A 115343-nucleotide genomic window follows, 5' to 3' on the forward strand; every position below is an offset into this window, starting at 1 on the left:
AGCTACCGGCTACCAATCCAGTGGCCGTAGCCGCTGTACCGCCGCTCGGCGCCCATGAATAGGTATAGCCCGGTGTACCGCCCGTTGGGGATACCGAAGCGGTGCCGTTGCTGCCGCCAAAGCAGCTGATATTGGTCTGTGAACCCGCGGTTAGGCTAATCGCACTCGCCGGCTCGGTAATTGTGAAATTCTGTGTAGCTTGTAAATTATTCGCATCAGTTACCGTTACGGTATAGGTGCCGGCTACCAATCCAGTGGCCGTAGCTGCTGTACCACCACTTGGTGCCCATGAATAGGTATAAGGTCCAGTACCTCCTGAAGCTAGTACTGTAGCTGAGCCATTACTGCCGCCAAAGCATAAAACATTAGTTTGTGCATTAGCACTTGCTGTTGGGCCTGTAATACTTACATTACTAACTGTAATTCCATTTGCGATTAGATCGGCAATATTACCTCCTGTAATTACCGAATTCCAATCGTCTGCAGCCGAGAGATTATAAGTAGTATTTGATATCGAGGATATTCCATTTTTATTTAACAAGGCACTTACTGCGGCAATATCGGCCCCACTTAAAGTAACCGAGAATGATGTTGCGCTGGTAACTTCTACATTACCTGTTGTTGTCAAGGTTCTGGTTATCCCGTTATTTCCTGTAATGGTTAATTTACTTACCGTAATGTCATTAGTGGCGCCAACTGTTTTTACTAACCCCGTTCCAGTAACTGAAAGTACATTTGTAGAAGCATCATAAGTTGCTGAGGTGATGGTTGGTGCAGAAACATTACTTACCGTGATTGCATTTCCCGTTAAATCTGCAGCAGATGTGGTAGTTGCATTCCAATTAGCAGCAGCGGCGAGATTATAGGCTGTAACATCTACAGCAGACGTACCATTATTATTTAAAATTCCATTTATATTCAAGCGGTCTGCGGCATTTAAGGTAATGCTAACTGCCGTCGCACTGCTTGCCGTAACGTTGCCAGAGGTTAGCGTGTAACTGCCGCCCTGTCCTGCAATAGAAAGTTTGGTTGGGTCTATGGTATCGCCTGTAATCATATTTGCGCCCGTTACAGCAAGCACCCCAGTAGAAGCATTATATGTTGCGCTTGTAATGGTTGGCACCGCTGTGGCTATCGGAGTACCAACCTGTATATTATTCACAGCCACGTAAATGTTTACTGAATTCGAAAAAATACGAACCTCGTCGATATCGTTAAAATAAGCTGGCGTTAATTCTCCTGATTGATTTTTAGTTACTCCATCTCCGTTGGATGGCAGCGTTGTGGATACAAAACCTACAAGGGTTCCATTATTATATCCAGCAATTCGAACTGGTCCAACTGCTCCCCAATCTTGCAATTGAATCGATTTTAAGGAGAAGTTTGCTGCTTGACTTGAACTTTTTATCACAAGTGCCGAAAAACCATTCAACGTAGTGGCAGGGTCAGGCCCGGGTGTAATTCCATTAAATCCATTAGGAGAAGAGAGATATTGATCATTTTCCCATCTCATCGTTGCTCCTGTCGAATAAACACCGGTGCTTTTATCTCCTGCAAAAATTTGTAGATCAAGATCGCTGATAGTTGCAGAGTTTCCATTTCCATCCACCGCCATCGTAGACATACCATCACCACTGGTAAAGGTTAGTGTTGGTGATGTTGATAACGATACCGCAACTGGTGCAGCAGTTGTAGTTAAGGTAGTTGGATTATTTGTAGCAGTTGTTGTTTGGTATTGTTCACTTCCTACAGCTCCATTATATTCAATGGTCATTACCTGATAGCTGGTACCTGCAGTGAGGCCAGTAATATTTACTGAAGTACCAGTCCCTTTATAGACACAGAACCAACCGGTTGCACCAATCTGTGTTCCTGATCCGAAAATAGCATTTGCGGTATAAGTTGTGTTATTTACAGGTGTAGCTGTACCAGAAGATGCCGCTCGCATAAACACAGCTCTCGAAGTACCAGTTCCGTTTACCCAGCTTGCAGTACTCGTAGTGGTGGTGGTTGAAGCGAAGCTTACATTAGTAGATTGTGTTAAGGGAGCAAATGTATAAGTAATATCATCTATTGCGGCATAGCGTAAGGTTCCACCTACGGCTACCATAATTTCATCAACCTCTATGTTCGTGACATTCGAATTTCCATTTGCTGTTGAGCTAAAATCGACTAAGGTAAAACCCTGGTTATTACTTTGTAAAGTATTAATGGAGGCCGAAGGCAAAGTAACTGTATATACATCTACACCTGATTTTCTACCCGTGAAGGTAACGGCTCCACCATTTGTAACGGTATTACAATTTGACGAAGGGAAAACCCATAAACTCTTAATTTTCATATATCCAGCCGTAGCGGATTTAATGCTGCCAACTGTACCGGCGGCCGACAAGCAATTTCCATCATTGGAAACAATAAAATCGTCGGCATTATGGCCCAAATTGGCATATATTGTACCATGTAAACTTCCAGTAAAAGTATATTTCATACCACTAACTCCATTGGTAAAAGCGCTAGCATTATTTCCGATACTGGGGAAGGTTTCTAAAGTCCCAGCACTGGCAACTGTTAATGTAGCTGCATTCGAGGTAGCTGCTGGCGTACAGGTACCAGAGGCGATAACACGATATTGATAGCTATTCAATCCTACTGTAGCATTACTTATGGTAAGGGTAGCGGTGGTTGCGCCAGAATAAGGTGCTCCATTGGTTATATTTGAAAACCCTGAACCCGTATTTATTTGCCATTGATAACTAGTTACCCCACTTGCAGTTGTGGTAAAGGTAGTCGAAGAACCTGCCGTAATGCTCGAGTTTGATGGATGTGAAGATATATTGGGAGCCGCGTTAACGATTAAAGTGGCAGCGCTAGAGGCTGCTACAGGAGAACAAGTTCCGGTAGCTATCACTCTATAGCTATAGCCACTCAATGAAGCTGAAGCTGCGGTTATCGTTAAGGTTGATGTAGTTGCTCCAGAATAGGTAGCGTTGTTAGTAATATTACTAAACCCAGCACCCTGATCTACCTGCCACTGGTAACTTAACGCATTGCTGGCTGTTACACCAAAGGTTGTATTCGATCCGGCGCAAAGGGTACTATTAACTGGATGAGAACTAATACTGGGTGCGGAATTAACGGTAAGTGTAGCTGCATTAGAAGTAGCAGAACCACTACCGGTAGCTACGCATTTGTACTGATAAGCGTTCAATCCTGCCGTTGCACCTGTTATGGTTAATGTAGTTGTGGTAACACCAGAATATGGAGAATTGTTACTCAATGCATTAAATGTGGAACCCCCATTAGTAGAAACTTGCCATTGATAGCTTGTCGCGTTACTTGCGGTCACCGAAAAAGTAGAATTTGAACCGGCACAAACCGAACTGTTAGAGGGCTGAGCAGTAAAAGAAGGAGCAGGAGCTGCCGACTCAAAAAGCCTGAAATTATCAATTGCGAACTCTTGGGTTGCGCTTGCATCAGCGCTTACGGTAAAACGGAGCGACATTGTAGTACCAGTGCCAGTAATTGGCCACGAAAATTCTTGAAACGTTTTGTTAAGTTCAGTGCCATCTCCAATTTTGTTATCATCGGTATCTTCTTTTAGATAACCTGCATTAGTTGATGATGCATCTCCAACAAAAGAACCAATCCTAGTCCAAGCGCCCCCATCGATGCTATACTCTACCCTCAAAAAATCATAAGTCGCACCGAAAACAATATTTTGCCAACCCATGCTTCGGTGTGATGCGAATAACCCTTTAAAACTCATTCCAGATTTCCCACTAATATTGATCCCTGTCCACTCAATCTTCTGGACTTTATCATTTACATCAGTAACTCCACTTCTTACCCTGTCGGTATCCTCACCTGCCCAAAATTTACTTCCTTGAACATTCTGATAAGTTGTAAAATTATCACCAGGAAAGGGAGCTTGTAAATTAAGATTAGTACCATCCGTTCTTAAAAAATAATAAGCATAGGGAACCGAAGGGCCACCTGTATTTAAGGAGGCAGTGCGTGTACCCGCACTCGGTGCGTTAGTATCTTCAAAAGTATCGCTCCAAAATTGAGTTTGGCCATTCGCCCGCCCAGTTGTAAAAAGCAAAATAATAGTTGCACATAATGCGAGTGCATAGCGCTTAGTGAAATTAAACTTCAATAAAAATCTAGAAAAACTAGGTATAAAGATACCTAAAGCCACAGAATGGCTTGAATTTGGGAGAGAGTTCATAGCGTTAATTTAGAGCAGTATTATGATTTATAAGGTTGATATTACCTTATACCTAATGTGAGTAAAAATAGAAACTTCTTTTTTTAATTGCAAAACTTATCAATTATTAACTATAGGTTAATAAAATTAACATGTTGAAATGAAAATAAAATTTTAGTTTGTTGTTACGATGCTACGACACTAGATAGCACATACAATGCGAATTAATCAGAAAATTGTATCTTAGGCTAACCAAATGTTTTCTCAATGAAATTTTCTACTTGCTTAATTGCACTCAGCTTTTTAATCTCCTTTACCGCTACCGCCCAAACATGGAAACCCGTTTCTGGTAAAATTGCATCACCATGGGCCGAAAAAGTAGATCCTACAAAGCCTTTACCTGAATACCCCCGTCCGCAATTGGTGCGCGATAATAATTGGAAAAATTTAAATGGTTTGTGGGATTACGCCATCATCAAAAAAGAAGATACGGCTATGCCAAAACTATGGGATGGTAAAATTCTAGTACCCTTTGCCATCGAATCATCACTGTCTGGTGTAGGCAAAACCGTAGGTGAAGAAAATTTATTATGGTATCATACCACCATTGACATTGGCAAAATGAAAAATTCCATTCAACTTCATTTTGGAGCTGTAGATTGGCGTACAGACGTTTATGTAAACGGAGCTTTGGCAGGAAGCCATGAAGGTGGATTTGATCCTTTCTCATTCAATATTACTCCTTTTCTAAAAAAAGGCAGTAAGCAAGAAATTGCCCTTCGTGTTTGGGATCCGTCAGACAAGGGACCTCAGCCTCGTGGCAAACAAGTGGTAAAACCGAGTGGCATTTGGTATACCCCGGTAACCGGTATCTGGCAAACGGTTTGGATAGAGAGTGTGGCCTCAACACACATTGTATCAACTAGGCAAACGCCTGATATTGACGCCAAAAGCTTGAACCTATTTACAAAAGTTACCAACGTACTGGCGGATGATAAAGTAAGGATAAGTGCTTATGATGGCGCAAATAAAGTAGCTTTCGTAGAAGCCGCACCTAATCAGGAAGCTACGCTTAGTCTTCAAGAACAAAAGCTATGGTCGCCCACCCACCCTTTTTTATACGATTTAACGATAGAGGTGGTTCGAGGTGGAAAAGTAATCGACCAAGCGAAAAGCTATTTCGCCATGCGTAAATCATCATTAGGAAAAGATAAAGATGGCACAATGCGAATGTTGCTAAATAATGAATTTACTTTTCAATATGGTCCACTCGATCAGGGTTGGTGGCCAGATGGTTTATATACCGCACCAACGGATGAAGCCTTAAAGTTCGACATCACCAAAACCAAAGAAATGGGTTTCAACATGATCCGCAAGCACATTAAAGTAGAACCTGCACGCTGGTATTACGAGTGCGATAAGCAAGGTGTTTTAGTATGGCAAGATATGCCAAGCGGTGATTTAGGCAATAAATGGGAAATGCGGGTAGGCGATTATGGCGGTACAGATAAAGATAGAACACCAGCTTCGGAAGCGAGTTATAGAAAAGACTGGAATAATATTATGGATGCCTTACATAACTTCCCTTCTATTGTAGTTTGGGTACCCTTTAATGAAGCATGGGGACAATTTAAAACTAAAGAAATTACGGAATGGACCAAGAAAAAAGATCCTTCAAGATTGGTAAATAGTGCAAGTGGAGGTAATTTCGAGGTAACTGGCGATATTGTTGACTTACATAATTATCCTGAACCTAAAATGCCAAGACCAGATATATTTGGTAAAACGCAAGCAATTGTTCTTGGAGAATTCGGCGGCTTAGGTTTACCTGTGCTTAATCATACTTGGCAAGACAACAACAATTGGGGTTATCAAACCTTTAAAAATGCAGATGAATTATTTGCCAAATATTCGACATTTATGGATCGATTAGCAGTGCTTATCCAAAAAGGATTATCGGCGGCAGTATACACGCAGACTACAGATGTAGAAATAGAAACCAATGGCTTAATGACTTATGATCGAAAAGTAATTAAAGTCCCAGTTGAGAAATTAAAAGGGGTAACCGATAAATTATATGATAAAACTTTAGTCAAATTAAACAGATAACCATTAGCCGATTGCGGTAAGTATAATAAGCATAACATACAACAAGCTACCAATTAGGGTAATGATGCCCCAAAATTTAAATAACGATTTAATTTTGCCAAAGGCTTCGTTTAAGCTGGCTTGTTCGCCATATAAAACACCGAGTTTTGCTTTACTGGTGTATTTAAAGAGTAATAGGCTTGGATAAAATACGGCAAAGGCAAAGATCAAACAGGAAATAGTGAGGACAACTGGACTTAATTTTGATGCAGCCATGGCCTCAGCTAACTTAGGGTCGGTGGTCATAGCCGGTCCGATAGTAAAGGCTGTTAAAACTAAAAATCCTGATACTACAAAGCCAAAAATCGCTAGAAAGTTAGTCCATTTTGTGGTATCGTAAATATAACTACGCATATCTTCGGTTACGATAAGGGTTGGTGTGGTTTCTTGATTGTCCGTTTCTTCTATTTTGTCGTGCATTGGGGATATTGTTTTTTCAAAGATAAGAATTTCTGCAAATCCTACCCATGCTTCTTCTTCTTATTCATAATCGCCTTTTGCCCAATCCCATAATTGGAAGTTTTTGCATTACTTTCTTTTCTTTTATGAAAAGCGGCATCTTGATAAGCTTCTTCTTCGGCTTGTTCTTTCGTTTGTTTCTTTTTTTGCGAACTTGCTTTGGTTACCTCTTCTATTAATAAGTCTGAAGGCAAATCGGCTATTTCTATTTTCTGGCCTATAGCTTGTTCGATCTTCCTAACGGTTGGCAATTCTAAATCGGTAGTAAACGTTATCGCTACCACATCTTCATCATTCTGTTTTAGTACTCGATTTAAATAGGTTTCCTTTTGCTCTGGCAACTCGAAATGGAAAATGAAGGGAATGCCTGAAATGTCTAAGCTAGTAAGATTCTCATTTGCCACAATTAACACTCTAGCTTCTGCATCTTCTTTGAAGTCTTCAATGGCATCAAAGCCTGGTTCATCAAAAAACAAAGGCTTATAAACGAAAATATCAAGTGCCTTACCATCAAATAAATCTTTAGCTAAAGTTTGTGCAGTTAGGCGAGTATTTACAAATACAACCACTTTATTAAAAATTTCTTTATCCTTTAATAACAAATTTAAAAGATTAAGTTTTGTTCTGAAATTCGGTACGTGATACAGCAATTGTGTATGGGTTTCGACTTTCTTTTCGTTTAATTCTTCAACTTCGATCAAAGTAGGTTGTTTCATGAAAGAATCGATCATTTTATACAGTCGATCGTGAATTACTTCAGTAAAGATGAGATGTTGGCATTTTTGTATGCTATTGGCCAATTCATTAATCGCTAACTGCATGCCAGAGCGTACCATTTCGGCAGCATCGTCGACTACCAAAGTTTGGATTTTGTTAGTGTTTAAACCTAATTTCAGATAAATAGCACGCGCACGAGCTGGAACAGCCACAACAATATCTACCCCGTCGGTAAGTTCATTAATTTGCGTTTCCATGGCTCCATCAGCATGAATCCCAACAATACGAATACTTGTATTACGGTTTAATAAATTAAATTGATCAACCACCTCGAGCACACGTTCTTTAGTAGGCACTAAAATTAGTGCACGTGGCGCTTCTTCAAATCCATATTTTATGCGCATCAAAACGCCAAGAACATAGGTAGTTGTTTTACCGCAGCCCTCTGGCCCAACCCCAATAATATCTTGCCCACCTAAAATACGCGACATACTTCTGGCCTGAATTTCTTTTGGACTTAGATACCCCGCCGCTGTCATGGCTGAGATTAATGGCTTACTTAATTTTAACTGTTCTAAAGACACGCTTCTGCTTTTTTTGATGAAAGGCAAATTTACTTATTAATTTGAGGATGTGCTAATTTGCTAATTCACTAATTTACGATTTTGTTAAATTGCCTGTAACGTTTTCAACCTCAAACTCGTATTAATACCAACACACAAATGAAACCTTGAATTTTTGAACCAAACCTATACAAATGAAGAAACTGCTCTACGTGTCGACGCTTGCATTCGCTTTAACTGCCTGCGAAAAGGAAGAAATACCTTTGGTTCTTGATGGAACCTATTCGGGAACCTTTAGAACCTTAGAAAATAAAAAAGAAAAAATTAGCGATTTTGAGGTTATATTAGATAACAGACGTTTCATTACCAATAAAGGCGGCGCTGGTTTGGGACCTTTTGAGGTTGGCAGGAGCGGTATGGTTAAATTTTATGACGAACTATTTTATACTGCTAATTTCGACTGGAATACTATTTTAACTGGAGATTACAGCTATGAAGTTAAAGGAGATAGTTTAATCCTCATCAAAACTTTCCTTGAAACTGCGTATAAACCCAATCCTAGCAATTATTATCAATATCGATTAAAGAAAATTAAGTAAAAGACCCTATATCTACTATCTTATGTCTATCAAAAAAACCAAAACAGCATTATTAAGTATTATTACATTACTTACAATTTTAGTATTTGTACAAGCATGCGAAAAATCGGATGCACGAAGCTTAACAGGTACAATTCTCCTTACAGATAAGGAAACGAAAACCGTTGTGCATCAAGGTAAAACTATAGCTATTACCGCATCAGATTTTAAAGATAGTCGTTGCCCAATAAATGCAGACTGCATATGGCAGGGCAATGCATCTGTAAAAATTAAGTTTAAAGACGATGTAAAAGAACAAGAAATTACCATGTGTTTAGGTGCCTGTGATGTATTATCAGTGCCTCTACCAAAAACGATACAATTAAACGGAACTACCTACAAAATTAAGTTGGAAGAAATCACACCCTATCCAACTTTGGATAAAAATAAGCCGGAAGTTTCGAAGGCTAAGCTTACATTTTCGGAGTAGGATATAAACATTTCGCTATGTACACCCTACTATACTGCATCATTGGATGAGTTTCATATCAAATTTTCGATACAATTTTAAATCTTCCTTCAAAAATACGTAAGTTTAAAGCTTAACGTATTGACATGAAAAAACTCATACTCAACCTCTTTTTAATTTCATTGAGCATTGGATTATTTGCCCAAGATGCAATAAATTATCAACTCCCACCAAAAGCAATTTCAGATTTACTATTGGCTAAACCAACACCAGGCGTAAGCATTGATAGCAAGGCCGAATGGATGTTATTCAGCGAGCGCAACTCCTACCCTTCGGTAGAAGAATTAGCCATGCCCGAATACCGTATTGCTGGTATGCGTATTAATCCCAATAATTATTCGCCTAGCAGGCAAACCTATATCAACAATTTCAGTTTAAAGAATATTAAAACAGGAAAAACAATGGCCGTAACTGGCTTGCCTAGTCCGCTTTATGCTGGTGGAGGGAACTGGAACCCTAGCGAGACCAAAATTGCCGTTACCCATACTTCGCAAACTAGAATAGACCTTTATATTATTGATGTAGCCACAGGAAAGGCGCTTAAAGTTAACAAACAACCAATAAATGCAATTATGGGCGGTGGTATAACTTGGGTCGACGACAATACCTTATTGTATCGTGTAACCACAAAAGCCGCCAATTTGGCACCAGTTAGGCCCTTAGCACCTAAAGGTCCAACCATTCAGCAAAGTTTAGGTAAAGCAGCCCCAAGTGCTACTTTACAAGATTTAATTAAATCCCCATATGACGAGCAATTGTTCGAGTTTTTTGCAACTTCACAATTGGTGCAAAATAGAGCGGGCATAGAAACTCCAATTGGCAAACCAGCAATTTACAGTAGTATAAGTTTATCCCCTGATAAAACCTACATGATGGTTCGTAAGATTAAAAAACCTTTTTCATATTTGGTATCGGCAGGAGGTTTCCCTTCTACAGTATCAATTACCGATAGAGCTGGTAAAGTGGTTAAGGTACTGGCTGATTTGCCATCGACCGAAGTTAGACCAACAGGGAATGACAATGTACAAAATGTACCTCGTGGTTTCGACTGGAGAGACGATGAAGCAGCGACAATTACGTGGACAGTGGCTTTAGATAGTGGATTGATCAAAAAGAATGTTCCTTTTCATGATGCAGTAGTATTTTTATCGGCACCTTTTACAGGTTCGCCTAAAGAATTATTAAAAACCAAAATGCGTTTTGGCGGCATTAGCTGGGGAAATGCAAATTTTGCCTTAGTAAGAGAAAGCTCAAGAACCAATCAAATGTCGAGAACGAGCCGTTTTAATCCAACTACAGGAGCCATCGAAACCTTGTACGAATTAAGTACAAACGATGCATACAACAATCCAGGAAGTCCGGTAACTGAAAAAAATAAATTCGGCCGACAAGTAATTTTAACAATAGAAAACGGCACTAAGCTTTTATTAAATAACACTACGGGTGCATCAGCGAAAGGCGATTTACCTTTTCTTGCTAAATTCGATTTAGCTACTAAAAAATCAGAAATCTTATGGCGTGCACAACCTGGTGCTTTCGAGATGGTTACCGATGTGCTAGACCCTCAAAAATTGGTACTTATAACCCGTAAAGAGAGCCAGAAAGATGTGCCTAACTATTATATCAAAAACTTGATGCTGCGTATAGCCGACAAGCCTATCACCTCATTTGCTAATCCCTATTCGCAAATGGAAGGAGTTAAAAAGGAAAAAATCTCGTATAAGCGTGCAGATGGGATTGATTTAACGGGCGATTTATATTTACCTAAAGGTTACGATAAAGCAAAAGACGGCCCTTTACCGGTTTTAATATGGGCTTATCCACGCGAATTTAATTCAGCTGCTGATGCGGCTCAAATTAGAGGTTCGCAAGATCGATTTACTACGATTAGTTCTGGCGGACCGCTATTCTTCGTCACACAAGGCTATGCAGTATTGGATAATGCAGAAATGCCAATTGTTGCAAAAGACGGCAAAAGACCGAATGATACCTTTGTAGACCAACTAAAATTAAATGCTGAAGCAGCAATCAACAAACTTTCTGAAATGGGTATTGGTGATAGAAACCGTATGGCGGTTGGCGGACACAGTTATGGGGCATTTATGACCGCTAATCTATTGGCACATACGAACTTGTTTAAAGCGGGTATTGCTCGAAGCGGTGCATATAACAGAACCTTAACACCATTTGGTTTCCAAAACGAAGACCGTACCTACTGGCAAGCCCCGCAGCTTTACTACGAAATGAGTCCATTTAGCTATGCCGATAAAATTAAAACACCCATATTGTTAATACATGGCGAAATGGACGATAATCAAGGCACCTTTCCAATTAACAGCGAACGCTTGTTTAATGCCATTAAAGGACATGGCGGTACAACTCGTTTTGTTTACTTGCCTTACGAAGCACACGGATATAGAGCAAAAGAAAATCTTTTACACATGCTTTGGGAGATGAATACTTGGCTAGACACTTATGTTAAAGGCGCAAAGCCTACAGGAACGAAATAACGGATGAAAAAACTCCTCTTTTTAATGATCTCCCTAGTTTCTGTTGCTACATATGCCCAGAAACCAAAATTTAACGTAATTGCGTTTTATACTGGAAAAAATGACCAAGCGCATATTAGTTTTGTTCACGAGGCAAATAAATGGTTTCCAGAAATGGCTAAAAAATATGGGTTTAGCTATGATTCGACTTCTAATTGGAGCAATTTAAATACAGCGTATTTAAAAAAATACCAAGTGGTATTATTTTTAGATACTCGTCCAGAAGCCCCTGAACAAAGAGCGGCATTTAAGCAGTATATGGGAAATGGAGGGGGGTGGATGGGTTTTCACTTTTCTGCCTTTGCCTTAACACCATCGGCTTATAGTCAGAATTGGGATTGGTACCATGACGAATTTTTAGGCTCTGGGCAGTATGGCAGCAATACCTGGCGTCCAACATCAGCTGTGCTGAAGGTAGAAAACGCAAAACATCGCGTGACAAAAAATCTACCTTTGAAATTTACCGCACAACCGAACGAATGGTATCGCTGGGAAAAAGATTTACGCAAAAATCCGAACATTAACATTTTATTAGCTATTGATTCGAGCAGTTTTCCATTGGGAACCGGCCCAAAAGCGTACGAAATATGGCAAAATGGCTATTATCCCGTAGTGTGGAGTAATAAAAATTATAAAATGGTATACGTAAACATGGGTCATAACGATATGGATTATGAACACAAATACGGAAAAACTACAACTTCCCTATCATCGAGTTTTGGCAGTGAAAGCCAGAATAAAATGCTAATTAATAGTTTAATGTGGCTAGGAAAGAAATAGTTGGGAGTTCCTCAAACGCAAAACATTCTCTATATTTGAGTTTCAATACGCAATACTCATAGTTAAACACCATTATGCAAAAAATCATAGAAGTAATTAAAGCCTGTCGAACAAAATGGTTAACGATGCTAGATACCCTAACAATCGAGCAATTAAACACGATCCCAACAGGATTCAACAATAATTTAGCTTGGCAAATTGGTCACGTCATCGTTAGTCAGCAAATATTATGTTACCGCTTGGCTGGACAAAAATTTGTCATTAATGAAGATTTGATCGACCGCTATAAAAATGGCTCAAGGCCTGAAGGTAGCATTAATGAAGAAGAAATCAATCTTTTAAAAGGCTATATGTTAAGTACAATCGATCAACTAGAAATTGATTTAGAGAACGGGGTTTTCGATAACTATACCCCCTATACCGTTTCTACGTATGCTGGCTTTACCTTAAACAGTGTAAAAGATGCATTAACTTTTATTGTTTCGCACGATGGATTACATTATGGTTGTAGCTTGATGATGAAGAAGCTGGTATGAAGGTAATTTAATGAGATACTTCTTCCATATCGCCTACAACGGGCACAACTACAGCGGATGGCAAAAACAGCCCAAAGTAAACAGTGTACAAGAAGTTATCGAAACAAAATTAAGTCAGGCTTTTAAAACCCCCTTAACCATTAATGGTTGTGGCCGCACCGATGCGCAGGTACATGCCAGCCAATTCTTTTTTCATGTAGATATTGAGCAAGAATGGGACTTCGATTTAATTTTTAGGTTAAATAAGTTGCTCCCTCATACTATTTCTGTGTTCGATATTATCCCTTTGGGTGGAAAACCACATGCCCGGTTTGATGCTGTACAGCGAGAATACGATTATTATCTACATACTTACAAAGATCCATTTTTAAGTCAGCTAAGCTCTTACTATCCGCTCGAGTTAAATTTAACAGAAATGGCCAAAGCAGCTTCACTTTTACCAAATTATCAAGATTATAGAGCACTTTGTACTACACCCGACAAAAATGATCATACCATTTGTTTTGTAAAAGAAGCCTCTCTATATACTTCTGCAGATGGCAAACAAGTAAGGTTTCATATTGCTTCTAACCGCTTTTTAGGTAAAATGATTCGAATAATCATGGGCAAGCTGATTAAAATAGGCATAGGTAACATGAGTGTTGATGAGTTTGAACAGCTACTCCTTACGAAAGAAACGCCCAAATTATTAGAGCCCGCCCACCCTACTGGCCTCTATCTTTCAAAAGTTACTTATCCGTACTTGAATTTACCTACACGAACTGAATTTTCGGGCTTGCAACAGAAAGACTGGATTAGGGTTTAATTTGTGAATGTGCAGCTTAACTAACTCAAGAATTAACTAATCCTCAATTTACTTAAACCTAATTGCCTTTACGGGGCTAATCCTACTCACCAACATTGAAGGAATTAACAATACCAACGAGCAAATTAACAATGTAGCGATATTAAGCAATAGCACATCAGTGAAATGAACTTCTATAGGCACATGGGATAAATAATAGTTTGTTTGATCTAATTTAAACAGATGCAGGTATTTTTGCAAAAAGGCTAAACCTAATCCTACTATATTCCCTAAAAGTAACCCAAAACCCACTAAATATATCGCATTATATAAGAAAATTTTCATCACGCTAAAGTTAGAAATCCCCAAAGCCTTTAGGAGGCCGATCATAGTAGTTCGCTCTAATATCATAATTAACAGTGCCGTAACCATATTTATCACACCTACAATTAACATTAAAATAAGCAATACCCTTGTATTTACATCAAGTAACGATAACCATTGGAAAATTTCTGGTGTACTTTCTTCCACTGAGCGTGAGCGTAGTTTAAGCTCTAAATTGCTATAGACCTGATCAGACACAGGCCTTAAGTCGGCAAAGTTCTTAATCCTAACTTCAATACCTCCTATCAAATTTGGATCCCAATTACCTACGTCCCTCACGATTTTGATGTTGCCTACTACAAAAATCTTATCGATGCTTTCTATCCCAATATTATAAATACCTACAATAGTAAATTTACGAGCCTTTGGGGGGTTCTTAATAAAATGCATGATAAAACTGTCGCCCAGTTTAAGCTTTAAACGTTTTGCTGTATATTGCGAAATTAAAATCTCATTTTTAGCAGGATCTTTAAAATTTATAATCGTTCCACTTACCAAATGGTTCTTTATAAAACTCCAGTCATAAGTCTCGTCTATTCCTTTAAAATTTATGCCTTCCACTTCATCATTTGCAGCAATAATTGCCGAGGTAGTAGCAAATGGGTAAAAAGAAACAATGTTAGCGTTATTTTTCAGGTTAGCCAGTGTGGTATCATTAGGAACAAAAGGAGCTTTTTCGAAAGAGCCATTTAAATCAAAACGATAAATCTGGATATCGCCAACAAATCCCCTTACCTTATTTTGAATTTCATTTTTAAAACCAGTAATAATGGCTACTGATAGAATCATCACCGCAAGGCTAAGCATTACCCCAGCAATGGCAATCCGCACAATCAATTTAGAAAATGTACGTTCTGATTTAATGGCAATACGCCTCGAAATAAAATATTCTATGTTCAAATTTTGTAATAAATTGTAACTTAGCAAAAGTGCTGATTCGATTTCGATTTCGCACATAATTATTTTAAAAAACCAAAGATGAAGAACACAACACTTTTATACACCCTTTTTTTAGCTATTTTCACTTTCAGCGCCTGTGCACAAAAACCAAAAGATGCAATTAAAACCTCCACGGCGATTAAAACGGGTGCCGAACAAACTAAACTCTACTTACCGTTATTAAAAGGAAAACGTATAGCCATATTAGCCAACCAAACTTCGGTAATAGGCAATGAAACCACCGTGGATGTTTTATTAAAACATAAGATTAATATCGTTAAAATTTTTGGTCCAGAGCATGGTTTTAGGGGCAATGCAAGTGCAGGCGTTCATGTAGATGATGCAATTGATGCAAAAACAGGAATTAAAGAGATCTCATTATACGGCAAACACAATACCCCAACAAAGGAAGAATTAGCCGATGTAGATATTGTAATTTTTGATATTCAAGACGTGGGCGTTCGTTTTTATACCTACATTAATTCATTACAGCATTTAATGGAAGCTTGTGCGGTAAATAATAAGGAAGTGATGATTTTAGACCGGCCAAATCCGAACGGCTTTTACGTTGACGGGCCAATTTTAGACCCAAAACATAAATCGGGCATTGGTGTACAACCCATTCCAATTGTACATGGTTTAACTGTTGGAGAGTATGCGCAAATGTTAAATGGGGAGGGATGGTTAAAAGATAAAGTGAAATGTAAGATTACGGTTATTAAAAATGCAAATTATACACACGATATGCCGTATGTTTTACCCATTAAGCCATCGCCAAATTTAAATACTGCACAGTCTATTTTATTGTATCCAAGTACCTGTTTATTCGAGGGCATCTATTTAAATCATGGTCGTGGCACACAATTTCCTTTTACGGTTTTAGGTGCTCCATATCTGAAAGGAATTTATGATTTTTCATATACCCCAACGGGTATAAAAGGGATGGCCGAAACGCCATTGTTTATGGATGAGGTGTGCTATGGATTAGATTTAAGAAATTACGATACGTCTATTTTTAGGAAAACCAAACAAATTAATATTGCCTGGGTTATAGAGTTGTATAAAGCATCCCCACAAAAAGAGAACTTTTTTAAATCCAGTTTAAGTAAGCAAATGGGAAGTATTGAAAAGTTAATTGGGGTGGGAGATTTTAGACAACAAATTATCGACGGAAAATCTGAAAAAGAAATCCGCGCAAGTTGGGAACCCGGATTGAGGCAATACAAACAAATGCGTAAAAAGTATTTGCTTTATCCATAAAATGGAAGCGATGAACACTGAAGAAAATAAAAAGAGCAATAAGCCTAGCAATTATTTAGAACCGCAGCCAAAGGGAAAAGTAGATAAAGGCGATAAAGCGGTTAAAAAGCCCGAAGATAAAGTGTATAAAAAGGATTCTGCTATGGCAAAGACTAAAAATCCTGCGAAGCAAAAAGAAATTAGCGAGCAACCAGTGCATTCAATAGGCGAATCGTCATTGCGAGGTACGAAGCAATCTTAAAGTGACATAACAGTAAAGAGATTGCTTCGTACCTCAGAATGACGAATATTTTAAGAATCACGGTCTTTGCATCCTATCTAAATACTATCTACTCAGTATCAGTACTCAATATTCATTTAAACCATCTCATGCTAGGACGACTTTTTCGAAGTTTCCTTTAAAAACTGCAGTAGTACTTTCTCATCATTCTCTTGTGATGTTGTGCTATTTATTTTTTTCAAATATTTGGTTAATCCCTCTTTTTCGAATGTTTCTAACAACAATGGATACACATAAGAGCTTTTACAAACCGCTCTGGTATTCCCTAATTTTGCAGCTACCACATCTAAAACCTCAACAATAATCTTTTTTTTCGACATTTCTGGATATTGATCGGTAAAACAAGCCAATTGCCTTAAAGCTTCTAAGGTTCCTCCCCAAGTTCTAAAATCTTTTGCGGTAAAATCGCAATTGGTAATTTCTCTGATATAGTTATTTACCATACCCGAGTCGATTGCTTTATGTGCTTTACCATTGGTGTAAAATTGAAATAATTCTTGTCCTGGTATATCTTTACATTGCTTAACTAATTTGATTAAATTCTTATCATTAAGTTCAATTTCCTGTTTTACTCCTTTTTTACCTACGAAACTGAGGGTTGCTTTTACGCCATTTTGTTTAAAATGCTGATCTTTTAGCGTGCTTAAACCATAACTTCCATATGCCTTTTTATACGTTTTGTTTCCTATTCGAATCAAGGTTTTCTGCATCACTTCACTACAAATCGCTAACACTTTCCGCTCATCGAAATTTTTTCTTCGCAAATCTTTCGCAATTTGGCGACGCGCCATTGGCAAGGCTTTTCCAAATTCTAATAGTCTGAAATATTTATGGTCAGATTTTCTCGTGGTCCAATCAGTATGGTAACGATACTGTTTACGGCCTGCTGCATCAATACCAGTCGCTTGTAAGTAGCCATTTTTTTTTGGCGAAATCCACACTTCTTTCCATGCTGGTGGGAGCACTAATTTTTTAATCCTTTCTAAATCCTTTTCATTTGTGATACGATCTCCATATTTATCTACATAATAAAATTTACCTGGCATACCTTTCCTATAAATGCCAGACATACTGTGATGCACAAAAACTAAGTTACTCGAATCGATAATCTCTGAGGTTGGAACCATATTAATTTAGAAAAATGAGTTAAATTGCAAAGAAATAACAGAAAAAGATGAAACCATTAGGAGTAAACCCCTTACTTTTAAAATCAACTTACTCATAATAGCTTCATCACCATTGAAAAACAATAACAGAAAAAGATGAAACCATTAGGAGTAAACCCCCTACTTTTAAAATCAACTTACTCATAATAGCTTCATCACCATTGAAAAACAAATAACAGAAAAAGATGAAAATAGTTTTTATGGGTACGCCCGAGTTTGCAGTCACTTCCTTAAGTTACTTACAACAAGAAGGTTTAGAAATTGTGGGGGTAGTTACCGCTGCTGATAAACCTGCCGGAAGGGGTCAGAAATTGAATGAGAGTGCAGTGAAAAAATATGCCCAAGAAAATGGACTTCCCGTTTTGCAACCCATAAAATTAAAAGATCCCTTATTTCTCGAAGAACTAAAAGCACTAAACGCCGATTTATTTGTGGTAGTTGCCTTTAGAATGTTGCCCGAAGTGGTTTGGCAAATGCCAGCAAAAGGAACTATAAATTTACATGGATCACTATTACCTCAATATAGGGGTGCGGCACCAATAAATCATGTACTTATTAATGGGGAACACGAAACAGGAGTAACTACCTTTTTTCTTAAGCAAGAGATAGATACTGGAGATATTATTTTTTCGGATGCAATTACAATTGCTGATGATGAAACTGCTGGAAGCTTGCACGATAAACTGATGGTCTTAGGGGCTAATTTATTAGTTAAAACAGTTAAAGCTATAGCGGCTGATAACTATAACGAAGTACCCCAGCCGCAAAGTGAAGAATTAAAACAAGCCCCTAAGATTTTTAAAGAGTTTTGCAAGATAAATTGGAATCAGCCTAACCAAACCGTTTATAACCACATTAGAGGTTTAAGTCCTTACCCTACAGCTTTTACCAGCTTAAACGATAAAACCTTAAAAATTTTTAATGGGGAGCCAGATAATCAAGAACCTGGCATATCTCCTGGCGCTTTTTTAACGGATGGCAAAACCTACCTTAAATTTGCTACTAAAGATGGATTTATTAAAGTTACGGATGTACAGTTCGAAGGAAAAAAAAGAATGCTTATTGATGAGTTTTTACGAGGAATGAGGTTATAGTTTTCGCCATCTCATTAAAATAACGTTTTCTCCCATAACCCATTACCCATCGAACACCAGCGCTTGCATTTGTTACGAAGACTTCGTCTGCCTCTTTTAAGATTTCTGGACTAATCTGTGCTTCAACAACTGGAATATCGTTCATTTTAGCGAGTTTTAAGATTACAGCTCGCATCACTCCAGCAACACAACCTTCAGCTAATGCAGGTGTATACATCTGATTCTGATACACCACAAATACATTAGAGCTCGTACTTTCACATAAAAAACCATTTTGATTTAAAATAATAGCTTCGTCTAACCGATGTTGCTGCTGATATAAACCGGCCATTATATACAATAGCGCATTAGTTGTTTTGTAATTAGCTAATTTATTAATCGGCTTTGTGATTTCGTCGTATACATCGATGATTAAGCCCTTTTGGTTAAGCTCATAATTTGCGTTGCTTAACGGTGTCGATTCGAGTATATACCCTGGTTTATTGCTCAATGGTGTATAAAGGCCTTCACCATCTCGATAAACGGATAACCGAAACCTAACATTACCATTAAATTTATTCTTTCTTGCCAACTCAACAGTCTTTTGCTTTAAAAAATACTCATCGAATAAAGCATATCCATCTAATTTAATGGCTTTCATTGCTGCCCTTAGCCGGTCTGCATGTAATTCGGCAAATTGTAGTTTTCCATTACACATTCGCATCGATTCGAAAACGCCATCGCCAAATCTAAAGCCCCTATTAGACGCCTTCAACACGGGTTGATCAGCATTTACAAACTCATCGTTCACTAAAATAAAATTCGACATACTTATTGATGTGGCTGTAGGCTATAATTTCTCCATTTGGTGAGTACGGCATCAAAGTCGGCCGGCATAGGCGCCTCAAATTCCATATATTCCTTGGTTGTAGGGTGTACAAATCCCAATATTTTGGCATGCAAAGCCTGACGTGGCATTATCTCAAAACAATTATTCACAAATTGTTTATATTTTGCGAAGGTAGTTCCTTTTAAAATTCTATCGCCGCCATAATTAGCATCACTAAACAAAGGATGCCCGATATGCTGCATATGTGCTCTGATTTGGTGTGTGCGACCCGTTTCTAGTTCACAGCTTATTAAGGTAACATAACCTAAACGTTCTAGTACACTATAATTTGTAGCCGACCATTTCCCTTTCTCTTCATCATCGTACATGTCCATCACAATTCTGTTTTTTAAGCTCCGACCAATATACCCCTCAATCCTTCCATCTATTTCAATATCACCCCAAGCTAAAGCAATGTATTTTCTGGTTATCGTATGATCGAAAAACTGTTTAGCCAGCTTGGTCATGGTAATTTCATTCTTGCTGATGAGCAAAAGCCCAGAAGTGTCTTTATCTATACGATGTACCAATCCTGGTCTACCATCATTACCTGGCAAAGTGGGCAATTGTTCGAAATGATAAGCTAGGGCATTTACCAGTGTTCCCGTATAATTGTTAAATCCGGGGTGTACCACCATACCTGCAGGTTTATTCACTACTAACAAATCTTCATCTTCATACACAATATCGAGGGGTATATTTTCAGGATATACCTCAGTGTCGCGCGGCGGATGGGCGAACACAATAGAAATTTCATCAGCAGGCTTAACCTTATAACTTGATTTTATCTCCTTTTTATTTACAAGTACATTACCGGCATCAATTGCATTTTGGATACGATTACGTGAAGCATTTACTAGACGGTGCATCAAAAACTTATCAATTCGTAACAGCGACTGTCCTTTATCTACAACAATGTTAAAATGTTCAAATAAATCTTGTTCTTCTTCTCCCTGCTCTATATTATCGTTTTTCATTAAGTTTATTCTTTATTAGAGTGATGTATTTTTGAAATACTCATTTATTTAATAAAAATAAGCATTTAAGTCGCGCTATCTCTTCCGCAAAAATAAGATTAACAATTAGATAATCTATAAAAATAATTTTTGGCTTATTTTTTGATGATAAACAGACCTAAAGCAATCACTCCTATGAAAACTTTTACTGAAAACTTAAAAATTGTTGTTAATTTTTTTCCTTATCTGATTAGAAAGATTTACTTTCGGCCTTGATAGCCAATTAGATAAATGAGAAAAAAAATACGCTTCGGGCTTAAAGTCTTAATAATTCTTTTATGTCCACTACCAGCATTTTGCCAAGAAGATATAGGCGAGTTGTTTAAATCAGGCCCTGGTGACGCTACTCAGCTTATTAATGCGTACATCAGCCCTTTATTTAAAGGTTTAGGTATCGGTTTAAATTCGGGGTGGACAAACACTGCAAAAGCTAAAAAACCACTCCGTTTCGATTTGCGAATTACGGGAACGGCTGCTTTTGTTCCAAATGCTGATAAAGCATATGATGTTAACACCTTAAATTTAACTGGCCTTCGACCTGTAGATCCGAATAAAACAGTTGCACCCACTGCATTTGGAGCAGAAACAGAAGGGGCAGAAATGGAGTTTTATAGCAATGGTTTTGCAACAGGTCAATTCAAGCTTCCTAAAGGAACAGGCGTTGGCGTTGTACCATCACCACAAGTACAGTTAACTATAGGTTTATTAAAAAACATGGACGTATCGGTACGATTAGTTCCAAAGGTGAAAATAAGTGAAGATGCTGGCGATATTAGTCTTTTTGGCATTGGAACAAAACTAGAATTATTACCTATGTTAATGGGTAAAAAAGCAAAAATTACGCCTATAGATATCGCAATTGCAGGAGGCTATTCAAAACTTAAATATAACTTACCACTAAATGTGAATGATGAGCCCGTTTCCGATCAAAATGTTAGTGTTGAAGTTACAGGTTATAGTGTTGAAGCCATTGTTTCTAAAAAATTAGCTTTTTTTACCCCTTTCGGTAGCATCGGATACACGACCTCAACGTCTGATTTGAAAGCTTTAGGTAGTTATAAATTTGATGCTCCTACTCCACTCGACCCAAATTATCAACAAACTTATGTAGACCCTATAAACTATTCGAAAAAAGATATTGATGGCCTTAAAGCGACGATCGGGTTTCAAATGAATTTAGGATTTTTTAGAATTTATACTTCATACACCCAGGCTCAATATAGTTATGCAAACGCCGGTATTGGTTTCGGAATAGGAAAATAATTGGAAATCTATAGCCCAATTCATACATTTAGTTACGACGCTTTAACTCAAATTTCGGTTAAACGTGATGATTTAATAGACCCCTACATTTCAGGTAATAAATGGCGAAAACTTAAGTATATCTTAGCAAATGCCATTGCAAAGAAAAAGAAACACCTAGTCACCTTTGGCGGTGCCTTTTCCAATCACCTCGTGGCAACGGCCGCCGCTGGGGCTAGATATGGATTTAAAACTACCGCCTTTGTACGGGGAGAACAGGTAACGAACGAAATGCTGATGATATGTAAGCTTTTTGGGATGCACCTAATTTTTGTAGATCGAGCAGAGTATCGTGAGAAAGAGGTTCTATTCGAACACTACTATAAGGATGATAATGAGGCTTATTTTATTAATGAAGGTGGTGCGAGTGAAGAAGCAGTTAGGGGTTGTGCCGAAATTATTAAAGAACTTCCGGTAAACTATGATTATATTTTTTGCGCAGCTGGAACAGGTACTACCGCAGCGGGGTTACTGAGAGGTTTAAATAGCGTCGACTTAACTACGGAATTACATGTTATACCTGTATTAAAAGGTGGTGAATTTATAGCTGAAGAAATTAAGCATTACGAAAAAGAGCTCAGCAAACTTCATTTACATACAGACTATCACTTTGGGGGTTATGCAAAAATAACTCCTGAATTGGTTGTTTTTATAAAAGCGTTTACATCAACAACTGGTTTGTTAATCGACCCCGTTTATACAGCAAAAATGTTTTATGCTATTAACGATTTGGTAAAAAAGGGTGCCGTTAAAACAGATGCTAAAATTTTAGCTATTCACACTGGAGGCTTACTTGGGATGTTAGGAATGAAAGATAAGTTTATTTAATTAACTCTTTTCACCATTTTAGGCTATGTGGCTAGTTTCTATCACTGAGGAACCTCCGAAAACCAAAGACTTAGGTGGTTGAAATCATTTATCGGCATCACTGCCTTTAAAAACATTTAAACTCGCCGTTTTCCAAAAAATATAGTTTAACCTTGCACAAACATCTGCAACAATCAATTCTATCTCCTTTGGCACATCATTCGCAATTCGCCAACGAACGGTATATTTAGGATTATAAGACAAATAAATTACTACATCAGCTAAAAAAGGCTCTACAAACTCCAAATCCTTTAGATGGATAGCCTGCAACTCTTCTGAAAGCCTTTTTAACCGTGCCGTCATCACCTTTTTTAAAGGCTGGGCAGGGTGAACTTCAAAATCATAAATTGGGACTACAGTTACAATCATTTGCTAAAAATATTAGCAAATATAGGTTTTTATTTCTACCAAAAGCGATATAATTGTCAAATTTTTTAGAAATTTATCAAAGCTTTCATTTTCAATTAGATGAATGATTAAGTATATTTATCGTATGATTTCAAAAAAATTACTTTCTACACTTTGTCTATTACTGTTCTCTGGGATCACCTTTGCTCAGTTTACACAAGCAGAAGCAGAACTACAAGAACTTGTTAAAAAAACCAATGCCGTAGGCTTAGCCGTTGCTGTGGTAAAAAAAGGAAAACTCATTTACACCCACTCCTTTGGTTATAAAGATTTAGAAAAAAATATCCCGCTAAGTGATAGTGATATTTTTAGAATTGCTTCTATCTCAAAATCGTTTTCTGCGACTACAATTATGCAGCTTGCCGAAGCCAAAAAATTAGCCTTAACAGACGATTTTAGTAAATTAGTTGGCTTTAAAGTTAGAAATCCAAAATTCCCAGAAACCGTAATCACGCTAAAAATGGTACTGTCCCATACCTCGAGCATTAACGATAGCGAAGGTTATTTTAATCTAGATGTAATTAATCCCGAAAAGGGGAAAAATTGGGAGAAATGCTACAACAATTACGAACCAGGCAAGGGATATATGTACTGCAATCTCAATTTTAACATGATTGGTACGGTAATAGAAAAAATAACAGGCCAACGGTTCGATGGTTATGTAAAAAAACAAATATTAAGTCCGCTGGGACTATACGGCGGCTACTGGGTCGAATCGCTCCAGCAAGATCGCTTTGTAACGCTTTATGAATACAATTCAAACTTAAAAAAATTCATGCCGTCTCCTCTTGCCTATGCTCCACGAACCGAAGAAATTAGTAATTATGTGTTAGGCTACAGCACTCCTATTTTTTCGCCAACTGGAGGAATGAAAATTTCGGCGACAGATCTTGCAAAATACATGACCATGCACATGAATTATGGCAAATACAACAACAAAAGGATTATTTCTAAAAAGAGCTCAAAATTAATGCAAACTAAAGTGTCAGACGAAGAAAGTTATGGGTTGGCAATTCGAGAAGACAGCACTTTTATACAGGGAAAATTATTGAAAGGCCATACGGGTTCTGCTTATGGACTATTTAGTTCCATGTTTTTTGATCCGAAAGAAAAATTTGGCATCGTAGTTATTACAAATGGATGCGACCCCAAATATACAAGTGGAAAAAATGATATCCGCAAATTGAGTTCAACCCTCTTATATAACGCGTTGATTAAGTAGACCCTATTTAGACATTTCTTTACCTACATTTTCCACAGTTTGTGCAAAAGTTTTACGCAAATTAAAACCAACAAATACTTAGCTTGTTATCATAAATAACAATGATAAAAAAGTCCTGTGAACGGGTGATCCGTGAAGGGCAGGCACACCATAAAATCACTCGATTTGCACAAAATCAGCTTAGGTTCGTGACAGCACGGACCTATTTTTTTTCAACATTTTCGAAAAATTTAGCTAATTATTTTCAAAAACATACTTTAAAACGTTTAAACCTAGATTTTGCTTCTTTTATTAAAATAGTGCTTAAATTGGAAAATTAGGCACTTTTTACTATTTTTGAAGATACCAAAACTTAAAATTCATGTACCAACTTAGCATCGCTCCAGATCAGGTAAACCAAACTTTAGAACAACATATTTTGGCCGACGGTTTCGACCTCACTTACGATATGGAAAAAAGTGAAGGCGCTTATATTTACGATTCGAAATATAACCGTAAACTGTTAGATTTTTTCACATGTTTTGCATCCGTGCCCTTAGGCTATAATCACCCAAAAATGGTTAATGATGAAAACTTTAAAAAAAATCTTCTCTTGGCTGCAATGGCAAACCCATCAAACTCAGATGTGTATACTCAACAGTATGCCGAATTTGTAGCTACATTTTCTAAGGTTGGCATCCCTTCATATCTACCTCATGCATTTTTTATTGCTGGAGGCGCATTAGCGGTAGAAAATGCCATTAAGGTTGCGATGGATTGGAAAGTTCAAAAAAACTTCGCCAAAGGCTATAATGAAGAAAAAGGCTTTAAAGTTTTGCATTTCGAAAAGGCCTTTCACGGTAGAACAGGATATACCCTTAGTTTAACCAATACTTTACCCGATAAAACTAAATGGTTTGCAAAATTCGATTGGCCAAGGGTGAGCATACCTCAAGTTAAATTTCCTTTAATCGGCGATAATTTAACTCACGCTATACAAACTGAAGAAACCTCAATTGCTCAAATCAAAAAAGCTTTTGCGGACTATAAAGACGAGATTTGCGCCATCATTATCGAACCTATTCAATCTGAAGGGGGCGATAATCACTTGCGCGAAGAATTCTTAATTCAACTTCGCCAACTGGCGGATGAAAACGAAGCTTTCTTAATATACGACGAGGTACAAACTGGTGTAGGTTTAACCGGAAAATTTTGGTGCCATCAACATTTTAGTGAAAAAGCGCAACCAGATATTGTTGCTTTTGGGAAAAAAATGCAGGTATGTGGAATTCTAGTAGGGAATAAGGTAGACGAAATTGAAACCAATGTGTTTAATGTACCCTCAAGAATTAATTCTACATGGGGCGGTAATTTGGTTGATATGGTACGTTCAACTCAAATTTTACAAATTGTAGCCGAAGATCAGCTGTGCGACAATGCAGCTAACGTTGGAGGATATTTAACTTCAAAACTGAGTGATTTAGCTCAGAAATATGATAAAATGAGTAATGTTCGTGGTCGAGGTTTATTAACCGCTTTCGATTTCCCAACCAAAGAAATGCGAAATGCATTTATCCAAAAAGGAATAGAAAACAATGTGATGTTCTTAGGTTGTGGAAATCAAACCATCCGTTTCCGTCCGGCCTTATGCATCGAAAAACAACATATCGATTTGGGAATAGAGGTAATGGAGAAAATATTGCCGACGTTATAACGTTTTTTTACCATCTTAGATTAGCTAAATTTTTTCTCACCACCTTAGATTACCTTGGCACACCTTAGTCTGGAGTTTTCTAAGGTGTCTAAGGTGGTAAAAAGAAGGGCTTTACGCAAAACGCTGTACTTAACGCTCCAACAAATCTTTAATTTCCAAAGCCAATTTCGGCTGCATAATCGGCCCTTCAAAGCCAACCGTTTTATACTGAATAATCCCTGCTTTATCGATGATAAAGGTTGATGGAATTGTGGTTACATTAAACGCTTCAGCCAGTTTTCTATCATTATAATAAATTGGGAAAGTAAATTTATTCTGCTTTACCCATGCGATCGCATCTTGCAAAGTATTTTTCGAACCTGAGTTCATAATCATAAATACAATATTTGGATTGCTTTTATATTGGTCATATACCTTTTGCATATATGGAAATCCTTCAATGCAGGGAACACACCAAGTGGCCCAAAAATCGAGCACGACTACTTTTCCCTTTAATAAGGTAGGGTCTACTAATTTCCCTTGCATATCGTACACGTTCGTGAAAATTGGTGCTGCTTCATTTACTTTCGAGCTTTGCAATTTTGGCAGATTATCCTTCTCCCAATCGTGTTGTAGGGATAGCAATTGTTGGTCAAATCCATCAGCTTTGCCGGTGTAGCTTATATAGGTTCGCCTAAAATTTTGCACCATCAACGAGTCGACAGGCATTTTCAATAGAATCTTCCGATAAGCATCAAAAGCCAATTTTGGCCTATTCGTTTGTTCATATAAATAAGCCAAATTATGATAAACCTCGATATTTTTCGACAATGCCATTGATTCTGTTAAGGTTTTTTCAGCTAAAGCATATTTTTTTTGCCTAACGTAAATATTGCCAATTATCGATAAAATCTCTCCTTTTTGCTCTTCTATTAAGGCAGGCCTATTGGCTACATAACCGGGAATATAATTGTATTCTGGAAAATATCTGATTACTCCAAATGGGTAATCATTTACCATGCTTAACGCCCTTTCTGCATACATTCTAGCGGAATCGAGTGCTAAGCCATTTACAGTTAATGTACTTGCCAACTCTTTTAATTCTTTCGCTAGCCAAGGGTTTTTAACCGAAGCCACTCCGCGTGCATGCAACAATGCTTTATGCTCGTTTTTTTGCTTCGCATAATACTCGAAAAGATTTTGATGAATACCAGATAGGCTTGAACTCTCTCCCTCAGTTTGATAGCCTAATAAATTCTCTAACTTCTTAATTTTCTCTGCCTCATTCTTTGTTTTATAAGCCTGTTCATATAAAAATTCATATGCTACTTCCGATTTCGGGTATTTCTTTAAAAGCATATCTCTTAAGGTATCAATCAATGCATTTTGCCCTAGAATTAAATATCCCATGGTAACCTGGTTAATATTTCCCATTTGAGTTGGGTTTTCTTGCAGTTTCTTATCCACCAATGCTAAACCCTCTCTTAAATAGCTAGAAGCATTTGCCTTATCATCAGCCATTTTATTAGCTAACAATTTTAATTTTGCCGCATAGTTGTTTGGGTATAATTCTATTTCTTTCTCAATAAATTGGTTGGTTTTTATTTTCAGCGAGTCGGCGGTTCTACCCATTTGGGCCGCTAAACTATACGATTTATATAAATAGGTATCAAATACAGGTTTATCTTGCTTGTAAAATACAATTTCGTAATGATTTTTGGAATCTGGCCGATAAATACTATCGCCTTGCTTAATGTAAAACGAAGCGTACTTTGCATATCGGGGTACAAGGAAAGAGGTTTGCCATTGCTCGCCATTTAGCTGAAGCGGTAAACTATTTGGCATCTCAAAAAAATTACTGTAGCTAAAAACTAATATTGGGGCTACTACTTTGTTTTTAGCATTAAAACTAATGGTTAGGGTTTGACCAATTTCTGGTTTAGCAGGGTCAATTTTAATCAGTTCTTTCTGAGCAACGCTCGAAAAACCAATACATAACAAGAAAATAAGGAAAGAATAACGTAAAATCATACGTTAAAAATAGTTAAACAAAAGCAGAAAACCCAGTGATTGCTCGTCCAACAATAAGGGTGTTAATTTCTTTCGTTCCCTCATACGAATAAATCGCTTCTGCATCGGCAACAAAACGAGCTACATTATACTCAAGTAAAATACCATTACCCCCCATTACTTCCCTTGCCTTACTAACCACATCGCGCGTGCGCAATGAACAAAATACCTTTGCTAACGAAGCATGCTCATCGGTTAATAGGCCTTGATCTTGTAATTGTGATAATCTAAAGCACAAGGTTTGCATGGCGGTTAAGTTAGAAAGCATTTCTACCAAATGATTTTGAATTAACTGAAATGAAGCAATTGGTCTGCCAAATTGTTTTCGTGTCTGTGTATATTTCAATGCTTCTTCATAAGCACCCCTGGCACAACCAACGGCCTGCCACGCTACTCCGGCCCTCGTCATTTTTAATACTTTGGCCGTATCTTTAAACGAATTAGCATGTTGTAAGCGATCCATTTCTTCTACCTCACAATTGCTTAGCGTAATTAAGCCGTTTTGAACAATGCGTAGGGCCATTTTATCCATCATTTTCTCAACATTAAAACCTGATGTTCCTTTCCGCACTAAAAAACCCTTTACTTCTCCATCGTCCAAATCTCGAGCCCAAATGATAGTTACATCAGCAAAAGTGGCGTTGCCAATCCATTTTTTCTGACCATTTAAAATCCACTTTTCCCCTAATCGTTTACAGGTTGTCGTTAATCCACCCGCTGCAGCCGAACCCACCTCTGGTTCTGTTAACCCAAATGCGCCAATTAGTTTAAATTTTTGCATCGCTGGCAACCACTGTTGTTTTTGCTCTTCTGAACCACACAAATAAATTGAACCCATAGCCAGGCCACTTTGAACACCAAAAAAAGTAGAGATTGAAGTATCAATCCTTGCCATTTCCATAGCTAAAATGCCTTCCATTAAATTTGATTTACCTGGACATCCATAGCCTTTGTAGGTTAGTCCACAGATATTAAGTTCGGCAATCTTAGGAATTATATGATAAGGAAATTCTGCTTTCAGCCAATATTCATTTACTATAGGTTTAATCTCTTTCTCTAGGAAAACTCTAACTTTCAATTGCAATTCTCGATCTTCATCTTTCAAAGCTTCATCACCTAGGTGGTAAAAATCGCCTTCAATTGGGGGTAATTCTCTTCTTTTTTCACCTTTATCGATCATCTTCATCATCCCATTTAGCTGTTTATCATCTAGTAAAGAGATGGTTTCTACCATTTTGGGCAAGTTTACTTTTTTCGATAAAGCTTCGAGCTGATTAAAGTCGATATGCTTAAAAAGCTGATATACACTTTTAAGAGAAGAGAATAGATTTGCCATAACTGTTAATTTAAGTTATAACAAAGAATATGGGGTTTTGTTAGTCCGAAAGGGTTTGGCACGAAAGACCTAACGTACTATTTTTATATTGCTTTATTCTTAAGAACTTGCATTCCCAATTTCACATCGATTACCCAACTACCCGACTACAACAAGCTAAACAAATTTTCTACACCCAAGAGCTTCCTAGAGGTAAATCCTTCACCATATTTAGTGCCAATACTTTTTCCGAACTCCCGAGAACGGCCAATTACCGCTTCTAAAAATTCTGGGGAAGAAATGTAGGTTTGTGGCTCGCTGGAGTCTTGACTATCAAATTGTGTTTTAAAGGCTCTGATACAGGCCGTTTTTTGCTCGATAAATTCAGAAATATCGATAATAATATCTGGTTTGATGTACCGATCCTGAATGTATTGAAGAATTAATCGAGGTCGCCAGGCATGTTGTTTTACGCCATCAAGATAGGTTTCGATTTTTAATAATCCTGAAAGAAAAATCGCATCATTAGCTAAATCCCCTGCTCTACCGTGGTCGGGATGACGATCGTGCAAAGCATTGGTTAATATAATTTCTGGCTGATACTTACGTACCATTTTAATCACTTCAAGTTGATGTTCTTCGTCATTCTTAAAAAATCCATCCTTAAAACGCAAGTTTTCACGAGCATGTAAGCCTAAAATTGCAGCAGATTCTTTCGCTTCTTCATCCCGCGTTTCGGCAGTACCACGCGTACCCAATTCGCCTCTCGTAAAATCTACAATGCCAACTTTCTTTCCTTCTGCAATATGTTTCAAAATCGTTCCCGAACAGCCTAATTCAGCATCATCTGGATGAACCGCAAACACAAGTATATCTAATTTCATCTATTTTTATTTTGTTCTTAATTTTCAGATGTTCCTTTACATATTAAAATAAAGATATCCCTAGATATAATTAATGATGATTTTAACATGTACGGTTCATAATAAGCGTTGAATTTTCTTTTTAATTCTTGATGAACCGGGTTTCGTAAACGGGTAAAAATAATCGACCACCTCACCTTTCCTATTAATTAAATATTTATGGAAATTCCACCTTGGCGTAGAATTGAATTGCCCATTTAACTTTTTATCCATAAGAAATTTAAAGAGTGGATGAGCCGCTTCTCCTCTTACCATAATCTTTTCAAAAACTGGAAACTGCACTCCATAGTTTATTTCACAAAATTCGCTGATTTCATCCCCATCTAAGGGTTCTTGATTGCCAAAATCGTTTGATGGAAAACCCAACACCTCAAAACCCTGATCGGCAAACTCGGCCCTTAAGTCCTGTAATTCTTTTAACTGAGGCGTAAAGCCACAGCCACTGGCTATATTTACAATTAATACTACTTTACCTGAATAGGCAGACAATGTTTGGTCCTTCCCATTTAATAATTTAAGTTTAAATGGATATATTGTTTGATCAGAATTCATTTATGGATTATTGATAATAACCAGAGTTAACAATGATAGCTTCAATGTCTCTGTCTTCGGTAGCACTATAGGTGCTCTTAAGATTATGCCCAACTACTCGTGCTATTAACTGGTACGAAAATGCAGCAAAACCGCCTTTAGTTTCTTTTACGATATCGTAGGTTGTTCTACCAACTTCTCTATTGATTAATTTAGTTAATATCTGACCTTGAGTAATGGTTAACTCTTTTATTTCTGTGTTAAACATTTTCTTAATCTCATCATCACATTGTTTCACCAATTTCTTTTGTGATTTTCTATCTACGGTAATCGCCAAATCTCTTTCCAATTGCTCGTACCTATTCTTTGCATATAGCGCATAAGGCATTACTTTTAAAACATTATAGCGTAATCTATTAAAAGCAGCCTGGTCTTCTGCAGATTTAAATGTTCTAACGCCAACAATAACAACTTCCTTTAGTATAAACCAAGGTATCATATAGCCATTTTCATTGGTTGCCAATACGCGCACCGTATCATTCTTTCCAAGTACCGGATAAATTGCCTTTACATTCGACATATTCTCTTGTGCACCTAGCTTGCTGCTTGCAATGATGACAATAAACAGAATAAAGAGTTTAGAAAATTTCATAAATTTATGCCTTTACAAAGTTAAAGCTAATTTTATATATTCGTTTAACTACATTCGAATATAATCTTTTATTACCTAATTTACTACATTTTTTACCTAATAAAAACAAATGAAGACAACTTTAGTGATTGATTTAGAAGCAGAGAAGCAAGAAATCTTAAAAAGATATCGAGCGTTGCTACGTGCATCAAAATCTACATTACAAAAAGGAGATAAAAAAGAGATCAGAAAAGCGTTCGAAATGGCCTTAGAAAGCCATAAAGACATGCGCCGTAAATCTGGAGAACCCTACATTTATCACCCGATTGCTGTTGCTCAAATTGCTGCCGAGGAAATTGGCTTAGGTACAACGTCTATTGTTTGTGCATTATTGCACGATGTAGTAGAGGATACAGACATTACATTAGACGATATTGAGCGTGAATTTGGTAAAAAAACAGCTAGGATTATCGATGGGTTGACTAAAATTTCGGGGGTATTCGACTACAATAGCTCGTTACAAGCCGAAAATTTTAGAAAAATGCTCCTCACCTTGGCCGATGATGTAAGGGTAATTTTAATTAAACTGGCCGATCGATTGCATAATATGAGAACCATGGATTTTATGCCGAGGCAAAAACAACTTAAAATTGCTTCTGAGACCATTTATCTATATGCCCCATTAGCTCACCGACTAGGTTTATACGCTATTAAATCGGAACTTGAAGATCTTTCGATGAAATACCTAGAGCCCGACACCTATAAATATATCGCAACGCAACTGAATGAGAAAAAGGCCGAGCGTAATTTATTTATTCGAACCTTTGTTGAGCCAATTAATGAAATTTTACTAGAACAGGGTTTGGTTGCAAGTGTGTACGGCAGACCAAAGTCTATCCATTCTATATGGAATAAAATGAAGAAAAAGAACATTCCTTTTGAAGAGGTATATGATCTTTTTGCCATTCGAATTATATTAGATAGTGCTCCTGAAAAAGAAAAAGCAGATTGCTGGAAAGCCTATTCGATTGTTACCGACTTGTATCGTCCAAACCCAGATCGTTTGCGCGACTGGGTGTCGTCGCCAAAAGGAAATGGATACGAATCACTGCATACCACAGTTATGGGGCCAAAAGGACAGTGGGTAGAGGTTCAAATTCGTACGCAACGGATGAATGAAATTGCTGAAAAAGGCTTTGCCGCTCATTGGAAATATAAAGAATCAAGTAATGATAATGGCCTAGATCAATGGATTCTGAAAGTTCGAGAAATGCTAAGTAATCCAGAAGCCAATGCGCTAGACTTCTTGGATGATTTTAAAATGAACCTTTTTTCTGATGAGATTTTTATTTTCACCCCAAAAGGAGCTTTGCTCCAACTGCCATTAGGTGCAACTGCACTCGATTTTGCTTTCGAAATCCATACCGATGTCGGGGCTCGCTGTATCGGTGCAAAAGTTAATCATAAGCTAGTTCCCCTTTCTTATAAATTACAAAACGGCGATCAAGTAGAAATCATTACCTCTGGAAAACAGGTACCAAAGGAAGATTGGCTTAACATTGTCGTAACGGCAAAAGCAAAATCGAAGATAAAATCTTCCTTAAAAGAAGAAAAGAGAAAAATTGCTGAAAACGGAAAAGAAACACTCGAACGTAAGCTAAAATCATTAAAAATAACTTATAATACAGATAATTTAAACAAATTAACCTATTTTTTTAAGCTTCAATCAACTCAAGACCTATTTATTGGGGTTGCAAATGGAAAAATTGAGCTTAAAGACTTAAGAGAATACCTAACAAGCGAAAAAGAAGTCGAAAACCGTGGCTCAGATTATAAAACGAACGATGGCCAGCATATCGAAGCCTTATTAAATAAAGTTAAAGGTCCTGAATCAGATATTTTATTAATCGGAGAAGACCTGCAAAAAATAGATTATACTTTAGCAGTGTGTTGTAATCCCATTCCGGGCGATGATGTATTTGGTTTCGTTACGGTTAATGAGGGTATCAAAATCCATCGCACCAATTGTCCGAATGCAGCACAGCTGATGGCAAATTATGGGTATAGAATTGTTAAAGCCAAATGGAACCGCCAACAAGAACTTACTTTCTTAACTGGTCTACATATTGTGGGTATTGACGATGTTGGCCTAATCAATAATATTACCAAAGTAATTTCTAATGATTTTAAAGTAAACATGCGTTCGATCACGGTTGATACTAATGATGGAATTTTTGATGGATCAATTAAAGTATTCGTTAATGATAAAGAACATTTAGACGAATTGATCGTAAATTTACTAGAAGTTAAAGGTGTTACTGGTGTAACCCGATTTGATGCGTAATTTTTGGCCTGAAAGCTGCAGGCTTTATTCTGGATTTATTTATTAACAATATTTGCACGATGTTAATATTAATCGGAGCAATCCCTTTAATCTGTGTAATCATTTCTATACCTTTGAAGAGGAGTTTAACACTATGTCTGGACAGAATACCAATGAGTTGGTCAGAAAAATTTTTGAAGCCTATCTCGAGAACAAAAACCTGAGGAAAACGCCTGAACGTTTCGCTATTTTGGAAGAAATTTATTCAAGGAATGATCATTTTGATGTGGAAACCCTATACATCCACATGAAAAACCAAAAGTACCGTGTAAGTAGGGCTACAGTTTATAACACCTTAGAATTACTTGTTTCTTGTGATTTGGTTACTAAGCACCAGTTTGGCAAGAACATGGCACAATTCGAAAAATCGTATGGTTATCACCAGCACGACCATGTAATTTGTATCGATTGTGGAAAAGTAGTCGAATTTTGCGACCCACGTATCCATCAAATTCAAAGCATGGTAGGCGATTTATTAAAATTCGACATTAAACACCACTCGCTAAACCTATATGGGATTTGCTTCGATTGCAGTGCCGCAGCGACTATAAAATCGGCAGCTGCCCAAAAACAACATGCTAACTAATTAATAATCTATTTCTATAATTTAAAATAATGACGCAAGTAGACGTACTACTAGGCCTACAATGGGGCGACGAAGGAAAAGGGAAAATTGTTGACGTACTAAGTCCACATTACGATATGATAGCTCGTTTTCAAGGAGGTCCGAACGCAGGGCACACTTTAGAGTTTGATGGTAAAAAATTCGTATTAAATACCATTCCATCGGGTATTTTCAATGAAAATATCATGAATTTAATCGGTAATGGTGTTGTAATCGACCCAATTATTCTTAAAAGAGAACTAGATAATTTAAAAAAAGCTGGGCATGATCCAGTTCGTACTGGAAAGCTAGTACTAGCACGTAAAGCGCACTTAATTTTACCAACTCACCAATTATTAGATGCAGCCAATGAACAAAAGATGGGTGCTGGAAAAATTGGTTCAACGTTAAAAGGAATCGGTCCAACCTATATGGATAAAACCGGTCGTAATGGTTTGAGAGTTGGGGATACCACCCTTCCTAATTTTAGAGAGAAATACACTAAACTTGTAGAAAAACACAAAGAAATACTTTCTCATTACCAATTCGAATACGATTTAGCTGAAAAAGAAGCTGCATTTTTTGATGCCATTGAATTTATTAAAAATATACCGCATGTAGATAGCGAGCATTTTGTAAATGGCTATTTAAAAGAAGGTAAAAAAGTGTTGGCAGAAGGTGCTCAGGGAACATTGTTAGATGTAGATTTTGGTTCTTACCCTTTTGTTACTTCATCCAATACCACCACAGCTGGTGCCTGCATAGGCTTAGGGATTGCCCCAAATAAGGTTGGCAGTGTATTCGGGATTTTCAAAGCGTATTGTACTCGTGTTGGGGGCGGGCCATTTCCAACCGAGCTTGATAATGAAGTAGGCGAAAATTTACGTCAAATTGGCCACGAGTTTGGTGCTACAACAGGAAGAGCTCGTAGATGCGGGTGGATTGACTTACCTGCTTTAAAGTATGCGATAATGCTAAACGGTGTAACCGATCTGATCATGATGAAAGCCGATGTATTAGATAGTTTTGACACCATTTATGCTTGCACACACTACGAATATAATGGAGAAATTATCGATTATATGCCGTATGATATCATTTCGATCCAACCTAAACCTATTTTAAAAGCCATTGAGGGTTGGAAAACAGATTTAACTAAAATAACAACTATAGCTGAAATCCCTAGTCAGCTAGTTAATTATATTTCCTTTTTGGAAAAGGAATTAGAAGTTCCAATTAAATTTCTTTCGGTTGGACCCGACCGAACGCAAACCTTAACCTTATAAAAAAAATCCTCCGACTAAAAGTCGGAGGATTTTTTGATTTAAATGCTATTTATCCACTATATTTATTCTCTAAAACTAAATTAATGCGGATCCTCTCAAGCCTAAATACTTACTATAGATTACTGGTATTGATTATAGGCACAAGCGCATTATTTTTTATCCTTTACGGTTCGCTATACTTTTACACTTTAAAGCAAGAAAAAGCTGTTTATAAATCAACTTTAATGGAATATGAGAACGAAATTAACTCAATATTTCAATTAAATGCTAAATCGCATAACTCTTCAAACTATTATGTTAGCTTTTGGACAGAACTTGTTGAATTTACAAAAACTAAAGACCAGAGCTGGTACAAGGAGTTTATCGAAAGTGAATTTGAATCTTATCAAGTAGACTTTTTAGGTGTTTATGACCTAAACAATCAATTAATTTCGAAAACAGCTACCCCCAAAGTTAACAGTGGGAATTTTATCCCAAAAGAAGCATTTCAAAGTCTTTATAAAGAAAAGATTATGAAATTTTACTTGAAAGTTCCAGAAGGAATAGCAGAAGTGTATGGCGCTACGATCCACCCTACCGACGACCCTAAACGAAATAAATATCCACCAGCAGGTTATTTTATCATGATGCGACTGGTAGATAAAGATTTCATTAAAAACCTTGAAGAAATAAGTAGTTCTACCATCACCATTGTGCAGAAAGACCCGGTACAGAATGAAGACAGAAACTTGATAAGTGTAAATCTAAATTTAAATAATTGGAAGAATGAAAATATTGCCGACTTACAATTTACCCGTTCTTTTACCTTAAATTTCAGTAATACCAAAAAAATTCTAAATATAATAGTTATTGCAACCCTATTAAACCTCTTAATATACCTATACTATTACAAAAAATGGGTGTATTGGCCCATTAAATTGATTACAAACATTCTGGAGAGAAAAGACGAAAAATCTATTTCTAGTTTAAAAAAGTCGAGAGATGAATTCGGTCATATTGGAAATCTCTTCGAAGAAAACAATAATCAACGCAAGCAATTGGTTATAGCTAAAGAAAAGGCCGAAGAAAGCGATAAACTTAAATCGTCATTTTTAGCCAATTTATCTCACGAAATTAGAACGCCCATGAATGCAATCATGGGTTTTAGTGATCTATTAAGGGATGGAACACTAAACGAAGCGGAAAAAGCAAATTACCTAAAAATAATCAGGAATAGTGGGAGTAATTTAATTGGCATTATTGAAGATTTAATTGAAATGTCGAAAATCGATTCCTTGCAAATTGTACCGAATTATAAATCCATTAACCTAGATAAATGCATTTCAGAACTCTATTCGTCTATTAAAATAACCATACCTGAAGAAAAGGAAGTTAGTTTTACCATTCAAAAAAATCAAAAGACCCTCGAGAAAAATATCCTTACCGACGAAATTAAATTTAAACAGATTTTAACGAATTTAATTACAAATGCTATTAAATTCACAAATAAAGGGTATGTTACCGTTGGTTATACGGTAGATGAGATACAAGAAAGTGTTAAGATTTGGGTCGAAGATACGGGATTAGGCATTGATGAAGATAACCAAAAAATAATATTCGATCGTTTCAGACGGATTGAAGACGACTTTACTATTGCCATTAGCGGGTTAGGTTTAGGGCTGTCCATAACTAAAGCCTATGTCGAATTACTTGGTGGCACCGTATCGGTAACATCAACACCAGGCAAGGGCTCGATTTTTTCATTCACCATTCCCTTAAAATACGAAGAGCCAACAGAAGAAAATATTAAATTAAAACAAGCTCAAAAAGGCATTGGCAAAGGAAATGAAACCATTTTAATTGCAGAAGACGACGATATCAATTTTTTATTATTGGAGAGGATTTTACAATTAAAAAATTACAGCATCATAAGGGCAACAAATGGGAAGGAAGCTGTTGAAATATGCGAAGCTAATCCAGAGATAGACCTTGTATTTATGGACATTAAAATGCCGGTTATGAATGGCTTTGACGCGTTTGACAGCATTAGAAAATCAAACTTAAATATGCCCATAATTGCCAATACTGCTTATTCTTCATCAGAAGATAAAGAACAGATCAAGAAAGCAGGTTTTACAGATTATATTTCAAAACCTTTGAATAAGGCCCAAATCCATCAACTTTTAGATGGGATTTTTGGAGGGTAATTACACTTAGTTATTTACCTTTGGCACGTAATATGAATACACAAAAATCGAGTATTATCAAACAAAAGGCATTGCAATGGGCGAATACCTATTCCGTTTGTTGCTGTCTCGATTCAAATCAATACACCGACCCTTACACACAGTACGATTACTTAATTGCAGTTGGAGCAAAAGACGAACTACGTATTACAAATGGAGATTCATTTCAGGCACTACGAAATTTCTATGAAAAACATAAAAATTGGATTTTTGGCTTATTTAGCTACGAACTTAAAAACGAAATTGAACAATTAATTTCAATACATACAGATAAATTAGATTTCCCAGATTTATTCTTCTTTGTCCCTACCTATCTCTTAGCCATTAAAAATGAAAAAATAATGGTGCTAATTGGCGATGAATCAGTGCTTAACACGATCTATCATACAAAAATTGATTTTTCTACTGTAAAAACTAATTTAACCCTCGAAAGCCGTTTTAATAGGAACGATTACATCTCCACCGTTAAACAATTGCAGGAACATATTAAGCGAGGTGATATCTATGAGATTAATTTTTGTCAGGAATTTTTCGCAGAGCATGCAATTATTAACCCAATAGCAGTTTATCAATCCTTAAATACTATATCTCCAACACCATTTGCTGGTTTTTTTAAGATTTATGATAAATTTATTTTATCGGCTACTCCAGAACGTTTCTTATGCAAACGTGGAAACAAGTTGGTTTCTCAACCCATAAAAGGTACGGCTAAACGAAGTGGAAACACGATTGAAGACGAAAAAATCAAAGCTGATTTAAAGTCGAGCGCCAAAGAACAAGCTGAAAATGTTATGATTGTGGATTTAGTTCGCAACGATTTAACCAAAAGTGCTGTAAAAGGTAGTGTTAAGGTGAATGAGCTCTTTGGAATTTATACCTTCCCACAAGTTCATCAAATGATTTCAACGATAAGTTGCGAATTAAATCCCGAAGTACATTTTATCGATGCCATTAAAAATACCTTCCCTATGGGTTCGATGACAGGGGCTCCAAAGATAAAGGCAATGCAACTGATCGATCAGTATGAGCAAAGTAAACGAGGTGCTTTCTCTGGTTCATTTGGTTGTATTAATCCCAATGGGGATTTCGATTTCAATGTAATCATCCGCAGCATTTTATATAATGCAACTAACAACTATTTATCTTTTCAAGTTGGTGGTGCTATTACCTATGCAGCTAACGCGGAAGAAGAATATGAGGAATGCCTTTTAAAAGCATCTGCGATTTTGAAAGTATTAAATTAGCTAATCAGCACATTTGCCAATTAGCTAATTAACTTATCTTCCTTTATAATACTTCATCGCCTCTGGTAAAGCCCGCTGTATTCTAGCAATCCTTGTATCGTCGGCAGGGTGAGTACTTAAAAATTCAGGTGGTTTTGATGATCCTTCACTTGCCGCCGCCATCCGCTGCCAAAAAGCAACTGCAGTTTGTGGATTATAACCCGCCATCGCCATAAACGATAAACCTAAACGATCTGCTTCTAATTCTTGATTACGTGAATTAGGCAATATATAACCTGCTTGCGCACCAATTCCAAATAACTGATTAACGGTATTTTGAGTTGCCTCAGATCTACCACTTGTAGCAACCCCAACTACAGCACCGCCTAGTTGTGCTTTTAACATGGTTGATGCTCGCTCAACAGAGTGTTGAGCAATTGCATGCGCTATTTCATGCCCCATTACTGTTGCCAAGCCGGCATCATCTTTAGTAACAGGTAAAATTCCCGTATAAACAGCAACTTTACCCCCTGGCATACACCAAGCATTTATCTCCGAACTTTGGATTAAATTGAATTCCCACCTGTAATTTTTTATTTGTTCTCCATATCCATTGTCATTCATGTATTTGGTAACAGCAGCAGCGATATTAGCGCCTACACGTTTTACCCTTTGCGTTTCGATCGAGTTTGTAACTACTTTGGTCTGTGGATCACTCAAAAATTGAGAGTAACCAATAGCAGCTTGTTGTTCTAAATCGGCAGCACTTACACCAAATGTGGTAACTTTACGACCCGTTAACGGTACTACAGAAGTTGAACAAGAGGCTAGTGCTAAAGTAATACTAGCTAGGCCTATAGTTATTAATTTTTTCATTTCGGTAAATTTTATGAATGAGAGATCTTAAATTTAAAGACTTAACAAAGAACTTTTAGTTTTGTTTCTTTTTAAATAGGTAAACTTTAGATTCTTTGCCTTTTAATAAGCGCTCTAGGTTTTTCTGGTGGGTAACTAAAATGAGCAGGCATACACAAAACCCATATAAAACTTCAGATTTAATAGACGATTGGAGTATAAATACAGTTACTATTGGAAAGGTAAAACCCGCACAAATGGAACTAAGAGATACATATTTAGTTGTAATTAATACCGTAACAAACACAAGCACACACAACATTGCGGCAGTAGGGTTAACTGCTAAAATCATCCCAAAAAGTGTCGCTACGCCTTTCCCACCTCTAAAACCTGCAAAAATTGGAAATAAATGACCCATTACGGCAATTAACCCTAATGCAAGCTCGTAATTCACAAATTGAGTTGAATTTGCAGCCCCAGTTACCGATAAACCGATAAAATAAGCCAGTTTAGTTGCTGTATAGCCCTTAAAAATATCGATTAGCATTACAGATATTCCTGCTTTTTTCCCCAGTACTCTAAATGTATTGGTAGCACCTGCATTTCCACTCCCATATTCCCTAACGTCGACACCATAAAATGCCTGACCGAGCCAAACCGCTGTAGGAATAGAACCAAAAAGATAAGCAACAATTAAGGCTGAAATGGAATAGATCGAAATCATAGACCTACAATAATACTAAAAAAATAAGATTCAACAGCTTAGAATTTTGTGATTAGCATGCTTTTAAACTTAAATCTAAGCTTTTAACCGAATGTGTTAAAGCACCCATAGAAATATAATCCACCCCACATGCTGCATAATCAGCAACATTACCTTCAACAATACCACCTGAAGCTTCCGTTATAAATTTCCCATTAACAAGCCGTACCGCTTCTTTTAATAGTGGTAATTCAAAATTATCGAGCATAATTCGTTGAACATTGCCAACGGAAAGTACTTGTTTAAGTTCGTCTAGATTTCTTACCTCAATTTCAATCGCTAAAGCCATGCCTGTTTTAACCAAATATTGATTTGCTGCCTCTATTGCATTAGCAATACCACCTGCATAATCAACATGATTATCTTTAATCAAAATCATATCGTACAACCCCATTCTATGATTTACCCCTCCTCCAATTTTAACTGCCCATTTTTCCAAATAGCGTAAGCCGGGTGTAGTTTTACGTGTGTCTAAAACTTTAGTTTGATAAGGTGCCAGCAAGTTAACAATACGATTGGTCTTGGTGGCAATTCCACTCATTCGCTGCATACAATTAAGCACTAGCCGTTCAGACAATAATATCGAATGTGTACTTCCCTGTACGGTAAGCACAATATCTCCTACTTTTACCGCACTGCCATCCTGAATATATGTAGTAACTACTAATTTAGAATCTATTTGATTAAAAATTTCTATTGCAAGTTCAACGCCAGCTAAAATTCCGGCATCTTTAACAATTAACTGGGCTTTACCTTGTGTACCTAAGGGTATGGTCGATAATGATGTATGATCTCCATCGCCAACATCTTCGGCAATGGCATTTTTGATAAATAGATCAACTAGTTTTTTATCCAAAGCATTTAATTTAAGCTACAAAATTAAAAAATTAAGCCATAAAATGCTAAACTCAATCCTTTTCTATTCTCAATTCGGTGATTAAGAAAACATTAGAAGTTTTATGAAGCATTAAGGTTACATTAACCCTAAATTTTGAATTCTTGGTTTGAAGAGAAATAACCCCATATCTATATTTTGGATTGCTATTTACTGCATGAACAATTGAAGTCTTAATTGGTGGATTTTTAACAAAAAAATCTTTTAAAATTTGTTCGGCCTGTGCTTTACTGTATACATCTTCTTGTTCAATAATGAGTAGTTCTACAGACGATGAGAAATTTTTGGCAATTTCTTTCGAGTTTCCATTTTTAAATTGTACAGCCAAATCTTCTAAAATATCAGCTTGTATGCCACTATTAGCAGGAAAATAAAAGAATATGAAAAATACGAAAAGTAGCGGTTTCATCATGACGTGTTAAATCACGATTAATGCAGCTAAAATTATGCCATAATAAATCTTATTCAATAAAGTACTGCACTTAAACATCAATAGCCTTATATTTGTTTTAATAATTTATAATTATGAACAACAAAAAACTCGTACTCTTAATTCTCGACGGCTGGGGATATGGCAAAAAAGACGCAACAGATGCTGCTTATATGGCAAACACCCCTTTTTTCGACTCAATGCTAAGGACCTATCCCAATTGTAAACTCGCTGCTTCTGGCGAAGAAGTTGGATTACCTTCCGGACAAATGGGTAATTCAGAAGTTGGCCACATGAACTTAGGTGCCGGGAGAATTGTTTATCAAGAATTAGGACGCATTAATAAGGCTATTAAAGATCATAGTTTTCATCAAAATGAAGTTTTGGTAAATGCTTTTCAATACGCCAAAAAAAACAAGAAAGCCGTACATTTTATTGGATTAGTCTCTGATGGAGGTGTTCATGCTCACATAAACCACTTAAAAGCCTTATGCGATGCCGCAAAGGAAAACAACTTACAAGAAGTTTTTATCCACGCCTTTTTAGATGGCAGAGATACAGACCCAAATGCGGGTTTAGGTTATATCAACGACCTTTCTGAACACCTCAAGAGCTCGACAGGGAGAATTGCTAGTTTGATAGGCCGATACTATGCCATGGATAGAGATAGCCGTTGGGAGCGTGTAAAATTGGCTTATGATGTGATGGTGAATGGTGTTGGTTTAAAAGCAATAAATCCTGCAACTGAAATACAAAACTCATATAACGAAGGGATTACCGACGAGTTTATGAAACCAATTGTCGTAGTAAATAATGAAGGTAATCCAATCGCAACCATAAAAGAAGATGATGTGGTTATCTGCTTCAATTACAGAACAGATCGAGGACGTGAAATAACAGCCGCTTTAAGTCAGAACGACTACCCTGATTTTGGCATGAAAAAGTTATCACTATATTATGTAACGATGACTACCTATGATGAAAATTTTGAGCGTGTAAAGGTAGTATTTACCAAAGATGACCTTTCTCAAACCTTAGGCGAAGTGCTCGAAGCTAATCATAAAAAGCAAATTAGGATTGCCGAAACAGAAAAATATCCACATGTAACTTTCTTTTTTTCTGGCGGAAGAGAAAAAGAATTTGAAAATGAGAAAAGAATATTAATTCCTTCACCGAAAGTTGCCACCTACGATCTGCAACCAGAAATGAGTGCCGCAGGTATAACGGCAGCCATAAATCAAGAACTAAAAGCAGGTTGGCCAGATTTTGTGTGTCTCAACTTCGCAAATCCCGACATGGTGGGGCATACTGGTGTATTTAACGCGGTTATTAAAGCAGTCGAAGCAGCTGATTATAATGCCGAACAAGTGGTTAAAACGGGTATCGCGAATGGATATTCCTTTATCATTTTGGCAGATCATGGCAATTCTGAATTCATGATCAATGCCGATGGTTCTGTAAATACCGCACATACCACCAACCTTGTTCCGTGTATTTTGATTGATAGCGATTACAAGAGCATTGCTGATGGGAAACTAGGCGACATTGCTCCAACAATTTTAAAAATTATGGGTATTAAAATCCCGGAAATTATGACTGGAAATTGCTTGGTATAATGAGGTTAGTTAGTATAGGGCTCTTAATTTTAATTTTAAGTTCGTGCACAGCAAACGAGCAAAATAAACCGCAATCAGACGCTTATTTTAACATTAAAGGCTATTTCGAAACGGAAGCAAACCGGTTAAACCAACTCCAATTGCCAATTGACAAATCGGTTGCAATTAATGGCATAGCAGAACAAAAAATAGTTAAAATTAAAGACTTTAAAAATGAACTTAGCAGTTTCATTGCTTCAGATATTAATAAGGCATCGTGGAGAGGTTCATATACCGTTAAAAAAGATAGGGATAACGAGCTTTATACGACCACAAACGAGAAAATCCCTATCAAAAAAATAGCAATACATTATCTGAATCAGAAGATAAAGTGGATACAAGTGATAGGGATGACCGATAACCTTCTTTATCATTCTTCAGATTCTTTAACTTATTTTCCAGATAGTTTATACGAAATCAAAAAAACTCAGAAAATCAGATTACTTAAAGAGAAAAAGTATGTTATGATCGGAAAGTTTTAGTATGGTTTATTGAGGTCGGTTAGTCGATAAGGATAGCTATTTTAAACTCGTTACCTGGGCTTTTACATATTCCATTAAATCAATAATGTCTTTGCGAAGGGGCTGAACGGTTAAAACTTTCTGAAAATCGGCAATAGAATTATTAAATACGGCCAAACAGGCTGTTTTTTCGGCCGATTTCCTAATCTTATACGACTTAAATATGGCATAATCTTTATAGGCAATACCCCTATTTTGTAAAATCTGAATATCTTCATCGCCATTAATCTCTATTGCTTTAGAAAAATCCTTTATAGCCGAAATATAAAAATTCTCTCTCAATTGACTTAAAGCTTGTTTCGGTGCATTTGCAATGTTCAACCTTGCTTTACCTCTATAATAATAAGCCGAATAATCAGCTGGCTTAAGCGCAATCAACTTGCTATAAATGCTAATTGCATTTTCAAAATCGCTAACTTGAAAATAGCAATAGCCCAATGTCTTCAATATATTCTCTTTGTTTGGATCTGCGGCATCTGCTTTTTCAAGCTGAATTATAGCCCCTTTAAAATCACCCTTCATCCATGCCTGCATCCCCATCTTTTCAAAATTACTTTGAGCAGAAACACAAACCGAATTTGTAATAAGAAAAACTAATAAAAATGCATTTTTCAAATAAGTCATTATTGTTCTTTTAATTAAAGATAGTCTAATATACAACTATCATACCACTAATAAATTATTTATGTTAACGTTAAAGAAGATAAATTATGATAAGTAAATAAGAATATTAATTAAAGGCTGACTTTTTAACAGTCAACATCACCTTTCCCATTTTTGGCACAGGAGTTGAATTTATAAACCTTTATACAAAATTAAGGCTTTTATTACGGCAAGGCTGTCAGATTGTCGTTAAACATAATTAAAATATCAATTGATGAGTAAAGAAGACCATTTCGATTTTAGCCAATCATTACCTATGATAAATGAAGATACCGAGTTTTTTCCTTTAATGTCTCAGCAGGATGAAGACGATATGAATAATGAAGAAACTCCAGAAATACTTGCAATTCTTCCATTAAGAAATACCGTTCTATTTCCTGGTGTAGTTATTCCCATCACGGTAGGCAGAGATAAATCTATAAAATTAATTAAAGAAGCCTATAAAGGCGATAAAATTATTGGTGTCGTGTCTCAGCGCGATGTAGCTGTCGAAGATCCTACTTTCGAACAATTAAATAATGTAGGTACTGTTGCACAAATAATTAAAATGCTCCAAATGCCAGATGGCAATACCACTGTAATTATACAGGGTAAACAGCGTTTTCAATTAGTAGAAGAAGTACAATCTGAGCCGTACATTAAAGTTATCATTGCAAAGTTTGCAGAATCGAAGCATAAGGCCGATAAAGAGTTTAAAAATTTGGTGGCCTCTATTCGAGAAATGTCTTCTCAAATTATTCAGCTTTCGCCAAACATTCCTAGTGAGGCGGCGATTGCACTTAAAAACATAGAAAGCACTTCTTTCTTAATTAATTTTATTTCTTCTAACATGAATGCCGATGTTGCCGATAAGCAAAAAATGCTTGAAATGGGCAATCTTCGTAAGCGTGCAGAAAGAGTAATGGAATTGCTCACACTGGAGCTTCAAATGTTAGAATTAAAAAATCAAATTCAATTTAAAGTTCGTACCGATTTAGATAAGCAGCAGCGAGATTATTTTTTAAATCAACAGTTAAAAACCATTCAAGAAGAACTTGGTGGTAATTCTACTGATTTAGAGTACGAGGCCCTGCAAGAACGCGCTAAAAAGAAAAAATGGGCAACAACAGTTGCCACTCATTTTAGTAAAGAACTAGAAAAACTAGGCCGAATGAATCCTGCTGCACCAGATTATTCTATCCAGATGAATTATTTGGAGCTATTACTTGATTTACCTTGGGGCGACTTTACAAAAGATAATTTCGACCTTAAACGTGCTCAAAAAATCTTAGATAAAGATCACTTTGGGTTAGAAAAGGTGAAACAAAGAATTATCGAGTACCTAGCCGTATTAAAATTAAAGCGTGACATGAAAGCGCCCATTTTATGCTTGGTAGGCCCTCCCGGAGTTGGAAAAACATCATTAGGAAAATCGATTGCTAAAGCATTAAACCGTAAATATGTACGCATGGCGTTAGGTGGCCTGAGAGATGAAGCTGAAATAAGAGGGCATCGTAAAACCTATATCGGCGCAATGCCTGGTCGAATTATCCAATCAATTAAAAAAGCAGGTGCAGCAAATCCGGTTTTTGTTTTAGATGAAATCGATAAAGTAGGTTCTGATTTTAGAGGCGATCCTTCATCAGCCTTACTCGAGGTATTAGATCCCGAACAAAATAGTGCATTTAATGATCATTATGTTGAAGCAGATTACGACCTTTCTAATGTATTATTCATTGCAACTGCTAACTCCTTAAGCACAATACAACCTGCCTTGCTCGATCGTATGGAAATTATTGAGGTAAATGGATATACTATCGAAGAAAAAATTGAAATTGCCAAAAAGTATTTGCTTCCAAAGCAAAAAGAGCAGCATGGTTTAAAAAATAAAGATATTGCTCTTAAAAATAATTTAATTGAAAAGGTAATTGAAGATTATACACGCGAATCGGGCGTTAGGGGATTGGAAAAAAAAGTAGGTTCCCTTGTTCGTGGTATCGCAACCAAAATTGCAATGGACGAGACCTATGAACCCAATCTTAATCTGGCAGATGTTGAACGTATTTTAGGCGCACCAATCTACGATAAAGATCAATATGAAGGCAATGAAGTTGCCGGCGTAGTAACGGGTTTGGCATGGACCCAAGTTGGTGGCGACATTTTATTTATCGAGGCTAGCCTCAGCCCCGGAAAAGGAAAATTAACCTTAACTGGAAACTTAGGCGACGTAATGAAAGAATCAGCGGTAATTGCCTTAGCCTATTTGAGAGCACATTCAGACTTATTTGACATCGAAAATGAACTTTTCGATCAATGGGATGTGCATGTTCACGTACCTGCCGGAGCAACCCCAAAAGACGGTCCATCAGCAGGTATAACGATGCTCACGGCATTAACATCAGCCTTTACTCAGCGTAAAGTAAAATCTAATCTGGCCATGACCGGAGAAATCACATTGCGCGGTAAGGTATTGCCTGTAGGCGGAATCAAAGAAAAAATTCTAGCTGCCAAAAGAGCAAACATCAAAGAAATTATACTTTGTAAATCAAATAGAAAAGACATTCTTGAAATCAAGGAAGATTATATCAAAGATCTAAAATTTCATTATGTTAGCGAAATGAAAGAGGTAATTGAATTGGCTTTAACAAAAGACAAAGTTAAAAATGCCCAGAATATCGTTGTCAAAAAGAAAGAAGCTTAATTTATGCTTAATAAAATATCGTTATTTTTAATACTATGCACCTATAGTTTCACAAGTTTAGGTCAGGGTTCTTTCAAAAATGAGTTTGGGTTTAAGAGTGATAACGATGCCTATTTGTTTTACGGACAAGATCGTTATTATACGAATGGCTTAATGCTTTATTTTCGTCATGCAACCGATCAAAATAAATTAGGCGAGAAACTAGAGAAGTTTACCTATGAGATTACAGCTGGACAAAAAATGTTTAATCCTCAAGGTGGAAATGCTGCAAAAATAAGTCAACAAGACCGGCCCTTTGCAGGTTATTTATATGCTGGCGCTAGCGCAAATTTCTTTTATAAAAAGGAGCATATTTTAAAAACAAGTTTAGAATTGGGAACGGTAGGACCCCGTTCTTTAGGCGAGGATGCTCAGAAATTATTACACAGAGTGGTAGGTTTTTATAAAATCGATGGCTGGCAATATCAGATTAAAAATGAATATACAGCTAATTTGAACCTACAGTATATGCATTTATTACATCGCTCGGAAAATGATCGGATAGATTTTTCTTTTGAAGGTTATGCCAATGTAGGAACTACTTTTAATGGTGCTGGTGTAGGAATTTTATTGAGAACCGGAGGTATTAATCAGCTTTTCCAAACCGCCTATACCAATTCAACAATTGGTACGCGCATTAAATCAGCTAAATTGGTTACAAGCGAGGCCTTTTTTTATGCTAAACCGCAATTAAACTATGTAGCTTATGATGCTACCATACAAGGAAGTTTATTTAATGACAACAGTCCTGTTACGTTTGAAACTAGGCCAATTGTTTTTGCACAGCAGTTAGGGTTTAATTATAGTAGTCAGCGTTTTACCTTCGATTTTGGATTACTATTTAAAACGAAAGAAGTGAAGAGTATAGCTAAAGCCCATCAATATGGAACCATATCGATGTTTTATCGATTTAATTAATCAAAATCCGGTGTTTTCCGATTTTGTTTCTTGGAGGAAGTCGCCAATTTACTTTGTAATCGCTTCTCAATCACCGATTTCGGCACTTTAGTTGGCTTACGTTTTTTTGGCAAATGCAAGGCCTTTACTAATATATTAATGAGTTTTTCTATTGCATCTTCTTTGTTGGCAAGTTGACTGCGATCTTTTTGACTAACTACGTGCAAATTTCCTTCCGAATCGAGCTTCCCTGCGAGTTTCTCTACCAACAATATCTTTTCTACATCCGAAAAAAGAAGCGAATTTCCAATGTGAAAAATAAGTTCCACTTTCGTAGCTACTTTATTCACATTCTGCCCTCCCTTGCCTCCACTCCTCGATGTTTTGAAGGTAATTTCCTTGATAAAATCGTCTTTAACCGGTATCATTTTACAAAAGTACAGTTTATCGAATAATCTAAGTAATCCTTTAATCCTAGTAATCTTGATAATCCTAGTAATCCTAGTATCTTTGTGCTACATGAGAAAAAATTTAGTGATAGCAATAGATGGCTATTCTTCCTGCGGGAAAAGCACCTTGGCAAAAGCCTTAGCTAAAAAACTCAGCTTTATTTATATCGATAGTGGAGCAATGTATAGAGCAGTTACACTCTATTTTATCCGAAATAACATTAATATCAATAATGAGGAGGCAGTAAAAGACGCATTAAAGCACATTGAACTAAATTTTCATGCTAGAGATTATGAGTCGCACATTCTTTTAAATGGCGAAGAGGTTTCTGAAGAAATAAGACAAATGCCTGTTTCGGAAAATGTAAGTGAGGTTTCGGCAAATAAACTTGTTCGTCACGATATGGTAAAACAGCAACAGCGAATGGGAAAGTCTAAAAACATAGTAATGGATGGACGTGACATTGGCACTGCGGTTTTTGAAGACGCACAGGTTAAATTTTTTATGACAGCCGATCCGAAAATTAGAGCTGAACGTAGGCATAAAGAGCTCATTTCGAAAGGTGATAGGCAAACCACCTTGGAAGAAGTATTTGAGAACTTAGCACACCGAGATTTTGCAGATACTACTCGAGTAGAAAGTCCACTTACCAGAGCTGAAGACGCCATCATTTTAGATAATACCGAACTTAATCAAGAAGAACAATTAAATTTTGCTTTAGAAAAGGTTACTCCATTTCTTGAAAGTAGTTCGAATTAAATTGTAAATTAGTTGAAATTTATAGTGCATGAACATTCACCACTCAATCAAATACCTTGCTTTATTTTTAATTTTTGCTTTCTCAGCGCAAGTTAAAGCGCAAAAAGGCTGGATAAATTTATTTAACGGAAAAGACCTGAAAGATTGGACAATAAAGATCGCCAAGCATGAGGTTGGTGAAAATTATGCCAACACTTTTCGTGTAACAGATGGGATGATGAAAGTGAGTTATGAAGGATATGATACTTTCGACAAACAATATGGGCATATCTTTTATAAAAAACCTTTCTCTTATTACTTACTAAAAGTAGAATATCGTTTCGTTGGAGAGCAAGCTAAAGGTGGCGAAGGTTGGGCACTTAGAAATAGTGGAGCGATGTTGCATGGTCAAGATCCAAAAACCATGCTTAAAGATCAAGATTTCCCCATCTCTATTGAGGGGCAATTGTTAGGTGGCGATGGAACTCATGATCGCCATACCAGTAATGTTTGTACCCCAGGAACCACGATTTATATGGACGACAAATTAACAGTTGCACATTGTTTAGAATCAAATTCTAAAACTTTTCATGGCGATCAATGGGTAACTGCAGAATTTTTGGTACTTGGCGATTCGATTATAAAACATTTTGTAAATAAAGAACTCGTGCTCACCTATACTAAACCTCAAATTGGCGGTGGAAGTGTAATTAACTATGATCCGAAAGTAAAACAAGATGGAAAAGCCCTAACTGGGGGTTATATTTCCTTGCAAAGTGAGAGCCATCCAATTGAGTTTAGAAAAGTAGCCCTATTTGATTTGGCGAAATATGCAAAAGATAACGTGAGATTGAAAAAAATTATTAACAACTTAATGAAACAAAAGTAATCTATAATGCTATGATTTAGCTGCCATTTTAGATTAACTTATACATAATATTGTTTTAAAGCAAAACTATTTTGAAGATTCTACGTTAATCTGTAATATCAAAATACAATTAGCCACTCATCACGAAACACTATTAAACTCCGAATCTTTTGATCCCAATGAATAGACTATCTATCTTGTTGATTTTCTTAATTCTTCTTTCATTTAACATTCGTGCACAAGAAATGTACAGCGTTAATGCAGATAAATTAAATGTTAGAGCAACAAAAGACCCTAGCAGTAAGAAAATTGGCTTTGTTCCGCAAGGTATAAATGTGGAGGTAATTGATTCTTCTGATAGCAAATTTTTTAAAATAAAAGTTACCAATGGCGAAGGTTGGGTAAGCAAAGATTATTTAAGGCGGGTTTCACCTGCTCCTGTTAAACCAGCAACTGCATCAATTCCTATAATTGACAAAACCGCAACGAATGATTATTCGGGCTTTATTTTTATCGTTCTTGCAGTGTTAGTAATATTAATTTTATTGGTTATAATCATAAAATTTGTCCCTAACAAAGTATTTATGGTTTTCTCAACTGCAATTGTCTTAATTATAGGCTATTTCTTTTATTTGGGTTTCATTGTAGAGAAGGTTGTTGAAGGTAAATACGTTACAGATTCTGAGTCACAATATCAATCTTTTGATTTTAAATCGAAAGATTTGGTTGTGATTCAAGATAACTACCTTGATTCATTAATAACTGCTCACTATACCATAGAGGGCGACCTTATTAAATTTAAACAGCAAGAGAACACCTTTTTATTATTAATTAGAGATGATGCTACACTTATTGGCGAAGGATTTACCAAAGGAATATTTAGAAAGGAGTAAGATTTATTCTTCTGAAGACCTCATTTTTAACGAAATTAATTTGCACTTCAATCTCTGCAATCGATACTGGATATTCGGTACTTCTCAGTATACCCTTAAGAATCAGCAACATTTATTAAAAATTTCTTTTCTTTTAAAAAAGAAATTTCTACCTTTGCAGTCCCTAAATAGGGAACAAAGGAGATTATTAATTAATGGCTAAAAAACAAGTAGCAGAAAAAGAACTAGAGGCTAAAACAGCCGAATTACAAGGTGCAGACGCTCGTCTGACTGAGAAAGAAACGATAGAATCAGAAGCTGATTCGGTATCGATCGAACAAATCAAATCATCATTAGCAACACCAGACCAAGATTTTGATTGGGATGCGGATGATAAAGTATTTGGTAACTACAGTGATGCAGACCGTAAAAAGTTTGAAGATATGTATACCGATACTTTCAATCAAATCACACAAGGCGAGATCATTAGTGGTATCGTGGTGTCTATCAACAACAAAGATGTTGTATTAAATGTTGGATTTAAATCTGATGGTTTAGTATCAACTTCAGAATTCCGTGATACACCTGATTTGAAAATTGGCGATTCAGTGGATGTTTTCGTAGAAGCTCCTGAAGATGCAAATGGTCAATTGATTTTATCTCGTAAGAGAGCAAAAACACAACGTTCTTGGGAAACTATTAACGCAGCCCTTGACAATGATACTATCATTAATGGTTTTGTAAAAAGCCGTACTAAAGGTGGTTTAATTGTTGATATTATGGGTGTAGAAGCGTTCTTACCTGGTTCTCAAATCGACATTAAACCAATCCGCGATTACGATGTTTACGTGGGTAAAACAATGGAATTCAAAGTTGTTAAAATTAATCATGAGTTTAAAAACGTAGTTGTTTCTCATAAAATATTAATTGAAGACGATTTAGAAAGCCAAAAAGTTGAAATCGTTTCTAAATTAGAAAAAGGACAAGTACTTGAAGGTACGGTTAAAAACATCACTGATTTCGGTGTGTTTATCGATTTAGGCGGTGTAGATGGTTTATTGCACATTACTGATATTTCTTGGGGCCGCATAGAGCATCCAAAAGAAGTATTATCATTAGACGAAAAAATCAACGTTGTTGTTTTAGACTTTGATGATGAGAAAAAACGTATTGCTTTAGGCTTAAAACAATTAACTCCACACCCTTGGGAGAATTTAGATGCTAACTTAGCTGTTGGCTCTAAGGTTAAAGGTAAAATTGTTACTGTTGCAGATTACGGTGCTTTCTTAGAAATTATTCCAGGTGTTGAAGGTTTAATCCACGTTTCAGAAATGAGCTGGTCACAAAACCTGCGTTCACCACAAGAATTCTTGAAAGTTGGTGATGAAATCGAAGCTGAAGTATTAACTTTAGACAGAGACGAGCGCAAAATGAGCTTAGGTATTAAACAATTAACTCAAGATCCTTGGGGAGCTGTTGCCGAAAGATATCCAATTGGAAGCAAACATAAAGCTGTAGTTAAAAACATGACTAACTTTGGTGTTTTTGTTGAAATTGAAGAAGGAATTGATGGTTTAATTCATATTTCTGACCTTTCTTGGAGCAAAAAAGTGAATCACCCTAATGAGTTTACTAAAGTTGGTGATACCTTAGATGTTGTTGTTTTAGAACTTGATGTTGAAAACCGCAAATTAAGCTTAGGTCACAAACAATTAGAAGAAAATCCTTGGGATACTTTCGAAACTATCTTTACCCTTGATTCAATTCACCAAGGTACTGTTGTGAAAGTAACCGATAAAGGTGCTGTTATTGCTTTACCATATGGCGTAGAAGGTTTCGTACCTACTAAACACATGGCCAAAGAAGATGGTTCTGTGATTAAAGCTGAAGAAACCAATGACTTCAAAATCATTGAGTTTAACAAAGATGCTAAACGTATCGTTGTTTCTCACGCCCGTATTTGGGAAGAGGCTAAAGCTGAAGTTGCAGCTGAAGAAAGAGCAACTAAAAAGAAAGAGGCTAAAGCATCTGTAAGCGCAGTTAAAAAAGTGAAAGATTCTGTAGAGAAATCTACTTTAGGCGATCTTGGCGTATTGGCTCAATTAAAAGAGCAAATGGAAGGCGAAGAAAGCAAGAAAAAAGGAAAATAATCTTTGACTTAAACTAACCTACGAGGTTTTAAAAACCTCGTAGGTTTATACATCCTGATAGCCTAAAAGTTATCGGGATTTTTTTATGTTTTTTCCAAAGCGCAGCAAAGCCTGTCGGAAGGCAGGGATCTAAACGATAATTCTTACATTTGAAGAAATCAACAACCTAATGAAAAAAATTACCTTTTACTTTCTACTTTTCGTTTTAAGCTTCAATCTTTCTGCTCAAGAAATAAGTATTATCCCTCAACCATTTGCTTTGATTCAGCATGCAGAACAAAGTCCCTATCTAATCAATGAAAAATCGAAAATTACCATAAATAGTAATTTATTAAAGCCATCTGTCAACTTTTTAAATGATTATTTACAAAAATATTTCCAGTTTCAACTCAAAACCGCCTATGTTTCTGAAAAAGCAAATACTATCAATTTAATTCTAGATAGTACATTAGCTAACAAAAAAGGTACATATAAAATGGAAATCGATTTCAAAGGTATTTCTGTCACGGGTAAAGACCCAGAAGCCATTTTTTACGCGATCCAAAGTATCATCCAACTTTTACCAACAAAAAAAGGAGTGATTGCCATTCCTCCACTATCCATAACCGATTACCCCCGCTTCGAATACCGCGGCATGCATCTCGATGTTAGTCGCCATTTCTTTGACGTGGCTTTCGTTAAAAAATATATCGACTACCTTGCCCTGCATAAAATGAATTATTTTCATTGGCATTTAACCGACGATCATGGTTGGCGAATTGAAATTAAAAAATATCCAAAACTAACTAGTGTTGGCGCATGGCGTAACGGAAGTATTATTGGCCTTTGGCCTGGAAAAGGAAATGAAGGAATAAAATATCAAGTTTTACCAAACGAAGTAAAAATCACGCCTAAAGATGCAGTAATTAAAACGGATGGAATTAAATATGGTGGTTATTACACACAAGAGGAAATCAAAGAGGTGATCGCGTATGCTGCCAAAAGATACATTACCGTTATTCCTGAAATCGAAATGCCAGCACATAGTATGGCTGCATTAGCAGCCTATCCTGAATTTGGAACAGAGCCAAACAAAAAATATGAAGTTGCGCAAACCTGGGGCATGATGAATAAGTATAATAATGTATTCGCTCCCACTGAGAAAACATTTAAGTTTTTAGAAGATGTGCTCACTGAAGTAATGGGATTATTTCCTTCACAATATATACACATTGGTGGTGATGAAGCCTCAAAAATTTGGTGGAAAAACTCCCCTAGCACTCAACAAATGATGAAGGCGAATAACCTGAAGGACGAAAGTGCACTACAAAGTTATTTTATTCATCGTATTGAGAAATTTGTAAACAGCCACGGGAAAACGATTATTGGGTGGGATGAGATTTTAGATGGCGGCCTTGCTCCAAATGCAGTAGTAATGAGCTGGCGTGGAGAAAAAGGTGGAATAGCCGCTGCAAAAGTTAGACAAAAAGTAATCATGACACCAGAAGAAAAGCTCTATCTAAACCATAAGCAATTTATGAAGGAAGATAGTTTGGCTGCTTCTAGGTTTTTACCTTTAGAAACCGTGTACAATTACGAACCTATTCCGACCGAACTAAGAGCTGATGAAGCCCAGTACATTTGGGGTGCTCAAGGTAACCTTTGGTCTGAATATATCGCAAATTCTGCAAAAGTTGAATACATGCTATTCCCTAGATTAGATGCACTTAGCGAATTGTTATGGAGCGCAAAATCAAATAAAAGTTACCCTGATTTTTTAAAGCGACTAAAAATGCAGCTAAAACGGTACGATTTGATGGGAATTACCTACAGCAAACGCTATCTCGAAAATTAATATAACTTTACCCGAATAAAATTTTATGAGACGATTTTTAGCGATTTTACTTACAATCATCACCATTTTTGCGATTAAAGAAACCTATTACATTTTTAGCTCAACGGATCCCGAATTGGTGAGAAAAAAAGCGCAATTAAGTATGGTCGCAATTACCATAACCTTGCCGCTAATTCTGCTTACACTTTGGTTGTGGAGTGGTAAAAGAAAAGAGCAAGCCTAAGCAGTAAATTATAAAAATTTGTCTTTCAATTCTAGGGTAGGCACCCAACAGCTTTCTTGCTTTCCAAACCATTTGTACCGATTTTTGCTGATATAATTATAAACGGCGTCTCTAATAAAAGGCGGTATGATGATAAAACCGTAAAGTAAAGGCCAAATCCCACCCAGTCGCTTTGCTACTCTTAGTGCCGCTGTAGAGCGAAGGTATACTTTCCCATTTTCTAATAACACCATACTTTCGCCTTGTTTTGGTTCCATTGCAAAAGGCCCTAATTTCTCTTGCGCATAATCGCTCTGTAAAGAAGCAAAACGAAAAATATTTTTAGGATCCCTTTTAATTGTAAACTGTACTGCTCCATTGCATAAGTTGCAAAAACCATCAAAAAAGATAACGGGTGATCCAGCGTTCATACTGTAAAAATAAGCTTTTTTGATGATTCAATTTTAAAATTCTAACTTTATCGAGTATGACTAACAGGTACATCTCTATCAACCATCAGCTTTATAAAGAAGATGAAGCAAAAATTTCGGTTTCAGACCTATCCATTCAACGTGGTTTTGGCATATTCGATTTTTTAAAAACCGTTAATCACCAGCCAATTTTTTTAGAAGACCATTTCAATCGTTTCTATAATTCTGCAAAAGAAATGAATTTAAATGTTGGAGTAACAAGAACTGAACTTAAAAACTCCATTGACACACTCATGAAAAGCAATAATCTTCCTAATTCAGGTTTAAAATTTATTCTAACTGGAGGCTTTTCGGAAGATGGATACACCATGAGCACGCCCAATTTAATCTTAACGCAAGTACCTTTCGAGATAGAAAAAGCGAGTTTCAATAATGGAATTAAATTAGTCACCTATCCGCATCAACGCCAGTTGCCAACCGTTAAAACAATCGATTATTTACAGGCAATCCGACTTCAACCTTACATTAAAGAAAACTTAGCTGATGACGTTCTATATCATCATCATGAATCAATAAGAGAGTGTCCAAGAGCTAATTTTTTTATCGTAAAAGGAAATAAAGTTAGTACTCCAAAAACCGATATATTAAAAGGGATCACGAGAAGCAAAATTTTAGATTTAAAAATTGAAGACCTTCTATTTGTAGAAGAAGATTTTAACTTAGCCGACCTGACAACCGTTGACGAAGCCTTCATCAGCAGTTCTACAAAAAACGCTTTCCCAGTTTTAACTATTGATGGAAAAACAATTGGCAATGGAAAACCAGGAGAAGTTACTCGAAAAATTAATGAGGCTTTATACCGATTGATTGGAATCTAAACATTTTCCTCTTATATTTGCATAATCCTTGTTTCATGCAGAAGAGAACGCTACTAAACGGCCAGAAATTCCAGATTACAATTAAACGACTTTGTCACCAATTAATTGAAAATCATAACGATTTTTCCAATACCGTATTAATAGGCATTCAGCCACGAGGCACATTTTTCGCAGACAGAGTTTATCAAGAACTTTCTTCCATACTATCTACATCAACCTTAAAAAAAGGAAATTTAGACATTACTTTCTTTAGAGACGATTTTAGAAGAAAGGATGGCTTAGTTACTGCAAGCAGCAATACCATTGATTTTATCATAGAAGGTAAAAAAGTAATCCTAATTGATGACGTACTTTGGACAGGCCGCACCATCCGTGCTGCAATGGATGCATTGTTGGCCTTTGGCCGACCAGAAAAAGTAGAGTTAATGGTGCTTATCGATAGGCGCTTTTCAAGACATTTACCCATCGAACCCAACTACATCGGTCAACAAGTAGATTGTGTAGATTCACAAAAAGTAAAAGTAAGCTGGAAAGAAAATGAGGGCGAAGACAAAGTTATTTTATTATCAGAACAGCAATCATAAAAAATGGCAGCAGAAAAACTATCAACCCGACATCTCTTAGGAATTAAAGATATTAACCTGAATGATATCGAATTGATTTTCGAGACCGCCAACAATTTTAAGGATGTAATTAATAGGCCCATAAAACGAGTGCCCTCGCTTAGAGACATCACCATTGCCAATATCTTCTTCGAAAACTCTACCCGAACAAAACTTTCTTTTGAACTCGCAGAGAAAAGACTTTCAGCAGATGTAGTCAATTTTGCAGCATCATCGTCATCGGTTAGTAAAGGCGAAACACTAATCGACACCGTAAATAACATTCTAGCCATGAAGGTAGACATGGTAGTAATGCGCCATCCAAATGCTGGAGCTGGAGTTTTTTTAAGCAAACACATTAAAGCCCAAATTGTAAACGCAGGCGATGGCGCACACGAACACCCTACCCAGGCCTTATTAGATGCATATTCTATTCAGCAAAAGCTAGGAAGTGTAGCAGGTAAAAAAGTTGTGATCGTAGGGGATATCCTTCACTCAAGAGTTGCGGTTTCTAACATCTTATGCTTACAGAAATTAGGTGCAGAAGTAATGGTTTGTGGCCCAACTACCTTAATTCCTAAGCACATTGAATCACTAGGCGTTAAAGTAGAACATAACTTAATTAAAGCATTAAACTGGTGCGATGTAGCTAATATGCTTCGCATACAATTAGAGCGCCAAGACATTAAATATTTCCCATCGCTACGAGAATATGCCTTAATGTACGGTCTTAATAAGCAAATACTCGATAATTTGGACAAAGAAATCGTGGTTATGCATCCAGGACCAATAAATAGAGGGGTAGAGATTACAAGTGATGTGGCAGACAGCAAACAGTCCATCATTTTAAACCAAGTAGAAAATGGCGTCGCCATTAGAATGGCAGTACTGTATTTGTTAGCCAGTCAGAACGATTAAACATAACATTTTCCAAATCTATTCGTTAAACGAGTGTTATCAACAGATGTTAATTTCTTATGTTGGTATGTATATTGCTATGCCTTACTTTAGTACCAACCATATTTGAAACCGAATGCATAAAAAATACCTTTTAGTTCCGCTCTTTTTAGTAAGTGGTATCACTGCTGGATTTGCACAAATAAGTCCACTAGTAAAGCTGAATCAAAACTATCAAACTGGTTTAGAGTTACTTCAAAATGAAAAATATGTTGCTGCAGCACAACAATTTAAGCTGGTTGAGCAGTCTAGATCAAAAAATAGCACACAAAAAGAAAGCAATGCCGAGCTTTCGATCATTAAAGAAAATGCAAAATTTTATGCTGCTGTTTGCGCACTCGAACTTGGCAATAACGACGCAGAAGCATTGTTTAGGGAATTTATTCGCGAATATCCGCTCAACTCAAATATTATTCTCGCTTATTTTCACGTCGGAAAATCATACTTCGGCCAGAAAAACTACACAAAAGCATTAGAATGGTTCGAAAAAACTGATCCTAGCGCTCTTTCACAAAAACAACGTTTAGAATATCAATTTAAACAGGGCTATTCGTATTTCGAGCTTAAAAATATGGACAAAGCCGAGCCCTTGTTCGAACAGGTAAAAAAAGAAGAATCCCCTTTCAAAGAGGCTGCTACCTATTACTTCGCCTATATAAATTACCTCAATAAAGAATATAGAACCGCACTTTCAAATTTCGAAAAATTAAAGGGCTCTCCTACCTATGAAGCCAGCTACCCTTACTACATCACTTCGATGTATTATTTAGACGAACGTTACGACGATGTAATTAATTATGCCTTAGCCTCTATCCAAAAAACCAAGCAAAAATTCGAGCCCGAAATGCTAAGTTTAATTGCTGCTTCTTACTTTGCAAAATCAGATTTTAAAAATGCCGAGAAATATTTCGCTGAGTTTTATGCCAAAGATAAAAACGGCACCAAAAACAACCTATTTATCTATCAATATGGTTACTCGCTCTTCAAAAACGAGAAATTTAAAGAAGCAGCTGCAAATTTAGAAAAGTTAAATACCGACGATATCTACCTGCAAAATGGAATGTACACCCTCGGAAAAGTTTTATTAAATTTAAACGATAAAGCGAAAGCTAGAAGCGCATTCTACAGAGCATCTCGATTAGAACTCGATAAAATTATCCAAGAAGAAGCATGGTTCAGCTATGCCAAACTAAGTTACGAGTTAGAATTTAACGCACAAGCACTAGAATCCACTCAAAATTTCTTAAAACAATTCCCCAATTCTAAAAAAACTAATGAGGTAAAAATATTATTAGGTGAAATTCTATTAACCAGTAAAAACTATCAAACCGCCATAGATATTTTAGAACCGCTTCAAAACAAGACGACTTCAGCACGAGAAGCCTACCAAAAAGCAACCTATTTTAGAGGTTTGCAGTTCTACAATGAAAGAGCATTTCCAAATAGTCTCTCGATGTTCTTACGTTCTGGAAATTTTGTTGAGGATAAAGAAATTCATGCCTTAAGTGTGTACTGGATGGCAGAAGCCATGTATGAACTTCGAAAATATGGCGAATCAGTAAAAACTTTCGAAAAATTCTTAACCATGCCCGGAGCCGATAAAACGGAAGTTTATAATTTTGCAAATTACGGATTAGGTTATGCCGCTTTCGAAGATGAAAAATATGCAAAAGCAGCCAACTATTTTGAACGCTTTTTAAGAGGAGACGACAAAGATGCCAAAACCATTAACGATGCTACCATTCGCCTGGCCGACTCATACTTTGTTAATAAAGATTACGAAAGGGCGATGACCAATTATAATATAATTATTAATGGCAGCTTAACTGGTGAGGATTACGCCCTATTTCAACGTGGAATGATCCAAGGCTTAGAAAAAGAAGATGATGCTAAAATTGCTACCATGCAGAGCTTACTCACCGAATTCCCAAGATCTAATTACGCTGATGACGCCGGCTTTGAAACTGCCTATACCTATGTAAATAAGGGTCAATCTGAAAAAGCAAAATCAGATTTGGTAGCACTAGTAGCAAAATACCCAAGAAGCAGTTATGTGCCCCGTGCTTACCTAACCATCGGGTTAGTATTATTTAATGAAGGTCAGGATGATGCAGCCCTTGAAGCCTTTAAAAAAGTAGTTGCAGACTACGCAAGTTTACCTGAGGCAAAAGAATCACTCGAAGCGATTAAAACCATTTATATAAGTAGAGGTGATGCAAATGGGTTTATTAGCTATGCGGCTACTACCCCTATTGGAAATTACACAGTAAGCGAACAAGACGACTTTGTATTTAAAGCTGCTAAGAATATTTATGAAAAAGGGAATGCACTAGAAGCATATCAAGCTATTAATGCTTATTTCGATAAATTTCCAAAAGCCATTCACGATAAAGAAGCGAAATTTATTAGAGCAGAGTCATTAGTTCGATTAGGCCGCTCTTCCGAAGCAATTACAGATTACGATTACATTTTAAATGATTGGACAAGCGATTATACTGAGCGCTCTTTACTCAGTGTTTCTAAAGTGTTGATGTACGAGAAAAAGTACAATGAAGCTATTGTTTACCTAAAAAGATTAGAAACTACGGCAGATTATAAGGCAAACTATAGTTTCGCAATCAATAACCTGATTAAAGCTTATGATGCCTTGAACATGGCCGACGACATGATTAAATATGCCGATTTAATCAGGAATTCTGATAAAGCTTCCGAAGAGGAGAAAAACAGTTCAGATCTCTATACTGGAAAGGCATTCCTAATTAAGGCAGATACGGTTCAAGCCATCAAATCATTCAACAATGTGATTGCTAAAACCAAAACCGTGGCAGCCGCAGAAGCTAAATATAACCTAGCGGCTATTCAATATGCTAAAGGCGATTATACAGGTTCGAAAAAAACATGCTTCGAGATAACCACCAATATGCCAAATTACGATTATTGGGTAGCTAAATCTTTTATACTTTTAGCCGATAACTTCGTAGCCCTGAAAGATAAGTTGAATGCAAGAAGTACGCTGTTAAGTATAATAGACGGGTATGAGGGCAAAGACGAAATTGTTGCCACTGCCAAAGAAAAATTAGCCAAAATAAACTAGAAAAACAAGATGAAACTAACAGTATATAGCACCCTATTTATTTTTTTAGCAGGTTTTTCTAGCCTAAAGGCACAAGATGTACAACCGCCCGAAAAAGTAGTAAGTTCTGAAATTGACGTCATAAGGCCCTATAAGCCCATTTTGGCCGAAGCAGTAAAATTAAGAAGAAGCCCAGACTTAGATAATCTTAAGACCTATAAAGCCAAATTTAGCTACTCCTTAACCGATCGTAAGTTAGCGCTAAACACCGATATACAAAAATTACAGGCCCAACAAATGGCAGATGAAAAAGAAGCCATTTTAGTAAATAATTATGTAAAAGGGGGTTTAGGAAATCTAGGTACTATTTTAGCCGAAGGATACATAGGCATGGGAAAAGATGAAGCGCTACAAACGGGGGTATTTTTTAAACACTTTGGACAGTCGGGAAAGCTGAACAAACAAAATGAAAATACGCAACAACTTAGTGTTTTTGGTCGTAGCATTGGCGATAAAGCTACCTTAAACGGTCGATTAAACTACGAAAGACACGGTTTATTTTTTTACGGTGTTGACGAATTAAATCCTGTCTTAAACACGGATCCAGAACAGCAGGCACTTAGTTTTATCGAACTTGAAGGCGAAGTTGTAAATCGATTTACAAATGATGAAAATGCTTTGAGTTATGCAGCAAAAGCAAATCTTTATTTCTTTAATGATAAATTCGATGCCAAAGAACAAGTATTTACCCTATCTACCTACCTTAATAAAAGAATTCGTGATTTTAATGTAGGATTAGCTGCAAATACAGAAATTGGTACAACAAAAGATTTTAGCACAAAAGTTTCTAATAATCTATTGCGCTTAAACCCCTATCTAAAATTGCAAGCTAATGATGTTAATATCATAGCAGGTATTAATTTTGTTCAAGAATTTGGCGCCTTTTCGAGTACACGATTTTTCCCAGCTATTACGGCCGACTTTACCTTAATTCCGGATTTTCTTCAACTTTTCGGCGAAATAAAAGGCGATGTTAATCGAAGTAGCTTGAAAAATTTTACCGACGAAAATCCTTTCTTAAATTCAAACATCAACATTCAGAATAGTGTAGAAAAATTGAGCATCAGTGCTGGAATTAAAGGTACGGGTGGACCAGGCTTTGGCTATAAGGCAAGATTTTACAGCAAAAAAATCTCAGATATGCCCCTATTCGTAAATAGCTTTACTACATTCAACAAATTTGATGTGATTTACGATTTTGGAAATGCAAAAATATTTGGCCTAGAAGGCGAACTATCTGTTCAAGTTAGCGATAATTTAAAATGGACTGGAAAAGTAAATATAGACGACTATAGCCCTTCGAGTGAACAAGAAAGCTATTTCAAACCCCAATTACGTGTAAATTCAAATCTCCTTTATGCTATCAACCAAAAACTAACTTTTAATGCAAATGTCGCTATCCAAGACGATTCTAAGGCAAAAGTATTTTTAGTTAATCCGTTTAATATGGCTTCTTCGACCTATCCGCAAGTTCCAGATTTTACAACCGAAAATGTAGTAACGATAAAAGGCTTTGTAGATTTAGGCATGGGAGCCGATTATAAAATCAATTCGAAGTTTGGTGCTTTTGTTAAAATTAATAACTTATTGAACACAAACTATAGTAAATACCTATATTACAGGGTAAATGGCTTAAATGCATTTGGAGGGATATCCTACTCCTTTTAGCACATTTAGTATTTATTATTGGGGCATACCGAATTAAAATTTTATTTTTACCGCTATGGATATCGTATCATACCTTCTTGAGCTGATAGAAACTCGAAAGAATGTGGGCATCACTGCATTGGGTACACTTTATAAAAAGAAAACCCCCGGAAGATACGATTCTGAAACACATTCATTTTTACCTCCTAAATACGAGATCGCTTTTACCAGTGAAGTTAAAGAAGACAAAAACCTTATAAATTTCATTAGCGAAAAAAGAAATATCGCTATCGAATCAGCCGATTATTACATTACTGAATTCGTAGAAACCATAAAAGCGCAACTTGCAGAACATCAACAAGCAGATCTTTCGCCTCTAGGCAAATTAAAACTGATTAATGATGACCTTGTGCTTGAATCTTCACACACGCTCGAAATTGGGTTTGCGTCATATGGTCTGCCAAATGTTAGCACTGAGCAAAATCAACCACTCAAGCATGCAGAAAATACAGCAACCGTACTTGAAGAAGTCTCTGAAACACATCAACCAGCTGAGGCAGACGAGCAACCTGTTTTCGATGAAATTGCTGATGTAAATACAATTCAAGAGGCTAACGAAACCGAAGAAAGAATAGATATAGAACAAGAAAGCGAAAAGCCAACAACTGAATTACCATCACAAGGCGCTGATATTTTAGACCCGCTATGGAAGCCAACAGTGATTAATCGCTATGAATACGATGAGGAAGATGATGATGAGGGTAACCGCTGGGTTCGTAAAACGTTAAAAGTAATACTTACGCTCATAATTATCTTGGTAGCAATTGGTACTTTTGTTTACTTTTTATATCCCAATCTATATTATACTATTAAAGAAAAATTTGCAGCTATTGAAGTAGGAAGCGAGCCAGTGGCGATAGCTGATACGAGTACAAATCGTAAAATCGATTCGCCCAAAGTAGATAGCCTAAAAAATACTCCTATTATCAGCATAAACAGAGATACTATTGTAACACCTCAACCCGTTAACACTATAATTACTTACGAAATAATCGGAAGTGCAATGAAAACGCAAAAAAAAGTGGATGAAGTAATCTCAAGACTTGCAAAAAGAGGAATAACTGCAAAAAAAATGGATGCCATGCCCGGTAGATTAATAAAAATTAGCTTGGGAACATTCACAGATTATAACCAGGCTAAAAAATTTCAAGATAGCCTTAAAATTAAATTGAAAAACCCAGAAATTTACATACAAACAATAAAACCAAAAAATTAAGATGATTACATTGCTTATAGCGGCTCAGGATACATTAAATCAAGTTATAGATACCGCAAATGCCGCGAAAACAGCATTAACTGCACCACCAAAAGAACTACACTTTATCGATTTGCTATTTAAAGGTGGCTGGGTAATGATTCCTCTAGCATTAGTAGCTTTTTTAGGCTTAGTTATTTTTATTGAACGCTACTTAACGATTCGCAAATCATCAAAAGACGAATCTAACCTAATGTTCCAAATAAAACAGAATATACACGAAGGCAGATTAGATAGTGCAATTGCACTTTGCAAAAATACCAAATCGCCATTAGCCAGAATGCTAGAAAAAGGATTAAAACGTATTGGCCGGCCAATAAAAGACATTGAAGGGGCGATCGAAAACACCGGAAAACTGGAGGTAGCAAAATTAGAAAAGAACATTGGCATACTGGGTATTATTGCTGGTATTGCCCCAATGCTTGGTTTTGTGGGTACCATTATCGGAGTAATTGCCATTTTTCACGATGTTTCCATAAAAGGTGAAATCGAAATTGGAACCATATCTGGAGGCTTATACACCAAAATGATTACCTCAGCAACTGGATTAATTATAGGTATCGTAGCTTACGTACTTTACCACATCTTAAACATGATGGTCGAAAAAATTATCCTTAAAATGGAAACCGATGCAATAGAATTTATCGACTTGTTAGAAGAACCAGGCAAATAATGAATTTACGTAATAGAAAAAAAGGTACAGTTGAGGTGCATACCTCTGCACTCAACGACATTATGTTCTTTCTACTTTTGTTTTTTCTATTGGCTTCGGCTGTAGTAAATCCAAAAGTGGTTAAATTATTATTGCCAAAATCGGATAGCGGCCAACAAAGCGCATCTAAAAAAGCAATAACAATAGCAATAGACGAAAACTTAAATTATTCTGTTGATAAAAAACCAACACCTATTGAGCAATTACAGCCTGTAGTTGAAGCCTATCAAAAAGTGGCCCCTGATTTGACGATTATTTTATTTGTCCACAAAAGTGTACCCGCTGAGAATATTTTAAAAGCATACGATGTAGCCAACAAATTGAAATTAAAACTTGTTTTAGCTGTAGATTCTAAAAAATAATGAACCCTACCGAAGAAAATAACTATCCAAAAGCTTTTGCAATCGCTACCGGAATCATGGGCGCTTTTATTGCTTTGAGTTTCTTTTTAGTGATTAGTGCCTTTAATCCTGAAGAAGAAATTGGAATGGGAGGTATGGTAGTGAATTACGGAACATCGGCAGAAGGAATAGGAAACGATTATACCAGTATTGAGGAGCCATCAATGGATCCAAATGCCAATGGCAAACTTCCCGATAAGGTTACCCCAGAACAAAAAGTAACCCCTACAACCTCATCAGAAGTGGATGCGAAAGAAATCGCCACACAAGATCTGGAAGATGCAGTAGCGGTAAATACAAAACCTACTAAAACTGTCACCACCCCGAGCCCAGTAACCGAAAATAAACCTGCTCAACCAACGATTAATCCGAATGCATTATACAAAGGCAATAAAAATAATGGAAAAGGACAAGGAGATGGAACTGGAAGTGCAGCAGGTAACCAAGGTAGCATAAACGGGGACCCTAATGCACCAAATTATGGTGAAGGTGGCTCTGGGAATGGAAATAGCCCACTAGAATTGAGTAGTTTTAGTAATGTAAAACCAATTAACGACCAAGGGCAACAAAGGGGAAAAATTGCGGTAAAAGTGTATGTAAATAGGTCTGGAATAGTAATTAAAGCCGAAGCAGGGGCTCGTGGCACTACTTTCTCTGATCAAAAACTATTCAGATTATGTGAAGAGGCTATTATGGGTTCAAGTTTAGACAACATGAAAGCTGGCTATGAGAACAGAACATTTGTAGTTGTGTTTAATTTCAAAGTAAAATAAAACGCATTACGTCATTCGAATGACTTACCAAAACACTTTAGATTTTCTATATAGTAAACTGCCAATGTTTACACGCATTGGTGCAGTTGCCTTAAAAAAGGATTTGCACAATACCCTTACTTTATGTGCCGCACTCGATAATCCCCAACATAAATTTAAATCCATCCATGTTGCAGGTACAAATGGAAAAGGTTCAACTTCTCACATGTTGGCTGCTATTTTACAAAAAGCCGGTTACAAAACAGGATTATATACCTCTCCGCACCTAAAAGATTTTAGAGAACGAATACGCATAAACGGTAAAATGATTAGTAAAGCCGCAGTTACCCGTTTTGTAAAAGAACAGCGAAAACTCATTCATGAGGTTGAACCGTCATTTTTTGAAGTTACCGTTGCCATGGCTTTCGATTTTTTTGCAAAGGAAAAAGTAGACATTGCAATCATCGAAGTGGGCCTAGGTGGACGGTTGGATTCGACTAACATTATTATTCCTGAACTTTCTGTAATTACCAATATAAGCTTAGACCATACCAATATTTTAGGTAATACACTACAGGAAATTGCACATGAAAAAGCCGGAATTATTAAAAAAAATATTCCCGTCGTTGTTGGCGAAAAACAGATAGACATTGCAGGAGTTTTTCAAAAGAAGGCAGAAGCAGAACATGCGCCGCTAAGTTTTGCTGAAGCCATACTAGAGGTCGCAAATTCTCGCTCGCTAAACTCCCATTTAATCATTGATATTTTATCCGATAAGAAAATAATTTACAAAGATCTAAAGCTCGATTTAACGGGAGGTTATCAGCAAAAGAACATATTAACTGTGCTAGAAGCAGTTCATCAGTTAAAAAAAATAGGTTATCGTATCGCTGATCGCGCACTCTACTCCGCATTGAAAAATACAAAAAAGATTACCGGCTTACAAGGCAGATGGCAAACACTGAGCAAAAATCCACTTGTAATTTGCGATACGGGGCACAATAAGGCGGGAATTACTGAAGTATTGAAAAATATTACTGCTACCCCCCACTACAAGTTGCATATGGTAATCGGCATGGTAAAAGATAAAGACATTAATGGGGTGTTAACATTATTGCCAAAAAATGCAGCATATTATTTTTGCTCTCCTAAATTAGAAAGAGCCTTACCTGCAACAGAATTAGCAAAACTAGCTCAAAAACAAGGTCTTAAAGGAAAAATTTTTGTCAGCGTAACAGAAGCCCTAGCCATCGCGAAAAAATCTTCAAGTCCCAACGACCTAATTTTCATTGGCGGCAGCACGTTTGTTGTAGCAGAAATAATATAAAAACTTCACTTATACTTCATATTGCTTTATTACTTTTACCGTAAATTAAAATATAAGAATGAAATTCAAATACTTTTACTTTCTGTTTTTAATAGCAATAGGCACTTCCGCATTTGCACAAAAAAAAGCAATCAAAACTCATACCCCAGTCTATCCTGTAAAAATAGAGCGTCCTAAATTAGTGGTTGGTATGGTAATAGATCAAATGCGTTGGGATTACCTTTATCGCTATTATGAACGATACTCCAATGGTGGTTTCAGACGTGTACTAAATGATGGTTTTTCGGCAGAGAATACCATAATTCCTTATACACCAACCATTACGGCTTGTGGTCATGCATCAATATATACAGGTAGTGTTCCTGCCATAAATGGTATTATTGGCAATAATTGGTTCGACCCACAAATTGGACGAGATGTGTATTGCGTAGAAGATAAAAGTGTAAAAACCATAGGTAGCACAAGCAATGAAGGATGGATGTCGCCCAAAAATCTTTTGGTTACTACCATGACCGATCAGTTAAGAATGGCAACAAACTTCAGAAGTAAAGTAATCAGTATTTCAATTAAAGATCGCGGAGCTATTTTACCTGGCGGTCACACTGCTAACGGATCATTCTGGTACGATGATGCCTCAGGAAACTTCATAACCAGTTCGCATTATATGACCGAATTACCTGAATGGGTTAAGCAATTTAATGCAGAAAAATGGCCAGACAAATTTTTTGCGCAAGACTGGAATACGATTTACCCCATAGAAAGTTACATTAATAGTACTGCAGATGCTAAACCATACGAGCGATTATTTAAGGGCGAGCAAGCGTCTACCTTTCCACATTTATTTAAACAGTATGTAAAAAAGAATTATTCAATGCTGGCAAGCATGCCGCAAGGCAATAGTTATACCTTGGAAATGGCTAAATCTGCCATTGTAGGCGAAAAATTGGGGCAAACCGGAAATTCAGATTTCTTAGCGATAAGCCTCTCTTCTACCGATTATGTAGGTCACCAATTCGGGCCAAATTCTATCGAAGCAGAAGATACCTATTTAAGATTGGATAAAGATTTAGAATCCTTCTTTGCTTATTTAGACAAAACCATAGGTAAAGGGAATTACCTATTTTTTTTAACAGCAGATCATGGCTCCACCCCTGTTCCTGCCTTTTCCAAAGAAAACAAAATGCCTGGCAATGGTTTAGCCACACGAAAATTTAAAACAGAAATGGATAGTCTTATCCTTAAAAATTTTAAAGTTAAAAGTGCCATTTTCACCATCATGAACAATCAAGTCATTTTCGATATGGATGCGATTAAAACTGCTAATGCCGATTACCGACAAATTAAACAGGCTTGTATTGATTATTTAGTTAAACAAGATGGCATATTAAACGCAGTTGATATAAAAAACTTAAACAATGCAACTATTCCTGAAGAAATTCGGATGAAATTAATAAACGGTTATAATGCTCGTCGTAGTGGTGATATTTATTATATAATAGATGCAGGATGGTATCCCTCTTTAGGTCCTGGTACGGGGCATTCGGCCTGGAATCCATACGACAGCCATATTCCTGCATTGTTTATGGGCTGGGGAGTGAAGCCGGGAAAAACCAATAAACAATATTATATGACCGACATTGCCCCTACAGTTTCAGCACTTTTACATATTCAAGAGCCTAGTGGATCCGTAGGAAAAGTAATAACGGAACTCATCAAGTAAATAAATTTTCAAAATGACAATTAAATCGTCAATTTCTGAAAAGAAATTGACGATTTTTAATTTAAAGCACATTTTATTACCGATGTTGCATTAAGTTTATAATGAGCTTTTTGATAAAACCCCTATTAAAACGTACATTTGAGCAGAATTTCTAACCAATATTATGGAGAACATCCAAATCTACAAGCCAAAAAATAAAATTCGTTTTGTTACAGCAGCCGCTCTTTTTGACGGTCACGATGCTACAATCAATATAATGCGACGGATTCTACAATCATCAGGTGCTGAAGTTATCCACTTAGGGCACAATCGGTCGGTTGATGAGGTAGTAAACTGCGCAATTCAAGAAGATGTTCAAGGAATTGCTATGACTTCCTATCAAGGCGGGCATATGGAGTATTTCAAGTATATGTACGATTTATTGCAAGAACGCGGTGCTAAACACATTAAAATTTTTGCAGGAGGCGGAGGAGTAATCTTACCTTCAGAAATTGCGGAGCTTCAAGAATATGGTATTACAAGAATATATTCACCCGATGATGGTCGTAAAATGGGCTTGCAAGGCATGATCAATAACATGCTTGAGCAAACTGATTTCATCACCACAAAAGCCATTACAAACGAATTATCGAGCATACCCCATAAGGAAGTAAAAAGCATTGCAGCAGCAATTACTGTAGCCGAAAATGACCCTGAAGGTGCACAAGATTTCGTAAATGAGTTAAAAAAAATAACAGAAAAAAGTCAGGCCCCAGTTTTAGGGATAACGGGTACTGGCGGCTCCGGCAAATCATCACTGGTAGATGAATTGGTGCGCCGCTTTTTAATCGAAGTAAAAGATAAAACACTTGCTATTATTTCGGTCGACCCTTCTAAACGTAAAACTGGAGGTGCTTTACTTGGCGATCGCATCCGCATGAATGCGATAAATAATCCTAGAGTATATATGCGTTCGCTAGCCACTCGCCAAGCCAATTTAGCCTTATCGAAAAACGTACAAGAGAGTATCGACATTTGTAAAGCGGCGGGTTACGATCTTATTATTGTAGAGACTTCAGGAATTGGCCAATCCGACACCGAAATTACGGAACACTGTGATGTTTCATTATATGTAATGACACCCGAGTTCGGCGCGGCAACCCAACTTGAAAAAATTGACATGCTCGATTTTGCTGATTTGGTGGCCATTAATAAATTCGATAAACGTGGTGCATTGGATGCGATTCGCGATGTAAGGAAGCAGTACAAACGCAATCACAATTTATTTGATGCGAAAGATGAGGAAATTCCAGTTTATGGAACCATGGCCTCTCAATTTAATGATCCAGGCATGAACAATTTGTTTGTTGCCTTAATGAATAAATTAAAAGAAAAAAGGGGTTTTCATTTCGATTCTAAAATCGAAACTACGGTTAATCAATCTGAAAAGATCTATATCATTCCTCCAGAACGGATTCGCTATCTTTCTGAAATTGCAGAAGCCAGCCAAACCTACAACGAATGGGTAGATAAGCAATGTAAAATTGCTAGGAAGCTGTATCAATTACAAGGAGTAATCGGGTTTTCAAAAGATTTTGAAGGCTCTTTTGGGGAGGGATTAACTGATGCTTACAGGTATCTAGAAGAGCAATTAGATGGCGATTGTAAACGCTTACTCCGCCAATGGCCAGATACAAAATTAAAATACAAAGCAGCATTTTTTAGTTATAAAGTGCGTGATAAAGAAATTAAACAACCTTTATACTACGAATCGTTATCGAAGCTTCAAATCCCTAAAGTGTCGTTGCCCAGGTATGAAGATTGGGGAGATATTCTACGTTGGCTATTAACTGAAAACGTACCCGGAGAATTCCCCTATGCTGCTGGCGTTTTTCCACTTAAAAGAGAGGGAGAAGATCCTACACGTATGTTTGCAGGAGAGGGGGGACCAGAGCGCACAAACAAACGCTTTCACTACGTTTCCCTTGGTCAACCCGCTCATCGCTTATCTACAGCTTTCGATTCGGTAACCTTATATGGTGAAGACCCACACATTCGCCCAGATATTTATGGCAAAATTGGTAATTCTGGCGTAAGTATAGCTACGCTCGATGATGCAAAGAAATTATATTCAGGATTTGATTTATGCGCTGCTTCCACTTCGGTTTCGATGACGATAAATGGACCAGCGCCCATGTTGCTAGGCTTTTTTATGAATGCAGCTATTGATCAACAATGTGAAAAATACATTATAGAAAATGGCTTAGAAAAAGAAGTTGAAGAAAAAATAACAAAAATTTATAAAGCAAAAGGAATTCCTCGTCCTTTTTATCAAGGCGAACTTCCCCAAGGAAATAGTGGATTGGGTTTGATGCTTTTGGGCGTAAGTGGCGATGAAGTTTTACCAGCTGAGGTGTATGCTAAAATTAAAGCTTATGCCATTAGTTCGGTTCGTGGGACCGTTCAGGCCGATATTTTAAAAGAAGACCAGGCTCAAAACACCTGTATTTTTTCAACGGAGTTCGCATTGCGGATGATGGGTGATATTCAAAAATATTTTATTGATGAGAAAGTAAGAAATTTTTATTCGGTTTCCATATCTGGATATCACATTGCAGAAGCAGGCGCAAATCCAATTTCTCAACTGGCATTTACCCTCAGTAATGGCTTTACGTTTGTAGAGTACTATTTAAGCAGAGGAATGAATATCGATGATTTTGCGCCTAATTTATCTTTTTTCTTTAGCAATGGCATAGATCCGGAATATTCAGTAATTGGTCGTGTAGCTCGCAGAATTTGGGCAAAGGCGATTAAAAATAAGTATAAGGGAAACGATCGTTCTCAGAAATTAAAATATCATATTCAAACTTCTGGACGATCATTGCATGCCCAAGAAATCGACTTTAACGATATCCGAACAACCCTACAAGCATTGTATGCGATATACGATAACTGTAATTCGCTGCATACGAATGCTTACGACGAAGCAATTACTACACCTACAGAAGAATCAGTACGTAGGGCGATGGCCATTCAATTAATTATTAACCGAGAACTGGGATTGGCTAAAAATGAAAATCCATTGCAAGGTGCGTTTATCATCGAAGATTTAACCGATTTGGTTGAAGAAGCAGTTTTAGCAGAGTTTAAACGAATTAATGATCGTGGGGGAGTTTTAGGCGCAATGGAAACCATGTATCAGCGTGGGAAAATTCAAGAAGAGAGTTTGTATTACGAAACCTTAAAACACAATGGTGAGTTTCCAATTGTAGGGGTAAATACGTTCTTAAACAAAAACGGCTCACCAACAATTGTACCTGGAGAAGTAATTAGGGCAACTGAAGAAGAAAAACAATTCCAGATTAACGCACTAAAGTCTTTTCAAGACCGAAATGCTAAACAAACAGATAAGGCTTTAAAAGATTTGAAAAAATCGGCCATTGCTGGCGAGAACATATTTGAACAATTGATGGAAGTATGTAAAATCTGTTCTTTAGGTCAAATTAGTAACGCCCTATACGAAGTAGGCGGGCAGTATCGACGAAATATGTAGTAATAAAAAAAGCGACCTACAGTCGCTTTTTTTATTTTAAGAATGTATCCAACTAAATTTATATTCCATTGTAGGATTTTTCATTCTTTCGGCAACACGCAACAAGCGGTCGGGCAAGTTCATGATATAATCTCTTGCTTTTTCTCCTGCTTCATTTAATTCATTTATGCTATCAATTTTCCATTCTTCAATTAGCTGTTGCATAATTTCAACATAGTCTACTGCCGTATACACGCCCAAACGTTGCGCTGCATCTGTAAAATGACCAAAAGTTTGACCTATTTTTAATCCCATTTCACGTAAAAAGTGAGCTGGCATTACAATTTTCTTGCGCATCATGTCTTCAAAAGCAATCATAGCTTCACTGGGATCAACTTCAAAAATTTTAGACATAAAATCTTTATAGGCTTTTGCGTGACGTAATTCATCAGATGCGATTACTCCGCACATTTTCGATAATAGTACATCACCATCTTTTTTTGCCAAAGAGGCCACTCTTCTGTGTGAGATATTGGTTGCTAATTCTTGGAAGCTAGTATATACAAAATTACGATAAGGATCGTGGCCGGTTCCAATATCAAATCCATCGGCAATCAAATATTGCGTAGAAATTTCCATTTGGCGCATATCTACCCTACCAGATAAGTATAAATATTTATTAAGAAGATCTCCATGGCGATTTTCTTCGGCTGTCCAGTTTCTATTCCATTTCACCCATCCACCTTCCTCATCGCGTGAAATATCATCCATTGTCATTAACCAAGATTCGTATGTAGGTAGAGCCTCTTCAGTTATGGTATCACCAATTAATACTGCGACTAAGTCATAAGAAAGATCTTTTGCATTTTCTCTTAAAACTTTAATATCATGATAAAAAGATTCACTAGTAGAATCGGGCAAAAAATCAGAAGGTTGCCAATTGGTATCTATAGGCTTCAAATAGGTAGACATCATTTGTAGCATGTATTTTTCAACATGTACTAATACTTCCTTTCTTGATCCAAAATTGATGTTCATCAGTTTTATTATTTAAAATACAAAGATACGTATAATGAAGAGTTTAACCTTAGTTTATTTGTAATTAAAACGATTGAGTATAGCAAAAGTTTGTAAAAAAAAGAAGCCCCGTAACGAATGCTACGGGGCTCTTTAAGATTTGGCGCCGACCTACTCTCCCACATGTTACTGCAGTACCATCGGCTCTGGCGGGCTTAACTTCTCTGTTCGGAATGGGAAGAGGTGGACACCGCCGATATAGGCACCTAAATATCATAGTTAAGTGTGAAGTCATACGGCCCAAGCTATACGTTACCGAACGTACCACTTACAACCTACAACCTACAACCTAATTGACATGTTATTGAAAGAAGTTAGTTGGGAAGAACAAACAACAGTTCTATTGCTCTTGAAAGCTTCGGGTTATTAGTAATACTCGACTGTGCTGTCGCCAGCTTTACATCTATATCCTATCAACGTAGTAGTCTTCTACGGCCCTATATGGAATTCTCATCTCGTGGCTAGTTTCGCACTTAGATGCTTTCAGCGCTTATCTATCCCCAGCGTAGCTACTCTGCAATGCCCCTGGCGGAACAACAGATTCACTAGAGGCTAGTCCAACCCGGTCCTCTCGTACTAAGGTCAGCCCCACTCAAAATTCCTACGCCCACAACAGATAGGGACCGAACTGTCTCGCGACGTTCTGAACCCAGCTCGCGTGCCACTTTAATCGGCGAACAGCCGAACCCTTGGGACCTTCTCCAGCCCCAGGATGTGACGAGCCGACATCGAGGTGCCAAACCTCCCCGTCGATATGAGCTCTTGGGGGAGATCAGCCTGTTATCCCCAGCGTACCTTTTATCCTTTGAGCGATGGCCCTTCCATGCAGAACCACCGGATCACTATATCCGTCTTTCGACCCTGCTCGGCTTGTCTGCCTCACAGTCAAGCAAGCTTATGCTATTGCACTCCCCGTACGGTTACCAAGCGTACTGAGCTTACCTTTGAAAGCCTCCGTTACCTTTTTGGAGGCGACCACCCCAGTCAAACTACCCATCAAACAATGTCTCCCGCTGGGCGGGATTAGACACCGAATACAGAAAGGGTGGTATTTCAACGTTGGCTCCACGACGCCTAGCGACGCCGCTTCAAAGCCTCCCACCTATCCTACACATCCTGTATCCAATGTCAATGTTAAATTGTAGTGAAGGTGCATGGGGTCTTTCCGTCCCGTTGCGGGTACCCGGCGTCTTCACCGGGACCACAATTTCACCGAGCTCATGGCTGAGACAGCGCCCAGATCGTTACACCATTCGTGCAGGTCGGAACTTACCCGACAAGGAATTTCGCTACCTTAGGACCGTTATAGTTACGGCCGCCGTTTACTGGGGCTTCGATTCAATGCTTCTCCTTGCGGATGACATCCCCTCTTAACCTTCCAGCACCGGGCAGGTGTCAGGCCTTATACCTCATCTTTCGATTTTGCAAAGCCATGTGTTTTTGTTAAACAGTCGCCTGGGCCTTTTCACTGCGGCTGATATTGCTACCAGCGCCCCTTCTCCCGAAGTTACAGGGCCATTTTGCCGAGTTCCTTAGCCATGATTCACTCGAGCACCTTAGAATTCTCTTCCCGGATACCTGTGTCGGTTTGCGGTACGGGTCTTTATAGACTGGAGCTTAGCGGTTTTTCTTGGAAGTCTGATTACCTGCGCTATCCACTTACCCGAAGGCTCGCGGTACTATCGACGTTCAGCTGGATTGGCGGATTTGCCTACCATCCCAATACCTACAGTCTTCAACGAACTATTCCGTCAGTTCGCGGCAGTGTCACTACTCCGTCCCCACATCGCATCTATAAAAAGTACGGTAATATTAAACCGTTGTCCATCGAATATCCCCTTCGGGTTCTCCTTAGGCCCCGACTAACCCTGATCCGATTAGCGTTGATCAGGAAACCTTATCCTTTCGGTGGGCGGGTTTCTCTCCCGCCTTATCGTTACTTATGCCTACATTTGCTTTTCCAGAAGCTCCACCATAGCTCACGCTACAACTTCGCTGCCGCTGGAATGCTCCCCTACCATGATATAAATATCATCCATAGCTTCGGTATACCGCTTAATGCCCGTTTATTATCCATGCACGATCGCTCGACTAGTGAGCTGTTACGCACTCTTTAAATGAATGGCTGCTTCCAAGCCAACATCCTAGCTGTCTATGCAATCGCACCTCGTTAGTTCAACTTAGCGGTAATTTAGGGACCTTAGCTGATGGTCTGGGTTCTTTCCCTCTCGGCGCGTGACCTTAGCACCCCGCGCCTCACTGCAGACCATGTTACATAGCATTCGGAGTTTGTCTGGATTTGGTAGGATTTGACTCCCCCGCACCCAATCAGTAGCTCTACCTCTATGTAACTCAATGTCCACGCTGTTCCTAAAAACATTTCGGGGAGTACGAGCTATTTCCCAGTTTGATTAGCCTTTCACCCCTACCCACAGATCATCCGGAAACTTTTCAACGTTTATCGGTTCGGTCCTCCAGTACGTGTTACCGCACCTTCAACCTGTCCATGGGTAGATCACAAGGTTTCGCGTCTACCTCCCCTGACTATACGCCCTATTCAGACTCGCTTTCGCTTCGGATCCGTGCCTTAGACACTTAACCTTGCCAGGGAAGAGTAACTCGTAGGCTCATTATGCAAAAGGCACGCCGTCACGCCACCTGGACGCTCCGACCGCTTGTAAGTATACGGTTTCAGGTTCTATTTCACTCCCCTGTTCGGGGTTCTTTTCACCTTTCCCTCACGGTACTGGTTCACTATCGGTCTCTCAGGAGTATTTAGCCTTACCGGATGGTGCCGGCAGATTCCCACAAGGCGTCTCCGACCTCGCGGTACTCAGGATACTACTAGCCTAGCTTTACTTTCCTGTACCGGGCTATCACCGTATATTGCTGGGCTTCCCATCCCATTCCAGTTCATTCAGCTAATGACACATCGTAGTCCTACAACCCCACATATGCCGTAACATAAGTGGTTTGGGCTCTTTCCCTTTCGCTCGCCACTACTTAGGAAATCATTGTTATTTTCTCTTCCTCTGCTTACTTAGATGTTTCAGTTCGGCAGGTTTGCGCACTATGTGCAACTAGTCTTCAACTAGCTAGGTTTCCCCATTCAGAAATCCGCGGATCAATTCATATTTGCTAATCCCCACGGCTTATCGCAGCTTATCACGTCTTTCATCGCCTCTGAGAGCCAAGGCATCCCCCGTATACTCTTTCTTACTTTCTTCTCCATGCAGCCTTTTGCGCCTGCATGAATGCTTTTTTGATAATTGTCCCTTTTAGCACAGGGCTCCGGCACATCGTAATCAGACCGGGGCCCTCTTACTCCATACCTGCTGCCAAGTACTCAAGTAAACAACGTCTCTATTGTTGTTTGCTCTTCTTTTTTAACTTCTTCCAATATGTCAAAGAACTTTTCGATCCCGGTCTCCCATCGATGGGAAACTATTTGCGTGCTTCTGTAACAGCACCGGTGATGGTGGAGAATAACGGAGTCGAACCGTTGACCTCCTGCGTGCAAGGCAGGCGCTCTAGCCAGCTGAGCTAATCCCCCATAAAGACAGTCGTGAGTTGTGAGTTCCGAGTTCCGAGTGAAAACTCCAAACTCCCCGCTCCAGGCTCCAAACTCGCTATAGTAGTCCCGTCCAGATTTGAACTGGAGACCCCTACATTATCAGTGTAGTGCTCTAACCAGGCTGAGCTACGGGACTTTGCATGGGCCATCGGGCACCTTCGCAGTATCAGATTCGAACTGCTTGCTGCTCCGCTAACCGAAAACCGATCCGTCCCTGCACTTTCCCTGCAGAACCACTGATGGCTTCATCTTCTGGGTTTTCCTTAAGAGATATATATCATTATCATTTTTAGCGCGGCGGGTAGTCTGTACTACTCCAGAAAGGAGGTATTCCAGCCGCACCTTCCGGTACGGCTACCTTGTTACGACTTAGCCCCAGTTATCGGTTTTACCCTAGGACGCTCCTTGCGGTTACGTACTTTAGGTACCCCCAACTTCCATGGCTTGACGGGCGGTGTGTACAAGGCCCGGGAACGTATTCACCGCATCATTGCTGATATGCGATTACTAGCGAATCCAACTTCATGGGGTCGAGTTGCAGACCCCAATCCGAACTGTGAATGGCTTTTTGAGATTTGCTTGCTGTTGCCAGCTTGCTGCCCTCTGTACCATCCATTGTAGCACGTGTGTAGCCCCGGACGTAAGGGCCATGATGACTTGACGTCGTCCCCTCCTTCCTCTCTGTTTGCACAGGCAGTCTGTTTAGAGTCCCCACCATAACGTGCTGGCAACTAAACATAGGGGTTGCGCTCGTTGCGGGACTTAACCCAACACCTCACGGCACGAGCTGACGACAGCCATGCAGCACCTAGTTTCGTGTCCTTGCGGACGGTCCCATCTCTGGGACCTTCACTAACTTTCAAGCCCGGGTAAGGTTCCTCGCGTATCATCGAATTAAACCACATGCTCCTCCGCTTGTGCGGGCCCCCGTCAATTCCTTTGAGTTTCACCCTTGCGGGCGTACTCCCCAGGTGGAATACTTAACGCTTTCGCTTAGCCGCTAACTGTATATCGCTAACAGCGAGTATTCATCGTTTAGGGCGTGGACTACCAGGGTATCTAATCCTGTTTGATCCCCACGCTTTCGTGCCTCAGCGTCAATGACACCATAGTAAGCTGCCTTCGCAATCGGTGTTCTGTGACATATCTATGCATTTCACCGCTACTTGTCACATTCCGCCTACCTCTAGTGTATTCAAGCCCATCAGTATCAAGGGCACTGCGATAGTTGAGCTACCGTCTTTCACCCCTGACTTAACAGGCCGCCTACGCACCCTTTAAACCCAATAAATCCGGATAACGCTTGGATCCTCCGTATTACCGCGGCTGCTGGCACGGAGTTAGCCGATCCTTATTCCTTCGGTACATTCAGCTATCTACACGTAGATAGGTTTATTCCCGAATAAAAGCAGTTTACGACCCAGAGGGCTGTCTTCCTGCACGCGGCATGGCTGGTTCAGAGTTGCCTCCATTGACCAATATTCCTTACTGCTGCCTCCCGTAGGAGTCTGGTCCGTGTCTCAGTACCAGTGTGGGGGGTCATCCTCTCAGATCCCCTAGCCATCGCGGTCTTGGTGGGCCGTTACCCCGCCAACTAACTAATGGCACGCATGCCCATCCCCATCCTATAAATATTTGATCATTGGACGATGCCGTCCTGTGATTTTATGCGGTGTTAATCCGAATTTCTTCGGGCTATCCCCCAGATGAAGGTAGGTTGCATACGCGTTACGCACCCGTGCGCCGGTCTCATGGAGCAAGCTCCACTACCCCTCGACTTGCATGTATTAGGCCTGCCGCTAGCGTTCATCCTGAGCCAGGATCAAACTCTCCATTGTAAAATGTGTAGTTCGAACACTGACCATTCTTATTCTAACGAATTCTAATAGTCTAATTGTATTCTATTGTTGTATGTTGTCTGATCGTGCAGACTTAAGAAAAGCAACGGTAACATGTACTTTGTAAACCGTACTGTTTGCCCCGTCGCGCTTGTATAATGATATCTCTTTAATGAACTTTCCGGTCGTACCTCGCGGTGACCTGTATCTGTTGCGATAACCCCCCTCCGGTTCACCAGTGGTCCTTTTCAGTCCACCGCCCCCCTTCGGTCAAGCATCGTTTCAATCTCGTTATTCGCTTCCCCAACATCCGTTGGCTGGCTCCCGTTTCGTTTGGGACTGCAAAGGTAGAAAACTTTTTATTACTACCAAACTTTATTTTAAAATAATTCGCCTGGCCAGCACCCGTTCCCCATATCCCAAATCAACCCCCCGCTACAATCATCCAAATCCCTTGCCCCATTACCTCCGTAGCGGGTTGCAAAGGTAGAAAAAGTTTCGCCCTTTCCAAAATTTATTTTAAAGTTTTTTAAAGCTCAGCTTAAGTCGCTTTAAATAAGCTACTTTGTTCTTCTAACCTTCAATTACTGCCCGTTTCCTCCGAAGCGGGATGCAAAAGTAGAAAAAAATATGGCTAATACAAAGCATTTACATCTCAATTCCTTAACAAATGTATAAGTACATGGTATACAACAAGAAAAAATAAAGTGTAGACCCCAGTTAACCGCTTCAACAGATAGAGAAATCTTAGCATTCAAATTAAACCTATGTATATCCGTATCACAAAAATTATATCTATATATTTAACCCTTATACCTTAACCTATATATATACTATGAAAAAAGCAACCATCCTCCTTCTGATTTTAATTTACAGCAGTTATTGCCAAGCTCAGAAAGAAACAATAGAACTAAACTTAATCAAAGGAGAAACGTATAGACAAAATATGGTAGCCGATATGTCGATAGGGCAAAGCGCTGGTGGACAAGAAATAACTATTAAGATGCAAATAAGTGGGAAAACAGCTTATAAAGTTCTTAATATAATAGATACGGTATACGACATTGAAGTTAGATATGAAAGTTTGGCCATGAAAATGGATATGCCAGGGGGTGGCATGACAATCGATTCTGAAAAAGAAAATACTGATGATGTAATTTCAAAAGTATTAGCCGGAATGAAAAAGCACCCATTTCAAATTAAAATCAGCAAAAGCGGAAAAGTAATCGAAGTAAAAAATATAGAGTACCTGTTTAGTGCTTTCAATGAATTTCCTGATTTACCAGCAGCACAAAAAGAACAAATTAAAAAGCAATTGTCTGATTCGTACGGAGAAAAATCATTTAAAAACAATTTAGAAATAAGCCTTTCTATTTTTCCATCAAAACCGGTGAGTAAAGGAGAGCATTGGGTGGTAAAAGGAAAATTGGAATCAGGCATGTCGGCCGAGATGGAAACTACTTACGAATTAAAAGAAATTACTTCAGACTATTATCTCTTAACTAGCATAGCTAAAATTACAAGTTCAAACGATAACGTTTTTGTCGAAAGAAATGGAATGCAGATAAAATCTGATCTTAATGGCACCACAGCAGCTGAAATCAAAATAGACAAAAAAACAGGTTGGATTATTTATTCAAAAACAAATCAACAATTTAACGGCACATCTACCATAAAAGCAAATGACGCAATCCCTGATGGAATGACTCTGCCAATAAAAATGAATAATGTAATTACGATAAGCAACCAATAATTGATTTTCGAATATAAGCGATACTATACGGTATGTTAAAATTTGTTAAGTGTTTGATGTGTTGAAACGCTTTATTTAGCTTAGCACGATTATTTTTAATTGACGTTTTCGTATTATTACCTTATCTTTGCACAATGTTTAAAGTTAAACACCTATTACTATTAAGTTTCACTATCCTATTATTAAGCTTTTCGGGCTGTAAAAGCAGTTTTGAAAAATTACGCTTAAGTAATGATGTTTCTAAGAAATACCAGGAAGGTATTCGCTTATATAATAAAAAAGACTACGCTAAAGCATTGATCTTGTTCGAAGGTTTAGCTCAAAAATACAGAGGAACTGCCGAAGCTGAAGATCTTAACTATTATTATGCATTTACCCTTTATCGTTTAAAAGATTATACTGCAGCACGTTATAAATTTAAAGAATTTGCCGATACTTATCCAACAAGTAAAAACGCGGAAGAGTGTAGGTATTATGGTGCCTATTGCTATTATTTAGATTCGCCTAATTATTCGTTAGATCAAGAAAATACATATAAGGCGATTGATGCACTACAGTTATTTATCAATTATTATCCTAAAAGTGAACGTGCCGTTCAAGCAGCACAATATATCGCCAACTTGCGTGATAAGTTAGAAAAAAAGGCATTTGAAAATGCAAAATTATATTACACCTTAGGTGGATATGATGTAGGTTATTATAAATCGGCTGTTGTAGCTTTAAAAAACACACAAATTGAGTTTCCAGATATTAAATATATTGAAGAAATCGACCTATTAATCGTGAAATCTCAATATATGTATGCTAAAAACAGCTATCCAAATAGACAGGAAGAGCGTTATAAAGAAGCCATTGGGTATTACAATGAATTTATGGAAGCACATCCAACTAGTAAATTTGTTAAAGAGGCACAGCAATTAAAAGAAGACAGTGAAGCGGGAATTATAACTGCTAAGAAAATATTAGCAGAGGAGGCTGCACTTATAGCCAAATATGCTGAGCTAGCTAAGAAAGACGAAAAACAAAAGGATACCACATCAAAAAAAGTTGAGATTAAACCCCAATAAAATAATGAATACACAAAAACCCGCTATACCAAATACTACGGTAACGAGAAATGTACATGATTTAGATGCAACTACTGATAATATTTATGAGTCTTTAGTGATAATTTCTAAAAGGGCAAATCAGATTTCTAACAACATGAAAGAAGAGTTACATGGAAAATTAGCAGAATTTGCTTCTTCAAATGACAACTTGGAAGAAATTTTTGAAAATAGAGAGCAAATTGAAATTAGCAAGCACTACGAGCGTATGCCAAAGCCTAGTCTAATTGCAATAGATGAGTTCTTGAATGATAAAATTTATCATAGAAATCCAGCTAAAGAGCAACAAAAATAATTGGCGAATTAGCTAATATATTAATTGGCTAATTATGCAAGCCGCAGATGTACAGATTCCCTTCGATAAGCTCAAGGTAACAAATGTATATCTGCGGCTTAAAACGTTAACCATTAGCTATCATGCTCAGCAATAAAAATATCATACTTGGGGTTTGCGGTAGTATAGCCGCTTATAAATCGGCCCTTTTAGTGAGATCGCTCATTAAGGCTGGCGCAAACGTTAAAGTTATTCTTACTGCTGATGCGAGCAATTTCATTACGCCGCTTACGCTAGCTACACTTTCAAAAAACCCTGTTTATACACAATATTTCGATCCTGAAACCGGTGTTTGGAGCAATCATGTAGAATTAGGCCTTTGGGCCGATTATATAATTATCGCTCCGGCGAGCGCAAATACCATTGCAAAAATGGCAAATGGGATTTGTGATAATCTGCTTACAGCAGTCTATTTATCGGCAAAATGTGAAGTATTTTTTGCTCCGGCTATGGACCTCGATATGTGGAAACACCAGAGCACAAGGGAAAATATTGCTCAACTACAAAGCTTTGGAAATGTAATAATCGCCCCAACTCGTGGAGAATTAGCAAGTGGCTTATTTGGTGAAGGAAGGATGGCAGAACCAGATGAGATTGTTAATTTCTTAACACAACATATCAAAGCTGGATTGCCCTTGCTAGGAAAAAAAGCAATGGTAACCGCTGGACCAACTTACGAAGCAATAGATCCCGTTCGTTTTATTGGGAACCACTCGTCGGGCAAAATGGGCTTTGCCATTGCAGCATGTTTAACTGCATTAGGTGCTGATGTAACTTTAATTACAGGCCCAACAGTAGAAAAAAGTAATGCTAATCTAAAGCGAATTGATGTAGTAAGCGCGGCTGACATGCTTAAAGCTTGCCAAGAGCATTTCGCTGAAAGTACCATTACAGTGATGAGTGCAGCAGTGGCCGATTACACGCCAGTTGATGTAGCACAACAAAAAATAAAGAAAAAAGAAAGCGCATTTAATCTCAGTTTAAAGAAAACCACGGATATATTAGCCACATTGGGCCAATTGAAACGCAAAGATCAAGTTTTAATAGGCTTTGCGCTCGAAACCGAACAAGAAGAAGCTCATGCACAACAGAAACTTCAAAAGAAGAATTTAGACCTTATCGTTCTCAATTCATTAAACGATAATGGAGCAGGTTTTAAATCACCCACCAATAAAATAACTATATTTAATCGTGCGTTAACGAAGGTAACATTTGAGCTTAAGCCTAAGCATGAAGTAGCTCAAGATATTTGTAACGAGATCCTTAAATTGATAGTTTAAATGAAGAGTTTCATCTCCCTGTTCGTTTTCGTATTTGGTATCAATTATGCATTTTCGCAAGAATTAAATGCACGTGTGCAGGTTATGGCGCCAAATGTGTCGAATATAAACCGCAAGAATTTAGAAACACTCCAAACGTTGGTCCGTGATTTTCTAAACAATAATAAATGGACAAACGAAACTTATCTCCCTCAAGAACGAATTGAATGCAATTTTGTTCTTACCATTACGGGCTGGGACGGTAATGCGGCCTATAGTGCTGAAGCACAAATCCAATCGAGCCGACCTGTGTTTGGAAGCACTTATTTTAGTACGCTTTTAAATATGAGCGATAAAGATTTTGATTTCAATTACAATCAAGGTCAAACTCTAGATTTTTCTGAACAGAATTTCATCACCAACTTAAGCTCACTCCTCGCCTACTATGCTTATACCATTATAGGTTTAGATAAAGATAGTTTTGCCAAATTAGGTGGCGCACCATGGTATGCAAAAGCGCAGAACACCTTAACTATTGCGCAAACTTCTGGTAATAAAGGTTGGAAAGCATTCGATGGTCTACGCAATCGGTATTGGCTTAACGAAAATCTTTTAAATAATAGTTTTCAAGAATTGCGCTTATTTATTTATAACTATCATTTAAACAGTCTCGACCTTCTTCAAGAAAACAAAAATATCGCAATTAAGAAAATAATTGGTTATTTGGGCGAACTTCAACAAATGGACAAGCAAAAACTTGGCTCTATTTTTCCAAATGTCTATTTTGCGGCTAAGGCCGATGAAATTGTAAATGTAGTGTCGCTAGGCGATGCTCAAGATAAAATAAAAGCATTTAATTCTTTAAGTGTAATAGACCCTGCTAATATCAGTAAATACGAAGCGCTGAGGAAGTAATAATTAGCTAATTAAAAATATCTGTTAAATTTTTGTTAAAATATTTTGTTTATACGAATACTTTCGTACATTTGAATACGAAATAATTCGTATGTAACAATATGAGCATAAAGAACATCAAACCTACAGAGAGCGAGCTAGAAATTTTACAAATTCTTTGGCAAAAAAAACAATGTACTGTTCGCGAGGTGCACGAGACGTTAGACAAAAAAGATGCTGGTTATACAACGACCTTAAAATTGATGCAAATTATGCATGAAAAGGGCCTTGTAGAGCGAGACACGACAGCAAAAACGCATCTATACAAAGCATTGTTGAACCAGGAAAAAACCCAGCAGCAATTGGTTAATAAAATGATTGACAATGTATTTAATGGTTCAGCGGCTCGCTTAGTGATGCAAGCTTTGGGTAACCAAAGTGCGAGTAAAGAGGAGATCGAATTAATTAAAGAATATCTAGATAAATTGAAATAATATGGAGGCAATGGTTAACAATTTGATTAAAGCTTTAGGATGGAGCATTTTTCACTCTTTATGGCAAGGAGCAATTCTCTATGCGGTTCTTTTTGCAGTACTGATGGCCGTACCCAAATTAAGTGCTAAAATAAAGCATAATCTAGCTTTTGCTGCGCTTTTTCTGATGTTTGCAAGCTTTTGCTTTACCTTTTATTCGGTATTCGAACTCCCTTTAACCGAGGCCGAAAAACTAAGTGCAAATGCTTTTATTTCAAAACCAAATCTACAGCAACTGAACGTGCTGAGCTCAGATAGTTTTATTAAAACCGAAGCCTGGTTTCCATTAATTACTGGTTTTTATAGTTTAGGAATTTGCATTCAGCTTTTGATACTTTTAACTGGATATCAAAAACTAAAGCAGTTAAAAAGATCAAATACAATTACTATTCCGGCGGAATGGAATACGGTTTTCGAAGCTATTTTAACCCAATTAAACATCCGTAAACCGGTTAAATTCTTTCTATCAGCTAAAGTGAACGTGCCTTTGGTGATTGGATATTTTAAACCTGTAGTTTTATTTCCGATTGCATTGGCCGCTCAACTAGAGCTTACACAGGTAGAAGCCATCTTAATTCACGAATTATCGCATATCCGCAGAAACGATTATGCGTTGAATTTGATTAAAACTATTATCGAAACTTTATTGTTTTTTAACCCATTTATATGGCTAGCAGGTAAATTTATCCATATTGAGCGTGAACATGCCTGCGACGATCTGGTGGTTAAATATACCGGAACACCACTAACCTATGCTCATGCCCTATTAAAACTCGAATTACTTAAAGATAAACAGGCACCCGCACTTTCGCTTGCCGCAACCGGAACCAATCAACATTTATATCAACGTATTAAAAGAATAACGAACATGAAAACAACCTACATCAATGCCAAACAACAACTTGTGATTCTTGCACTTGCATTATCAACTGTTTTATCCTTAGCTTGGATGAATCCTACAAAACCTGAAGTTAAAAAGGTTAAAAGCCTATCAACAGTTAAAAAACGTGCTTTTGAAACCAAAGACATCAGCAATCATCTCGTATTAAAGGCAGATACAGATACCACAAAGAAAAAGAGAACCATTAAGTCTACCATTACCATTACCGACGAGAAGGGAAATACAAAAACTTACAATTCGATTAAAGAGATACCGGATAGTTTGAGAACAGTGGTGATTAGAAATCAATTTATAGGCGATTCGCTATCTAAATTCTACAATTCGAAAGAATGGAAAGAGAACATGGCGAAGATTCAAGAAAATGCATTGGCTATGACTAAAAAATTCGAATCGAAAGAATGGAAAGAGAATATGGCGAAGATGCAGGAAAACGCTATAAACATGAGCAAAAAGTTTGAATCTCAAGAATGGAAGGATAATATGGCCAAAATACAGGAAAACGCCGTAGCCATGAGCAAAAAGTTTGAATCTAAAGAGTGGAAAGATAATATGGCCAAAATTCAGGAAAACGCCTTAGCCATGAGCAAAAAGTTTGAATCTAAAGAGTGGAAAGATAATATGGCCAAAATTCAGGAAAACGCCTTAGCCATGAGCAAAAAGTTTGAATCTAAAGAGTGGAAAGATAATATGGAGAAGATTCAAAACAATGCGTTAGAAATTCAGAAAAAATTTAATTCTCCAGAATGGAAGCAAAAAATGGAAGAAATCAGAAAACTTCAAGACTCTCCAGAGTATAAAGAATTAAAAAAGAAATTCGATAAAGATTTAGAAGAGTTAAAAAAACAAAAAGGAATTAAGGAAGATAAATTATAATAGCAAAACCAAACAAATGACACCTTTAAGGGCGAGAATTTTCTTGCCCTTTTTTGGTTAAAAAACCTCGTAGGTTTCGAAAACCTACGAGGTTTAATTCTTATTTTAGCATCCAGTATGCTACACAAACTCACGATACGCAATTACGCCTTAATAGATAGCCTTGATATCGAATTCGATAAAGGCTTGAATATCATTACTGGCGAAACAGGAGCTGGGAAATCGATTATTCTTGGTGCCTTATCATTAATTTTGGGTCAACGTGCCGAGAGCAAATATTTTTTTAATCAAGATAAAAAATGTGTAATTGAGGGTGCTTTTGCTTTGGCTGATGATCATTTACAACACCTATTTGAAGAACAAGATTTAGATTTTTCTAAAGAATGTCTGCTTCGGAGGGAGATTTCGATGGATGGAAAATCGAGGTCTTTTGTAAATGACACCCCAGTTAACCTTTCCATTCTAAAACTCATTGGCGAAAAGTTGATTGCCATCCACTCTCAACACGCTACACAAGAGGTGAACAATAGTGATTTTCAGTTGTTAATTGTTGATTCATTAGCAAACCATGCTAAGCAATTAGCAAGTTACCGGCAAGGGTATACACAATTAAAATTAGACCAAGCGCGACTGCGTAAACTGGTTTCTGATGCAGATGAAGCTCGAAGTAAACAAGATTATGAGCAATTTTTATTTAATGAACTAGACCAAGCAAATTTAAAAGAAACGGAACAAACGGAACTAGAAGCCGAATTGGCGCTACTTAGTCATGCCGAAACCATTAAAAAGAACCTGATTAACACCGCAAATCTATTAACTGAAAATGAAATATCTGCAGTTTCACTTTTGAAAGAAAGCAGTATGCAATTACAGCACATCACTGAATATGATTCAGCTATTCTCGATTTATTTGAACGTTTACGTTCCGTATTAATTGAAATAAAGGATATTTCGGATGAAACGAGTGACATTGAAGGAAAAACAATTTGGAATGCAGAGCGATTAGAAATCATAAATCAACGCTTAGATTTAATTTATGGTCTACAGCAAAAGCATCGTGTAAATACAAATGCCGAGTTACTTCTGTTGCAGCAAAAGCTGGAAGACAATTTAAACCAACTCTTATCATCAGATGAGGAAATTGAAAAGTTAAAAATGGCTAATGAAGCGTTAACTGCATCACTCATTGAACAAGCCGCAGTTTTAAGTGCCAATCGCAAAAAAGCAATCAAAGTTGCTGAAGCAAAGATTACAAATACGTTAAGACAATTGCAGATGCCAAATGCAGCTATCGTTTTATTGCACCATCCATTAAATGAGCTAACAAAAGACGGACTTGATGAAATTTCTTTGTTATTTACTGCAAATGCTGGTCGTGCCCCTGCTCCAGTAAACAAAGTAGCTTCGGGGGGAGAACTATCGAGGTTAATGCTAGCTATTAAAGCATTATTAGCGAAGCATACTTCTTTACCAACTTTAATTTTCGACGAGATAGATACGGGTATTTCGGGAGAAACAGCGCTAAAGGTTGGCCAGGTGATAGCTGCACTAGGAGAAGATATGCAAGTTTTATCCATCACCCACCTACCTCAAATTGCGGCAAAAGGAAATTCTCATTACTTTGTTTTCAAAACGGAAACATCCTCAAAAACCACTACTGGCATTCGTAAACTTACTGCAGAGCAAAGAATTACAACTATTGCCGAAATGTTAAGTGGTAAAAACCCTGGCGCATCTGCATTACAAAACGCAAAGGAACTCCTAAATTAAGTAGGTAATTTTATGAAAACGAGCACGCTAATCTTATTTCTTTTCCTAATCCCATTTTGCACAATGGCACAAAATTTTTCTAAAATAGACGAAATCCTTAAAAATTACGACGGGAATAATCCTGGAGCTGCATTAGCCATCATCAAAAATGGAAAAGTTATTTATACACAAAGTTACGGACTGAGCGACCTGGAAGATAATGTAAAAGTGACCAAGCAAAGCAATTTCAGATTAGCTTCGGTAAGCAAACAATTTACCGCAGCTGCTATACTACAACTTGTGGAAAATAATAAACTAAGCTTACATACCAAACTTAGCGAGTGTTTTCCTGCTTTATCAACCTATGCTCAAGATATAACCATACAACATTTACTAAATCATACCTCTGGAATTTTGGATTATGATGAGGTGATCGACGAAAGTGCCACTACCGCTCAACTATCAGATGCTGATGTGTTAAAAGCCTGCATGAACTTTAAAAAAACGTATTTCCTGCCGGGCAGCCAATATCGGTATAGCAATACAGCCTATGTGTTGCTCGGATTAATTATTGAGAAATATAGTGGCTTATCGTATCCAAATTATTTAGCAAAATATATCTTCAAGCCCCTAAAAATGAGATCTACACTCGCCTATATAAAAGGAGTAAATAAAATTAAACACCGAGCATATGGATATAGCAAAAAGCAAGGGAGTTGGATCAGAAAAGATCAGAGCAGTACGAGTGCTACCTTGGGTGATGGAGGAATTTATAGCAATATAATTGATTTTGTGAAGTGGGATGCAGCCTTATATTCGGATAAAATACTACCTCAAGCTGTCTGGCAAAGCGCATTTGCTCAGCAAAGTTTAAATAACGGCACAAAAATAGATTATGGATTTGGTTGGCATTTAAAAACATCGAGCACTAACAAACAGATTGTTTACCATACCGGAAGTACAACTAGTTTTAGAAACGTTTTTTATCGTATCCCGGAAGAAAGGCTTAGTATTATTCTTTTCACGAACAGAAATACGCCCGAAGAAACAAATATGGTAGAATTGGCCGAAAAAATTCTTTCATACCTAACCATTTAGTTAAATTTGGGTATGATAAAAGCGATTTTTACTTTTTGCGTACTCCTATTCTATTTTACCTTATCCGCGTTTGCTCAAGAAGCTTATGTGATTAGCGGAGTAGTAAAAGATAATAAAGAAGTATTACCAGGGGCAGCTGTTTATGTAAGTGGTTATAAGATCGCAACAGTTACCAACGGCGACGGAAAATTTACTTTGCCAAAATTAGCACCTGGCAATTATGATCTCCTCGTACAAATGATCGGATATGTTCCACTCAAGAAAAATGTAGCGATTATTGATAAATCTGTAGTCGTTGAACTTAAACTTACAGAAAGTACAACGATACTAAATGAGGTTGTAATTAAACCAGACCCAGACCGTGCCTATTACCTTATGCTCTTTAAAGATTTTTTCATTGGCAAAACCCCCAATGCCGCACAATGCAAAATTTTAAATTCTCAGGTAATCGAATTTGACTATGATAAAAGAGAACGGATTTTAACGGCTAAGGCTTCTGATTTTCTGGTTATTGAAAATAAGGTATTGGGCTACCGAATCAAGTATTTACTCGAGCAGTTCGACTATAATTTTACCGAAAGGATGCTTTTTTATGCGGGTTATCCCACTTTCGAAGAAATGAAAGGGGGCAATGCTAAACAAAAGAGATGGTCAAGAAATCGAGAAATTGCCTATAAAGGATCTTCTCAACATTTCTTCAATTCGCTTTACCATCATAAAATAAGTGAAGAAGGTTTTGTCATGTACAAGAGATATGAAATACCAAATGGCGATAGGTTGCCCGATAGTTTAATAGAAACAAATATAAAGCAGTTAATGAATAATAAAGGAGCAACATTAACTATCAATAACCAAGGTGGCACAGGTTTAAATTATTGGTTAAAAGAGAGAAGAAAACCAAAAACATTATTTGCGATTGACCGATCTGGGATTTCTGTAGACACCTTAGTAAAAACATTTAACCCAAATATTAAGTCGATTAATTACAAAGACGATCTTTTTATTATTTACAAAAATGAAAAAGAGAGCCTGGCGTATGAGAATACCCCATTTTATTTAAATAGGCCGTTAGATTTAAAAGGATTCCAAGTATCTATTATTAAAATGCTTAGCGCTCCTATTTATTTTTATGCCAATGGATTAGTCTACAATCCAAGAAGTACACTTTATAGCGGATTTTGGTCGTACGAAAAAATGGCCGATACTGTTCCGATGGATTATGTTTTACCGGATAAAACGAAGAAAAATTGATTAATAAGAAGTTCCTTTTTTTCTTTCTAAATTTAATGATCTTATTTATTGGATTAAATACGAATTCATTTGGCCAATCCACATCCTTTAAACTTAAGGGAAAAATTAGTAATGAAGATCAACAAGGTTTAGCGAATGCGTCCGTTTATTTGGTAGATGTCTCCTTTAAACCTAGTGTTAAAACGCTGTCCGATTCTAACGGGAATTTTGAAATAACATCCTCTCTATCAGGAGACTATATACTAATGGTTAGTTATAAGGGGTATGAGGATTATCAATCCTCCATTTTTAAACTTGCAGATAAGAATTTTAAAATACAATTAGTTCCTATTTCGCTTAAATTAAATGAAGTAAAAATTGAAGGCTCAAAAAAAACAATTGAAATTGAAGGAAACACCTTAATTTATACTGTAGCAAATAGCATTAATGCTCAGGGTGGAAATGCTTTGGATGCATTAAAGCTGGCACCTGGGGTAATGGTCGACAATAATAATGCTATTGCCTTAAACGGAAAACAAGGCGTTCTAATCTTACTTGATGGGAAACAAACTTATTTATCGAGCAAAGAAGTTGCAGATTTGCTTCGATCAATCCCAGCAACTTCGATTAAATCTTTCGAAATTATGAATAGTCCTTCGGCTAAGTACGATGCTACTGGAACTTCAGGAATCATCAATATAAAGACCACAAAATCGCCACTCAAAGGTTTTAATGGAAGCATAACTACAGGTCTTTCTTATGGAGTAAGTATAAAGCAAAATGAGGATTTATCTTTTAATTATAGAAAAGACAAATTCAATATATACGGCGGTTACAACCACTTTTTTGGAAATTATTCTTATCTGTATGGTTCAGACCGTATTCAGAATGCAAAAAGCATTGGTAGTTTTACTGACGATACCGATAAGCGAAAAAAAATAGGTTCTCGGCTAGGTTTCGACTACAATCTTAATGCTAAACATACAATCGGTTTATTGGCTAATGGGAACTTTATTTTTGGTGGGGGTATTACGAGAACAAGCACGGATATTGATGTACCTAACTCTTCGATGTTAAATCAAACGCTCGATGCAGTGAATGATTACTACCACCAAAATACCGAACGGTATAATTTTAATTTAAACTATAAGTTTGAAGATACGCTTGGTCATATTCTGAATATCGATGCAGATTACGGCTATTATGAAAAAGCATCGGGGAATCTCCAATCTAATCGCTACACAAATAATCAAAATGTTCTCTTAATGCAAAATAATTACCGCACGTTAAATGGAGCTGCTGTAAACCTAAAAGCAACAAAATTAGATTACACCACTAATTTTTGGGGTGGAAAACTAGAGTCAGGGGCAAAATTTTCAGATATTTCAACCAATAATCACACAAAATTTCTCCATCTTTTAACTAGGAAAGACAGTTTGGATGAACGAAGAACCAATGATTTTAACTTTAACGAAAACATAACTAGTGGATACGTAAATTACCGAAAAAGCATAGGAAAATGGAGCTTTCAAGGTGGTTTGCGCTTAGAACATACCGAATCGGAGGGTGCATTAACCTTTAGGCAACAACAGCAGGATGCAGTAGAAAATAGTTTGAGAAAATACACCAATTTATTTCCTTCCTTTAGCGTGTCTGTTAAACCTTCGGCTAATCAAAATCTTTCGTTGAGTTATTCGAGGCGGATAGATCGACCTGCTTATAGCGATTTAAATCCCTTTGTGTATTTATTAGACGAACTCTCTTTTTGGCAGGGGAATCCCTTTTTGAAACCGCAGTTGAGCCACCGATTCGCTCTCCTTTATACCTACAAAAGTTCGACCATTATCGGCCTAAATTTTTCGCATACTAATCAGTACAGCACCAGTATTACCGATACAGTTGGCTTAGAAAGCATTGTAATGATCCCAAAAAATTTAGGGACACAGCAAAATATTTCATTAACATTAACGCAATTAGTTTCACCAGCAAAGTGGTGGGAAATGACATTTAATGGAACACTTTATCACATTCAGAATGAAATTGCATTTGACCAGTATAGAAATTTAAATCTTAAGCAATTGGCAGGAAGAATTAATCTTCAACAACGTTTTAAGCTACCTTATAAAATTAACGCTGAGGTAGTAAGTTCTGTAAATTCAAAGCGACTTTTGGGAGCGAATGAGATCATGCGGCCGACTAGTCAGGTCGACCTAGGTGTACAGCGAAATTTTATGAATAATAAAGCAACATTGCGCTTAGTGTTCAGCGATATTTATAAAGGGAGCAAAGGCAACTCCTTGCTAAACTTTGAAGGGTTTTACCTTCACAATTATAATTATTATGAAACTAGGCAGATCAAACTTAACTTTACTTATAAGTTTGCTCAAGGTTCGGCAAAAGGGCCAAGAACTCGAAATTCGGCCTTGGAGAACGAAAATGGCAGGATAAAGTAATAAGTTTTGCATTAAGAAGTTAAGGATACCGAAGTTCAATAGTCTTAAATGCCTTACTTGTTATGATTTATAATACCTTAGCAACCGAAAAATTCAGATATACACGGGTTAAACCTGCTGACCGGCAACAAGTTTCGTTCGTTCGTGGTAAAAAAATGTGGAAAACTTAGCTTTAATATTACTAATATTTTTAGCAATTTTAAACTATGGAGAAAGCGCGTAAAGATCAAGAAAACTATTTTAATGGCCGTGGTGCCCAAATAAATACAGCAAATAAATTTCTGAAGAATGCATTCGCCAAAGACCATGTAGAAGGGATAGACGATTGGGAGGAAGAAAATGGGCGCACTACTTATATTATCGGTAAATCGAAATCAATCGCTAACAAAGTCGATAGTCCGGATGTGGGCATGTGGTATTCGCTTAACCCGTATCAAGGTTGCGAGCATGGCTGTATTTATTGTTATGCCAGAAATTCTCATGAATACTGGGGTTTTAGTGCTGGCCTCGATTTTGAAAGAAAAATCATCGTAAAGCAAGATGCTCCTCAGCTTTTTAAAAAATTCTTAGAGAAAAAAACATGGGACGCTACCCCCATTTCATTGTCGGGCAATACCGATTGTTATCAACCCGCTGAGCGCAAATTTAAATTAACACGGCAGCTTTTAGAAATTGCCTTGGCCTATAAGCAACCTATTGGCATGATTACCAAAAATTCTCTGATTCTGAGGGATTTAGATATTTTACAAGAATTGGCAAAATATAAGTTAGTGATGGTATATGTGTCGATTACCAGTTTAGACGAAAAGTTAAGGCTAAAAATGGAGCCAAGAACAACTACCGCAAAGCAACGTTTACGAATTATAGAAGAATTGAGCAAAGCAGGTTTGCCGACAGGGGTGATGACTGCCCCAATGATTCCAGGATTAAATAGTCATGAAATCCCATCGATTTTAAAAGCTGCAGCAAATAATGGTGTGAAGAGTGCGGGCTACACTATAGTTAGACTAAATGGCTCAATCCATGAACTATTTAAGGATTGGCTTCAAAAGAATTTTCCTGATCGCTTTGATAAAGTCTGGCACCAAATTGAATCATGTCACAATGGAAAAGTAAATGATAGTAAATTTGGCATAAGGATGCGTGGCGAGGGTAATTTCGCTGAAATGATACGAGAAACGTTTAAGCTTCATTGCAAATTAAATGGCCTTAATATCGAGCAAATTACCTTAAATCGAAGTTTATTTAAAGTTCCAAAAGCACAGGTAAGTTTGTTTTAAATTAATTATTACTTTTGAACTCAAGACCAGCAGAATGAATATTGCACTAGTAACTTATAATGATAATGGAGCTTACCACAATCAACCTGTAGAAAATGAAGACGACATTCTTATAAATTATCTTAGAGTTAAAGGGTTAACCACTGAGAAAGCTGTTTGGAATAACCCTAGTGTAGAATGGGAAAGTTACGATGTAGTAGTCCTCAAATCGCCTTGGGATTATTTTAATTTGATCGACGATTTTTATCAATGGTTAAAGAATTTAGAAAATAAGAAAGTAAAACTTATTAATCCGATAGCGACGATAAAATGGAATGCTGATAAGCATTACTTACAAGATATTGAAAACAGTGGGTTAAAAATAACCCCTTGTATTTTCTTCGAAAGCGGGAATAATGTTAACCTTAACGAATATTTCATTAAATTTAATGTAGATAAATTAATTATAAAGCCAGCAGTTAGTGGTGGATCAAAAAATACATTTAAAGTAAATAAGGATAATATAGAAGTCGTCAATAATCAACTGCATTCTTTATTAGCAGTAGAAAGTTTTATTGTGCAACCTTTTTTAAAGGAAATCGAAGAAGATGGTGAATGGTCGTTAATATTCTTTGGCGGAAAATTTAGTCACGCTTTAATGAAAAAAGCCAAACCTGGCGATTTTCGTGTTCAAAATGTTTTTGGAGGTACAATTCATCCTCAAGTACCCCCCATACATTTAATAGAAAAAGCACAGGAATATGTAGATCAATTTGCGAAAGAATGCTTATACGCAAGAGTAGATGGCGTTATCGTTAATGAGCAATTTTTATTGATGGAGTTAGAACTGATAGAGCCATTCTTATTTTTGGATACAACTAAAGAAAGCTTGGAAAATTACTACCAAGCTTTATTGAATTTTATAACATCGGCTTAAAATTTACTACCTATTTTTGTTCCGGAAGCCTAAGCAAGTAAAGGTTATTTTTAATCAAACTCAACTACGTTGAGGACTGCTATCCTACAATAAAAATAATAATCAATTAAAAAAAGGGCCTTTCAAATGATGAAAGGCCCTTTTTTATGGCTACAAATATTATGCACCTTCTTCTTTTTTCTTCTTTTTACCCGTGCTTTTATTTGCTACCGTGATTTCTTCCTTTTCTTTATCGAAATCAATTTCTAAAGTGTCTCCGTCATGAATTTCACCTTTCAAGATTTCTTCGGCAATTGGATCTTCAAGGTATTTCTGAATGGCACGTTTTAACGGACGAGCACCAAAATTACTATCAAAACCTTTGTCGGCAATAAATTCCTTAGCCGCATCCGTTAATTTCACTTCATAGCCTAAAGTATGTACACGACCAAAGAGCGATTTCAATTCAATATCGATAATTTTGAAAATTTCTTCTTTGCCCAGGCTATTAAACACCACTACATCATCAACCCTGTTTAAAAACTCAGGAGCGAAAGCACGTTTTAACGCATTTTCAATCACGCCTCTGCTATGTGCATCGTTCTGGCTAATTTTTGCTGAAGTAGAGAATCCAACACCGGCACCAAAATCTTTCAGTTGGCGTGCACCGATATTCGATGTCATGATGATTATCGTATTTCTAAAATCTACCTTCCTGCCTAAACTATCTGTTAATTGACCTTCATCTAATACTTGTAACAAGATATTAAAAACATCGGGATGTGCCTTTTCAATTTCATCAAGCAAAATTACAGCGTAAGGTTTTCTGCGTACCTTTTCAGTTAATTGACCTCCTTCTTCGTAACCTACATACCCTGGAGGCGCCCCTACCAAACGCGAAACAGCAAATTTCTCCATGTATTCGCTCATGTCTATTTGAATTAGCGAATCATCACTATCGAACATAAAACGCGCCAATTCTTTTGCAAGTTCTGTTTTTCCAACACCGGTTGGACCTAAAAATATAAACGATCCAATGGGTTTTTTAGGATCTTTTAGTCCAGCTCTAGTACGTTGGATTGCTTTCGTTAATTTCTTGATAGCATCGTTCTGACCGATAATTTTCTCTGCTACCGTTTCGTACATATTTAACAGCTTAACACTATCGGTTTGACCAACACGTTGCAAAGGAATACCAGTCATCATCGAAACCACTTCAGCTACATTATCTTCGCTAACTTCGTAACGTTTGGTTTTGGTTTCAGCTTCCCATTGTGCTTTTGCCTGATCCAATTCCTCTAATAAATTTTTCTCAGTGTCGCGTAATTTGGCAGCTTCTTCGTATTTCTGACTTTTTACTACTTTGTTCTTTTCAATCTTAATATCTTCGATTTTATTTTCGATCGTAATAATATTTTCCGGAACATGAATATTGGTTAAATGCACTCTAGAACCTGCTTCGTCTAATGCATCAATTGCTTTATCGGGTAAGAAACGATCCGTAATGTATCGTGAAGTTAACGTTACACATGCATTAATTGCCTCCTCTGTATACGTAACACCATGATGATCTTCGTATTTTTCTTTGATGCGGTTTAAGATTTCGATGGTTTCGTCGGGCGTAGCTGGCTCTATCATCACTTTTTGAAAACGACGGTCTAATGCTCCGTCCTTTTCAATATATTGACGATACTCGTCTAGCGTTGTTGCGCCAATGCATTGTATTTCGCCCCTGGCCAAAGCGGGTTTAAACATATTCGAGGCATCTAATGAACCAGAAGCACCACCTGCGCCAACAATAGTATGAATTTCATCAATAAATAGAATAACGTCAGTAGATTTTTCCAACTCATTCATTACCGCTTTCATGCGTTCCTCGAACTGTCCACGGTATTTTGTTCCGGCCACCAAGGAGGCTAAATCTAGTGTTACCACACGTTTGTTGAATAATACTCTCGAAACTTTACGTTGCACAATTCTCAAGGCTAAGCCTTCGGCAATGGCCGATTTACCAACGCCTGGTTCACCAATTAAAATTGGATTGTTCTTTTTACGACGCGAAAGAATTTGTGATACGCGCTCAATTTCTTTCTCGCGACCAACAATTGGGTCTAAGCGCCCTTCCTCAGCTGCACGAGTTAAATCGCGACCGAAATTATCGAGTACAGGAGTTTTCGACTTAATGTCGGATACCTTTTTTGGTGTACTGAAACTTTCTTCCTCATTAAAATCGTCGTCGCTACCCCCTGCAGTACCACCGCCTTGTGCCTCATCTCTAAAGCCATTTTTGTTTACCTCTACTTCTTGTTTAAAGATTTCGTAGGTAATACTGTATTGCAATAGAATTTGAGACGCAATGTTATCATCGTCTCTTAAAATAGACAACAACAAATGCTCAGTTCCAATTAAGTCACTTTTAAAAATCTTTGCTTCCAAATAGGTGATTTTTAACACCTTTTCGGCCTGTTTGGTTAACGGAATGTTACCTAAATTAACGGTAACACTCGACGTACCGCGTACGGCTTCTTCAATTGAACGGCGAAGCTTAGAAGTGTCTACTCCTAATGATTTTAAAATTTTGATGGCCATACCATCACCTTCGCGAATAAGCCCTAATAATAAATGCTCAGCGCCTATATAATCGTGTCCTAATCTCAGGGCTTCTTCCCTGCTAAAAGAAATCACGTCTTTTACTTGTGGAGAAAATTTCGCTTCCATAATCTGTGTGTAAACGGGACGACTCTAAACTATAAATTACTTTTATAAATACGGTCTCCCAATATCCATATTTTATCAACAATTACGCCATTTTGGTGAATAAAGCGGTTCTTGTCTTACTTATTAATTTACGTAATACAATATAATAAAGGTTTTTGGCTTAAAAAATTATTGTTCATGATTAATTAAAACCTTTTGTCGCTTAATTGTAAGGTTTTCTGAAGAGATAATAACTGCCAATTTGCTAGGAAATATATGGTTTTTAAAGCAATTATGACAGGAAGCTAATTAGCTAGGTAATCAACCAATTTTGCTTTTAACATCTTCGCCGCTTGGGTATACCCACCATCTGCCCCATCTACAAAATGGATATGGTCGTCTTTAAGATCGCGCACATAACAAGACATTACCGAATCTGAACTGATATAAAGGCCGTATAGTATTTCACTATTTTTCTCCAATTCATCAAGAATACCAACCAATTTCATGCGTTGTTGCTCATTTCCGCAAATTACTGTATTGATCTTGCCATCTAACACCAAAGTATCGGACGTTTCGACCAATCGATTTAAATATTTTTTTCCATTGGAAGTTAAAAAATAAACTGGCCCGAAAGAATTGATCAGCCAATTGCGAACAAGCTCTAAAAATTTAATCTTCCCTATTCGAACGCTCAATTCGGTACGCATACGACGAAAAGTACTGTTAAATTTAAGCTTGTCGACAGAAATGGGTTGTCTCTTTTTTATTCCACCATAAATTTCATCAATATGCTTCATCACCTTACTAAAGGATTTAGCTTGATTTTCAATTTTTGGAGAAATTACCAAGAGGGTAATTACTTCATTGACGTTTTCTGGCGGTGCAATTTTATCCCATCTACATTGCATTCCATTTAAATCAAGCTCTTCAATCAAATCTTCTTGCTTAGTTAAAGCATAATCTTCTGCTTTTATTACGTTTTCGGCATAACTTAATCCATTGCCTAAAACCACTGGAATAGAGAAGAAATCACTAATGGCGAATTTGCTGATATGGATATGATGGCCCGCATCATACACTTGAGACACTGCAACCGTACCTACCCGCAAGTCTATATTGAAGTTTTGTAAGGTATTTTTTCTAAAAATAGTTAGCTTTTTCAAGGCTAATTCTATTAAGATCGAAGGCATTATAAAGGTAGCACCATCACCACCAAAAAAGAAAGGTATTGGGATTTTTGCTTTAAAAGCTAAGTTGAGAACTGCCACAATGCTTCCTGTGGCGATAAAATTCACCGTTTCGTTAAATCCATCGGCAACTGCAGCGGTAGAACCTTTAATGTCGGTTATCACCACATGCCAATCTGCCGGAACAGCACTAAATGCCGAATCTTTAAGTAACAACTTGCTTAGCTCAATTTGAGTAATCGGTAACTTCTCGTAAAAATTATGGTTGTTTTTAGACATGATTGAACCTGTTAAGCTAAAGATTTAAAATTAAGCATTATTTAGTGTAGTGTACTTGTTATAATCATGCCTTTATTTTGACCATAACCTAAAGAATTCAAATCGATTTAGAAAAATGTCAAGTTTATTGTACATTTAAGTAAAATGTATTTTACTTTTTGTCAATTTTATTTTACACTTTTAGGCTTACTTCCGTTTTCCATCTTCCATATTTACCGTTATCTTTGTATAAATACTAAATTATGGCTGACGAGAAAATAATCTTTTCAATGGCAGGGGTAAGCAAGATCTACCCGCCGCAAAAACAGGTGCTAAAAAATATCTATTTATCTTTCTTTTATGGCGCTAAAATCGGCGTTGTTGGTTTAAATGGCTCTGGAAAATCATCACTATTAAAAATTATCGCTGGTTTAGATAAATCATTTCAAGGAGAAGTAGTTTTTAATGCGGGGTATAGCGTGGGCTATTTAGCGCAAGAGCCCATACTCGACGAAAGTAAAACCGTTCGTGAAGTGGTTGAAGAAGGTGTTTCCGAAATTACAGCCATCTTAAAAGAATATGAAGAAGTAAATGAGGCATTCGGCTTGGAAGAAAATTATTCGGATGCTGATAAAATGGACAAATTGATGGCTCGCCAGGGTGAGTTGCAAGATAAGATTGATGCCGTAAACGCTTGGGAGTTAGATACCAAATTAGAACGAGCAATGGATGCATTGCGTTGTCCTGAGCCAGAAACCTTAATCGGGGTACTTTCTGGAGGCGAACGTAGAAGGGTGGCCATGTGCCGCTTATTACTTCAAGAGCCAGATGTATTATTACTGGATGAGCCTACGAATCACTTGGATGCTGAAAGTATCGATTGGTTGGAGCAGTTTTTACAGAATTATAAAGGTACTGTTATTGCGGTTACACACGATAGGTATTTCTTAGACAATGTAGCGGGGTGGATTTTGGAGTTGGATCGAGGTGAAGGCATCCCTTGGAAAGGAAATTATTCGTCGTGGTTAGATCAAAAAGCAAAACGCCTTGCGCAAGAAGATAAAACAGAAAGTAAACGCCAGAAAGCCTTAGAACGGGAGTTAGAATGGGTACGTATGGCACCAAAGGCTCGTCACGCTAAATCAAAAGCCCGTTTGGCCAACTATGATAAATTAGCATCCGAAGACGGAAAAGAGCGTGAAGATAAATTGGAATTGTTTATTCCGGCCGGTCCGCGTTTAGGAAATGTGGTTATTGAAGCGAATGACGTTACGAAAGCTTATGGAGATAAAATTTTATTCGAAAACCTTACTTTCTCATTACCTCCAGCGGGCATTGTTGGAATTATTGGCCCCAATGGCGCTGGTAAAACAACTTTATTCCGTTTAATTACTGGGCAAGAACAACCCGATAAAGGCACATTTAGAGTGGGAGAAACCGTTGCATTAGGGTATGTTGACCAAATGCATAACGATTTAGATGCTGATAAAACCGTGTACGAAAACATAACTGATGGTTTAGATAACATCCAATTAGGAAATAAAGCTGTAAATGGGCGGGCTTATGTGTCGAAATTTAACTTTAACGGAGGTGATCAGCAGAAAAAAGTAGGCATCTTATCTGGTGGCGAAAGAAACCGTGTTCACTTAGCCATTACGCTTAAAAAAGGAGCAAATGTTTTGTTATTGGATGAGCCTACAAATGATATTGATGTAAATACCTTACGCGCATTGGAAGAAGCCTTAGAGAATTTTGGTGGATGCGCAGTGGTAATTAGTCACGATAGATGGTTTTTAGATCGCATTTGCACACATATTCTCGCTTTTGAAGGCAACTCAGAAGTTTATTTCTTTGAAGGAAATTATTCTGATTACGAAGAGAATCGGAAGAAACGACTGGGTGAGGTAACGCCACATCGAATTCGGTATAAAAAATTAGTGTAGGGCTTGTTGCTTTGACAAAGTTTTAGACATGACGCATAGAACTTTTGTGAAAGCTAAAGCGGTTAATAAATTATTTTACCACAACTTTAACAAAGTTCTAAACTTTGTTAAAGTACCGTTGTTATATAATAATTAAGACAATATTATATATTTGCTTTACAAACAAACCATAATCACTAACTATATGCCGATGAAAATACTAGTAGTAGACGACGATGATGAAGTATTAGAAACCATTCAATTGATTTTAGAAATCGGCGGTTACGATGTTGAACCGTTAGATAATGCTGAATTAATTTTCGAAAGAATTGAAGAATTTGAGCCAGATCTAATTTTATTAGACATTGCACTTGGAAAAATTGACGGTAGAGTGGTGTGCAGCCAGCTTAAAAGCCAGTACGAAACCAGAAACATTCCAATATTAATGATGTCGGGCCTATACGATTTAAACGAAGTGAAAAGCATGGAGTCTGCTCCAGATGATTTTATGGAAAAACCATTTAAAATGGATGTACTATTAGAGAAAATCGAAAAATTGGTGAATAGAGTAAAAGTGCCGAGGCACGATATTAATTAGCTAGCTTTCTCTCGGTCCTCTTTTATAAATAACCAATCCATTTAAAAAGTTGCGCAAAATCTGATCCCCGCATTTTTTAAAATTAGGGTGTTCATCATTTCTAAAAATATCTCCAAGTTCACTTTTGGTAACGGTAAAATTAACCAATTTGCAGATTTCTATAATTTGATCGCTATTTAAGGATAAAGCTACCCTTAATTTTTTCATAATATCGTTGTTACTCATTACATTGCTGTTTCTATTTTAACTTTTTTATTCTTTATCCGTTCGTTTACCAATTTGCTAATTACATTTAACGCTAATTTACGTTTTACGGCAACGTAGGAGGCTTGATCTTTTACTTCAATTAACCCAACATCATCCTTTTGCAAGCCGCCCTTTTTAAGCAATAAACCTACAATATCGATTTTATTTACTTTATCCTTTTTTCCTGCACTAATGTATAAGGTTTGCCAAACGCTATCTTGAGGCAATTTATAAGGCCCTTTCAATTGCTCGGTTTCGATATCCGACTTTAAAAAAGGATATTTTTCTTCATCGGTAATAATCAAATACGCCGTTCCCTTTGCGTTCATCCTTGCCGTTCTCCCATTACGATGTAAAAAAGCATCTTCGGTATAGGGCAATTGATAATGGATGATGAATTCTACTTCTGGAATATCTAAACCTCTAGCAGCGAGATCAGTGGTGATCAAAATCTTAATACTCCCATTCCTAAATTTCAATAATGCCCGCTCCCGTTCATCCTGCTCCATCCCCCCATGAAAAATATCATGCGCTAAGTCTTTATCAATCAACAAATCACTTATTCGATCTACCGTTTCGCGGTGATTACAGAAGATCAAAGTGGTTTTACTGCCAATTTTACAAATCAACTCGAACAAAGTTGATAATTTATCTTCAGCAGTAGTCTGTACTCTTTTTAATTTTAAGTCGGGCGCAATTTGCACATCTTTTAAGAAATCGATTTCAATCGGATTTTTTAAACCTGTAAATTCAGGGATCTCATCCATCGCCGTTGCCGAAGTTAAAATTCGTTGTTTTAACGATAATAATTGCCTAATGATGTAAGACATATCGTCGGTAAACCCAAACTCTAATGCTTTATCAAATTCGTCCAATACCAAAGTGGTGATGGTTGATTCATCGAAATTTTGATGGCGCAGATGATAAGCAATTCTACCTGGGGTACCAATAAGTACTGAAGGAGCTTGCTCTAGATTATTACGCTCTGTTTTTATAGGGTGACCACCATAGCAACAATTCACTTTAAATCCAGTGCCCATTTGCTTGAAAACCTGCTCTATTTGCAAAGCGAGCTCGCGGGAAGGAACTAGAATAAGGCATTGAACACCTTTCACGGCTTTCGTTAGATTATTGAGCACCGGCAATAAAAAGGCTAAGGTTTTACCTGAGCCCGTAGGTGCCAACACCAAAATATCATTTCCCGTCTTTGTAGCCAAAATTGCCGCCTCTTGCATGGCATTTAGTGCAGTAATTTTTAAATTGTCTAATACGGACTGGGTTATCATGTTGCAAAGGTAAGAAAATTTACCTCAACCCTAACCTGTTGATAACCAATAAAATGTTAGCAAATAAACAACACGGATTTAACATTATTATCATCTTAAGCACTTATTTTTAGGAAACCTGATTACGGATTGACAACCTTAACACCAATAACGTATGACTTGGAAAAAATTTAGCGGCGAAATTATCCATTCGTCTATTTTAGAAGAAGTAGAACAAGCGATTATCCGAGAAACAGAAAAGGGCTACAAGCTAAAAGTTTGCATAGGCACCGATTCTCAAGTAAAAGGTGCTTTAACAGATTTTGCAACGGTAATTGTATTGCTTAGGGAGCATCATGGGGGCTTTATGTATATTGCCCAAGACAAAACCACTCAGAAAATGGGCATTAAAGAACGAATGTTGGTTGAAGTTCAAAAATCGATAGAAACCGCCTATTCTGTATGCGACCTTCTAGATTTGTATGATGTAGATTTGGAAGTACACGCCGACATTAACACCAATCCGATGTTTAAATCGAACAAGGCACTTAATGAGGCGATGGGCTACATTTTAAGTATGGGATTTATTTTTAAAGCCAAGCCCGAAGCATTTGCCAGCTCTACCTGTGCCGATAAGATGGTACATTAGGGAGCATGCAAAACCCCGACCAAGATCGGGGTTTATGATATATATCCTTAAATATGAACTAGAAACTATAAACTGCCGCTAACGAAAATTGCGACGCCGATTTAGTTGCTAAACCATTTTTCATAAAGCTCTGTGAAAAATCTTTATCTCCATCGAATCGAATTTCTGGAATAAAGGTTAATCCACCAGATTTAATGTTACCCGTTAACGTAAAAGAAGTTACACTGGCATCAGGAGCTGCACCCACACCTTTGATCTTAAACCCCTCACCTCTAATTCCTAATGCAAAACTAGGTGTGAACGCATATTGAGGATATACTGCTACACCAGAATAACCGCCATTATCTTCAGAAACACTATAATCGGCAGCATTTAATCCTAATTTAAATTTCTCAGAGATTTGATAAGCGGTAGTTAAATCGACGATTGTTCCTGTGCCTGCAGCGCCTGCTGAATAGCCCGACAAGAAATTAAGATAAGCTGTCCACCCTTTAACTGGCGCAACGGTTAATTGAGCTCCAAAATGAGAAACCCCATTAAAATCTTGGTAAATATTCCAATCGTTAAACAAGCCCGCCATTAAGGTAACTTTATCTGAAAATACATAAGAGGCTTTGATCCCTGCATTCTGGAAAGGGCCAGAACCAAATAAATAAGAAGTAGAATAGTTAAAGTTTGCAGCTGGAGAAATTACCTCATACCCAACAAATGTACCCATGTAACCTGCAGTCATGCTAAATTTATCAGAAAATGCATAGCTTACATATAGGTTTTGAATGTTAAAACTATTGGTTTCTTCGTCATAACCACCTGCAGCATTCGGGATAGATTGCGCCTGACCTCTTGGTCCAAACGATAGTTCTCCAACAAATGATGCTTTACCAGTTGTTTTCTTTAAAGCAAGATCGATCATACCAATCGAAACCGAATTGTGTTCGTTTGCAAAATAAGTTTTAATGTTCGACGCTTTGTTAAAATCGTATTTCCAATAGGTATCAACCGAACCTGATAGTTGTAAAGGAGAAGGAGCAGCATCCTGAGCGACAGCAGCAGTACCAAAACCTAAGGCAAGACAAGAGAGTATGAATTTTTTCATATTAAATTTTTTAGTTTGAGTGGTTATAGGTTAATTGAAGAGCTGTTCAAGCCCGTAGGCCTGAACAGTAAAAATTTATACGTTTGGAACTTCTTGGCCGGCAACAATTAAGGTCCCTTGAGTGTATTTTTCGTCGTGTTGACTTGCATCCAATCCTTCTTCTTCTTCTTCAGCACTAACTCGAATTGGTTGTACGAAATTGATTAATTGGAAGACGATGAATGATCCTACAAAACTGAAAGCCACAACAATTAATGCACCTTTTAATTGAGTAAAGAAGAATTCTGGGTTACCATATAATAAGCCATCCGCACCCGCACTATTTACAGTTTTAGTTGCAAATACGCCAGTTAATAACATCCCAACAATACCGCCTACACCATGGCAAGGGAACACATCTAACGTATCATCAAGACTAGTTTTTTGTTTCCAAGAAACAACTAGGTTAGAAATTACTGCAGCAAACGTACCAATGAATATGCTCGAGGGAATACTTACAAAGCCTGCTCCGGGGGTGATGGCAACTAAACCAACTACCGCACCGATACAAAATCCTAAAACCGAAGGTTTTTTTCCTCTTGCCACATCAAAGAACATCCAAGATAAACCTGCTGCACCTGCAGCCGTATTGGTAGTAATAAATGCTGAAACAGCTAAAGCATTTGCACCTAAAGCCGAACCTGCATTAAAGCCAAACCAACCAAACCAAAGTAAACCTGTGCCTATTAATACATAAGGAATATTTGCAGGCGGAACTTCGGCATGCTCAAGGTGAGATTTTCTACGTTTTAACACTAATGCCCCTGCTAACGCCGCCATACCTGCAGAAATGTGAACTACTGTTCCACCAGCAAAATCTAATACACCCATTTTAAATAGGAAGCCATCTGGGTGCCATGTCCAATGCGCCAAAGGCGAATAGATAAAAATAGCAAACAAAACGATGAATAAAATATACGATGTAAATTTGATGCGCTCAGCAACCGCACCCACTACTAACCCAGGGGTGATAATTGCAAACATTAATTGGAATACAGCAAACAATGACAGCGGTACAGTTGGTGCTAAACTCCATGATGGTCCAGAATTTACGCCCTGAAAGAATAAAAATGTTGTTGGATTTCCAATAAACCCTCCTATTGAGTCGCCAAAAGCAAGGCTAAATCCTACAACTGTCCACAATACCGTAATTACTCCTGCAGCAACTACACTTTTAATCATGGTAGAAAGTACGTTTTTGCGATGAACCATCCCTCCGTAAAAGAATGCCAAACCTGGAGTCATCAAGAATACTAGTGCAGATGCAATGAGTACAAATGCAATATCTGGTCCGCTATATTTTCCTTCATCGAAATTAGGAAGTAGAGGAATAAAAAGAGCTAAGATTGCAATCACTATTAATACTGCAAATGGAGCCCATTGTTTAAATAGAATTTTTGCCATAAATTTTGTTTTTATTGTTTGATTTTTGATTAATTATCTAAATTTATAAATTATAATTCAATAATCGATAAAAATTTTAATAAAAAACTGTAATTTTTATCAAAAAAATCAAATAAAACACTAAAATTTAGATAAAAAACAAAATAAATATCAAAAAATAACAAAACGAAAGACAGTTTTTTAAATAATTATCATTTTTTTACTGTTTTTTATAATTTTTTATAATAAAATCATAAAAAACAATAAAATTAATCTTCTGCTACGCTGAAAATCTTTTACACCGTACATCTCGTATATTTATTGGCTCATTCGATGAGCCTGACTTATATTTATATCATGAAATCGTACCATTTAAAATTTCAACAGAATTTGCCACTTTCACTTACTGAAGCTTGGGATTTTTTCTCATCACCACTAAACCTTGCTAAAATTACACCTAGCGACATGGCTTTTAAAGTAACTTCTGACCTAAACTTGGAAGAGAAAATGTATCCTGGAATGATTATTACGTATAAGGTATCGCCAATTGCAGGTATTAATTTGAACTGGATGACCGAAATTACCCAAGTAGCGCACGAAAAGTATTTTATAGACGAGCAACGTTTTGGTCCGTTTAAATTCTGGCACCATCAGCACCACTTTAAAGCGATAGCGAATGGAGTAGAGATGACCGATATACTAACCTACGGCTTGCCCTTTGGATTTATTGGAGAAATAGCCCACGATATTCTGATAAAAAAAAGATTGAAAGAAATATTCAATTTTCGGGAAAAGAAAACGATCGAACTGTTTGGACAATTTTAAGTCTTGAGTTCGAAGTTGTGCGTTTGGATACGTCGCGCTTGAAACTCCAAGCTCCAAACTAATTACTCCAAACTTAAGTAGGCCGAGCCTTGCACCACTCCCCTTCGCTCAATTTCCTTATCCATATAAGTCTGAATAGCCGATTTATTTAACCCCCAGTTTGGTGCGATTAGCAAATCCCAATCTGATATACCGAATAATCGCTGAATAACAATATCAGGACGCAATAAAGGAATCAATTCACAAAGCAAATCGGTATATTCTTCGAGCGTAAATAATTTAAAAGGATTTTTCTTGTATTTAGCACCCATGATAGACCCATCAACCACATGTAAATGATGAAATTTGACAAATTTAATTTGAGGAAAGCGATTGATTTCATGAATATACCCCTTCATCATCTCTCTCGTTTCCCAGGGAAAGCCGAAAATTGTATGCACACAAAGGTCGAGCGTTGAATTTTCGAGTAACTCAACCGCTTTTACAAATTCACCGTGACTGCAGCCACGATTAATTTGCTCTAAGGTTTCGTCATATATCGACTCCATACCCATTTCTAAATCCACATCAAAACGATCAGTATAGCTTTCTAATAAGGCAACCTTTTCGGCATCAATACAATCTGGACGAGTACCAACAGCAAAGCCGACTACATCTTCTGTGTTTACAGATAAAGCTTCGTCGTACATAAGCTTCAAATAATGCACGGGTGCATACGTATTGGTATTTGGCTGAAAATAAACAATGAATTTGTCTGCTTTATAAGAAGTTTTAGCACGTTGCATTCCTTCCAGTAGCTGATCTTTAATATTAGGATTTTTTCGAGAAGGCTCTGGAGTAAATGAGTCGACATTACAATAAGTGCAGCCACCGTAGCCTTTACTTCCATCACGATTTGGGCATGTAAATCCCCCGTCTACAATTACTTTAAATACGCGTTGACCTTTATATTTTTCACGGAGGTGCGTGCCGTAGTTTTTATAACCTTTTATACCTAAATCGATTGCCGTTCCCATATACATTACAAAAATACACAAATAGAGCTAGGATTTTTAAGATTATAGGATTTTAACATCATTACTTTTAAAAATGGCTAGTCGATTACCTTCCATGGTTTCTATTGTCATTATTTTTAGTATTATTAGTTGTTTTTTGGGTTAAGCTTTTGGCGCCGAAATTTATTAACAACAATTCCTCCCTTTCCAATTCTATTGCAAGTGCCTGCTGATAAATCACTTCAGAAAAGCCAGACCAAAGAACAGAATAGAGCTCCATGGTATAGCCTATTATTGAATGAATTAGCGCTTCATTTTGCATTTCATCAATATAAAAGAACAGAAAAAACAAAAGCCGGTTTTACCCGAATAAATCCGGATAAAATCGGCTCTGAGTTAGATGACTTAGAAATCCTAATCGTCCTAGCCTTCTTTTGGTTTTGTCAAGTAGTAAACTGGTATTCCAACTAACATAATTACCACACCCCAACCACAAGTACTCGTTTTAGTTATTAATAACGACACACAAATTGCAGTGGCAGCGATAATATATATAAAAGGCAATACTGGATAACCAAAAGCTTTGTACGGACGCTCGGCATTCGGCATTTTTCTTCTTAGAATAAAAATTCCATAAATGGTTAGAATATAGAAAATGATTACAATAATCATCACGTAATCAAGTAAATCGCCATATTTACCAGTTAAGCATAATGCTGATGCCCAAATGCACTGCGCCCATAAAGCCCAAGCCGGCACACTCGCTTCGTTTAGGTTTGCCGCTTTTTTAAAGAACAAGCCATCTTTAGCCATGGTATAATACACTCTCGAACCCGCCATAATCAATCCATTATTACAAGCAAAGGTCGAAATCATAATCATTACCGCGATAATAATCGTTCCTGTATTGCCGAAAATATATTGTGCGGCATCAACAGCTACACGATCTTCTTTTGCAAATGCAATTTCGTTTAGCGGCATCACTGCCACATACATTAAGTTAGCCAACACATAAATCACACTTACAATTAAAGTTCCCAAAAACAAGCTTAATCCGACATTACGTTGTGGATTTTTAATCTCTCCAGCAATAAAAGTTACGCCATTCCATGCATCGCTACTAAAGAGTGAGCCAACCATTGAGGCTGCTATTCCGGCAGCTAAGGCAGTTCCACCAATACTAATCCATGAAGCTGTGGGCGCATCGAACATTTTCGAATCCCATGCATTTGCCCAGTTAGCGTCCCAAACAGCTGAGCTTGCACCTAGCGTAAATCCGAAAATTATTAATCCAAATAAAGAAAGTATTTTTATAATGGTTAAAAATGTTTGCAGCGATTTACTGTTTTTAACTCCTCTACTATTTATATAGGTTAATAATAGAATGGTAAAAATAGAAACCAATTGAGCAGCATTTAGTTTAAACGAGCCCACTTCATATAGGATGTTCTTTTCGCTCACGGCAGGGATCAGATATGCTGTAAACTTAGAAAATGCAACCCCAACCGCAGCAATAGTACCGGTTTGAATTACCGCAAAAAAGCTCCATCCATATAAGAAAGCGATTAATTTATTGTAGGCCTCTTTGAGATAAACGTATTGCCCACCTGCTTTTGGAAACATGGCGCTTAATTCTCCATAACTCACTGCAGCAATCATGGTAATTATTGCTGTAATTACCCAAATTAAAATTAACCAACCTGCAGACCCAACTTGTCTGGCAATATCGGCACTCACAATAAATATCCCAGAACCAATCATAGAGCCCACTACGAGCATTGTTCCGTCGAATAATCCCAGTTCTCTCTTAAAAGACCCTTCTTCTTTTTGGTGTTCCATCTTCTTTTAGTTTTTTAGTTTGGTTTTTAGGTTTATATTGGGCTAATATATAGTAAATAAGGATTAAAAAAAATAGCCCTAACGAATGCTAGACGCACATATTGTGGGAAAGCATAAAAATGTTAATAATCATTTACATAAAAATTTGATTATTAGCGAAACACGCTTATTTTTGCAACCCTTGTATTATTTTTATTTCATCTAAAAACAACTTAACTATAAATTTATAAAATGGAGTTTCTACAAAACAATTTAATCTATTCCATTCCACTTTTAGGCTTAATCGGTATTCTGGTTATGGCTGTAAAAAGTGCTTGGGTAAACAAACAAGACGCAGGTGATCCAAATATGCGCGAACTTGCTGGCTATATTGCCGATGGAGCAATGGCATTTCTAAAAGCAGAATGGAAGGTATTGAGTATTTTCGCCATTTTTACAGCTGCTTTATTAGCGTATTCTGGCACAATTACCGAAATTAACGGGGTGCACATGCATTCGAGCTGGATTATTGCGATTTCTTTTTTAATTGGCGCATTTTTCTCGGCATTTGCGGGATATATTGGTATGAAAGCCGCTACGAAAGCAAATGTACGTACCACACAGGCAGCTAGAACAAGTTTAAAACAAGCCTTAAAAGTAAGTTTCACTGGCGGTACCGTAATGGGATTAGGTGTTGCGGGCTTGGCAGTATTAGGCTTAGGGGGATTATTTATTGTTTTCTTAAAACACTTTAATGTGGTAACGGTAAACAGTACTGAGATGAAGACCGCAATTGAAGTGTTGACTGGTTTTTCATTGGGAGCAGAATCTATTGCTTTATTTGCTCGTGTTGGTGGTGGAATTTATACCAAGGCGGCCGACGTAGGTGCCGATCTAGTGGGTAAGGTTGAAGCAGGTATTCCAGAAGACGATGTTCGTAATCCAGCAACAATTGCCGATAACGTAGGTGATAACGTGGGTGATGTGGCAGGTATGGGAGCCGATTTATTTGGTTCGTACGTGGCTACAATATTAGCTACCATGGTATTGGGCCAAGAAATCGATGTAAAAGATAATTTTGGAGGCATGTCGCCAATCTTGTTACCCATGGTAATTTGTGGATTAGGAATTATCTTTTCGATTATCGGAACTTGGTTCGTAACCATTAAAGATGAGAAATCAAACGTTCAAACTGCTTTAAACTTAGGAAACTGGTCGTCTATTGCAATTACAGCAGTAGCCTCATTCTTTATCGTAAAATGGATGTTGCCTGAAACCTTAAATTTACGTGGTTACGAATTTTCGAGTATGAATGTATTTTATGCCATTATGGTAGGTTTAGTAGTAGGTACCATTATGAGTATTGTTACTGAATATTACACAGCTATGGGTAAAGCCCCTGTAAATTCGATTATTCAGCAATCTTCAACTGGTCATGCCACGAATATTATTGCTGGTTTATCGGTAGGTATGAAATCAACTGTTATTCCAATTTTGGTTTTGGCGGGTGGTATTATGTCGTCGTATTACTTTGCTGGTTTGTACGGAGTAGCAATTGCAGCAGCGGGTATGATGGCTACTACGGCCATGCAGTTAGCTATTGACGCATTCGGACCAATTGCAGACAATGCAGGTGGTATTGCAGAAATGAGCCAATTACCCCCTGAGGTGCGTGAACGTACAGATAATTTAGATGCTGTTGGTAATACTACTGCTGCAACAGGGAAAGGTTTTGCAATTGCTTCTGCAGCCTTAACCTCACTCGCCTTATTTGCTGCTTTTGTAGGTATTGCAGGTATTTCGGCGATTGATATTTACAAGGCTCCAGTGTTAGCGGGATTATTTGTTGGAGGGATGATTCCATTTGTATTCTCTGCGTTATGTATTCAAGCGGTTGGTAAAGCTGCGATGGATATGGTACAAGAGGTACGTAGACAATTCCGTGAAATTCCAGGCATAATGGAATATAAAGCAAAGCCAGAATACGAGAAGTGTGTAGCTATTTCTACAAAAGCCTCCATTCGTGAAATGATGCTACCTGGTGGTATTGCTTTGATTACTCCTGTAATTATTGGTTTTACATTTGGCCCTGAAGTATTAGGTGGGTTATTAGCTGGTGTAACGGTATCGGGTGTATTGATGGGAATTTTCCAATCTAACGCAGGTGGCGCATGGGATAATGCTAAAAAATCTTTCGAAAAAGGCGTAGAAATTAACGGCGAGATGTATTACAAAAAATCAGAACCACATAAAGCTTCTGTTACTGGTGATACCGTTGGTGATCCATTTAAAGATACTTCTGGTCCGTCGATGAATATTTTAATTAAATTAATGTCTATCGTTTCGTTGGTTATTGCCCCTTACATTGCCATTAGTGCAACTGCAGATATGGGTTCGAAAGAGGTGATAAAAGAAGTTAGGATCACAAAAACTGTTGATTCTTTAGGTAACGAAAAGATCGATACCCTAAAAAATGAAGTAGACACGATCATAAAACGTTAGTAATGCATAAATGTTACCAAATTAATGCAATTAATTTTACTAAGTTTGAAATTGAATATTAACTAAACAAAAACTAAACATGAGTTTATTTATTAAAAAACCTATGCACCTGCTTTTAGAAGAGGCAGGAGAAACCAGTAAGGGTTTAAAACGAACGTTAAGTGCGGGTGCTTTAGTTGCTCTGGGTATTGGAGCAATTATAGGAGCTGGCTTATTTGTACGTACTGCTGCAGCAGCAGCCCAAAATGCTGGTCCCTCGGTAACTATTGGTTTCATCATTGCTGCAATTGGCTGTGCTTTAGCGGGTTTATGCTATGCAGAATTATCATCATCTATTCCAATTTCTGGTAGTGCGTACACCTATACTTACGCTACTATGGGCGAGTTTATGGCTTGGATTATTGGATGGGATTTAGTGCTCGAGTATGCTGTAGGTGCTGCTACCGTAGGTATTGCATGGAGTGAATATTTGAACAAACTTTTGGTCGATGTTTTTCACGTGTCGCCCATACCTTACGAATGGTGTCATTCTCCTTGGCAAACCCATGCCGATGGAACCGTAGCTGGAATTATGAATGTACCCGCTTTGTTTATTGTGGTATTGCTAAGTTTATTGTTAATCAAAGGAACTTCTGAATCGGCTTTTGTAAATGGAATTATTGTAATCACAAAAGTAAGCATCGTTATTTTAATTATCGTCTTTGGATGGGGCTTTGTAAATGCTCAAAACCACACTCCTTATATCCCACCTGCAACAACCTATGTAGATCATGCTGGTATTAGCCATAATTTCGGTGGTATTATGGGCATTTTAGGCGCTGCCGGTACCGTATTCTTCGCCTTTATTGGTTTCGATGCGGTAAGTACAGCTGCACAAGAAACAAAAAACCCAAAAACGGCCATGCCTATTGGAATCTTAGGATCATTAGCAGTTTGTACCGTTTTATACATCTTATTTGCACATGTATTAACTGGAATGGCACCTGTTGAATTCTTTAGAACCAAAGGCGGTGAAGCTTCAGTGGTAGCAGCAATTTCTGAATACATGACAGGTTACGGCTGGTTAGCCAAGCTGGTAACTGTAGCTATTTTGGCAGGTTTTTCTTCTGTTATCTTGGTGATGTTATTAGGTCAAAGTCGTGTATTCTACTCAATGAGTAAAGACGGGTTATTACCTAGAATGTTTAGTGATTTACACACTAAGTATAAAACTCCTTATAAAGCAAACTTATTCATTTTAGTATTGGTAGGATTGTTTGCCGCATTTATTCCTGGTGATGTAGTGGGTGATATGACAAGTATTGGAACATTATTCGCATTTATGTTGGTATGTATTGCGGTAATTATCTTAAGAAAAACAAATCCTGAATTACCACGTCAATTTAAAACACCTTGGGTACCATTGGTTCCTATCTTAGGTGTTTTAGTATGCGGTGCAATGATTTTTGGATTAGGTTGGACAAACTGGCTAAGATTAGGCGGTTGGTTGGCAATAGGTTTCGTAATCTATTTTGCTTACAGCCGTAAGAATTCACATTTAAATAATCCAGAGAAGAAGTAATCTTCAATTGATTACATTGAAGAGCCATCTCATTA

89 protein-coding genes, 2 tRNA genes, 3 rRNA genes and 1 pseudogene are annotated in these 115343 nt (G+C 37.3%); 60 read left to right on the forward strand and 35 right to left on the reverse strand.

Annotated elements, in window-relative coordinates:
• Positions 1 to 4228: beta strand repeat-containing protein (locus WG904_RS07095; protein WP_339578618.1), on the reverse strand; the 4228-nt coding region annotated here is incomplete at its 3' end.
• A gap of 246 nt (positions 4229 to 4474) precedes the next feature.
• Here WG904_RS07095 and WG904_RS07100 point away from each other — a divergent pair.
• Positions 4475 to 6316 carry a glycoside hydrolase family 2 protein gene (locus tag WG904_RS07100; protein ID WP_339578619.1) on the forward strand — a complete coding sequence of 614 codons (1842 nt, stop codon included), beginning with the start codon at positions 4475 to 4477 and terminating at the stop codon, positions 6314 to 6316.
• A 3-nt stretch (positions 6317 to 6319) separates the two neighbouring features.
• Here WG904_RS07100 and WG904_RS07105 read toward each other — a convergent pair whose 3' ends face one another.
• Both WG904_RS07105 and WG904_RS07110 read right to left on the reverse strand, forming a co-directional pair.
• Positions 6320 to 6775, reverse strand: a complete 456-nt coding sequence (locus tag WG904_RS07105) for a hypothetical protein (RefSeq protein ID WP_339578620.1) — start codon at positions 6773 to 6775, stop codon at positions 6320 to 6322.
• Positions 6776 to 6816: 41 nt separating this feature from the next.
• Positions 6817 to 8115 carry a DEAD/DEAH box helicase gene (locus WG904_RS07110; protein WP_339578621.1) on the reverse strand — a complete coding sequence of 433 codons (1299 nt, stop codon included), beginning with the start codon at positions 8113 to 8115 and terminating at the stop codon, positions 6817 to 6819.
• A 173-nt stretch (positions 8116 to 8288) separates the two neighbouring features.
• On the opposite strand from WG904_RS07110, the gene WG904_RS07115 reads away from it, so the two are divergent.
• The 6 genes from WG904_RS07115 to truA all read left to right on the forward strand — a co-directional run bounded on the left by WG904_RS07115 (position 8289) and on the right by truA (position 13871).
• Positions 8289 to 8693, forward strand: coding sequence for a hypothetical protein (locus WG904_RS07115; RefSeq protein ID WP_339578622.1), 405 nt, complete (start codon positions 8289 to 8291; stop codon positions 8691 to 8693).
• Between the two features lie 22 nt (positions 8694 to 8715).
• Complete coding sequence (locus WG904_RS07120) at positions 8716 to 9162, forward strand: hypothetical protein (RefSeq protein ID WP_339578623.1); 447 nt, start codon at positions 8716 to 8718, stop codon at positions 9160 to 9162.
• 125 nt (positions 9163 to 9287) lie between these two features.
• Positions 9288 to 11711, forward strand: coding sequence for an alpha/beta hydrolase family protein (locus tag WG904_RS07125; protein ID WP_339578624.1), 2424 nt, complete (start codon positions 9288 to 9290; stop codon positions 11709 to 11711).
• 3 nt (positions 11712 to 11714) lie between these two features.
• The gene (locus tag WG904_RS07130) at positions 11715 to 12530 is read left to right on the forward strand and encodes a ThuA domain-containing protein (protein ID WP_339578625.1); all 816 of its coding nucleotides are present in this window, start codon (positions 11715 to 11717) and stop codon (positions 12528 to 12530) included.
• A gap of 74 nt (positions 12531 to 12604) precedes the next feature.
• Positions 12605 to 13066, forward strand: a complete 462-nt coding sequence (locus WG904_RS07135; protein WP_339578626.1) for a DinB family protein — start codon at positions 12605 to 12607, stop codon at positions 13064 to 13066.
• Between the two features lie 10 nt (positions 13067 to 13076).
• On the forward strand, positions 13077 to 13871 hold the full coding sequence (truA, locus tag WG904_RS07140) for a tRNA pseudouridine(38-40) synthase TruA (protein WP_339578627.1): 795 nt from the start codon (positions 13077 to 13079) through the stop codon (positions 13869 to 13871).
• Positions 13872 to 13919: 48 nt separating this feature from the next.
• On the opposite strand, the gene WG904_RS07145 is transcribed toward truA, so the two are convergent.
• A complete protein-coding gene (locus WG904_RS07145; protein ID WP_339578628.1) occupies positions 13920 to 15191 on the reverse strand; it encodes an ABC transporter permease in 1272 nt (423 codons plus the stop codon).
• A 21-nt stretch (positions 15192 to 15212) separates the two neighbouring features.
• Between WG904_RS07145 and WG904_RS07150 the strand changes: the two genes are divergently transcribed.
• Both WG904_RS07150 and WG904_RS07155 read left to right on the forward strand, forming a co-directional pair.
• A complete protein-coding gene (locus WG904_RS07150) occupies positions 15213 to 16433 on the forward strand; it encodes an exo-beta-N-acetylmuramidase NamZ family protein (RefSeq protein WP_339578629.1) in 1221 nt (406 codons plus the stop codon).
• A 10-nt stretch (positions 16434 to 16443) separates the two neighbouring features.
• A complete protein-coding gene (locus WG904_RS07155; RefSeq protein WP_339578630.1) occupies positions 16444 to 16674 on the forward strand; it encodes a hypothetical protein in 231 nt (76 codons plus the stop codon).
• A gap of 131 nt (positions 16675 to 16805) precedes the next feature.
• Here WG904_RS07155 and WG904_RS07160 read toward each other — a convergent pair whose 3' ends face one another.
• Positions 16806 to 17840: a DNA topoisomerase IB gene (locus WG904_RS07160; RefSeq protein WP_339578631.1), complete on the reverse strand. Its 1035-nt coding sequence runs from the start codon at positions 17838 to 17840 to the stop codon at positions 16806 to 16808.
• Positions 17841 to 18064: 224 nt separating this feature from the next.
• Between WG904_RS07160 and fmt the strand changes: the two genes are divergently transcribed.
• Positions 18065 to 18973, forward strand: coding sequence for a methionyl-tRNA formyltransferase (gene fmt / locus WG904_RS07165; RefSeq protein ID WP_339578632.1), 909 nt, complete (start codon positions 18065 to 18067; stop codon positions 18971 to 18973).
• Here the strand turns inward: fmt and WG904_RS07170 are convergent.
• A complete protein-coding gene (locus WG904_RS07170) occupies positions 18939 to 19781 on the reverse strand; it encodes an aminotransferase class IV (RefSeq protein WP_339578633.1) in 843 nt (280 codons plus the stop codon). The genes fmt and WG904_RS07170 overlap by 35 nt on opposite strands.
• 2 nt (positions 19782 to 19783) lie before the next feature.
• On the reverse strand, positions 19784 to 20818 hold the full coding sequence (locus WG904_RS07175) for an RluA family pseudouridine synthase (protein WP_339578634.1): 1035 nt from the start codon (positions 20816 to 20818) through the stop codon (positions 19784 to 19786).
• A gap of 270 nt (positions 20819 to 21088) precedes the next feature.
• On the opposite strand from WG904_RS07175, the gene WG904_RS07180 reads away from it, so the two are divergent.
• Positions 21089 to 22120 (forward strand): DUF6588 family protein, encoded by a 1032-nt coding sequence (locus WG904_RS07180; protein WP_339578635.1) that lies wholly within the window; start codon positions 21089 to 21091, stop codon positions 22118 to 22120.
• Positions 22121 to 22987 (forward strand): 1-aminocyclopropane-1-carboxylate deaminase/D-cysteine desulfhydrase, encoded by an 867-nt coding sequence (locus tag WG904_RS07185; RefSeq protein ID WP_339578636.1) that lies wholly within the window; start codon positions 22121 to 22123, stop codon positions 22985 to 22987.
• A gap of 84 nt (positions 22988 to 23071) precedes the next feature.
• Here the strand turns inward: WG904_RS07185 and WG904_RS07190 are convergent, their stop codons facing one another.
• On the reverse strand, positions 23072 to 23395 hold the full coding sequence (locus WG904_RS07190; protein ID WP_339578637.1) for a hypothetical protein: 324 nt from the start codon (positions 23393 to 23395) through the stop codon (positions 23072 to 23074).
• A gap of 124 nt (positions 23396 to 23519) precedes the next feature.
• Here WG904_RS07190 and WG904_RS07195 point away from each other — a divergent pair, with 124 nt between their 5' ends.
• Together WG904_RS07195 and lat are read left to right on the forward strand one after the other, a co-directional pair.
• Positions 23520 to 24656, forward strand: a complete 1137-nt coding sequence (locus WG904_RS07195; RefSeq protein ID WP_339578638.1) for a serine hydrolase domain-containing protein — start codon at positions 23520 to 23522, stop codon at positions 24654 to 24656.
• A gap of 361 nt (positions 24657 to 25017) precedes the next feature.
• A complete protein-coding gene (lat, locus tag WG904_RS07200; protein ID WP_339578639.1) occupies positions 25018 to 26349 on the forward strand; it encodes an L-lysine 6-transaminase in 1332 nt (443 codons plus the stop codon).
• A 129-nt stretch (positions 26350 to 26478) separates the two neighbouring features.
• Here lat and WG904_RS07205 read toward each other — a convergent pair whose 3' ends face one another.
• From WG904_RS07205 to WG904_RS07225, 5 genes are all read right to left on the reverse strand, one after another.
• Positions 26479 to 28359, reverse strand: coding sequence for a redoxin domain-containing protein (locus tag WG904_RS07205; protein WP_339578640.1), 1881 nt, complete (start codon positions 28357 to 28359; stop codon positions 26479 to 26481).
• 13 nt (positions 28360 to 28372) lie between these two features.
• Positions 28373 to 29734 (reverse strand): acyl-CoA dehydrogenase family protein, encoded by a 1362-nt coding sequence (locus WG904_RS07210; protein WP_339578641.1) that lies wholly within the window; start codon positions 29732 to 29734, stop codon positions 28373 to 28375.
• 146 nt (positions 29735 to 29880) lie between these two features.
• Complete coding sequence (gene bshB1 / locus WG904_RS07215) at positions 29881 to 30597, reverse strand: bacillithiol biosynthesis deacetylase BshB1 (protein WP_339578642.1); 717 nt, start codon at positions 30595 to 30597, stop codon at positions 29881 to 29883.
• A gap of 96 nt (positions 30598 to 30693) precedes the next feature.
• Positions 30694 to 31188, reverse strand: a complete 495-nt coding sequence (locus tag WG904_RS07220; RefSeq protein ID WP_339578643.1) for a glutathione peroxidase — start codon at positions 31186 to 31188, stop codon at positions 30694 to 30696.
• A gap of 7 nt (positions 31189 to 31195) precedes the next feature.
• The gene (locus tag WG904_RS07225) at positions 31196 to 31819 is read right to left on the reverse strand and encodes a DUF4294 domain-containing protein (protein WP_339578644.1); all 624 of its coding nucleotides are present in this window, start codon (positions 31817 to 31819) and stop codon (positions 31196 to 31198) included.
• Positions 31820 to 31928: 109 nt separating this feature from the next.
• On the opposite strand from WG904_RS07225, the gene WG904_RS07230 reads away from it, so the two are divergent.
• The 5 genes from WG904_RS07230 (at position 31929) to WG904_RS07250 (ending at position 39540) form a co-directional block, all read left to right on the forward strand.
• A complete protein-coding gene (locus WG904_RS07230; protein WP_339578645.1) occupies positions 31929 to 34142 on the forward strand; it encodes a RelA/SpoT family protein in 2214 nt (737 codons plus the stop codon).
• A 133-nt stretch (positions 34143 to 34275) separates the two neighbouring features.
• Positions 34276 to 34767, forward strand: coding sequence for a Fur family transcriptional regulator (locus tag WG904_RS07235; RefSeq protein WP_339578646.1), 492 nt, complete (start codon positions 34276 to 34278; stop codon positions 34765 to 34767).
• Positions 34768 to 34796: 29 nt separating this feature from the next.
• A complete protein-coding gene (locus tag WG904_RS07240; protein ID WP_339578647.1) occupies positions 34797 to 36071 on the forward strand; it encodes an adenylosuccinate synthase in 1275 nt (424 codons plus the stop codon).
• Between the two features lie 83 nt (positions 36072 to 36154).
• Entirely contained in the window at positions 36155 to 38257 is a 2103-nt protein-coding gene (locus tag WG904_RS07245; protein WP_339578648.1) for a response regulator, read from the forward strand.
• A gap of 32 nt (positions 38258 to 38289) precedes the next feature.
• Complete coding sequence (locus tag WG904_RS07250) at positions 38290 to 39540, forward strand: anthranilate synthase component I family protein (protein ID WP_339578649.1); 1251 nt, start codon at positions 38290 to 38292, stop codon at positions 39538 to 39540.
• Positions 39541 to 39573: 33 nt separating this feature from the next.
• Here WG904_RS07250 and WG904_RS07255 read toward each other — a convergent pair whose 3' ends face one another.
• The 4 genes from WG904_RS07255 to WG904_RS07270 are packed head-to-tail and all read right to left on the reverse strand — an operon-like array spanning position 39574 to position 42444.
• Positions 39574 to 40395 (reverse strand): M48 family metallopeptidase, encoded by an 822-nt coding sequence (locus WG904_RS07255; RefSeq protein WP_339578650.1) that lies wholly within the window; start codon positions 40393 to 40395, stop codon positions 39574 to 39576.
• Positions 40396 to 40450: 55 nt separating this feature from the next.
• Entirely contained in the window at positions 40451 to 41098 is a 648-nt protein-coding gene (plsY, locus tag WG904_RS07260) for a glycerol-3-phosphate 1-O-acyltransferase PlsY (RefSeq protein ID WP_339578651.1), read from the reverse strand.
• Positions 41099 to 41150: 52 nt separating this feature from the next.
• Positions 41151 to 41993, reverse strand: coding sequence for a carboxylating nicotinate-nucleotide diphosphorylase (nadC, locus tag WG904_RS07265; protein WP_339578652.1), 843 nt, complete (start codon positions 41991 to 41993; stop codon positions 41151 to 41153).
• A gap of 52 nt (positions 41994 to 42045) precedes the next feature.
• Positions 42046 to 42444, reverse strand: a complete 399-nt coding sequence (locus tag WG904_RS07270; protein ID WP_339578653.1) for a DUF4783 domain-containing protein — start codon at positions 42442 to 42444, stop codon at positions 42046 to 42048.
• Positions 42445 to 42557: 113 nt separating this feature from the next.
• Here WG904_RS07270 and gpmI point away from each other — a divergent pair, with 113 nt between their 5' ends.
• Entirely contained in the window at positions 42558 to 44078 is a 1521-nt protein-coding gene (gene gpmI, locus WG904_RS07275; RefSeq protein WP_339578654.1) for a 2,3-bisphosphoglycerate-independent phosphoglycerate mutase, read from the forward strand.
• Positions 44078 to 44599: a hypothetical protein gene (locus tag WG904_RS07280; protein WP_339578655.1), complete on the forward strand. Its 522-nt coding sequence runs from the start codon at positions 44078 to 44080 to the stop codon at positions 44597 to 44599. Before gpmI ends, WG904_RS07280 begins: the two co-directional genes overlap by 1 nt.
• A 36-nt stretch (positions 44600 to 44635) precedes the next feature.
• On the opposite strand, the gene WG904_RS07285 is transcribed toward WG904_RS07280, so the two are convergent.
• Positions 44636 to 45262 (reverse strand): tetratricopeptide repeat protein, encoded by a 627-nt coding sequence (locus WG904_RS07285; protein ID WP_339578656.1) that lies wholly within the window; start codon positions 45260 to 45262, stop codon positions 44636 to 44638.
• 253 nt (positions 45263 to 45515) lie between these two features.
• Here WG904_RS07285 and lon point away from each other — a divergent pair, with 253 nt between their 5' ends.
• Together lon and WG904_RS07295 are read left to right on the forward strand one after the other, a co-directional pair.
• Positions 45516 to 47981 (forward strand): endopeptidase La, encoded by a 2466-nt coding sequence (gene lon / locus WG904_RS07290; RefSeq protein ID WP_339578657.1) that lies wholly within the window; start codon positions 45516 to 45518, stop codon positions 47979 to 47981.
• A 3-nt stretch (positions 47982 to 47984) separates the two neighbouring features.
• Complete coding sequence (locus tag WG904_RS07295) at positions 47985 to 48938, forward strand: lipid A deacylase LpxR family protein (RefSeq protein WP_339578658.1); 954 nt, start codon at positions 47985 to 47987, stop codon at positions 48936 to 48938.
• On the opposite strand, the pseudogene arfB reads toward WG904_RS07295, so the two are convergent.
• Positions 48935 to 49303, reverse strand: a pseudogene (gene arfB, locus WG904_RS07300) (alternative ribosome rescue aminoacyl-tRNA hydrolase ArfB); the annotation flags it as partial. The gene WG904_RS07295 and the pseudogene arfB overlap by 4 nt on opposite strands.
• 133 nt (positions 49304 to 49436) lie before the next feature.
• Here arfB and cmk point away from each other — a divergent pair.
• The 6 genes from cmk (at position 49437) to WG904_RS07330 (ending at position 56052) form a co-directional block, all read left to right on the forward strand.
• A complete protein-coding gene (gene cmk, locus WG904_RS07305) occupies positions 49437 to 50126 on the forward strand; it encodes a (d)CMP kinase (RefSeq protein WP_339578659.1) in 690 nt (229 codons plus the stop codon).
• Between the two features lie 28 nt (positions 50127 to 50154).
• The gene (locus tag WG904_RS07310) at positions 50155 to 50994 is read left to right on the forward strand and encodes a 3-keto-disaccharide hydrolase (RefSeq protein ID WP_339578660.1); all 840 of its coding nucleotides are present in this window, start codon (positions 50155 to 50157) and stop codon (positions 50992 to 50994) included.
• A 158-nt stretch (positions 50995 to 51152) separates the two neighbouring features.
• The gene (locus tag WG904_RS07315; RefSeq protein ID WP_339578661.1) at positions 51153 to 51866 is read left to right on the forward strand and encodes an SH3 domain-containing protein; all 714 of its coding nucleotides are present in this window, start codon (positions 51153 to 51155) and stop codon (positions 51864 to 51866) included.
• Between the two features lie 194 nt (positions 51867 to 52060).
• Positions 52061 to 53995 (forward strand): 30S ribosomal protein S1, encoded by a 1935-nt coding sequence (gene rpsA / locus WG904_RS07320; RefSeq protein WP_339578662.1) that lies wholly within the window; start codon positions 52061 to 52063, stop codon positions 53993 to 53995.
• 169 nt (positions 53996 to 54164) lie between these two features.
• Entirely contained in the window at positions 54165 to 55829 is a 1665-nt protein-coding gene (locus WG904_RS07325; RefSeq protein ID WP_339578663.1) for a beta-N-acetylhexosaminidase, read from the forward strand.
• Positions 55830 to 55854: 25 nt separating this feature from the next.
• A complete protein-coding gene (locus WG904_RS07330; protein WP_339578664.1) occupies positions 55855 to 56052 on the forward strand; it encodes a hypothetical protein in 198 nt (65 codons plus the stop codon).
• Between the two features lie 8 nt (positions 56053 to 56060).
• Here WG904_RS07330 and WG904_RS07335 read toward each other — a convergent pair whose 3' ends face one another.
• Positions 56061 to 56462, reverse strand: a complete 402-nt coding sequence (locus WG904_RS07335) for a thiol-disulfide oxidoreductase DCC family protein (protein WP_339578665.1) — start codon at positions 56460 to 56462, stop codon at positions 56061 to 56063.
• A 56-nt stretch (positions 56463 to 56518) separates the two neighbouring features.
• On the opposite strand from WG904_RS07335, the gene WG904_RS07340 reads away from it, so the two are divergent.
• The 12 genes from WG904_RS07340 (at position 56519) to WG904_RS07395 (ending at position 73438) form a co-directional block, all read left to right on the forward strand.
• Positions 56519 to 57340: an aminotransferase class IV gene (locus WG904_RS07340; protein WP_339578666.1), complete on the forward strand. Its 822-nt coding sequence runs from the start codon at positions 56519 to 56521 to the stop codon at positions 57338 to 57340.
• A gap of 35 nt (positions 57341 to 57375) precedes the next feature.
• On the forward strand, positions 57376 to 57924 hold the full coding sequence (gene pyrR, locus WG904_RS07345; RefSeq protein ID WP_339578667.1) for a bifunctional pyr operon transcriptional regulator/uracil phosphoribosyltransferase PyrR: 549 nt from the start codon (positions 57376 to 57378) through the stop codon (positions 57922 to 57924).
• Between the two features lie 3 nt (positions 57925 to 57927).
• Positions 57928 to 58860: an aspartate carbamoyltransferase catalytic subunit gene (locus WG904_RS07350; protein WP_339578668.1), complete on the forward strand. Its 933-nt coding sequence runs from the start codon at positions 57928 to 57930 to the stop codon at positions 58858 to 58860.
• Between the two features lie 115 nt (positions 58861 to 58975).
• Positions 58976 to 61993 (forward strand): tetratricopeptide repeat protein, encoded by a 3018-nt coding sequence (locus tag WG904_RS07355; RefSeq protein ID WP_339578669.1) that lies wholly within the window; start codon positions 58976 to 58978, stop codon positions 61991 to 61993.
• A gap of 9 nt (positions 61994 to 62002) precedes the next feature.
• On the forward strand, positions 62003 to 63700 hold the full coding sequence (locus WG904_RS07360) for a hypothetical protein (RefSeq protein WP_339578670.1): 1698 nt from the start codon (positions 62003 to 62005) through the stop codon (positions 63698 to 63700).
• 55 nt (positions 63701 to 63755) lie between these two features.
• Positions 63756 to 64955 carry an HU domain-containing protein gene (locus WG904_RS07365; RefSeq protein WP_339578671.1) on the forward strand — a complete coding sequence of 400 codons (1200 nt, stop codon included), beginning with the start codon at positions 63756 to 63758 and terminating at the stop codon, positions 64953 to 64955.
• A 1-nt stretch (position 64956) separates the two neighbouring features.
• Positions 64957 to 65667 (forward strand): MotA/TolQ/ExbB proton channel family protein, encoded by a 711-nt coding sequence (locus tag WG904_RS07370; RefSeq protein WP_339578672.1) that lies wholly within the window; start codon positions 64957 to 64959, stop codon positions 65665 to 65667.
• Positions 65667 to 66068, forward strand: coding sequence for an ExbD/TolR family protein (locus WG904_RS07375; protein ID WP_339578673.1), 402 nt, complete (start codon positions 65667 to 65669; stop codon positions 66066 to 66068). The genes WG904_RS07370 and WG904_RS07375 overlap by 1 nt, the downstream gene beginning before the upstream one ends.
• Complete coding sequence (locus tag WG904_RS07380) at positions 66068 to 66880, forward strand: energy transducer TonB (protein WP_339578674.1); 813 nt, start codon at positions 66068 to 66070, stop codon at positions 66878 to 66880. Before WG904_RS07375 ends, WG904_RS07380 begins: the two co-directional genes overlap by 1 nt.
• A gap of 19 nt (positions 66881 to 66899) precedes the next feature.
• Positions 66900 to 68186, forward strand: coding sequence for a bifunctional folylpolyglutamate synthase/dihydrofolate synthase (locus WG904_RS07385; protein ID WP_339578675.1), 1287 nt, complete (start codon positions 66900 to 66902; stop codon positions 68184 to 68186).
• 58 nt (positions 68187 to 68244) lie between these two features.
• Positions 68245 to 69906 (forward strand): alkaline phosphatase PafA, encoded by a 1662-nt coding sequence (gene pafA, locus WG904_RS07390; RefSeq protein WP_339578676.1) that lies wholly within the window; start codon positions 68245 to 68247, stop codon positions 69904 to 69906.
• 163 nt (positions 69907 to 70069) lie between these two features.
• Positions 70070 to 73438 carry a methylmalonyl-CoA mutase family protein gene (locus tag WG904_RS07395; protein ID WP_339578677.1) on the forward strand — a complete coding sequence of 1123 codons (3369 nt, stop codon included), beginning with the start codon at positions 70070 to 70072 and terminating at the stop codon, positions 73436 to 73438.
• A gap of 36 nt (positions 73439 to 73474) precedes the next feature.
• On the opposite strand, the gene WG904_RS07400 is transcribed toward WG904_RS07395, so the two are convergent.
• The 6 genes from WG904_RS07400 to WG904_RS07425 all read right to left on the reverse strand — a co-directional run bounded on the left by WG904_RS07400 (position 73475) and on the right by WG904_RS07425 (position 79906).
• Positions 73475 to 74455: an acyl-ACP desaturase gene (locus WG904_RS07400; RefSeq protein ID WP_339578678.1), complete on the reverse strand. Its 981-nt coding sequence runs from the start codon at positions 74453 to 74455 to the stop codon at positions 73475 to 73477.
• 137 nt (positions 74456 to 74592) lie between these two features.
• A 5S ribosomal RNA gene (gene rrf, locus WG904_RS07405) occupies positions 74593 to 74704 on the reverse strand.
• Positions 74705 to 74841: 137 nt separating this feature from the next.
• Positions 74842 to 77720 (reverse strand): 23S ribosomal RNA (locus WG904_RS07410).
• 250 nt (positions 77721 to 77970) lie between these two features.
• Positions 77971 to 78047: transfer RNA gene (locus WG904_RS07415), tRNA-Ala, on the reverse strand.
• A gap of 82 nt (positions 78048 to 78129) precedes the next feature.
• Positions 78130 to 78204, reverse strand: a tRNA-Ile gene (locus tag WG904_RS07420).
• A gap of 184 nt (positions 78205 to 78388) precedes the next feature.
• Positions 78389 to 79906: ribosomal RNA gene (locus tag WG904_RS07425) — 16S ribosomal RNA — on the reverse strand.
• The 16S, 23S and 5S rRNA genes sit together here with 2 tRNA genes alongside, the layout of an rRNA operon.
• 835 nt (positions 79907 to 80741) lie before the next feature.
• Between WG904_RS07425 and WG904_RS07430 the strand changes: the two genes are divergently transcribed.
• From WG904_RS07430 to WG904_RS07490, 13 genes are all read left to right on the forward strand, one after another.
• Positions 80742 to 81659 (forward strand): DUF6263 family protein, encoded by a 918-nt coding sequence (locus WG904_RS07430; protein WP_339578679.1) that lies wholly within the window; start codon positions 80742 to 80744, stop codon positions 81657 to 81659.
• 134 nt (positions 81660 to 81793) lie between these two features.
• Positions 81794 to 82726, forward strand: coding sequence for an outer membrane protein assembly factor BamD (locus WG904_RS07435; RefSeq protein WP_339578680.1), 933 nt, complete (start codon positions 81794 to 81796; stop codon positions 82724 to 82726).
• Between the two features lie 4 nt (positions 82727 to 82730).
• Positions 82731 to 83060 (forward strand): DNA-directed RNA polymerase subunit omega, encoded by a 330-nt coding sequence (locus tag WG904_RS07440; RefSeq protein WP_339578681.1) that lies wholly within the window; start codon positions 82731 to 82733, stop codon positions 83058 to 83060.
• Between the two features lie 122 nt (positions 83061 to 83182).
• Complete coding sequence (gene coaBC, locus WG904_RS07445) at positions 83183 to 84379, forward strand: bifunctional phosphopantothenoylcysteine decarboxylase/phosphopantothenate--cysteine ligase CoaBC (protein ID WP_339578682.1); 1197 nt, start codon at positions 83183 to 83185, stop codon at positions 84377 to 84379.
• A complete protein-coding gene (gene porD, locus WG904_RS07450; RefSeq protein WP_339578683.1) occupies positions 84380 to 85273 on the forward strand; it encodes a type IX secretion system protein PorD in 894 nt (297 codons plus the stop codon). It abuts the gene before it with no gap.
• A gap of 101 nt (positions 85274 to 85374) precedes the next feature.
• Entirely contained in the window at positions 85375 to 85746 is a 372-nt protein-coding gene (locus tag WG904_RS07455; RefSeq protein WP_339578684.1) for a BlaI/MecI/CopY family transcriptional regulator, read from the forward strand.
• A gap of 1 nt (position 85747) precedes the next feature.
• Positions 85748 to 87559 (forward strand): M56 family metallopeptidase, encoded by a 1812-nt coding sequence (locus tag WG904_RS07460; protein WP_339578685.1) that lies wholly within the window; start codon positions 85748 to 85750, stop codon positions 87557 to 87559.
• A gap of 117 nt (positions 87560 to 87676) precedes the next feature.
• Entirely contained in the window at positions 87677 to 89329 is a 1653-nt protein-coding gene (gene recN / locus WG904_RS07465; protein WP_339578686.1) for a DNA repair protein RecN, read from the forward strand.
• A gap of 63 nt (positions 89330 to 89392) precedes the next feature.
• Positions 89393 to 90406 carry a serine hydrolase domain-containing protein gene (locus WG904_RS07470; protein ID WP_339578687.1) on the forward strand — a complete coding sequence of 338 codons (1014 nt, stop codon included), beginning with the start codon at positions 89393 to 89395 and terminating at the stop codon, positions 90404 to 90406.
• Between the two features lie 12 nt (positions 90407 to 90418).
• On the forward strand, positions 90419 to 91657 hold the full coding sequence (locus tag WG904_RS07475) for a carboxypeptidase-like regulatory domain-containing protein (RefSeq protein ID WP_339578688.1): 1239 nt from the start codon (positions 90419 to 90421) through the stop codon (positions 91655 to 91657).
• Positions 91658 to 91692: 35 nt separating this feature from the next.
• The gene (locus WG904_RS07480) at positions 91693 to 94089 is read left to right on the forward strand and encodes an outer membrane beta-barrel protein (RefSeq protein WP_339578689.1); all 2397 of its coding nucleotides are present in this window, start codon (positions 91693 to 91695) and stop codon (positions 94087 to 94089) included.
• 206 nt (positions 94090 to 94295) lie between these two features.
• A complete protein-coding gene (locus WG904_RS07485) occupies positions 94296 to 95369 on the forward strand; it encodes a PA0069 family radical SAM protein (protein WP_339578690.1) in 1074 nt (357 codons plus the stop codon).
• A 34-nt stretch (positions 95370 to 95403) separates the two neighbouring features.
• Positions 95404 to 96285 (forward strand): ATP-grasp domain-containing protein, encoded by an 882-nt coding sequence (locus WG904_RS07490; protein ID WP_339578691.1) that lies wholly within the window; start codon positions 95404 to 95406, stop codon positions 96283 to 96285.
• Positions 96286 to 96444: 159 nt separating this feature from the next.
• On the opposite strand, the gene WG904_RS07495 is transcribed toward WG904_RS07490, so the two are convergent.
• Together WG904_RS07495 and WG904_RS07500 are read right to left on the reverse strand one after the other, a co-directional pair.
• A complete protein-coding gene (locus tag WG904_RS07495; protein WP_339578692.1) occupies positions 96445 to 98982 on the reverse strand; it encodes an ATP-dependent Clp protease ATP-binding subunit in 2538 nt (845 codons plus the stop codon).
• 284 nt (positions 98983 to 99266) lie between these two features.
• Positions 99267 to 100430, reverse strand: coding sequence for a DUF3095 family protein (locus tag WG904_RS07500; protein ID WP_339578693.1), 1164 nt, complete (start codon positions 100428 to 100430; stop codon positions 99267 to 99269).
• A gap of 242 nt (positions 100431 to 100672) precedes the next feature.
• Between WG904_RS07500 and ettA the strand changes: the two genes are divergently transcribed.
• Together ettA and WG904_RS07510 are read left to right on the forward strand one after the other, a co-directional pair.
• Positions 100673 to 102352 carry an energy-dependent translational throttle protein EttA gene (ettA, locus tag WG904_RS07505; protein WP_339578694.1) on the forward strand — a complete coding sequence of 560 codons (1680 nt, stop codon included), beginning with the start codon at positions 100673 to 100675 and terminating at the stop codon, positions 102350 to 102352.
• 190 nt (positions 102353 to 102542) lie between these two features.
• A complete protein-coding gene (locus WG904_RS07510) occupies positions 102543 to 102929 on the forward strand; it encodes a response regulator (RefSeq protein WP_339578695.1) in 387 nt (128 codons plus the stop codon).
• Here the strand turns inward: WG904_RS07510 and WG904_RS07515 are convergent, their stop codons facing one another.
• Together WG904_RS07515 and WG904_RS07520 are read right to left on the reverse strand one after the other, a co-directional pair.
• Entirely contained in the window at positions 102930 to 103154 is a 225-nt protein-coding gene (locus WG904_RS07515) for a DUF1456 family protein (RefSeq protein WP_339578696.1), read from the reverse strand.
• Positions 103154 to 104461, reverse strand: a complete 1308-nt coding sequence (locus WG904_RS07520) for a DEAD/DEAH box helicase (protein ID WP_339578697.1) — start codon at positions 104459 to 104461, stop codon at positions 103154 to 103156. Before WG904_RS07520 ends, WG904_RS07515 begins: the two co-directional genes overlap by 1 nt.
• Before the next feature lie 154 nt (positions 104462 to 104615).
• On the opposite strand from WG904_RS07520, the gene WG904_RS07525 reads away from it, so the two are divergent.
• Positions 104616 to 105089: a ribonuclease H-like YkuK family protein gene (locus WG904_RS07525; RefSeq protein ID WP_339578698.1), complete on the forward strand. Its 474-nt coding sequence runs from the start codon at positions 104616 to 104618 to the stop codon at positions 105087 to 105089.
• Between the two features lie 58 nt (positions 105090 to 105147).
• On the opposite strand, the gene WG904_RS07530 is transcribed toward WG904_RS07525, so the two are convergent.
• Positions 105148 to 106185 carry a porin gene (locus WG904_RS07530; protein WP_339578699.1) on the reverse strand — a complete coding sequence of 346 codons (1038 nt, stop codon included), beginning with the start codon at positions 106183 to 106185 and terminating at the stop codon, positions 105148 to 105150.
• 75 nt (positions 106186 to 106260) lie between these two features.
• Positions 106261 to 107628, reverse strand: coding sequence for an ammonium transporter (locus WG904_RS07535; RefSeq protein WP_339578700.1), 1368 nt, complete (start codon positions 107626 to 107628; stop codon positions 106261 to 106263).
• 336 nt (positions 107629 to 107964) lie between these two features.
• Here WG904_RS07535 and WG904_RS07540 point away from each other — a divergent pair, with 336 nt between their 5' ends.
• On the forward strand, positions 107965 to 108432 hold the full coding sequence (locus tag WG904_RS07540) for an SRPBCC family protein (protein WP_339578701.1): 468 nt from the start codon (positions 107965 to 107967) through the stop codon (positions 108430 to 108432).
• Between the two features lie 62 nt (positions 108433 to 108494).
• Here WG904_RS07540 and mnmL read toward each other — a convergent pair whose 3' ends face one another.
• The 3 genes from mnmL to WG904_RS07550 form a co-directional block, all read right to left on the reverse strand.
• The gene (gene mnmL / locus WG904_RS07545) at positions 108495 to 109448 is read right to left on the reverse strand and encodes a tRNA modification radical SAM protein MnmL/YtqA (RefSeq protein WP_339578702.1); all 954 of its coding nucleotides are present in this window, start codon (positions 109446 to 109448) and stop codon (positions 108495 to 108497) included.
• 85 nt (positions 109449 to 109533) lie between these two features.
• Positions 109534 to 109749 (reverse strand): GxxExxY protein, encoded by a 216-nt coding sequence (locus WG904_RS19615; RefSeq protein ID WP_431844418.1) that lies wholly within the window; start codon positions 109747 to 109749, stop codon positions 109534 to 109536.
• Between the two features lie 101 nt (positions 109750 to 109850).
• Positions 109851 to 111266, reverse strand: coding sequence for an APC family permease (locus WG904_RS07550; RefSeq protein ID WP_339578703.1), 1416 nt, complete (start codon positions 111264 to 111266; stop codon positions 109851 to 109853).
• Between the two features lie 231 nt (positions 111267 to 111497).
• On the opposite strand from WG904_RS07550, the gene WG904_RS07555 reads away from it, so the two are divergent.
• Complete coding sequence (locus WG904_RS07555) at positions 111498 to 113747, forward strand: sodium-translocating pyrophosphatase (RefSeq protein WP_339578704.1); 2250 nt, start codon at positions 111498 to 111500, stop codon at positions 113745 to 113747.
• Positions 113748 to 113826: 79 nt separating this feature from the next.
• On the forward strand, positions 113827 to 115308 hold the full coding sequence (locus WG904_RS07560; RefSeq protein ID WP_339578705.1) for an amino acid permease: 1482 nt from the start codon (positions 113827 to 113829) through the stop codon (positions 115306 to 115308).
• Positions 115309 to 115343: the final 35 nt, after the last annotated feature.

This window comes from Pedobacter anseongensis (assembly GCF_037482965.1).
GTDB lineage: Bacteria > Bacteroidota > Bacteroidia > Sphingobacteriales > Sphingobacteriaceae > Pedobacter > Pedobacter anseongensis.

What these genes read in the sequence shown, in the direction of transcription:
- WG904_RS07235 (WP_339578646.1), top strand. Translation starts at nt 34,276, where the DNA reads ATGTCTGGACAGAATACCAATGAGTTGGTCAGAAAAATTTTTGAAGCC.
- WG904_RS07440 (WP_339578681.1), top strand. Translation starts at nt 82,731, where the DNA reads ATGAATACACAAAAACCCGCTATACCAAATACTACGGTAACGAGAAAT.
- truA (WP_339578627.1), top strand. Translation starts at nt 13,077, where the DNA reads ATGAGATACTTCTTCCATATCGCCTACAACGGGCACAACTACAGCGGA.
- lon (WP_339578657.1), top strand. Translation starts at nt 45,516, where the DNA reads ATGAGTAAAGAAGACCATTTCGATTTTAGCCAATCATTACCTATGATA.
- WG904_RS07540 (WP_339578701.1), top strand. Translation starts at nt 107,965, where the DNA reads ATGAAATCGTACCATTTAAAATTTCAACAGAATTTGCCACTTTCACTT.
- WG904_RS07270 (WP_339578653.1), bottom strand. Translation starts at nt 42,444, where the DNA reads ATGATGAAACCGCTACTTTTCGTATTTTTCATATTCTTTTATTTTCCT.
- plsY (WP_339578651.1), bottom strand. Translation starts at nt 41,098, where the DNA reads ATGATTTCGATCTATTCCATTTCAGCCTTAATTGTTGCTTATCTTTTT.
- WG904_RS07175 (WP_339578634.1), bottom strand. Translation starts at nt 20,818, where the DNA reads ATGAAAAACGATAATATAGAGCAGGGAGAAGAAGAACAAGATTTATTT.
- WG904_RS07475 (WP_339578688.1), top strand. Translation starts at nt 90,419, where the DNA reads ATGATAAAAGCGATTTTTACTTTTTGCGTACTCCTATTCTATTTTACC.
- WG904_RS07115 (WP_339578622.1), top strand. Translation starts at nt 8,289, where the DNA reads ATGAAGAAACTGCTCTACGTGTCGACGCTTGCATTCGCTTTAACTGCC.
- cmk (WP_339578659.1), top strand. Translation starts at nt 49,437, where the DNA reads ATGAGAAAAAATTTAGTGATAGCAATAGATGGCTATTCTTCCTGCGGG.
- WG904_RS07480 (WP_339578689.1), top strand. Translation starts at nt 91,693, where the DNA reads ATGATCTTATTTATTGGATTAAATACGAATTCATTTGGCCAATCCACA.
- WG904_RS07430 (WP_339578679.1), top strand. Translation starts at nt 80,742, where the DNA reads ATGAAAAAAGCAACCATCCTCCTTCTGATTTTAATTTACAGCAGTTAT.
- WG904_RS07255 (WP_339578650.1), bottom strand. Translation starts at nt 40,395, where the DNA reads ATGAAAAAATTAATAACTATAGGCCTAGCTAGTATTACTTTAGCACTA.
- WG904_RS07105 (WP_339578620.1), bottom strand. Translation starts at nt 6,775, where the DNA reads ATGCACGACAAAATAGAAGAAACGGACAATCAAGAAACCACACCAACC.
- recN (WP_339578686.1), top strand. Translation starts at nt 87,677, where the DNA reads ATGCTACACAAACTCACGATACGCAATTACGCCTTAATAGATAGCCTT.
- WG904_RS07385 (WP_339578675.1), top strand. Translation starts at nt 66,900, where the DNA reads ATGACTTACCAAAACACTTTAGATTTTCTATATAGTAAACTGCCAATG.
- gpmI (WP_339578654.1), top strand. Translation starts at nt 42,558, where the DNA reads ATGAACAACAAAAAACTCGTACTCTTAATTCTCGACGGCTGGGGATAT.
- WG904_RS07330 (WP_339578664.1), top strand. Translation starts at nt 55,855, where the DNA reads ATGAGACGATTTTTAGCGATTTTACTTACAATCATCACCATTTTTGCG.
- WG904_RS07245 (WP_339578648.1), top strand. Translation starts at nt 36,155, where the DNA reads ATGCGGATCCTCTCAAGCCTAAATACTTACTATAGATTACTGGTATTG.
- WG904_RS07135 (WP_339578626.1), top strand. Translation starts at nt 12,605, where the DNA reads ATGCAAAAAATCATAGAAGTAATTAAAGCCTGTCGAACAAAATGGTTA.
- WG904_RS07280 (WP_339578655.1), top strand. Translation starts at nt 44,078, where the DNA reads ATGAGGTTAGTTAGTATAGGGCTCTTAATTTTAATTTTAAGTTCGTGC.
- WG904_RS07495 (WP_339578692.1), bottom strand. Translation starts at nt 98,982, where the DNA reads ATGGAAGCGAAATTTTCTCCACAAGTAAAAGACGTGATTTCTTTTAGC.
- WG904_RS07160 (WP_339578631.1), bottom strand. Translation starts at nt 17,840, where the DNA reads ATGGTTCCAACCTCAGAGATTATCGATTCGAGTAACTTAGTTTTTGTG.
- WG904_RS07130 (WP_339578625.1), top strand. Translation starts at nt 11,715, where the DNA reads ATGAAAAAACTCCTCTTTTTAATGATCTCCCTAGTTTCTGTTGCTACA.
- WG904_RS19615 (WP_431844418.1), bottom strand. Translation starts at nt 109,749, where the DNA reads ATGCAAAATGAAGCGCTAATTCATTCAATAATAGGCTATACCATGGAG.
- WG904_RS07490 (WP_339578691.1), top strand. Translation starts at nt 95,404, where the DNA reads ATGAATATTGCACTAGTAACTTATAATGATAATGGAGCTTACCACAAT.
- WG904_RS07150 (WP_339578629.1), top strand. Translation starts at nt 15,213, where the DNA reads ATGAAGAACACAACACTTTTATACACCCTTTTTTTAGCTATTTTCACT.
- WG904_RS07535 (WP_339578700.1), bottom strand. Translation starts at nt 107,628, where the DNA reads ATGGCAAAAATTCTATTTAAACAATGGGCTCCATTTGCAGTATTAATA.
- WG904_RS07295 (WP_339578658.1), top strand. Translation starts at nt 47,985, where the DNA reads ATGCTTAATAAAATATCGTTATTTTTAATACTATGCACCTATAGTTTC.
- WG904_RS07340 (WP_339578666.1), top strand. Translation starts at nt 56,519, where the DNA reads ATGACTAACAGGTACATCTCTATCAACCATCAGCTTTATAAAGAAGAT.
- porD (WP_339578683.1), top strand. Translation starts at nt 84,380, where the DNA reads ATGAAGAGTTTCATCTCCCTGTTCGTTTTCGTATTTGGTATCAATTAT.
- WG904_RS07315 (WP_339578661.1), top strand. Translation starts at nt 51,153, where the DNA reads ATGAATAGACTATCTATCTTGTTGATTTTCTTAATTCTTCTTTCATTT.
- rpsA (WP_339578662.1), top strand. Translation starts at nt 52,061, where the DNA reads ATGGCTAAAAAACAAGTAGCAGAAAAAGAACTAGAGGCTAAAACAGCC.
- WG904_RS07400 (WP_339578678.1), bottom strand. Translation starts at nt 74,455, where the DNA reads ATGAACATCAATTTTGGATCAAGAAAGGAAGTATTAGTACATGTTGAA.
- WG904_RS07520 (WP_339578697.1), bottom strand. Translation starts at nt 104,461, where the DNA reads ATGATAACCCAGTCCGTATTAGACAATTTAAAAATTACTGCACTAAAT.
- mnmL (WP_339578702.1), bottom strand. Translation starts at nt 109,448, where the DNA reads ATGGGAACGGCAATCGATTTAGGTATAAAAGGTTATAAAAACTACGGC.
- WG904_RS07230 (WP_339578645.1), top strand. Translation starts at nt 31,929, where the DNA reads ATGAAGACAACTTTAGTGATTGATTTAGAAGCAGAGAAGCAAGAAATC.
- WG904_RS07155 (WP_339578630.1), top strand. Translation starts at nt 16,444, where the DNA reads ATGAACACTGAAGAAAATAAAAAGAGCAATAAGCCTAGCAATTATTTA.
- WG904_RS07555 (WP_339578704.1), top strand. Translation starts at nt 111,498, where the DNA reads ATGGAGTTTCTACAAAACAATTTAATCTATTCCATTCCACTTTTAGGC.
- WG904_RS07190 (WP_339578637.1), bottom strand. Translation starts at nt 23,395, where the DNA reads ATGATTGTAACTGTAGTCCCAATTTATGATTTTGAAGTTCACCCTGCC.
- WG904_RS07125 (WP_339578624.1), top strand. Translation starts at nt 9,288, where the DNA reads ATGAAAAAACTCATACTCAACCTCTTTTTAATTTCATTGAGCATTGGA.
- WG904_RS07240 (WP_339578647.1), top strand. Translation starts at nt 34,797, where the DNA reads ATGACGCAAGTAGACGTACTACTAGGCCTACAATGGGGCGACGAAGGA.
- WG904_RS07145 (WP_339578628.1), bottom strand. Translation starts at nt 15,191, where the DNA reads ATGTGCGAAATCGAAATCGAATCAGCACTTTTGCTAAGTTACAATTTA.
- WG904_RS07375 (WP_339578673.1), top strand. Translation starts at nt 65,667, where the DNA reads ATGAATTTACGTAATAGAAAAAAAGGTACAGTTGAGGTGCATACCTCT.
- WG904_RS07225 (WP_339578644.1), bottom strand. Translation starts at nt 31,819, where the DNA reads ATGAAATTTTCTAAACTCTTTATTCTGTTTATTGTCATCATTGCAAGC.
- WG904_RS07455 (WP_339578684.1), top strand. Translation starts at nt 85,375, where the DNA reads ATGAGCATAAAGAACATCAAACCTACAGAGAGCGAGCTAGAAATTTTA.
- WG904_RS07205 (WP_339578640.1), bottom strand. Translation starts at nt 28,359, where the DNA reads ATGATTTTACGTTATTCTTTCCTTATTTTCTTGTTATGTATTGGTTTT.
- coaBC (WP_339578682.1), top strand. Translation starts at nt 83,183, where the DNA reads ATGCTCAGCAATAAAAATATCATACTTGGGGTTTGCGGTAGTATAGCC.
- WG904_RS07460 (WP_339578685.1), top strand. Translation starts at nt 85,748, where the DNA reads ATGGAGGCAATGGTTAACAATTTGATTAAAGCTTTAGGATGGAGCATT.
- WG904_RS07530 (WP_339578699.1), bottom strand. Translation starts at nt 106,185, where the DNA reads ATGAAAAAATTCATACTCTCTTGTCTTGCCTTAGGTTTTGGTACTGCT.
- WG904_RS07360 (WP_339578670.1), top strand. Translation starts at nt 62,003, where the DNA reads ATGAAACTAACAGTATATAGCACCCTATTTATTTTTTTAGCAGGTTTT.
- WG904_RS07365 (WP_339578671.1), top strand. Translation starts at nt 63,756, where the DNA reads ATGGATATCGTATCATACCTTCTTGAGCTGATAGAAACTCGAAAGAAT.
- bshB1 (WP_339578642.1), bottom strand. Translation starts at nt 30,597, where the DNA reads ATGAAATTAGATATACTTGTGTTTGCGGTTCATCCAGATGATGCTGAA.
- WG904_RS07195 (WP_339578638.1), top strand. Translation starts at nt 23,520, where the DNA reads ATGATTTCAAAAAAATTACTTTCTACACTTTGTCTATTACTGTTCTCT.
- WG904_RS07325 (WP_339578663.1), top strand. Translation starts at nt 54,165, where the DNA reads ATGAAAAAAATTACCTTTTACTTTCTACTTTTCGTTTTAAGCTTCAAT.
- WG904_RS07210 (WP_339578641.1), bottom strand. Translation starts at nt 29,734, where the DNA reads ATGGCAAATCTATTCTCTTCTCTTAAAAGTGTATATCAGCTTTTTAAG.
- WG904_RS07510 (WP_339578695.1), top strand. Translation starts at nt 102,543, where the DNA reads ATGAAAATACTAGTAGTAGACGACGATGATGAAGTATTAGAAACCATT.
- WG904_RS07525 (WP_339578698.1), top strand. Translation starts at nt 104,616, where the DNA reads ATGACTTGGAAAAAATTTAGCGGCGAAATTATCCATTCGTCTATTTTA.
- WG904_RS07170 (WP_339578633.1), bottom strand. Translation starts at nt 19,781, where the DNA reads ATGTCGAATTTTATTTTAGTGAACGATGAGTTTGTAAATGCTGATCAA.
- ettA (WP_339578694.1), top strand. Translation starts at nt 100,673, where the DNA reads ATGGCTGACGAGAAAATAATCTTTTCAATGGCAGGGGTAAGCAAGATC.
- WG904_RS07180 (WP_339578635.1), top strand. Translation starts at nt 21,089, where the DNA reads ATGAGAAAAAAAATACGCTTCGGGCTTAAAGTCTTAATAATTCTTTTA.
- pafA (WP_339578676.1), top strand. Translation starts at nt 68,245, where the DNA reads ATGAAATTCAAATACTTTTACTTTCTGTTTTTAATAGCAATAGGCACT.
- WG904_RS07370 (WP_339578672.1), top strand. Translation starts at nt 64,957, where the DNA reads ATGATTACATTGCTTATAGCGGCTCAGGATACATTAAATCAAGTTATA.
- WG904_RS07350 (WP_339578668.1), top strand. Translation starts at nt 57,928, where the DNA reads ATGGCAGCAGAAAAACTATCAACCCGACATCTCTTAGGAATTAAAGAT.
- WG904_RS07470 (WP_339578687.1), top strand. Translation starts at nt 89,393, where the DNA reads ATGGCACAAAATTTTTCTAAAATAGACGAAATCCTTAAAAATTACGAC.
- WG904_RS07500 (WP_339578693.1), bottom strand. Translation starts at nt 100,430, where the DNA reads ATGTCTAAAAACAACCATAATTTTTACGAGAAGTTACCGATTACTCAA.
- WG904_RS07285 (WP_339578656.1), bottom strand. Translation starts at nt 45,262, where the DNA reads ATGACTTATTTGAAAAATGCATTTTTATTAGTTTTTCTTATTACAAAT.
- pyrR (WP_339578667.1), top strand. Translation starts at nt 57,376, where the DNA reads ATGCAGAAGAGAACGCTACTAAACGGCCAGAAATTCCAGATTACAATT.
- fmt (WP_339578632.1), top strand. Translation starts at nt 18,065, where the DNA reads ATGAAAATAGTTTTTATGGGTACGCCCGAGTTTGCAGTCACTTCCTTA.
- WG904_RS07550 (WP_339578703.1), bottom strand. Translation starts at nt 111,266, where the DNA reads ATGGAACACCAAAAAGAAGAAGGGTCTTTTAAGAGAGAACTGGGATTA.
- WG904_RS07485 (WP_339578690.1), top strand. Translation starts at nt 94,296, where the DNA reads ATGGAGAAAGCGCGTAAAGATCAAGAAAACTATTTTAATGGCCGTGGT.
- WG904_RS07380 (WP_339578674.1), top strand. Translation starts at nt 66,068, where the DNA reads ATGAACCCTACCGAAGAAAATAACTATCCAAAAGCTTTTGCAATCGCT.
- WG904_RS07335 (WP_339578665.1), bottom strand. Translation starts at nt 56,462, where the DNA reads ATGAACGCTGGATCACCCGTTATCTTTTTTGATGGTTTTTGCAACTTA.
- WG904_RS07120 (WP_339578623.1), top strand. Translation starts at nt 8,716, where the DNA reads ATGTCTATCAAAAAAACCAAAACAGCATTATTAAGTATTATTACATTA.
- WG904_RS07515 (WP_339578696.1), bottom strand. Translation starts at nt 103,154, where the DNA reads ATGAGTAACAACGATATTATGAAAAAATTAAGGGTAGCTTTATCCTTA.
- WG904_RS07100 (WP_339578619.1), top strand. Translation starts at nt 4,475, where the DNA reads ATGAAATTTTCTACTTGCTTAATTGCACTCAGCTTTTTAATCTCCTTT.
- WG904_RS07395 (WP_339578677.1), top strand. Translation starts at nt 70,070, where the DNA reads ATGGAGAACATCCAAATCTACAAGCCAAAAAATAAAATTCGTTTTGTT.
- WG904_RS07220 (WP_339578643.1), bottom strand. Translation starts at nt 31,188, where the DNA reads ATGAATTCTGATCAAACAATATATCCATTTAAACTTAAATTATTAAAT.
- WG904_RS07250 (WP_339578649.1), top strand. Translation starts at nt 38,290, where the DNA reads ATGAATACACAAAAATCGAGTATTATCAAACAAAAGGCATTGCAATGG.
- WG904_RS07560 (WP_339578705.1), top strand. Translation starts at nt 113,827, where the DNA reads ATGAGTTTATTTATTAAAAAACCTATGCACCTGCTTTTAGAAGAGGCA.
- WG904_RS07435 (WP_339578680.1), top strand. Translation starts at nt 81,794, where the DNA reads ATGTTTAAAGTTAAACACCTATTACTATTAAGTTTCACTATCCTATTA.
- lat (WP_339578639.1), top strand. Translation starts at nt 25,018, where the DNA reads ATGTACCAACTTAGCATCGCTCCAGATCAGGTAAACCAAACTTTAGAA.
- WG904_RS07310 (WP_339578660.1), top strand. Translation starts at nt 50,155, where the DNA reads ATGAACATTCACCACTCAATCAAATACCTTGCTTTATTTTTAATTTTT.
- WG904_RS07355 (WP_339578669.1), top strand. Translation starts at nt 58,976, where the DNA reads ATGCATAAAAAATACCTTTTAGTTCCGCTCTTTTTAGTAAGTGGTATC.